99 protein-coding genes, 3 pseudogenes and 1 CRISPR repeat array (1 of these 103 running past the window's edge) are annotated in these 111,724 nt (G+C 73.7%); of the genes and pseudogenes, 56 read left to right on the forward strand and 46 right to left on the reverse strand.

All coding sequences use genetic code 11. The features are described from left to right. Positions 1 to 27 precede the first annotated feature (27 nt). A CRISPR array of direct repeats spans positions 28 to 1,338; the repeat unit is 29 nt; unit sequence GGGACCATCCCCGCGCGTGCGGGGAGCAG. Between the two features lie 1,146 nt (positions 1,339 to 2,484). Next, positions 2,485 to 3,093 carry a class IV adenylate cyclase gene (cyaB, locus tag ACFP3U_RS02500; protein ID WP_380223439.1) on the forward strand — a complete coding sequence of 203 codons (609 nt, stop codon included), beginning with the start codon at positions 2,485 to 2,487 and terminating at the stop codon, positions 3,091 to 3,093. A gap of 107 nt (positions 3,094 to 3,200) precedes the next feature. Next, complete coding sequence (locus tag ACFP3U_RS02505; RefSeq protein WP_380223440.1) at positions 3,201 to 3,638, forward strand: glutaredoxin domain-containing protein; 438 nt, start codon at positions 3,201 to 3,203, stop codon at positions 3,636 to 3,638. Between the two features lie 100 nt (positions 3,639 to 3,738). Here the strand turns inward: ACFP3U_RS02505 and ACFP3U_RS02510 are convergent, their stop codons facing one another. Both ACFP3U_RS02510 and ACFP3U_RS02515 read right to left on the reverse strand, forming a co-directional pair. Beyond that, positions 3,739 to 4,512, reverse strand: coding sequence for a maleylpyruvate isomerase family mycothiol-dependent enzyme (locus tag ACFP3U_RS02510; protein WP_380223441.1), 774 nt, complete (start codon positions 4,510 to 4,512; stop codon positions 3,739 to 3,741). A 71-nt stretch (positions 4,513 to 4,583) separates the two neighbouring features. Continuing rightward, entirely contained in the window at positions 4,584 to 5,912 is a 1,329-nt protein-coding gene (locus ACFP3U_RS02515) for an aldehyde dehydrogenase family protein (RefSeq protein WP_380223442.1), read from the reverse strand. A 115-nt stretch (positions 5,913 to 6,027) separates the two neighbouring features. Here ACFP3U_RS02515 and ACFP3U_RS02520 point away from each other — a divergent pair, with 115 nt between their 5' ends. Beyond that, on the forward strand, positions 6,028 to 6,474 hold the full coding sequence (locus ACFP3U_RS02520) for a MarR family winged helix-turn-helix transcriptional regulator (RefSeq protein WP_380223443.1): 447 nt from the start codon (positions 6,028 to 6,030) through the stop codon (positions 6,472 to 6,474). Positions 6,475 to 6,951: 477 nt separating this feature from the next. Here the strand turns inward: ACFP3U_RS02520 and ACFP3U_RS02525 are convergent, their stop codons facing one another. Beyond that, the gene (locus ACFP3U_RS02525) at positions 6,952 to 7,701 is read right to left on the reverse strand and encodes a dienelactone hydrolase family protein (protein WP_380223444.1); all 750 of its coding nucleotides are present in this window, start codon (positions 7,699 to 7,701) and stop codon (positions 6,952 to 6,954) included. 174 nt (positions 7,702 to 7,875) lie between these two features. Here ACFP3U_RS02525 and ACFP3U_RS02530 point away from each other — a divergent pair, with 174 nt between their 5' ends. The 3 genes from ACFP3U_RS02530 to ACFP3U_RS02540 all read left to right on the forward strand — a co-directional run bounded on the left by ACFP3U_RS02530 (position 7,876) and on the right by ACFP3U_RS02540 (position 11,638). Continuing rightward, positions 7,876 to 8,760: a helix-turn-helix domain-containing protein gene (locus ACFP3U_RS02530; protein ID WP_380223445.1), complete on the forward strand. Its 885-nt coding sequence runs from the start codon at positions 7,876 to 7,878 to the stop codon at positions 8,758 to 8,760. Positions 8,761 to 8,913: 153 nt separating this feature from the next. Then, entirely contained in the window at positions 8,914 to 9,852 is a 939-nt protein-coding gene (locus tag ACFP3U_RS02535) for a hypothetical protein (RefSeq protein ID WP_380223446.1), read from the forward strand. A 133-nt stretch (positions 9,853 to 9,985) separates the two neighbouring features. Next, positions 9,986 to 11,638, forward strand: a complete 1,653-nt coding sequence (locus ACFP3U_RS02540; RefSeq protein ID WP_380223447.1) for a PQQ-binding-like beta-propeller repeat protein — start codon at positions 9,986 to 9,988, stop codon at positions 11,636 to 11,638. Positions 11,639 to 11,765: 127 nt separating this feature from the next. Here ACFP3U_RS02540 and ACFP3U_RS02545 read toward each other — a convergent pair. The 5 genes and pseudogenes from ACFP3U_RS02545 to ACFP3U_RS02565 all read right to left on the reverse strand — a co-directional run. After that, a pseudogene (locus ACFP3U_RS02545) lies at positions 11,766 to 12,488 on the reverse strand (Ig domain-containing protein); the annotation flags it as partial. A gap of 210 nt (positions 12,489 to 12,698) precedes the next feature. Continuing rightward, positions 12,699 to 13,316: pseudogene (locus tag ACFP3U_RS02550) on the reverse strand (S1 family peptidase); the annotation flags it as partial. A gap of 217 nt (positions 13,317 to 13,533) precedes the next feature. After that, on the reverse strand, positions 13,534 to 14,343 hold the full coding sequence (locus ACFP3U_RS02555; protein ID WP_380223448.1) for a hypothetical protein: 810 nt from the start codon (positions 14,341 to 14,343) through the stop codon (positions 13,534 to 13,536). Positions 14,344 to 14,501: 158 nt separating this feature from the next. Beyond that, complete coding sequence (locus ACFP3U_RS02560) at positions 14,502 to 15,785, reverse strand: serine hydrolase domain-containing protein (protein WP_380223449.1); 1,284 nt, start codon at positions 15,783 to 15,785, stop codon at positions 14,502 to 14,504. A gap of 173 nt (positions 15,786 to 15,958) precedes the next feature. Then, positions 15,959 to 16,930 carry a hypothetical protein gene (locus ACFP3U_RS02565; protein ID WP_380223450.1) on the reverse strand — a complete coding sequence of 324 codons (972 nt, stop codon included), beginning with the start codon at positions 16,928 to 16,930 and terminating at the stop codon, positions 15,959 to 15,961. A gap of 185 nt (positions 16,931 to 17,115) precedes the next feature. Between ACFP3U_RS02565 and ACFP3U_RS02570 the strand changes: the two genes are divergently transcribed. Both ACFP3U_RS02570 and ACFP3U_RS02575 read left to right on the forward strand, forming a co-directional pair. Further along, positions 17,116 to 18,240 (forward strand): alpha/beta hydrolase, encoded by a 1,125-nt coding sequence (locus ACFP3U_RS02570; RefSeq protein WP_380223451.1) that lies wholly within the window; start codon positions 17,116 to 17,118, stop codon positions 18,238 to 18,240. A 106-nt stretch (positions 18,241 to 18,346) separates the two neighbouring features. Then, the gene (locus ACFP3U_RS02575) at positions 18,347 to 20,863 is read left to right on the forward strand and encodes an ArnT family glycosyltransferase (RefSeq protein ID WP_380223452.1); all 2,517 of its coding nucleotides are present in this window, start codon (positions 18,347 to 18,349) and stop codon (positions 20,861 to 20,863) included. Positions 20,864 to 20,952: 89 nt separating this feature from the next. Here the strand turns inward: ACFP3U_RS02575 and ACFP3U_RS02580 are convergent, their stop codons facing one another. The 4 genes from ACFP3U_RS02580 to ACFP3U_RS02595 form a co-directional block, all read right to left on the reverse strand. After that, the gene (locus ACFP3U_RS02580) at positions 20,953 to 22,551 is read right to left on the reverse strand and encodes an alpha/beta hydrolase (protein WP_380223705.1); all 1,599 of its coding nucleotides are present in this window, start codon (positions 22,549 to 22,551) and stop codon (positions 20,953 to 20,955) included. Between the two features lie 110 nt (positions 22,552 to 22,661). Then, complete coding sequence (locus ACFP3U_RS02585; RefSeq protein ID WP_380223453.1) at positions 22,662 to 24,305, reverse strand: alpha/beta hydrolase; 1,644 nt, start codon at positions 24,303 to 24,305, stop codon at positions 22,662 to 22,664. Between the two features lie 72 nt (positions 24,306 to 24,377). Then, positions 24,378 to 25,163, reverse strand: coding sequence for an HNH endonuclease family protein (locus ACFP3U_RS02590; protein WP_380223454.1), 786 nt, complete (start codon positions 25,161 to 25,163; stop codon positions 24,378 to 24,380). A gap of 105 nt (positions 25,164 to 25,268) precedes the next feature. Then, a complete protein-coding gene (locus tag ACFP3U_RS02595; RefSeq protein ID WP_380223455.1) occupies positions 25,269 to 26,186 on the reverse strand; it encodes an NAD-dependent epimerase/dehydratase family protein in 918 nt (305 codons plus the stop codon). A gap of 122 nt (positions 26,187 to 26,308) precedes the next feature. Between ACFP3U_RS02595 and ACFP3U_RS02600 the strand changes: the two genes are divergently transcribed. Next, positions 26,309 to 27,331 (forward strand): GlxA family transcriptional regulator, encoded by a 1,023-nt coding sequence (locus ACFP3U_RS02600; RefSeq protein WP_380223456.1) that lies wholly within the window; start codon positions 26,309 to 26,311, stop codon positions 27,329 to 27,331. 13 nt (positions 27,332 to 27,344) lie between these two features. Here ACFP3U_RS02600 and moaA read toward each other — a convergent pair whose 3' ends face one another. Beyond that, positions 27,345 to 28,400, reverse strand: coding sequence for a GTP 3',8-cyclase MoaA (gene moaA, locus ACFP3U_RS02605; RefSeq protein ID WP_380223457.1), 1,056 nt, complete (start codon positions 28,398 to 28,400; stop codon positions 27,345 to 27,347). 145 nt (positions 28,401 to 28,545) lie between these two features. Between moaA and ACFP3U_RS02610 the strand changes: the two genes are divergently transcribed. From ACFP3U_RS02610 to ACFP3U_RS02630, 5 genes are all read left to right on the forward strand, one after another. Further along, a complete protein-coding gene (locus tag ACFP3U_RS02610) occupies positions 28,546 to 29,145 on the forward strand; it encodes a nucleotidyltransferase family protein (RefSeq protein WP_380223458.1) in 600 nt (199 codons plus the stop codon). 256 nt (positions 29,146 to 29,401) lie between these two features. Continuing rightward, complete coding sequence (locus tag ACFP3U_RS02615; RefSeq protein WP_380223459.1) at positions 29,402 to 30,274, forward strand: hypothetical protein; 873 nt, start codon at positions 29,402 to 29,404, stop codon at positions 30,272 to 30,274. 256 nt (positions 30,275 to 30,530) lie between these two features. Continuing rightward, complete coding sequence (locus tag ACFP3U_RS02620) at positions 30,531 to 31,373, forward strand: tetratricopeptide repeat protein (RefSeq protein WP_380223460.1); 843 nt, start codon at positions 30,531 to 30,533, stop codon at positions 31,371 to 31,373. A gap of 217 nt (positions 31,374 to 31,590) precedes the next feature. Further along, positions 31,591 to 32,571, forward strand: coding sequence for an iron-sulfur protein (locus ACFP3U_RS02625; RefSeq protein ID WP_380223461.1), 981 nt, complete (start codon positions 31,591 to 31,593; stop codon positions 32,569 to 32,571). A 224-nt stretch (positions 32,572 to 32,795) separates the two neighbouring features. Next, positions 32,796 to 33,863 carry a DUF2637 domain-containing protein gene (locus ACFP3U_RS02630; RefSeq protein WP_380223462.1) on the forward strand — a complete coding sequence of 356 codons (1,068 nt, stop codon included), beginning with the start codon at positions 32,796 to 32,798 and terminating at the stop codon, positions 33,861 to 33,863. A gap of 45 nt (positions 33,864 to 33,908) precedes the next feature. Here ACFP3U_RS02630 and ACFP3U_RS02635 read toward each other — a convergent pair whose 3' ends face one another. Both ACFP3U_RS02635 and ACFP3U_RS02640 read right to left on the reverse strand, forming a co-directional pair. Next, positions 33,909 to 36,158 (reverse strand): ATP-binding SpoIIE family protein phosphatase, encoded by a 2,250-nt coding sequence (locus tag ACFP3U_RS02635; RefSeq protein WP_380223464.1) that lies wholly within the window; start codon positions 36,156 to 36,158, stop codon positions 33,909 to 33,911. Positions 36,159 to 36,496: 338 nt separating this feature from the next. Further along, complete coding sequence (locus ACFP3U_RS02640) at positions 36,497 to 37,042, reverse strand: ATP-binding protein (RefSeq protein ID WP_380223465.1); 546 nt, start codon at positions 37,040 to 37,042, stop codon at positions 36,497 to 36,499. A 414-nt stretch (positions 37,043 to 37,456) separates the two neighbouring features. On the opposite strand from ACFP3U_RS02640, the gene ACFP3U_RS02645 reads away from it, so the two are divergent. The 3 genes from ACFP3U_RS02645 (at position 37,457) to ACFP3U_RS02655 (ending at position 41,009) form a co-directional block, all read left to right on the forward strand. Beyond that, positions 37,457 to 38,167 carry an urease subunit gamma gene (locus ACFP3U_RS02645; protein ID WP_380223466.1) on the forward strand — a complete coding sequence of 237 codons (711 nt, stop codon included), beginning with the start codon at positions 37,457 to 37,459 and terminating at the stop codon, positions 38,165 to 38,167. Further along, complete coding sequence (locus ACFP3U_RS02650; RefSeq protein ID WP_380223467.1) at positions 38,164 to 39,894, forward strand: urease subunit alpha; 1,731 nt, start codon at positions 38,164 to 38,166, stop codon at positions 39,892 to 39,894. The genes ACFP3U_RS02645 and ACFP3U_RS02650 overlap by 4 nt, the downstream gene beginning before the upstream one ends. A 71-nt stretch (positions 39,895 to 39,965) precedes the next feature. Next, entirely contained in the window at positions 39,966 to 41,009 is a 1,044-nt protein-coding gene (locus tag ACFP3U_RS02655; RefSeq protein WP_380223468.1) for an agmatine deiminase family protein, read from the forward strand. A gap of 12 nt (positions 41,010 to 41,021) precedes the next feature. Here the strand turns inward: ACFP3U_RS02655 and ACFP3U_RS02660 are convergent, their stop codons facing one another. Continuing rightward, positions 41,022 to 41,246 carry a hypothetical protein gene (locus tag ACFP3U_RS02660; protein WP_380223469.1) on the reverse strand — a complete coding sequence of 75 codons (225 nt, stop codon included), beginning with the start codon at positions 41,244 to 41,246 and terminating at the stop codon, positions 41,022 to 41,024. A 143-nt stretch (positions 41,247 to 41,389) separates the two neighbouring features. Between ACFP3U_RS02660 and ACFP3U_RS02665 the strand changes: the two genes are divergently transcribed. Beyond that, complete coding sequence (locus tag ACFP3U_RS02665; RefSeq protein WP_380223470.1) at positions 41,390 to 41,998, forward strand: TetR family transcriptional regulator C-terminal domain-containing protein; 609 nt, start codon at positions 41,390 to 41,392, stop codon at positions 41,996 to 41,998. 37 nt (positions 41,999 to 42,035) lie between these two features. On the opposite strand, the gene ACFP3U_RS02670 is transcribed toward ACFP3U_RS02665, so the two are convergent. Beyond that, entirely contained in the window at positions 42,036 to 43,715 is a 1,680-nt protein-coding gene (locus ACFP3U_RS02670; protein ID WP_380223471.1) for a hypothetical protein, read from the reverse strand. Positions 43,716 to 44,061: 346 nt separating this feature from the next. On the opposite strand from ACFP3U_RS02670, the gene ACFP3U_RS02675 reads away from it, so the two are divergent. From ACFP3U_RS02675 to ACFP3U_RS02685, 3 genes are all read left to right on the forward strand, one after another. Next, positions 44,062 to 44,613, forward strand: a complete 552-nt coding sequence (locus ACFP3U_RS02675) for a hypothetical protein (protein ID WP_380223472.1) — start codon at positions 44,062 to 44,064, stop codon at positions 44,611 to 44,613. 130 nt (positions 44,614 to 44,743) lie between these two features. After that, positions 44,744 to 45,424, forward strand: a complete 681-nt coding sequence (locus ACFP3U_RS02680; protein WP_380223473.1) for a DUF3105 domain-containing protein — start codon at positions 44,744 to 44,746, stop codon at positions 45,422 to 45,424. Between the two features lie 71 nt (positions 45,425 to 45,495). Beyond that, positions 45,496 to 46,143 (forward strand): DUF305 domain-containing protein, encoded by a 648-nt coding sequence (locus ACFP3U_RS02685; RefSeq protein ID WP_380223706.1) that lies wholly within the window; start codon positions 45,496 to 45,498, stop codon positions 46,141 to 46,143. 127 nt (positions 46,144 to 46,270) lie between these two features. Here ACFP3U_RS02685 and ACFP3U_RS02690 read toward each other — a convergent pair whose 3' ends face one another. Continuing rightward, the gene (locus ACFP3U_RS02690) at positions 46,271 to 47,719 is read right to left on the reverse strand and encodes an MFS transporter (protein ID WP_380223474.1); all 1,449 of its coding nucleotides are present in this window, start codon (positions 47,717 to 47,719) and stop codon (positions 46,271 to 46,273) included. A 143-nt stretch (positions 47,720 to 47,862) separates the two neighbouring features. On the opposite strand from ACFP3U_RS02690, the gene ACFP3U_RS02695 reads away from it, so the two are divergent. Then, on the forward strand, positions 47,863 to 48,378 hold the full coding sequence (locus tag ACFP3U_RS02695; protein ID WP_380223475.1) for a MarR family winged helix-turn-helix transcriptional regulator: 516 nt from the start codon (positions 47,863 to 47,865) through the stop codon (positions 48,376 to 48,378). 50 nt (positions 48,379 to 48,428) lie between these two features. Then, a complete protein-coding gene (locus tag ACFP3U_RS02700) occupies positions 48,429 to 48,950 on the forward strand; it encodes a GNAT family N-acetyltransferase (protein WP_380223476.1) in 522 nt (173 codons plus the stop codon). Between the two features lie 35 nt (positions 48,951 to 48,985). Here the strand turns inward: ACFP3U_RS02700 and ACFP3U_RS02705 are convergent, their stop codons facing one another. Both ACFP3U_RS02705 and ACFP3U_RS02710 read right to left on the reverse strand, forming a co-directional pair. Continuing rightward, positions 48,986 to 49,498 (reverse strand): methylated-DNA--[protein]-cysteine S-methyltransferase, encoded by a 513-nt coding sequence (locus ACFP3U_RS02705; RefSeq protein WP_380223477.1) that lies wholly within the window; start codon positions 49,496 to 49,498, stop codon positions 48,986 to 48,988. After that, a complete protein-coding gene (locus ACFP3U_RS02710) occupies positions 49,495 to 51,066 on the reverse strand; it encodes a DNA-3-methyladenine glycosylase 2 family protein (RefSeq protein WP_380223478.1) in 1,572 nt (523 codons plus the stop codon). Before ACFP3U_RS02710 ends, ACFP3U_RS02705 begins: the two co-directional genes overlap by 4 nt. Positions 51,067 to 51,182: 116 nt before the next feature. Here ACFP3U_RS02710 and ACFP3U_RS02715 point away from each other — a divergent pair, with 116 nt between their 5' ends. After that, complete coding sequence (locus tag ACFP3U_RS02715) at positions 51,183 to 51,650, forward strand: ASCH domain-containing protein (protein ID WP_380223480.1); 468 nt, start codon at positions 51,183 to 51,185, stop codon at positions 51,648 to 51,650. Between the two features lie 85 nt (positions 51,651 to 51,735). On the opposite strand, the gene rsgA is transcribed toward ACFP3U_RS02715, so the two are convergent. Both rsgA and ACFP3U_RS02725 read right to left on the reverse strand, forming a co-directional pair. Next, positions 51,736 to 52,857, reverse strand: coding sequence for a ribosome small subunit-dependent GTPase A (rsgA, locus tag ACFP3U_RS02720; protein ID WP_380223481.1), 1,122 nt, complete (start codon positions 52,855 to 52,857; stop codon positions 51,736 to 51,738). A gap of 335 nt (positions 52,858 to 53,192) precedes the next feature. Continuing rightward, on the reverse strand, positions 53,193 to 54,488 hold the full coding sequence (locus ACFP3U_RS02725; protein ID WP_380223483.1) for a YihY/virulence factor BrkB family protein: 1,296 nt from the start codon (positions 54,486 to 54,488) through the stop codon (positions 53,193 to 53,195). Between the two features lie 235 nt (positions 54,489 to 54,723). Here ACFP3U_RS02725 and ACFP3U_RS02730 point away from each other — a divergent pair, with 235 nt between their 5' ends. The 11 genes from ACFP3U_RS02730 (at position 54,724) to ACFP3U_RS02780 (ending at position 64,632) form a co-directional block, all read left to right on the forward strand. Next, positions 54,724 to 54,807, forward strand: coding sequence for a putative leader peptide (locus ACFP3U_RS02730; RefSeq protein ID WP_310593185.1), 84 nt, complete (start codon positions 54,724 to 54,726; stop codon positions 54,805 to 54,807). Between the two features lie 197 nt (positions 54,808 to 55,004). After that, positions 55,005 to 56,729, forward strand: coding sequence for a nitrite/sulfite reductase (locus tag ACFP3U_RS02735; RefSeq protein ID WP_380223484.1), 1,725 nt, complete (start codon positions 55,005 to 55,007; stop codon positions 56,727 to 56,729). Further along, positions 56,726 to 56,935, forward strand: coding sequence for a hypothetical protein (locus ACFP3U_RS02740; RefSeq protein ID WP_380223485.1), 210 nt, complete (start codon positions 56,726 to 56,728; stop codon positions 56,933 to 56,935). Before ACFP3U_RS02735 ends, ACFP3U_RS02740 begins: the two co-directional genes overlap by 4 nt. Continuing rightward, positions 56,916 to 57,617, forward strand: coding sequence for a phosphoadenylyl-sulfate reductase (locus ACFP3U_RS02745; RefSeq protein WP_380223486.1), 702 nt, complete (start codon positions 56,916 to 56,918; stop codon positions 57,615 to 57,617). The genes ACFP3U_RS02740 and ACFP3U_RS02745 overlap by 20 nt, the downstream gene beginning before the upstream one ends. Positions 57,618 to 57,684: 67 nt before the next feature. Then, positions 57,685 to 58,266 (forward strand): adenylyl-sulfate kinase, encoded by a 582-nt coding sequence (gene cysC, locus ACFP3U_RS02750; RefSeq protein WP_380223707.1) that lies wholly within the window; start codon positions 57,685 to 57,687, stop codon positions 58,264 to 58,266. Further along, positions 58,263 to 59,201, forward strand: coding sequence for a sulfate adenylyltransferase subunit CysD (gene cysD / locus ACFP3U_RS02755; RefSeq protein WP_380223487.1), 939 nt, complete (start codon positions 58,263 to 58,265; stop codon positions 59,199 to 59,201). The genes cysC and cysD overlap by 4 nt, the downstream gene beginning before the upstream one ends. Next, positions 59,201 to 60,544 (forward strand): sulfate adenylyltransferase subunit 1, encoded by a 1,344-nt coding sequence (locus ACFP3U_RS02760; protein WP_380223488.1) that lies wholly within the window; start codon positions 59,201 to 59,203, stop codon positions 60,542 to 60,544. Before cysD ends, ACFP3U_RS02760 begins: the two co-directional genes overlap by 1 nt. Positions 60,545 to 60,798: 254 nt before the next feature. Beyond that, positions 60,799 to 61,956 carry an aliphatic sulfonate ABC transporter substrate-binding protein gene (locus ACFP3U_RS02765; protein WP_380223489.1) on the forward strand — a complete coding sequence of 386 codons (1,158 nt, stop codon included), beginning with the start codon at positions 60,799 to 60,801 and terminating at the stop codon, positions 61,954 to 61,956. Between the two features lie 162 nt (positions 61,957 to 62,118). Then, a complete protein-coding gene (locus ACFP3U_RS02770; RefSeq protein WP_380223490.1) occupies positions 62,119 to 62,922 on the forward strand; it encodes an ABC transporter ATP-binding protein in 804 nt (267 codons plus the stop codon). Then, on the forward strand, positions 62,909 to 63,829 hold the full coding sequence (locus tag ACFP3U_RS02775; protein WP_380223491.1) for an ABC transporter permease: 921 nt from the start codon (positions 62,909 to 62,911) through the stop codon (positions 63,827 to 63,829). The genes ACFP3U_RS02770 and ACFP3U_RS02775 overlap by 14 nt, the downstream gene beginning before the upstream one ends. A gap of 11 nt (positions 63,830 to 63,840) precedes the next feature. Continuing rightward, on the forward strand, positions 63,841 to 64,632 hold the full coding sequence (locus tag ACFP3U_RS02780) for a sirohydrochlorin chelatase (RefSeq protein WP_380223492.1): 792 nt from the start codon (positions 63,841 to 63,843) through the stop codon (positions 64,630 to 64,632). A gap of 3 nt (positions 64,633 to 64,635) precedes the next feature. On the opposite strand, the gene ACFP3U_RS02785 is transcribed toward ACFP3U_RS02780, so the two are convergent. From ACFP3U_RS02785 to ACFP3U_RS02800, 4 genes are all read right to left on the reverse strand, one after another. Next, positions 64,636 to 64,953 carry a CopG family antitoxin gene (locus ACFP3U_RS02785; protein WP_380223493.1) on the reverse strand — a complete coding sequence of 106 codons (318 nt, stop codon included), beginning with the start codon at positions 64,951 to 64,953 and terminating at the stop codon, positions 64,636 to 64,638. A 9-nt stretch (positions 64,954 to 64,962) separates the two neighbouring features. Next, on the reverse strand, positions 64,963 to 65,238 hold the full coding sequence (locus ACFP3U_RS02790; RefSeq protein WP_380223494.1) for a BrnT family toxin: 276 nt from the start codon (positions 65,236 to 65,238) through the stop codon (positions 64,963 to 64,965). A 121-nt stretch (positions 65,239 to 65,359) separates the two neighbouring features. Continuing rightward, positions 65,360 to 65,770, reverse strand: coding sequence for a PIN domain-containing protein (locus tag ACFP3U_RS02795; protein ID WP_380223495.1), 411 nt, complete (start codon positions 65,768 to 65,770; stop codon positions 65,360 to 65,362). Then, entirely contained in the window at positions 65,767 to 65,988 is a 222-nt protein-coding gene (locus ACFP3U_RS02800; protein ID WP_380223496.1) for a type II toxin-antitoxin system VapB family antitoxin, read from the reverse strand. The genes ACFP3U_RS02795 and ACFP3U_RS02800 overlap by 4 nt, the downstream gene beginning before the upstream one ends. A gap of 28 nt (positions 65,989 to 66,016) precedes the next feature. On the opposite strand from ACFP3U_RS02800, the gene ACFP3U_RS02805 reads away from it, so the two are divergent. After that, positions 66,017 to 66,307 carry a hypothetical protein gene (locus tag ACFP3U_RS02805; protein ID WP_380223497.1) on the forward strand — a complete coding sequence of 97 codons (291 nt, stop codon included), beginning with the start codon at positions 66,017 to 66,019 and terminating at the stop codon, positions 66,305 to 66,307. A 15-nt stretch (positions 66,308 to 66,322) separates the two neighbouring features. Here ACFP3U_RS02805 and ACFP3U_RS02810 read toward each other — a convergent pair whose 3' ends face one another. The 4 genes from ACFP3U_RS02810 to ACFP3U_RS02825 all read right to left on the reverse strand — a co-directional run bounded on the left by ACFP3U_RS02810 (position 66,323) and on the right by ACFP3U_RS02825 (position 71,923). Further along, positions 66,323 to 67,078, reverse strand: coding sequence for an RICIN domain-containing protein (locus ACFP3U_RS02810; protein WP_380223498.1), 756 nt, complete (start codon positions 67,076 to 67,078; stop codon positions 66,323 to 66,325). Positions 67,079 to 67,362: 284 nt separating this feature from the next. Then, on the reverse strand, positions 67,363 to 69,066 hold the full coding sequence (locus ACFP3U_RS02815) for a DEAD/DEAH box helicase (protein WP_380223499.1): 1,704 nt from the start codon (positions 69,064 to 69,066) through the stop codon (positions 67,363 to 67,365). Between the two features lie 158 nt (positions 69,067 to 69,224). Further along, positions 69,225 to 69,431 carry a cold-shock protein gene (locus tag ACFP3U_RS02820; RefSeq protein WP_030312377.1) on the reverse strand — a complete coding sequence of 69 codons (207 nt, stop codon included), beginning with the start codon at positions 69,429 to 69,431 and terminating at the stop codon, positions 69,225 to 69,227. Positions 69,432 to 69,733: 302 nt separating this feature from the next. Next, on the reverse strand, positions 69,734 to 71,923 hold the full coding sequence (locus ACFP3U_RS02825) for an MMPL family transporter (protein ID WP_380223500.1): 2,190 nt from the start codon (positions 71,921 to 71,923) through the stop codon (positions 69,734 to 69,736). A 573-nt stretch (positions 71,924 to 72,496) separates the two neighbouring features. Between ACFP3U_RS02825 and ACFP3U_RS02830 the strand changes: the two genes are divergently transcribed. From ACFP3U_RS02830 to ACFP3U_RS02840, 3 genes are all read left to right on the forward strand, one after another. Next, a complete protein-coding gene (locus ACFP3U_RS02830) occupies positions 72,497 to 74,776 on the forward strand; it encodes an MMPL family transporter (protein WP_380223709.1) in 2,280 nt (759 codons plus the stop codon). A 131-nt stretch (positions 74,777 to 74,907) separates the two neighbouring features. Then, positions 74,908 to 75,801, forward strand: a complete 894-nt coding sequence (locus tag ACFP3U_RS02835; RefSeq protein WP_380223501.1) for a phosphotransferase enzyme family protein — start codon at positions 74,908 to 74,910, stop codon at positions 75,799 to 75,801. 180 nt (positions 75,802 to 75,981) lie between these two features. Next, a complete protein-coding gene (locus tag ACFP3U_RS02840) occupies positions 75,982 to 76,956 on the forward strand; it encodes a polysaccharide deacetylase family protein (RefSeq protein WP_380223502.1) in 975 nt (324 codons plus the stop codon). A 10-nt stretch (positions 76,957 to 76,966) separates the two neighbouring features. On the opposite strand, the gene ACFP3U_RS02845 is transcribed toward ACFP3U_RS02840, so the two are convergent. Continuing rightward, a complete protein-coding gene (locus ACFP3U_RS02845) occupies positions 76,967 to 77,668 on the reverse strand; it encodes an exonuclease domain-containing protein (RefSeq protein ID WP_380223503.1) in 702 nt (233 codons plus the stop codon). A gap of 293 nt (positions 77,669 to 77,961) precedes the next feature. Between ACFP3U_RS02845 and ACFP3U_RS02850 the strand changes: the two genes are divergently transcribed. After that, on the forward strand, positions 77,962 to 78,519 hold the full coding sequence (locus tag ACFP3U_RS02850; RefSeq protein ID WP_380223504.1) for a hypothetical protein: 558 nt from the start codon (positions 77,962 to 77,964) through the stop codon (positions 78,517 to 78,519). Here the strand turns inward: ACFP3U_RS02850 and ACFP3U_RS02855 are convergent. Continuing rightward, positions 78,516 to 79,772, reverse strand: a complete 1,257-nt coding sequence (locus ACFP3U_RS02855) for a Dyp-type peroxidase (protein ID WP_380223505.1) — start codon at positions 79,770 to 79,772, stop codon at positions 78,516 to 78,518. The genes ACFP3U_RS02850 and ACFP3U_RS02855 overlap by 4 nt on opposite strands. 162 nt (positions 79,773 to 79,934) lie before the next feature. After that, entirely contained in the window at positions 79,935 to 81,218 is a 1,284-nt protein-coding gene (locus tag ACFP3U_RS02860; RefSeq protein ID WP_380223506.1) for an SAV2148 family HEPN domain-containing protein, read from the reverse strand. A gap of 575 nt (positions 81,219 to 81,793) precedes the next feature. On the opposite strand from ACFP3U_RS02860, the gene glgX reads away from it, so the two are divergent. The 3 genes from glgX to treZ all read left to right on the forward strand — a co-directional run bounded on the left by glgX (position 81,794) and on the right by treZ (position 88,441). Next, positions 81,794 to 83,941: a glycogen debranching protein GlgX gene (glgX, locus tag ACFP3U_RS02865; protein ID WP_380223507.1), complete on the forward strand. Its 2,148-nt coding sequence runs from the start codon at positions 81,794 to 81,796 to the stop codon at positions 83,939 to 83,941. Between the two features lie 196 nt (positions 83,942 to 84,137). Further along, complete coding sequence (locus ACFP3U_RS02870; RefSeq protein WP_380223508.1) at positions 84,138 to 86,726, forward strand: alpha-amylase family glycosyl hydrolase; 2,589 nt, start codon at positions 84,138 to 84,140, stop codon at positions 86,724 to 86,726. Continuing rightward, positions 86,723 to 88,441 carry a malto-oligosyltrehalose trehalohydrolase gene (treZ, locus tag ACFP3U_RS02875; protein ID WP_380223509.1) on the forward strand — a complete coding sequence of 573 codons (1,719 nt, stop codon included), beginning with the start codon at positions 86,723 to 86,725 and terminating at the stop codon, positions 88,439 to 88,441. The genes ACFP3U_RS02870 and treZ overlap by 4 nt, the downstream gene beginning before the upstream one ends. Before the next feature lie 27 nt (positions 88,442 to 88,468). Here treZ and ACFP3U_RS02880 read toward each other — a convergent pair whose 3' ends face one another. Continuing rightward, complete coding sequence (locus tag ACFP3U_RS02880; RefSeq protein WP_380223510.1) at positions 88,469 to 89,362, reverse strand: transketolase family protein; 894 nt, start codon at positions 89,360 to 89,362, stop codon at positions 88,469 to 88,471. A gap of 22 nt (positions 89,363 to 89,384) precedes the next feature. Further along, positions 89,385 to 90,089 (reverse strand): transketolase, encoded by a 705-nt coding sequence (locus tag ACFP3U_RS02885; protein ID WP_380223511.1) that lies wholly within the window; start codon positions 90,087 to 90,089, stop codon positions 89,385 to 89,387. A gap of 55 nt (positions 90,090 to 90,144) precedes the next feature. Between ACFP3U_RS02885 and soxR the strand changes: the two genes are divergently transcribed. From soxR to ACFP3U_RS02900, 3 genes and pseudogenes are all read left to right on the forward strand, one after another. Beyond that, positions 90,145 to 90,654, forward strand: coding sequence for a redox-sensitive transcriptional activator SoxR (soxR, locus tag ACFP3U_RS02890; RefSeq protein ID WP_380223512.1), 510 nt, complete (start codon positions 90,145 to 90,147; stop codon positions 90,652 to 90,654). Positions 90,655 to 90,795: 141 nt separating this feature from the next. Beyond that, positions 90,796 to 91,323: a cupredoxin domain-containing protein gene (locus tag ACFP3U_RS02895; protein ID WP_380223513.1), complete on the forward strand. Its 528-nt coding sequence runs from the start codon at positions 90,796 to 90,798 to the stop codon at positions 91,321 to 91,323. Positions 91,324 to 91,385: 62 nt separating this feature from the next. Further along, positions 91,386 to 92,071 (forward strand): annotated as a pseudogene (locus ACFP3U_RS02900) (AAA family ATPase). A 36-nt stretch (positions 92,072 to 92,107) separates the two neighbouring features. Here ACFP3U_RS02900 and ACFP3U_RS02905 read toward each other — a convergent pair. From ACFP3U_RS02905 to ACFP3U_RS02925, 5 genes are all read right to left on the reverse strand, one after another. After that, complete coding sequence (locus ACFP3U_RS02905; RefSeq protein WP_380223514.1) at positions 92,108 to 94,681, reverse strand: GH32 C-terminal domain-containing protein; 2,574 nt, start codon at positions 94,679 to 94,681, stop codon at positions 92,108 to 92,110. 124 nt (positions 94,682 to 94,805) lie between these two features. Continuing rightward, positions 94,806 to 95,825 (reverse strand): LacI family DNA-binding transcriptional regulator, encoded by a 1,020-nt coding sequence (locus tag ACFP3U_RS02910; protein ID WP_380223515.1) that lies wholly within the window; start codon positions 95,823 to 95,825, stop codon positions 94,806 to 94,808. 70 nt (positions 95,826 to 95,895) lie between these two features. Next, positions 95,896 to 96,756 (reverse strand): ATP-binding cassette domain-containing protein, encoded by an 861-nt coding sequence (locus ACFP3U_RS02915; RefSeq protein ID WP_380223516.1) that lies wholly within the window; start codon positions 96,754 to 96,756, stop codon positions 95,896 to 95,898. Further along, entirely contained in the window at positions 96,756 to 97,757 is a 1,002-nt protein-coding gene (locus tag ACFP3U_RS02920; RefSeq protein ID WP_380223517.1) for an ABC transporter permease, read from the reverse strand. Before ACFP3U_RS02920 ends, ACFP3U_RS02915 begins: the two co-directional genes overlap by 1 nt. A 134-nt stretch (positions 97,758 to 97,891) precedes the next feature. Beyond that, complete coding sequence (locus ACFP3U_RS02925) at positions 97,892 to 98,917, reverse strand: sugar ABC transporter substrate-binding protein (RefSeq protein ID WP_380223518.1); 1,026 nt, start codon at positions 98,915 to 98,917, stop codon at positions 97,892 to 97,894. Between the two features lie 287 nt (positions 98,918 to 99,204). Here ACFP3U_RS02925 and ACFP3U_RS02930 point away from each other — a divergent pair, with 287 nt between their 5' ends. Further along, the gene (locus ACFP3U_RS02930) at positions 99,205 to 100,170 is read left to right on the forward strand and encodes a carbohydrate kinase family protein (RefSeq protein WP_380223519.1); all 966 of its coding nucleotides are present in this window, start codon (positions 99,205 to 99,207) and stop codon (positions 100,168 to 100,170) included. A gap of 46 nt (positions 100,171 to 100,216) precedes the next feature. Next, positions 100,217 to 100,510 (forward strand): putative quinol monooxygenase, encoded by a 294-nt coding sequence (locus tag ACFP3U_RS02935; RefSeq protein WP_380223520.1) that lies wholly within the window; start codon positions 100,217 to 100,219, stop codon positions 100,508 to 100,510. 75 nt (positions 100,511 to 100,585) lie between these two features. Here ACFP3U_RS02935 and ACFP3U_RS02940 read toward each other — a convergent pair whose 3' ends face one another. Then, on the reverse strand, positions 100,586 to 100,987 hold the full coding sequence (locus tag ACFP3U_RS02940; protein ID WP_380223521.1) for an ATP-binding protein: 402 nt from the start codon (positions 100,985 to 100,987) through the stop codon (positions 100,586 to 100,588). 258 nt (positions 100,988 to 101,245) lie between these two features. Here ACFP3U_RS02940 and ACFP3U_RS02945 point away from each other — a divergent pair, with 258 nt between their 5' ends. The 3 genes from ACFP3U_RS02945 (at position 101,246) to ACFP3U_RS02955 (ending at position 102,577) form a co-directional block, all read left to right on the forward strand. Further along, positions 101,246 to 102,103, forward strand: a complete 858-nt coding sequence (locus tag ACFP3U_RS02945) for a helix-turn-helix domain-containing protein (RefSeq protein ID WP_380223522.1) — start codon at positions 101,246 to 101,248, stop codon at positions 102,101 to 102,103. A gap of 1 nt (position 102,104) precedes the next feature. Continuing rightward, the gene (locus tag ACFP3U_RS02950) at positions 102,105 to 102,308 is read left to right on the forward strand and encodes a DUF397 domain-containing protein (protein WP_380223523.1); all 204 of its coding nucleotides are present in this window, start codon (positions 102,105 to 102,107) and stop codon (positions 102,306 to 102,308) included. Between the two features lie 68 nt (positions 102,309 to 102,376). Beyond that, entirely contained in the window at positions 102,377 to 102,577 is a 201-nt protein-coding gene (locus ACFP3U_RS02955; protein ID WP_380223525.1) for a DUF397 domain-containing protein, read from the forward strand. A gap of 55 nt (positions 102,578 to 102,632) precedes the next feature. Here the strand turns inward: ACFP3U_RS02955 and ACFP3U_RS02960 are convergent, their stop codons facing one another. From ACFP3U_RS02960 to ACFP3U_RS02970, 3 genes are all read right to left on the reverse strand, one after another. Then, positions 102,633 to 103,283, reverse strand: coding sequence for a response regulator (locus ACFP3U_RS02960; RefSeq protein WP_380223526.1), 651 nt, complete (start codon positions 103,281 to 103,283; stop codon positions 102,633 to 102,635). Beyond that, positions 103,271 to 104,515 (reverse strand): sensor histidine kinase, encoded by a 1,245-nt coding sequence (locus ACFP3U_RS02965; RefSeq protein ID WP_380223527.1) that lies wholly within the window; start codon positions 104,513 to 104,515, stop codon positions 103,271 to 103,273. Before ACFP3U_RS02965 ends, ACFP3U_RS02960 begins: the two co-directional genes overlap by 13 nt. Before the next feature lie 314 nt (positions 104,516 to 104,829). Next, entirely contained in the window at positions 104,830 to 106,176 is a 1,347-nt protein-coding gene (locus ACFP3U_RS02970; RefSeq protein ID WP_380223528.1) for an MFS transporter, read from the reverse strand. Between the two features lie 67 nt (positions 106,177 to 106,243). On the opposite strand from ACFP3U_RS02970, the gene ACFP3U_RS02975 reads away from it, so the two are divergent. The 4 genes from ACFP3U_RS02975 (at position 106,244) to ACFP3U_RS02990 (ending at position 109,737) form a co-directional block, all read left to right on the forward strand. Next, a complete protein-coding gene (locus tag ACFP3U_RS02975) occupies positions 106,244 to 106,657 on the forward strand; it encodes a MerR family transcriptional regulator (RefSeq protein WP_380223529.1) in 414 nt (137 codons plus the stop codon). A gap of 241 nt (positions 106,658 to 106,898) precedes the next feature. Further along, positions 106,899 to 107,633, forward strand: a complete 735-nt coding sequence (locus tag ACFP3U_RS02980) for a class I SAM-dependent methyltransferase (protein WP_380223530.1) — start codon at positions 106,899 to 106,901, stop codon at positions 107,631 to 107,633. Between the two features lie 107 nt (positions 107,634 to 107,740). After that, on the forward strand, positions 107,741 to 108,781 hold the full coding sequence (locus ACFP3U_RS02985; protein ID WP_380223531.1) for a prenyltransferase/squalene oxidase repeat-containing protein: 1,041 nt from the start codon (positions 107,741 to 107,743) through the stop codon (positions 108,779 to 108,781). Next, on the forward strand, positions 108,778 to 109,737 hold the full coding sequence (locus ACFP3U_RS02990) for a hypothetical protein (RefSeq protein WP_380223532.1): 960 nt from the start codon (positions 108,778 to 108,780) through the stop codon (positions 109,735 to 109,737). Before ACFP3U_RS02985 ends, ACFP3U_RS02990 begins: the two co-directional genes overlap by 4 nt. Positions 109,738 to 109,759: 22 nt before the next feature. Here the strand turns inward: ACFP3U_RS02990 and ACFP3U_RS02995 are convergent, their stop codons facing one another. Next, the gene (locus ACFP3U_RS02995) at positions 109,760 to 110,230 is read right to left on the reverse strand and encodes an SsgA family sporulation/cell division regulator (RefSeq protein WP_380223534.1); all 471 of its coding nucleotides are present in this window, start codon (positions 110,228 to 110,230) and stop codon (positions 109,760 to 109,762) included. Positions 110,231 to 110,518: 288 nt separating this feature from the next. Here ACFP3U_RS02995 and ACFP3U_RS03000 point away from each other — a divergent pair, with 288 nt between their 5' ends. Next, the gene (locus tag ACFP3U_RS03000) at positions 110,519 to 110,926 is read left to right on the forward strand and encodes a hypothetical protein (protein ID WP_380223535.1); all 408 of its coding nucleotides are present in this window, start codon (positions 110,519 to 110,521) and stop codon (positions 110,924 to 110,926) included. A 23-nt stretch (positions 110,927 to 110,949) separates the two neighbouring features. On the opposite strand, the gene ACFP3U_RS03005 is transcribed toward ACFP3U_RS03000, so the two are convergent. After that, positions 110,950 to 111,724, reverse strand: partial view of a LysR family transcriptional regulator gene (locus ACFP3U_RS03005; protein WP_380223536.1) — the 3' portion only. 140 nt of this gene lie beyond the right edge of the window; 775 of the gene's 915 nt are visible here — the last part of the coding sequence; its start codon lies off the right edge, out of view; it ends in the stop codon at positions 110,950 to 110,952.

Raw genomic sequence — 111,724 nt, forward strand, 5'->3', positions numbered from 1 at the left:
GCCTCTGGCCTGCATGTCCGCGCCGCCGGGACCATCCCCGCGCGTGCGGGGAGCAGATCCATTAGCGGATTTCCCTTCCGTCGGAGCCGGGACCATCCCCGCGCGTGCGGGGAGCAGATGATGCCTCTGGCCTGCATGTCCGCGCCGCCGGGACCATCCCCGCGCGTGCGGGGAGCAGCGGTGCTTGATACACCGATATCGGTCCGCTAGGGGACCATCCCCGCGCGTGCGGGGAGCAGAGCCTCCCGGAGGCCGACGGCCGGGTGGACTGGGGACCATCCCCGCGCGTGCGGGGAGCAGTGCACCGAGTGCTGGTCGAGGTAGGCCATCCAGGGACCATCCCCGCGCGTGCGGGGAGCAGTGCTCCTCGACAAGGGGCCGCTCGCGGCCGGTGGGACCATCCCCGCGCGTGCGGGGAGCAGCGCGACGCCGCAGCCGGTCTCGGCCGTGAGCGGGGACCATCCCCGCGCGTGCGGGGAGCAGACCCTCCCTCTCCACCCACCACCAGAGCCCCCGGGACCATCCCCGCGCGTGCGGGGAGCAGCTGAGGCCGCGGCTGGGGCGACCCGAGGTGTAGGGACCATCCCCGCGCGTGCGGGGAGCAGCATCTTCACCATGTCGCGGCGAACGTCGGGTCGGGACCATCCCCGCGCGTGCGGGGAGCAGACTGACCGCGTTCGGCTGACCTGCACTGGGGAGGGACCATCCCCGCGCGTGCGGGGAGCAGGCGTCCCCGGTGTTCTGCACCGCGCCCTGCTCGGGACCATCCCCGCGCGTGCGGGGAGCAGGGCGCCAGCGACGCCGAACAGCTGCCGCTCCCGGGACCATCCCCGCGCGTGCGGGGAGCAGTTGAACCGCCGCAGCATGGTGGACGGCGGGTTGGGACCATCCCCGCGCGTGCGGGGAGCAGGCCGTGGAAGGCGAACCAGCTGTCCCCCCAGCGGGGACCATCCCCGCGCGTGCGGGGAGCAGGTCTCGTCCTCGGACGGGGCCGGCGGCGCTGCGGGACCATCCCCGCGCGTGCGGGGAGCAGGCGCGGGGACAAGGTCATCCGCATGTCCCACAGGGACCATCCCCGCGCGTGCGGGGAGCAGGCCGCGACGGTCATGGCGAGCGGGGTCACCGCGGGACCATCCCCGCGCGTGCGGGGAGCAGACCTCCTGGGCAGCGGCGTGCCGGGCGAGGACGGGACCATCCCCGCGCGTGCGGGGAGCAGGGGGACGCGGACGCGCTCCGGCTGTGGCCGGAGGGACCATCCCCGCGCGTGCGGGGAGCAGCCGGTGCGGCTCGGCCCCGGGCTGTCCGGGCGGGGACCATCCCCGCGCGTGCGGGGAGCAGACTTCCCGACCTGTGGCGTTAGGCACGAGGAGGTTGGAGTTTCACCACTTCTTGAGATTCCGACACTTGCGACAATCCCGACATCCTCTGCCATCGAAGCCCACCAGAACCGCCACCGGACGAAGCCTACGCTCACCCCCGAACTCACGTCGCTCGCCAGCCCCGTCCACCTCCGCCCGGGCCGGCCCTCAATCCAGGAAGTCGACGCCGCCGACTTCCTATGCGCTCCGCCTCCACCGGCAGCCCGGAGCCTCGCCAAGCCCAACCAACGCCACATACAACCGAACCGATCGGCGACCACCGCGCCGCCTCGCAACATCTCTGCGGGCATTGGTCGGAGCAGTAGCTGTAGAGCGCTTCGTGAGCCAGACTCACCACAGATGATCAACTGACAACACCAGGCCAAGAAAAGGAAGTTCTATGGCCCAGGCGAGTCCCACTCAGCCGGCCCGGCCGTTCTGGACAGTGCCCTACGCGCGCCGCAGCGAGGTGACCTCGGCAGGACGAGCGCTGCGCCGGCAGCAAGTGGGAGGCGCCGCGAGTTCGCGGCGCCTCCCACATCACGCGTGAGCAGCCGTGAGCAGCCGTGAGCATTACGACTCAACCTCCATACAGGCCCGGCCACAACAACACCCGAATCGCTGACTGCGATCGGCCCACGCCGCGCAACAATTCGACCGCAGCAGCGCCGGAGCAGGCGCGGGCACGGACAACCCAACAGTCGGCAAAGCGGCCTTGGATGCTCGCCAACACCGACCAGGACCCATCCCCGCGTGCACGGGGAGCAGGCCAGCCGCATGCCGCCAGGGCCAGCTCTACATCGGACCATCCCCACATGCGCGGGGAGCAGAACAGCGCGGGATCGGCCAGCGGCTCCAACACGGGATCAAGTCCCTCGCCGGCAGCCGCGCTTCTCTCAGAAGCGAAGCTGCGCGCGAGCTGGCCAAGGTCGGACAAGTCGAGGCCTACCGGTACCGGACCCTACCCGTCTGGCGGACGATTCAACTCGACGCCAGTATCTACATCAGCGCCTTCCACAGCGGCTGGGAGGGCCACGAGTCGGCATCGTTCACCGGGTGGCGTCGGCAGTTCGATGCCACGGCACCCGAGGCCGAGCAGATCATCTGACGAAGGGACGGGCGGACGATGGCGATCGAGGCCGAGCTGAAGGCAGTCGTTCGGGATCCGGAAGGCGTTCTCAAGACCCTTGAGGACCGGTACGGGGCCGGGCGGGCCGAGGTGTACCGCGACACCTACTACGACGCGCCGGACGGTTCCTTCATGGGTGCGGACAGGGAGTTGCGGGTCCGCACCGTGCACGGCCCGGATGGCACCCGCACCGTCCTGACGTACAAGGGCGCCCGCGTTGATGAGGCGTCCGGATCGAAGCCCGAGGCCGAGACCCGGGTCGACGACGCCGAGGCCGTGCACGAGATCGTCCACGGTCTCGGGTTCACTCCGCGGATCGCCTTCGAGAAGCAGTGCCGCAACTACGCCTTCGACCAGGACGGCCGGCGACTCCTCGCCACCCTGGTACGGGTACCCGAGATCGACGAGGTGTTCATCGAGCTTGAGACGACGACCGCGGATGAGGACGACCTCGGTCCAGCGCTCGCCGTTGTGCGCGCGGTGCTCGCCTCACTCGGTATCGCCGCGGAGGATCTGACGACCGAGCAGTACACCGACGCGATAGCCGCGGCCCGCCCCCAGCCGTCGGGGACACCTCGGACCAGGCAGCGGGCGTACCGGCGGTAGGTAGCCTGGCTGCGCCGGCCTCTTCCCCTGGGAGCAGGACGGCCGGCCCGCCCCGGGTTCTTTGCGCGTCACAGTCGCGTCTCGACTCATCGGTAGCATGCATCACCATGATGCGTGCTTGGATCCTGCCGATACTGCTCGTGCTCAGCGGCTCAGCCGTCGCGGTCGGGCAGTCCTTCAAGGGGAGCCCCGGCATGGCCGCAGCACTCTTGTTGGCGTTCCTGGCGCTCGCCGGCGTCAACTCACCCCTGATCTTCCCGAGGTCGATCGGTGCGCAGGAGGCACAACGCCGCGGCGCGGTCGACGGCCGACCCGTCGTCTTCTGGCGGCCGGGCTGCAAGTACTGCATACGACTGCGCATCCGGCTGGGCCGCAACGCCCGCCAGTTGCATTGGGTCAACATCTGGCGCGACCCGGCAGGAGCCGCGGCGGTGAGAGCGGCCAACGACGGCAACGAGACCGTGCCGACCGTCGTCGTGGCAGGCCGGCCACGCACCAACCCCGATCCCGCATGGGTTCGCGAACAGCTCTCCCCTTCCGCGTGACGGGCTCCCCGGAAAAGGAACACCGCGCCGCTCTGGCGCCGGGCCGTCGCCGAGTCCCGTCGTGGGGCCGGAGGCCTTGAGCCGGAGGCCTGCCGTCCGCTCAGAAGGCGGAGTTGGCGGTCCAGAACGCCAGCAGCTCGTCGTCCCCCCGCACCTCGAAGCGGTCGGCGGAGCGATCCAGGCGGCCGTAGAGGAAGAGCAGCAGGTCTGCGGCGGTACCCCGGACCGACGCGTCGGCACTCACGCCGGCGTCGGCGTCCCGGGCCTGCGGGTCGAGCCCGAAGCCGTCGGGACGCAGCCGGACCAGCCAGTCCCCGTCGCCGTCGGCACGGGTGAACCGGATGGTCCGGTCCGCTCCCCGGAGGGCGGCCGTCCCGGGGGCGAACCCGGCGGCGAAGGGCAGGTTGGTCAGGAATTCCGAGACACCGTCGGCGGCCAGCACCGGGTCGATGTCGGGGTCCAGGCCCAGGGCGAGGTCCGCGTCGACGCGGTGTACCAGGGTCTCGAACAGCATCCGGCGCACCCAGAACCGGGCGTGCTGGTCGGCGCCCCAGGCCCACATCGGCGCGTCGAGGTCGGCCGAGGCGAACTCCGCGCCGGCCTGCGCCGCAGCCTCGGCCAGCCAGTCGGGGTAGCCGTCCGGCATCGGCGGCAGGTGAAGGTCGACGTCCCTGCTACGCGGCGGCTCCTGGAGTCTCTGCCGCAGCAGGACGGTGAACCAGCGCTGCACGCTGCCGGTGTGGCGCACCAGGTCGGTCAGCGTCCAACCGGGGCAGGTGGGCACCGGGGTGGCCGGGTCGGCGGTCCGGACGGTGGCGACGAAGCGCGAGGTCTCGGCCGCGACGGCGGCGGCGTGGTCGATGGGGGTGGTCACGGTATCGCTCTCCAGGGTGGTCGGTCGGCTCGGGCGGGCGGCTGGTCGGCTCGGGCGGGCGGCTGGTCGGCTCAGGCGAGGGGCTTGTCGACGACGGCCTTGGCGTGGCTGAACGTCTCGATGGAGTACTCGCCGTGGTAGCGGCCCATGCCGCTCTCCCCGACACCGCCGAAGGGCAGATCGGGCATGGCCAGGTGGGAGACCGGCAGGCCGAAGGAGAGCGCTCCGGAGGAGGTCTCCTCGGTCAGCCGCCGCTTGGTCCGCTCGGATTCGGTGAAGGCGTAGAGGGCGAGCGGCTTGTCCCGCTCGTTGATGAAGGCGATCGCCGCGTCGAGGTCTGGCACGGCGACGATCGGCAGGATCGGGCCGAAGATCTCCGCGCGCATCACCGGCGCGTCCGGGGAGACGTCCGCGAGGACGGTCGGGGCGATATAGCGCTCGCCGCGGTCGTGGCCGCCACCGGTGACGACCCGCCCGTCACCCAACAGCGCGGCCAACCGGTCGAAGTGGCGGTCGTTGACGATCCGCCCGTACTCGGGATCGGCGGCCGGGTCGTCACCGTGCAGCTCGCGCACGGCGTCGGCCAACTGCTTCTCCAACGCGGCGGCGCTCTCACCGATGGCGAGGACGTAGTCGGGCGCCACACAGGTCTGGCCGGCGTTGAGGAACTTGCCCCGGGCGATCCGCCGTGCGGTGACCGCCAGGTCGGCGCCGGGCTCGACCACGACGGGGCTCTTGCCGCCGAGTTCCAGGGTGACCGGGGTGAGGTGGCGGGCGGCGGCCGCCATCACGATCCGGCCGACCGTGCCGTTGCCGGTGTAGAAGATGTGGTCGAACCGCTGCTCCAGCAGCGCGGTGGTCTCGGGGACGGCACCCTCGACCACGGCCACCGTGTCCGGGTCGAGGTAGCGCGGCAGCAGCCGCGCCATCGTGGCGGAAGTGGCGGGGGCGAGCTCGCTGGGCTTGACGACCACCGTGTTACCGGCCGCCAGGGCTCCCACCAGCGGGGCCAGCGCGAGCTGCAGCGGGTAGTTCCACGGCGCGATGACCAGGACCACGCCGAGCGGATCACGGACCACGCGGGCCTCGGCGGGCCGGAAGATCCCGGGGACGTCGGCGGGCTTCGGCCGGAGCCACTCCTCCAGGTGCGCGACGGTGTGGTCGAGCTCGTTCAGCGTGAACCCGATCTCGGTCCGGTACGCCTCCGCGGCGCTCTTGCCGAGGTCGGCGGCCAGCGCCTGCTGGAATGCCTCGGCCTGCTCGGTGAGCAACGAGTGCAGGGCCGCGAGCCGCTCCAGGCGCCGGGCGAGGGGCTTGGTCCGGCCGCTGTCGAAGGTGGCGCGCAGGCGGGCGACCAGGGTGGGGATGTCTGCCGCGGCGGGGGCCGGGGTGTGCGTCATGAGGGTCTCGCGGTCCTTCCGGGGCTTGAAGGCCTAGATGGTTGATGTCTTCAAGTAATTTCGACGGTAGACCTCAATGGTTGAGGATGTCAAGCAATCTCCCTATGCTGGAGCCATGCCCCAGACGCCCCCACCCGCACCAGTGCCCTCCCCCGAAGAGCTCATGGAACGGCTCGCGCGGGTGGCGGCGGCCTACTACCGCCACTTCGCCACGGTGGCCGCCGGGCACGGGCTCACCCTGATGCAGGGCAAGACGCTCAGCCTGCTGGTCCGCCCCCGGCCCATGCGCGCCCTCGCCGACCTGCTGGCCTGCGACGCCTCCAACGTCACCGGTATCGTCGACCGGCTCGCGGCCCAGCACCTCGTCCGCCGCGAGGCCGACCCGGTCGACCGCCGGATCAAGAACATCGTGCTGACCGAGCAGGGCGAGCACACCGTCCGTCGCATCCGGGCCGAACTGATGTCCAGCCTCACCGCCCTGGAACACCTCACGCCCGACGAGCGGGGCACCCTGTACACCTTGCTGGGCCGCGCCTTCCCCGAGACCGCCACCCCTCGGTAGGGTCGGGGACCGGCGCGGGTGGCCGTTGCTGAGGATGCCGAGCAGCGAGCCGACGCCGATGGCGACGTAAACCGGAACATCCCCGCGCGTGCGGGGAGCAGCACGGCTTCGAGCTGGACATCAGCAGGGGCTGGGGATCATCCCCGCGTGTGCGGGGAGCAGGTTTGTGAGCTGCGGGTTCAGGTAGCGGAGAGGCGGGAATTCACAACTTCTTGGGATTCGGGCAATTGGGGCATCCTCGATACCGGCCACGTCACCGACCCGGGGCTTGCGGGGTCAAGCGAAGCCTACGCCCGCGCCAACCCACCGCAGCAATGCAGTTCGACGTCCGGCCGTGAGGGGCCGGACGCCGATGTCGCATGGCGACGGCATCCGATGGGCGATCGGGCGCAGGGGGTCGTCGGCCGAATGGTGCGACCGAACCGGCCGAACTGAACTCCCCCGCCCGGCCCGCCGAGGCGAACTCGGCGGGCCGAGTCACGCCGCCAGGTCGCCCGCCCGTACGCCGGTGAAGGTGAGGAGGCGGTGCCAGGCGTCGGTGCAGGCGTCCTGCCAGTCGGCGAAGGCGTCGTCGAAGAAGGAGTGCGGGGCGCCCTCGTACACCTTCAGCTCGTACGGCTTCCCGGCCCGGTCGAGGCCGGCGGTGAAGGTCTCGAACTCCTCCCGCGTGGTCACCACGTCCTCGCCCGCCAGCAGCATCAGCAGTGGGGCGGTCAGCTGCTCCGTGCGGTCGCCGAAGAAGCGCGGCACCCCGTAGAAGCCCGCCGCGCCGGACAGGCCCAGGTCGGTGGAGGCCAACCGCCAGGAGTACGAGCCGCCGAGGCAGAAGCCGATGCTGAACACCGGGTCGCTGCTCCACTCCCGCAGCTTGGCGAGCGCCGCCGCCGCGTCGGCCTCGACGTGGGCGGGCTCCAGCAGCGGCATGTGGGTGGCCCAGTCGAAGTCGGCGTCGCGGGGGCTCAGGCCGGCCGAACGGCCGTAGAAGTCGAAGGTCATGGTGTGGAAGCCGGCCTCGGCGAACCGGCGGGCGAGGTCCTCGTAGAACGGGTGCAGGCCGCGCCGGTCGGGGAGCAGCAGGACGCTGCGGCCGTTGGGGGCGGTCGGGGCCGCGCGGAAGGCGCTGAACCGGTTGCCGTCGGCCGCGGTGATCTCCAGCCGGCCCTCCTCCGCGACCGAGCCGGTGACGACGGGGGCGGCGGGCGGACGGCTGTCGGCGGGGTGGCACATGGGGAATCCTTCGGGTGTTTCGGAGGTACGGGGGGTCGAGGGGGCAGGCTCCCTCGGACACGTCCCAGCTTGCCGGGACCGCTCCGGCGTACCCAGGCCCCTGCCGTTACGGGTACTGGCAGGACCACCCTGGGTACCGGAGGGCACCAGGTCACACCCGGCATACTGACCGGCATGGACGATCACCACGGCCTCGGGGAGTTCCTGCAGGCCCGCCGAGCCCTGGTCACCCCGCAGAGCGCCGGACTGCGCGGCGGGGGACGCCGCCGCGTGCCGGGGCTGCGGCGCGAGGAACTGGCGCAGCTCGCGGGGATCAGCGTCGAGTACTACCAGCGGCTGGAGCAGGGCCGGGCGAAGCACCCGTCCGACGAGGTCCTCGACGCCCTCGCCGAGGTGCTCCGCCTGGACGCGGTGGAGCGCGAACACCTGCACCTCCTCGCCCGCCCCGGTCGGCGGCGCGGACCCACCGACGCGTCGGCCCCGGCCGCGAAGGTGGCGGCAACGGTCCGCCCGGAGCTGGTGCGGCTGCTGGAGCACGTGAAGGTCCCGGCGATGGTGCTGAGCGACCGCCTGGACCTCCTCGCCCTCAACCCGGTCGCGAAGCGGCTGTTCGTCCACGGCGCGGCCGCCGCACCGGGCACCTGGAACCTGGCGGCGTTCCTCTTCCTCGCCCCGGAGGCCCGCGAGTTCTACGTCGAGTGGGACAGGATCGCCGCCGACACGGTGGGCCAGCTCCGCGCCACCGCCGGCCGCCACCCCGACGACCGGCAACTCGCCCGGCTCATCTCCCGGTTGCGCGCGGAGAGCGACGCCTTCCAGCGGCTCTGGTCCCGCGCGGACGTCGAGGTCCGCACCAACGGCACCAAGAGCTTCCGCCACCCGGCCGTGGGCACGCTCACCTTCACCTACGAGACCCTCGACTTCTCCGGCGACGACCGCCGGCGCCTCGTGACCCTCACCCCCGTCCCGAACGACCCGACCGAGGCCGCCCTCCACCTGCTCACCACCTGGGCGACGGACCCGGCGCTGCCGCCCGCCCGCCAACCCCAGGACGCCTGAGCCACCGCCTCGGCGTACCGCGACAACGAGGGGCGGGGTTGCCCCTGACACCGTGTGAGGGGGTGGACTGCTCCCACCGGCTCCCACCGGCTCCCACCTGCCCGGCGGCGTCCCGCCGGTGGAGGCCACCACTGTCCCCGCGAAGGGTTCCCCATGCTCGGCTACGTCGGCTCCGGTCCGTACTGCTACACCAACTCACTGGCCATGATGCTGGGCGCGGAGTCCCCCTCCACGGTGGTCGTCGAAACGCTGACCGGCTCACCGTTCGGCGCCCAGCTCCTCGCCGGTTCGCTACCGCTGTTCAACCCCTACGGCTGGCACCCCGAGATCGGCCTCGACTCCGCGATCGCGCACCTGGGCTGGAGCTGCGAGCGCAGCGACGGCGGGACGCCGGCCGAGGCGCTGGACCGGTTGCTGAGCGCCTGCGCGCGCGGCCCGGTCCTGGTCGGACCGGTGGACATGGGCCTGCTGCTGTACCAGCCCGGCACGCCGAACGCCGACGGCGGTGACCACTACGTCGTGGTGCTCGCCGCCGACCGGGACAGCGTCGAACTCCACGACCCCCACGGCCACCCCTACGCGACCCTGCCCACCCAGGCCTTCCTCGCCGCGTGGGAGGCGAAGGCGATCGGCTACACCGACGCCCCCTTCGTCCTGCGGACGGGCTTCGTACGCGAACACCGGATCACTCCCGCCGATGCGCTCAGGCAGTCGCTGCCGGACGCCGAACGGTGGCTGGCGGGCCGCGCCGACCTCCCCGTGCCGCCCGGCACGCTGGGGGGAGCCACCGCCGTCGAGCGGCTCGCCGACCTGGTCGACGAGGGCCTGCCCGCCGGCACCCGCGCACTGCTCACCGCATTCTGCGTCCGCGTCGGAGCGCGTCGCGCCAACGACGCGGCGACCTGCCTCGAAGAACTGGGCCTGTCGCACGCGGCCTCCGTCGCCCAGCGCCAAGCCCGGATCCTGGGCAGCCTCCAGTACCCGCTGCTCCACGGCGACGACCTGTCGGCGGCGAGCCGGCTGCGGAGCCTCGCCCCCACCTACGCGGAGCTGCGAACGGCCGTGGGCGAGACAGCGGGCGGCACCTTCTGAACGAGCGCGGCAGGTAAGCGCCCCCGCCCGCCCGCCCGCGCCCGCCGCCGCTGCCGACGCCGCTTGCGCGCCCCGGCCCGGCGGCTGTGGCGTGGGAGGATGAGGAGATGATCCACTCGGAGAACCAGCCCCGATGAACGAGCCCGAGCACCTGACCGTCCGCAGCGTCCTCGGCGGTGGGCCGTTCGCCGAGATCGGTGAGCCGTGTGCCGTCGTGCGGGACGATGCACGCGGGCTGGTCGCCGTCGGCGGCAGTGTGGGCGACCTGTACGGGACGGGGCGTTCCGTCGGCGGGTGGCACGGGGACCGGGTCGGGGTCTACGAGGTCGGCGGCCTCCATTGCCGGCTGGTCGTCCGCACCCGTTGGCCGGTGCTCGGCCTGGCCTTCCACCCTCATCTCCCCCTGCTGGCGATCGGGACCGGCGCGTACGACGGCGGTTACTTCCACGAGGGTGAACTGCTGCTCGTCGACCTGGCGGACGGCACCACCGTCTCCGCGCTGCAGGACCGCCGGGAAGTCCGCCGGGTCGGCTGGCGGGAGGACGGGCGTGCGCTGGAGGTGGTCGTGGCCCCGGCCGACGACGAGGCCGACGACTCCCCCGAGACCCACGGGTTCGCCGCCGTCGTCGAGCGCGACGACTGGGGCCGGGTCGCCCCCCGCAGTGTCTCCTGGACGGAGCTCTCCGGCCCGCGGGTCGAGGCGCCGCATCGACCCAAGGGTGTGAAGCGGGCCGCGCGGGAGGCGGTCGCGGCGCTCGCCGCCGGGCTCGGGCTGTCGTGGTCGCCACGGTGTCAGGTGTGGGCGGTGGAGGAGTTGGCGGACGGGCGCATGCTGGCCGTCCTCGCCGGCACGAAGCTGGAGTGCCGACTTCCTTCGGGCGTGGTGGAGTGGACGGTTCCCGATCCCGATGGTGCGCGCGAACTCCACGTCTCCCCCGGCCGGACGTCGGCCTGGATCCATGTCCCCCGCCCGAACCGCTGGGTGGACGGCGCAGGTTGGAAGGACGTCCCCAGCACCGTCGAGCGGCTCTCCCTCGACGACGGCAGCACCCTCGACAGTGTCGAGATCGCCTTCCCCGCCGCCCTCACCGCCGGTCTCGACGGCCGGATCGCCCTCCGCGACACCCGGGCCGACAAGCGGAAGACCCCGATGGTCCTGCTCGCCCCGGACGGCACGCCCACCGCCGGACCGGCCCTGGGCGGCTACGACTCCACCAACACCTACTTCGCCGTCCGGCACAGCCCCGAACTGCTCTTCCTCCAGGGCGGGAAGAAGAAGTACTGGCAGGACAAGTGGGTGGTCGCCGTCGATCCCGCGGCCACGAGTGGCGGCGGGGGACCGACGGTCCGCCGGCTGTTCCCGCTCGAATGGGACGCCGACCGCGCCGGTCACCTGTACGGCGGCCCGCCCGTCCACCTCGCAGGACGCGACGGAAGCGACCCTGCCCTGGTGCATGCGGGGGCGGTGCACCACGGCCACGGGCCGCAACCCGGCGGTGTCTTCGTCGCGCGCCGCCGACTCCCGGACGGCCACCCGCAGTGGGTGTTCACCGCCGACGACCAGGTCACCGCCCTCGACAGCGACCCCGAGGGCGGAACCGTCTTCGCCGCCTTCACCTCCGGCGAGCTCGTCGCCCTCGACGCGGCCGACGGCGCCCCGCGCTGGCGCACCCGCCTCCTGGTGGACGGCGTCCCGACGACGGCCCTCTCCCTGGTCGCGCCCGCCGCCGGCCGGCTGCTCGTCGGCACGGTGGACGGCCGCGTCCTCGTCTGCGAACACCGCTGAGCGCCCGTTCCCGGAGTCGGATCGGCATCCCGCGTCCGTGGGGTCGGTGGTAGCCGCCCGGAGGGGGCCGGCCCCTCGGAGTGCGCTCCGAGGGGCCGGGTGCCGTCGTCGACGGCCTGATTGAGGGTCAGCTGGTCGCGATGGAGGTGTCGTCGATCACGAAGCTGGTCTGCTGCGAGGAGTCCTCGGTGCCGGTGAACTTGAGGGTGACCGTCTGGCCCGCGTAGGCCGAGAGGTCGAAGGTCCGCAGCTGGTAGCCGGCCGCGGCGTCGACGTTGGAGTAGGTCTTCAGCGTGGTGCCGTTGACCTGGACCGTCAGCTTGTCGTACTGCGTCGAGCCGGACTCACCGGTGTCGATGTGCAGGTAGAAGCTGAGCGTGGCCTTGCAGCCGGTCGGGATGGTGACCGTCTGGGACAGCGTGTCGGTGTGGGTGGAGCCGTAGCCGTTCATCCACGACTTCCAGCTACCGCCGTGCGCCGCCTGCGAGGACGAGTTGTCGATGACGCCGCTGGAGGCGGTCCACGGCGCGGCCGTGCCCGTCTCGAAGCCCGCGTTGCCGAGCAACTGCGCCGGCGTGCAGGTGCCGCCACCGCCGCCGGTGACCGTCCAGACGAAGGCGGTCGAGCCGGTCCGGCCCGCCGCGTCCTTCGCGGTGACGGTGACGTTGGAGGTGCCCGCCGTGCTCGCGGTGCCGCTGATGAGGCCGGTGGAGGCGTTGATCGACAGGCCGGCCGGCAGGCCGGTGGCCGTGTAGGTGTACGGGGTCGAGCCGCCGCTCGCCTGGATCTGGAGGTTCGCCGAACCGCCCACCGCCGTCGACTGGTTGCCCGGGTTCGCGACCGAGACGGAGCCGCTGCCCGCGGGCTTCGTCAGCAGGCAGCCGCTGACGTTGAGGTCGATGACGCGACCGCTGCCCAGGCAGGTGGTGAACCAGTAGGTCTCCTGGCCGTAGCTCTGCCCCTTGTGCGCGGTGGTGGTGCCGTCGGCGGCCACCTCGCAGGGGTTGTCGAGGGTGCACATCTCACCGTTGTCGCTGCCGGTGTTGTTGATGCCGACGACCTTCCTGGTGGCGGCGTCGACGATCGGCGAACCGGAGGTGCCGTGCGTGGTGTTGCAGCCGGAGCTGTACCGGATCGAGTCGCGCCAGCTCCACTCGCCCTCGCGCAGGTCGACGAAGCCGTTGACGGAGCAGTTCCAGGTCTGCTTCCAGTAGGACGACGGTATGAACATCGCCGAGCCGTCGACCGGGTGCGTGTCGCTGATGGTCAGCGCGGTGGCGCCGAACTTGGAGGTGATCGACCCGAAGGTGTCGGTGAGCTGGTACAGCGCGACGTCCGTGCCGGTCATCGTCGCGTACAGCACCTTGTCGGCCTGCACGGTGCCGAGCGAGCCGCCCGAGGCGTTGAGCAGGGTGCCGCTGCGGCTGGCGGACTGGTTCTGGATGACCTGGCCGGCGGACGGCATGCTCGGCAGGCAGTGGCCGTTGGTGAGCATGAGGGCCCGGTCGGCGTCCACCGACGAGGGGTAACGCACCAGCGAGGCCGAGCAGTTGCTCAGCGCGATGGTGGACGTCAGGTCACCGGCCTGCACCGCCTGCGCGGGGGCGACTGCCACGGAGGTGAGGACCCCGGCGATGACAGCGCTCGCGGCGGACGCGGCGGCGAGTCTCTTGAACATGGCTCTCCTTGTGGGGGATGCGGGGCGTACGACCGGTTGCGGACGCCCGCGCCGCACGAAAGTGCCATGGCCACTTCAATCGGTCAACCGCCCGGGCAGAAGTCACCGGTGCGAATCAGCCCGAGTGGGCATCAACCGTCCGCGGGTAGTGGGGTGACGGGGGGTCTGCTCGCCGGCCGCCTTGTCCGGGGCGCGGCGAGGGTGCTGTGGGCGACCGTCAGCGGAGGTCGAGGACGGGGCGGGTGGAGAGGCAGTCGACGAGGTCCTCGCCGTCCTCCCCGTAGACGAGCTCCGCGAGGTCGGGGTGGCGGTTGGCCGTGGCGAGCGGGAGCCAGGCCAGGACGGTGCCGTAGCCGCCGCAGACGGACTCGCCGCCGTCGCCGCCGTGGATCAGCCCGGGCTCGCTGGTGATCTCGGAGCGGTAGGTGTCGTGGGCTATGCGCAGGCCGAAGGCGTTGGGCCGGGCGTGCGGGCCGGCGTCGTCGCCGTAGGGGATGCGGTCGAGCGGGCACTCGTCGCCCCAGCGGAACAGGGTGCGCGCCCCGGCCCCGCAGGCGTGCTCCCATTCGTCGGGCGTCGGCAGCCGCAGGCCCTCGCGGGCGAGGACGGCCGGCATGGCGGCGGGTGCCTCGTCGATCGGCTCGTCCTCGACGGCCATGAGCAGCGTCGGCACGGTGGCGGCGCGGAGCGGGCTGAGCACCCGGGCGAGGTGGGCGCGCAGGTCCTCGTCGCCGAAGCCCTGACTGGCGCTCTCCTCCCGGTAGCGGGCCAGGAGTTCGGCGGACGGCTGCCACGCCGCCACGTCGAAGCCGACGGTGACCCGCCCACCGGGTATCAGCGCGAACATCCGCCCGCCCCGCTCGACGAGCACCCGGTGCAGCGGCGCCCCCAGATGCTCGACCGCCTCGACACGGTCGAGCCGCCCGCCCGCGGTGCTCGCGACCTGGGCGGCGATGCGCGTGGCGGCGGCGAGGTCGAACCGACGCCAGGCGGCGAAGGTGAGGGTGGCGAGCGGTTCCGGGGCCATGACGGGAGTGTGGCATGGGCCACTGACAATTGAACTGGGAGTGGACGGCGCCCGAACGCGCCCGTCCTCCGACCCGAAAGCCGGAGGACGGGCGAGGCGGAGGACGGGCGAGGCGGAGGGCGGCCAGCGCAGAGGGACGCGGGAGGGGCGCCCCCGGATCAGCCGAAGTCGGGGATCGGGTGGTCCGGGGCGAGGGCGGCGGCGATCCGCTGCGCGATCGTGTGGGCGCTGTGCCCGCCCGCGGCGTCCGGGCCGTCGGTGGTGGAGACGGCGATGGCCAGGTGCTCGCACGGGAGGTAGTTCTGCGAGGCGGAGTAGCCGAAGAACAGCGGGTGTTGGGAGATCCAGTCGTTCAGCACCAGCAGGCCCATCCCGTAGTGGGTGGCCTCGGTCTGCGCGAGGCAGACCGTCTCCGGGCACGTCTTCGTCGGCTTGCCGAGGCCGACCGTCCCCGGGTTCAGCAGTTCGCGGTAGCCGGCCGGGGAGAGCAGTTCGCCCGAGCCGATGCCGACGGCGGAGCGGGCCAGGTCGCAGATGTCGGTGGTCTCCACCGCACCGGGGGCGGTGGTCCAGGAGGGGTTCCAGAAGGTGGACTCCTCGTACCGGCCGCGGTCGGAGGTGAAGGCGTGCAGGACGGGGGTCGGGATGTCGGGGGTGAAGCTGTTGGCGGTCTCGTGCAGGCCGAGCGGGCCCAGGACCTTCTGCCGGAGCAGGTGGTCCAGCCTGGTCCCGGTGATCTTCTCCAGGGCGGCCCCGAGCAGGACGAAGTTGGCGTGCGAGTAGCTCCAGTTGGTGCCCGGCTCGTACCAGCGGTCCCGACCGGTCGAGATGCCCACCAACTCCTCGGGCGTCCACTGGCGGAACGGGTCGGCGTAGACGGCCTCGCCGAAGCCGGGGGCGGTGACGTAGTCGACGAGACCGGTGGTGGAGGCGCCGAGCATCCGCAGGGTGATCCGGTCGCCGTGCGGGAGGTCGGGCAGCCAGCGCGCGACGGGCTCGTCGAGGCCGACGACGCCCTCGTCCACCAGGCGCAGCAGTGTCGTCCCCAGGTAGCTGATCGCCACGTTGCCGTTCCGGAAGTGCATGTCGGGCCGGGCCGGCACGCCGGTCATCGACTCGCCGAGCGCGGTGGTGAGGAGCTCCTGGCTGTCGGCGGTGACCTTCACGATCACCGACTTGAGGCCCAGCTCCGCCTTCGCCTGCTCGGCGACCCGCAGCACGTCGAGCGCCGGGCCGTCGGTGGGCGGCGGGGAGGCGACGCAGGGCCGGCGGTGCTCGGGGGCGGCCCCGGCGCCCGTGACCTCGCCGGAGCCGGAGCCGGAGCCGGACGCGGAGGCGCTGGCGGTGGCGGTGGCGGTGGCCGGGACGGCCAGGGCAACGAGCGCGGAGACGGCGGCGACGGCGGCGAGGCGCAGCAGGGCGCTCCTGCGGGAGGGTCTCATGCCCGCAGTATCGACAGGCCGAGCCCGCGCACCCGGCCCGGCGGCGGCCGACCCGCGCGAACGTCACCCGTCGGGCCCGCGCCCCAGCACGGCCGCACCGCACAAGGCACACAGCAGCGCCACCGGTCGGCAGGTCCGACCGGCGGCGCTCCCCCGAGCCCGGCGGCAGCGCGCTACGGCTGCGGGAAGTTCTGCTCGTCCACGTCACTCGTCTTCGCGTTGCCGCCGACCTTCGCCGTCAGCGTGATCGACCAGATCGAGTACGTCCGGCTGGTCTCGAAGGCCAGCGTCTCGTCGAACTTCGTGTAGCTGCAGTCCTGGGTGAACATCTTCAGCGCCGGGTCCCAGTCGATCCCGTCGGAGAAGAACACGTCGTAGGTGCCGTCCTCGACACCCTTGATCGACGCCTTCTTCCCCTTGCCGACGTACAGGGAGTAGGAGGACTTGCCGCTCTTGGAGAGCGAGACCACGGAGTCGGTGCTGCCCTCCGTGTTGTCGATGTTCAGCTCGCCCTCGCCGCGCAGCCGGCCCTTGGTGACGAAGGTCCCGTTGTCGAGCGAGCGGGTCTGCTGCGCCGGGGTCTGCGGGGCGGTGAAGTTGGTGGTGTAGCCGGCGGCGGTCATCTCGGCGAGGGCCGCGGGGATCGCCTTGAGGCCCTCGGAGGCGCCGATCTGGGCGAAGGCGGACCCGGTGGTGCAGAAGGTCTTCGCCTTGATGTCGGTACGGATCTTGGTCAGATCGGTGGCGAGCTGCGAGAGCGCCGTCACCAGCTGACGCTTCGTGGTGCCCACGGCGGCCGGTGTGGTGCTCAGGCCGAGGCCGCTGCTCGCGGAGTTGGCGGCGGTGGCCGCCTCCTGGAGGCCGGCCATGAAGTTGGTCAGGTCGGCGGCCGGGTTGATCTTGCCGAGCGCGGTGCCGACCGGGTCGACGTAGCCGGCCAGGACCGGCCCGTACGGAGTCGGCGTCGGCGTCGGGGTGGGTGTCGGCGTGGGGGTCGGGGCGGGCAGCGCGCTGAAGCCGTCCGACGGGCTGGACCCCGCCGAACCGCCGGAGGTGCTGCTCGAACCGCCGGTACCGCCACTTGAACAGGCCGCAAGCAGCAGGGCGGTCCCCACCGCCGTGCCGACCTTGGTGAAGGACTTCATGCCACTCCCCCGAATGTTCTCTCGGTGCTCTCTCATGCACGCTCCGTGCAATCCGCTCGTCCCCGCCGCCATGATCCCGATAGGACAAGACACGGTCAACAGGGCGCACTTGCAGCGCGTCGTAGCGTATATGGGGCGCATAAGCGGCGCACAGGGCTTTCCTGGCTGTCAACTACGATCGACGCGTGCTCAGCCTCACGGGACTCCCCCTCCAGATCATCGCCGCCGTCGTCGCGATCGCCGTCTTCGCCGCCACGATGTGGCTCTGGCCGCGGTTCGGCGGACGCGGGTGGAAGGCCTGGACGGGGCGGGTCGGCGCCTTCCTCGCCACCCAGCTCGCGGTGCTCGTCGCGATGGGGCTGATCGCCAACGGCTACTTCGGCTTCTACAGCTCCTGGAGCGACCTGCTCGGCACCAACGGCAAGCCCGGCACGGTCGTCGACCACCAGCCGAACGCGGCCGCCAGCCTCTCCGTCACCGGGGAGAAGAACATGTACTCGGCGCAGGGCTCGGCCCGCGACCGCTCCGGGCTGATCCAGGAGGTCTCGGTCCGCGGGGCGCGGAGCGGTCTGAGCAGCGACGCGTTCGTCTACCTCCCGCCGCAGTACTTCCAGCCGGAGTACGAGCAGCGCAAGTTCCCGATGGCCCTGGTGCTGGCCGGCTACCCGGGCTCGGCGGAGAAGCTGATCACGCTGATGCAGTACCCGGCGTCCGCCCTCGCCGCCATCGAGGAGAAGAAGCTGCCGCCGACCGTCCTGGTGCTGATGCGCCCGACCCTGGTCGGCAACCGCGACACCGAGTGCATGGACGTCCCCGGCGGGCCCCAGGTCGAGACCTTCTTCACCAGCGACCTGCCCGCGGCGCTGGCCTCCGGCTACCGGATCGGCACCGACCCGGCCAGCCGCGCGGTGATCGGCAACTCGACCGGCGGTTACTGCGCCCTCAAGTTCGCGCTCCGCAAGCCGGACGCGTACCGGGCGGCGATCTCGCTCTCCGGCTACTACACCGCGCCGATCGACGAGACCACCGGCGACCTGTTCGCCGGCAACACCGGGCTGAAGCAGGAGAACGACCTGGTCTGGCGGCTGAAGAACAAGCCCGCCGAGCCGGTCTCGCTGCTGCTCGCCACCAGCTACGACGAGAACAACTACGAGGGCACCCAGGCCATGGTCAACGCGTTCAAGGCGCCGACCAGGCTCTCCACCATCACCCTCGACACCGGCGGCCACAACTTCCACACCTGGACCAGGGAGATCCCGCCCGCGCTGGAGTGGCTCGGCAAGCACCTGACGATGCCCCAGGCCGCGTAGGGTCCTGCCGGCGGGGCGGCAAGAGCCGGGCGGACCGGCGAGGATCATAGACGCCTCACACCCGCGTCTCACCCTTCTCTCAGCCGGGCGCCCGAGCCTAGCGCCCATGACCACGACCAGCCTCACCCCACCGGCCGGCGAGCCCTGGCCGGAGGCCGGGGACTTCCCGCCGCCGCAGCCGCCATCCGCCTCCGCGCCGGAGGGGGCGGCGGCCGAGCGGACCACCCACTCTCCGCTGTTCCCGGAGTTCCCGCTGCCGCCCGTCGGCCCCAAGGGCCCGGCCTCCTGGGCCGGGCGGCTGCGCACCCTGCCGGCCCGGAGCCTGCGCGGGCGCGCGGAGGACCCGCGCTGGGTGCGGCCCGCCCTGCTCGCCCTGCTGGCCGCCACCGCCGTCCTCTACCTCTGGGGCCTGTCCGCCTCGGGCTGGGCCAACGCCTTCTACGCCGCCGCCGTCCAGGCCGGCAGCCAGAGCTGGAAGGCCTTCTTCTACGGCTCCTCGGACGCCGGGAACTTCATCACCGTCGACAAGCCGCCGCTCTCCCTGTGGCCGATGGCCCTCTCGGCGCGCGTCTTCGGGCTCTCCTCCTGGTCGCTGCTGGCCCCGCAGGCCCTGATGGCGGTGGGCACGGTGGCCACCCTGTACGCGACGGTGCGCCGGCGCTTCTCGCCGCTCGCCGGACTGCTGGCGGGCGTCGCCCTCGCGCTGACGCCGGTGGCGGCGCTGATGTTCCGCTACAACAACCCGGACGCGCTGCTGCTCCTGCTGCTCACGCTGGCCGCCTACGGGCTGGTGCGGGCGATCGAGGCGGCGGGCACCCGGTGGCTGGTGTTCACCGGCGTGATGTTCGGCCTGGCCTTCCTCACCAAGACCCTCCAGGCGTTCCTGGTGCTGCCCGCCGCCCTGCTGATCTACCTGGTGGTGGCGCCGACCGGGCTGTGGCGGCGGGTGCGGCAGCTGCTGGCCGGCGGGCTGGCGATGGTGCTCGCGGGCGGCTGGTGGGTCGCGGTCGTCGAGCTGGTGCCGGCGTCCGCGCGGCCGTACGTCGGCGGCTCGCAGGACGACAGCTTCCTCTCCCTCACCTTCGGCTACAACGGCCTCGGCCGGCTCAACGGCAACGAGAAGGGCAGCGTCGGCGGCGGCGCCCACAACCGGATCCCGGCCGGGGTCCAGGCCGTCGTCGGCGGCGGCCCCGGGGGCGCGCCCGCCGGCGGCCCGCCCGGCGGGATGCGCGGCGGGGGCGGCTGGGGCGAGACCGGTCTCACCCGGCTGTTCGACGGCAACATCGGCGGGCAGATCACCTGGCTGATGCCGGCCGCGCTGATCCTGCTGCTGCTCGGCCTCTGGGCCACCCGGCGCCACGCCCGGACGGACTCCGCGCGCGCGGCCTTCCTGGTCTGGGGCGGCTGGCTGATCTCCACCGCGCTGACCTTCAGCTTCATGTCCGGGATCTTCCACCAGTACTACACGGTGGCGCTGGCCCCGGCGGTCGCCGCGCTGGTCGGCATGGGCGTGGACGGGCTCTGGCGGGCCCGGCACCGGCTGCCGTACGCGGCGGTGCTGGCGGCGACGCTGGCGGTGACGGTGGTGTGGGCGTACGTGCTGCTCGGGCGGAGCGCGCAGTTCCTGCCGTGGCTGCGTCCGGCGGTGCTGGCCGGCGGGCTGCTCGCGGCGGTGGCGCTGCTGGCGGCCGGTCCGCTGGCCGCCGGTCCGCTGGGGGCCCGGCTCGCGCACCGCGCGGACGGCGGACCCTCGGGCGGTGAGGGCACGGGCCTCGGACACCCGGACGGCGCGCGTGCCTCCGGACGGCGGCTCGCCGGGCGGCTGACCGCCGTGGCGGGCCTGGTGGGCGCGGCGGCGGCGCTGGGCGGCCCCGCGGCGTACGCGGTGGAGACGGTCAACACCCCGCACCAGGGCTCGATCGTGCTGGCCGGGCCCTCGGTCGCGGGCGGCTTCGGTCCGGGCGGCGGCAAAGGCCGCGGTGCGAAGGGCGGCGGCGCGGCGCCGTGGCTCAACGGCCGGACGGCGACGCCCCCGCAGGACGGCGGCCGGGCGGGTCGCCAGGGCGGGCACGGCACCCCGGGCGGGCGCGGCACCCCGGGCGGCCATGGCGCCCCGGGCGGCAGCCACGGCGTGCCCGGCGGCATGAACGGGCTGCCCGGCGGCCAGGGCGGCGCCGGCGGCATGGGCGGCATGGGCGGGCTGCTGAGCGGCACCAAGGTGAGCGAGGAGGCCGCCGCCCTGCTGAAGCAGGACGCCGACCAGTACCGCTGGGCCGCCGCCACCTCCGGTTCGCAGAACGCCGCCAGCTACCAACTGGCCTCCGGCGTCCCGGTGATGGCCCTCGGCGGCTTCAACAGCAGCGACCCGTCGCTCAGTCTGAGCGCCTTCCAGGAGTACGTGCGGGAGGGCAAGGTGCACTGGTTCCTCGGCGGCGGCTCGCGCCGCGCGGTCGGCGGCGGCGAGACCGCCGGGACGAACGCCGCGCACACCGCGAACGGCCGGGGCGGCGGGTCCGCCGAGTCCGAGACCGCCCAGATCGAGGCGTGGGTGGAGAGCCACTACACCCCCCGCACGGTCGGCGGGGCGACCTTCTACGACCTGACCCAGCCGCCCACCTCCTGACCCGGCGGCACCCCGACGGCGGGGCGCGCCACGGTGAACACCCGTGTGGCGCACCCCGCCGCCGCGTCACCTCGTGGCGCGGCGGCGGCTCACAGCACAGGATCGCTCGCGCAGCGCGTCCCCGCGGCCGGCACGGTGCCGTCGACGAGGTAGGCGGCCACCGCCGTCCGGACGCACGCGCTGTGCCCGTAGCCGGTGTGGCCCTCGCCCTCGCGCGTCAGCAGGACGGCGTTGCCGAGCTGGGCGGTGAGCTGCTCGGCGTTGGCGTACGGGGTGGCCGGGTCGCCGGTCGAGCCGACGACCACGATCGGCGTCGCGGCCCCGGAGGCGATCGGGTGCGCCCTCTCGGGCGAACGGAACGGCCAGCTCCGGCAGTCGGGGTCGAACAGCGCCGCCGCCGGCTCGTGCCGGGTGATCAGCGGGGCCCTGGCGGCCAGCCGGGCGTAGGCGGCCTGGAGCGCGTCGCCGGTCGGGACGTCGGTCGCCCCGTCGGCGCAGTAGATCGCGGTGTAGGCATCGGCCGAGACGCCGTAACGGCCGTCCCCGTCCCGCCTGTTGTAGGAGTCGGCGTAGGCCATCAGATAGTCGCCGTTGCCCCGGGTCATGGCCCAGCCGATGCTGTCGGCCAGGTTGTCCCAGCCGGCCTCGCCGCCGTAGAGGACGTCCATCACGCCCGCCCAGGCCGCGGCGGCGGTGAGGGTGCGACCGCCGGTCGTGGTGAGCGGATTCCGCTTCAGCCCGTCGAGGAACTCGGCGACCTTGTCCGCCGCCTTGCCCGGGTCCGTGCCGAACGGGCACTGCGCCTGCTCGGCGCAGTGGGCGGCGAAGGCGCGCAGCGCGCGGTCGAAGCCCGCGTACTGCTCGATGTTGGTCTCGGCCAGCGGCTTGGCCGGGTCGATCGCGCCGTCCAGGACGAGCCGGCCCACCCGGTCCGGGAACTCCTCGGTGTAGACGCTGCCCAGGTAACTGCCGTAGGAGCTACCGAGGTAGGTGAGCTTCTGCTCGCCGAGCGCGGCGCGCAGCACGTCCATGTCGCGCGCGGTGTCGCGGGTGCCGATGTGCTCCAACAGCGTGCCGTACTTGGCCCGGCAGGCGTCCGCGAGGAGCTTGCCGTGGTCCGGCCCGGGGTTGTCGGTGGTGAGCCAGCCGTCCCGGGTCCGGTCGTCCAGGCAGTTGATCGGCGCGCTGAGACCGGTCCCCCGGGGGTCGAAGCCCACGAGGTCGTAGCGCTCGCGCAGCGGACCGTCGTAGTTCCGCCCGTCGTACAGGACCGTGTTGACACCGCTGTTGCCCGGCCCGCCCGGGTTGACCACGAGGGAACCGGCCCGTCGGCCGGGCTTGGCGGCGGCGATCCGGGCCACGCCGACGTCGAGGGTGCCGCCGGACGGGTCGGCGTAGTCCAGCGGGACCTTGAGGGTCGCGCAGCGCGGCGCCGAGCCGTCGGCCCCGCCGCTCTTCGGCGCGTTCCGGCAGGCGGCCCAGGAGAGCTTCTGCCCGTAGAACGAGCGGAGCGCCGGGTCCGCCTGCCCCTTCCCGGCCGGGGAGCCCGTGGACGAGGCGGCCCCGATCGCCGGTGCGGCCCCCGGCCCGGGGGCCGCACCGGCCGAACCGCCCCCGCCGCTACAGGCCGCCAGGAGGACGGCCGCGGCGACGGCGGGCAGGGCGCGTCGCGAGAACCGGGTCATCATCGAGTCCACCGCACACGAATATCACCCGCCCGCCGCGCCGCCCACAGCAGCCCCACCCCCGGCGACGTGCCACGGTGAACGGCCGCGGCACGCCCCGCCGCCGCGTCAGCTCACCGCGTGGGGTCGCTCTTGCACCGCGTCCCGGCGGCCGGCACGGTGCCGTCCACCAGGAAGGCGTCCACCGACGCCCGGATGCAGGCGCTCCAGCCGTAGCCGGTGTGGCCCTCGCCCTCCCGGGTGAGCAGGACGGCGTTGCCGAGCTGGGCGGCGAGCTGCTCGGCATTGGCGTACGGGGTGGCCGCGTCGCCCGTGGAGCCGACCACGACGATCGGGTTCTGCGCCTTGGACGTGATCGGGTGCGCCTTCTCGGGCGAACGGAACGGCCAGCTCCGGCAGTCGGGGTCGAACAGCGCCATGCTCGGCTCGTGCCGGCTGATCAGCGGAGCCTTGGCCGCCATCTCGGCGTAGGCGGCCTGGAGCGCGTCACCGGTCGGCACGTCGGTCGCCCCGTCGGCGCAGTAGATCGCCGTGTAGGCGTCGGCCGAGACGTTGTAGTGGCCGTCCTTGTCCCGCTTGTTGTAGGAGTCGGCGTACGCCAGCAGGTTGTCGCCCTTGCCCCGGACCATCGCCCAGCCGAGGCTGTTCGCCAGGGAGTCCCAGCCGCTCTCGTCCCCGTAGAGGCCCTCGACCATGCCGGTCCAGGCGGCGGAGGCGGTGAGGACGCGACCGCTCGCGGTGGTGAGGGGCTTCTTCTTGAGGCCGTCGAGGAAGTCCGCGGCCTTGTCCGCGGCCTTCTCCGGGTCCTTGCCCAACGGGCACTGGCTCTGCTTCGCGCAGTGGGCGGCGAAGGCGCGCAGCGAGCGCTCGAAGCCCGCGTACTGCTCGATGTTGTTCGCGGCCAGCGGCTTGGCCGGGTCGACGGCGCCGTCCAGGACGAGCCGGCCGACCCGGTCCGGGAACTCCTCGGCGTAGACGCTGCCGATGTAGGTGCCGTAGGACAGGCCGTAGTAGGTGAGCTGCCGGTCGCCGAGCGCGGCGCGCAGCACGTCCATGTCGCGCACCGAGTCGCGGGTGCCGATGTGCTCCAGCAGCTTGCCGTACTTGGCCTGGCAGGCGTCCGCGAGCAGCTTGCCGTGGTCCGGACCGGGGTTGTCGGTGGTGAGCCACTCGTCGCGGGTCCGGTCGTCGAGGCAGTTCACCGGGGCGGTGCCGCCGACGCCGCGCGGGTCGAAGCCGACGGTGTCGTAGCGCTCGCCGACGGCGCCCTCGAACTGCTTGGGGCTGCGCTGGATCATGCGCACACCGCTGCCGCCGGGGCCGCCGGGGTCGATGACGACGGAGCCGATCCGCTGGTCGGGCTTGCCGGCGGGGCTGCGGACCACCGCGACGTCGAGGGTGTCCCCGGTCGGGTTCGCGTAGTCCAGCGGGACCTTGAGGGCGGCGCACTGCACCGCCGACTCGTCGATCTTCTCGGTCTTCGGGTCGTCCTGGCAGGCCGCCCAGGCCAGCTTCTGGCCGTAGAAGGCCTGGAGCGCCGGGTCCGCCTGACCGGTCGGCTTCACGGTCGGCGTGGGGGCGGGCGGCGCGGTCGGGGCGGCCGCCGCCGGGTCGGAGGAGGAGGGTGCGGGCGCGGTGCTCGGGGCGGCGGAGGCCGCGCCGGTGGAGCCGCCCGTGCTGGAGCAGGCGGCCAGCAGGACGGCCGCGGCGACGGCGGGCAGGGCGCGTCGCGCGAGGCGGTTGATCGTCGAATTCACCGCATACGAATATCATCCGACGATCATCCCGATGGCGGCGCCCCCGCTCCTCGGCCGCCCGTCAACGGTCCGTCAGCCCCCGCACTGCTGGAGCATCGCCTTCTTGTCCGCCGCCGTCACGGGCAGTTGGTACTTCAACGACACCTGCGCGAAGCGGACCACGTACGCGCAGCGGATCTTCGGGTCGGCGGGCAGCCAGGCGGACGGGCCGGAGTCGCCCTTGGCGGCGTTCTGCGAGCCGTCGGCCGGGATGAGGTTGAGCGGGTCGTTGGCGATCCGTACGCGCTTCGACTTGTCCCACCCGGCGGCGCCCATCTGCCAGTCGTAGGACAGCGGCATCACATGGTCGATCTGGATCTTCGAGGCCTGCTGCTTGCTCCACCGCACCGTCCGGCCGGTGTACGGGTCGTGGATGGTCATCGAGGAGACCACGCAGGCCGAGCCGCCCTTGCGCTCGACGGCCGCGCCGTCGCGGGCCAACAGGTCGTTGCGGGTGTCGCAGTTGTTGTGGCCGCCGGGGACGCCGTCCACGTTGTCGGTCCAGGCCGGGCCGAACGCGTCGCGGTCGTAGCCGTCCTTGGGGCCTGCCGTGGCGGTGGCGACCCCGGCTATCAGCTCCCGGCCCGCCTGCTGCTCCTCGGGGGAGGTCAGCGGCGCCAGGCCGGGCTTGGTGCCGTCGGGGTTCTCCAGGGGGCTGGTGCCCCGGTCGGCGGCGTCCGCCGCGGCCCCGGCTCCGGCTCCGGCTCCGGGGGACGCGGCGGCGCCGTCGGGCGTCCCGGCGCCGGAGCAGCCGCCCAGCGCCAGGGTGGATATCAGGAAGACGGCGGCGGCCGACAGGGTGGTGCGACGGGCGGGCACGGTGGACTCCCCGGACGGGTGGGCGGATGACGGCGCACCAGCAGACCAGCCGCCCCGCACCCGGTCAAGCCACCACAACCCGGACCATTTCGATCATGGCGAAGCTCACACCGCGCGCGGCGCCGCCACCGTCTCCTCGACCACCGCCTCGAACGGCGTCGCCGTCACCCCCAGCAGCTCCTCGGTGCGCGTCGAGTCGAGCCGCAGCGGACGGTCGTACAGGTAGCCCATCTCCTCGACCTCGGCGAGGACGGCGTCCCCCGACCGGGCCAGCTCGGCCGGCGGCATCGCCGTGAGCAGCGGCTCCGGCGCACCGGCCGCCGCCGCCAGCCGGCGGGCGACCTCCCGGGTGGAGGCCTCGCTGGTGCTGGGCACGTGCCAGGCCCGGCCCCAGGCGGCCTCGCCGAGCGCGGCGGCGACCAGGGTGGCGGCCACGTCGCCGAGGTAGCTCCAACTGTGCGGCGCGTCCAGGTCGGCGGGGTAGTCGACCGGTTCGCCGGCCAGCACGGCGGGCACCACCATGAACGCGAACAGCGAGGTGGCGCCGCGGCCGAGGAAGTCGCTGGCCCGGACCTCGGTGACGCGCGCCCGGCCGGCCCGGTGCGCGGCGAGCGCGTCCGCCCACAGGGCCGCCCGCAGCGTGCCCTTGCGGCTGGTCGGCGCGGCGGGGAGGTCCTCGGTGAGCGGGCCGTCCACCGGGCCGTAGCCGTACACGTTGCCGAGCATCACGTAACCCGCGCCGGTCCGTTCGGCGGCGGTCAGCAGGCCGGCGGCGAGCGGCGGGAACTCTCCGATCCAGCGGTGGTACGGCGGGGCGGCGCAGTTGACGAGCGACGCCGCGCCCTCGACCAGCGCGGTGAGGGCGTCGGCGTCGGTGGCGTCGGCGGCGATCCGCTCGATGCCCGGGTGCGCGGGGCCGGTGCCGCGCCGGGTGACCAGCCGGACGCGTTCGCCGGCCTCGGCGAGGCGCAGGGCGGTGGCGGTGCCGGTCGGGCCGGCGCCGGTGACGACGTGGAAGGACATGGGAGGCTCCCGGGTTGCCGTTGGGGTGGATGGCACCGGACCGTCGGCGCCGTGATCAACTCTCGGTCGGGGGCCTGCCGTGCGGCAGGGCCCCGGCTGCCAAGGTTCCGGAGGTTCTGGCCATGTCCTCAGCTGCGCCGTGGTCCGACGAGGTGCCCCGCGTCCACCGGATCGCGGTCGTCGCCGTGCCCCCGGTGACCGCCTTCGACCTCGCCATCCCCGACGTCGTCTTCGGCTCCGCCGAGGTGGACGGCCGCCCGGCCTACCAGGTGCGGATCTGCACCGTCGAGCCGGGCCCGGTGGCGAGCACCAGCAGCCTCCAGGTGGTCGTCCCGCACGGCCTGGACGCGCTCGCCTCGGCCGACACCGTGCTCGTCACCGGGTCAGCCTCGCGCGCCGACGCCGACGGACGGATCCTCGCGGCGCTGCGCGCGGCGGCGGACCGCGGGGCCCGGATGGCCTCGATCTGCACCGGCGCGTTCGTCCTCGCCCAGGCCGGGGTGCTGGACGGGCACAGCGCCACCACCTACTGGGTGCAGGCGGGCGCCCTGGCGCACCGGTTCCCCGAGGTCCGGGTGGTCCCGCAGGCGCTGTTCGTCGACGACGGCCCGGTGCTCACCTCGGCCGGGCTGACCGCCGGCATCGACCTCTGCCTGCACATGGTGCGGACCGACCACGGCGCGGCGGTGGCCAACGCGGTGGCCCGGCTGGCGGCCGTCTCGGCGGTCCGCGAGGGCGGCCAGGGCCAGGTCCTGCCGTCGCCGGTGGCCGCCGCGGACGGCAGTTCGCTCGCCGCCACCCGCGCCTGGGCGCTGGCCCGGCTGGCCGAGCCGCTCACCCTGGCCGAGCTGGCCGCGCACGCGGGGGTGAGCGTACGCACCCTCAACCGCCGGTTCCAGGCCGAGACCGGCACCACGCCGCTCCAATGGCTACTCACCCAACGCGTCGAACAGGCCCGGGAGTTGCTGGAGTCGACCGATCTGGCGGTCGAGCGGGTCGCCGACCGGAGCGGCTTCGTCACGGCCGACTCGCTGCGCCGTCACCTGCTCCAGCGGATCGGCATGACGCCGCGCGCCTACCGTGCGCACTTCGCCCGGCCGCAACCGCGCTCGGGGCCGAACCCGCCCGTCCCCGAACGCAGTTGAGCGGCCAGTCCCGTCAGCCGCCGATCGCCGACATCGGGCGGGCCGGCCGGACGAAGTCCGCGTCGCCGATGGCGTGGCCGCGGCCCTTGCGGGCGATGGTGGCGCGCCATGCCTCCTCCACCCGGTCGTCGTCCGCGCCGCCGCGCAGCAGCGCGCGCAGGTCGGACTCCTCGGTGGCGAACAGGCAGTTGCGCAACTGGCCGTCGGCGGTGAGCCGGACCCGGTCGCAGCCGCCGCAGAACGGGCGGGTGACGGAGGCGATCACGCCCACCACCGCGTCCGTCCCGGCGATCCGCCACTCCTCCGACGGGGCGTTGCCCGCCCGGCCGGCCGGACGCAGGTCGAACCGCTCGCCGAGGCGCGCCAGGATCTCGTCCGCGGTGACCATCCGCGCGCGGTCCCAGGCGCCCTGGGCGTCCAGCGGCATCGACTCGATGAAGCGCATCCGGTAGCCGTGCCGGACGGCGAACTCGACCAGCTCGACCAGCTCGTCGTCGTTGACGCCGCGCACCGGCACCGCGTTGACCTTCACCGGGGCGAGCCCCGCCGCCCGGGCGGCGGCCAGCCCGGCCAGCACGTCGGCGATCCGGTCGCGGCGGGTGAGCGCGGCGTACCGCTCGGGACGCAGGGTGTCCAGGCTGACGTTGACCCGGTGCAGGCCGGCCGCGCGCAGCGCCTCGGCGGTCCGCGCCAGTCCGATGCCGTTGGTGGTGATCGCCACCTCCGCGCCGAGTTCGACGATCCGCCCGACCAGGGCGGGCAGGACGCGCCGCAGCAGTGGCTCGCCACCGGTGAGGCGCACCGTCGTGATGCCGAGCCGGCGGACGGCGATCCGTACCAGCCGGACCACCTCGTCGTCGCTCAGCACCTCCGCCCGGGGCAGCCAGTCCAGGCCCTCGGCGGGCATGCAGTAGGTGCAGCGCAGATTGCACCGGTCGGTCAGCGACACCCGCAGATCGGTGTGCACCCGCCCGAACCCGTCCGTCAACGGGCGCACCACCCCGTCCGGCCCGGCGGCCGCTCCCGGCGCGGTATTGCTCGACCCACTGTTCCTCGACGCGGTACTCATCCGCCCAGTACAGGGGCCCTGCGACGGCGGTACCAGCGGCCGAACCGCCGGGGCGCGGCCGACCGCCGCCGCCCCCACTTGTGCGATCGTCCAAGGACTCCCGGCCGAGGTGTCCGGCGGTGGCCCGGGTGGGCAGGCTGGGCGCATGGAACAGACGGACGGGGTCGCCGCCCTGGTGCTGGCGGCCGGGGGCGGGCGACGGCTGGGCGGACGACCGAAGGCGCTGCTGCCCTACCAGGGGCGGCCGCTGGTGGAGCACGCGGTGGCGGTGGTCCGGGCGGGCGGCTGCCGGGAGGTGACGGTGGTGCTGGGCGCGGACCGGGCGCGGGTCCGGTCGACGGCCCATCTGCCGGCCTGCCGGCTGGTGGCCAACCCGGACTGGGAGGGCGGCATGGGCTCCTCGCTGCGGGCCGGCCTGGCCGCGCTGCCCGCGCGGACCTCGGCGGCGCTGGTGATGCTGGTGGACACCCCGGGGGTTAGCCCGGCGGCGGTGGCCCGGCTGCTGGCCGCGCACCGGGCCGGGGCCGAACTGGCCGCCGCGACGTACGGGGGGCGGCGCGGGCACCCGGTGCTGATCGGGGTCCGGCACTTCGCCGAGGCGATGGAGGGCGCCCGGGGGGACGCCGGGGCACGGGCCCTGCTGGCGGCGCACGCCGACGAGCTCGTCCCGGTCGAGTGCGCCGACATCGCCGCCCCGGACGACCTGGACACCCCCGCCGACCTGGCCCGCTGGGGCGCCGGCTGACACCCGCGCCGCGCCGGACCGCCCGCGCGCGCCGCCGTCGGCCCCGGTCGGGGCGGGGCTCCGGGCGGGACTCCTGCCGGGACCTCGGGGCGGGACCTCCGGGTGGGGGGACGCCCCCTCCTCCTCACCGCCGAGAAATCGAGCGCACACCCCTGATTCCTCCCTGAGGATTGCCGCATTCCGCGCCGCGCCTCCCGGGTTTCGGGGAGCATGGGACACGTCACTCCACCCCCGATTCGAACGGACGGTGCCCGCGATGGCCGGACTGCCCGACGACTTCACCGGACCCGACCCGGCCGGGCGCGGCCCGGGGGCGGCGGGTGGCGCCAGGGCGATCCGCTGCCCCGCCTGCCGTCGGGAGCACCTCTACGAGCCGCCGTCGCTGCCGTGCCCGTGCGGCGCCTCGCTCAAGGTGCCGCTGCTGCGCGGCGGGGTGCCGGTGCAGGTGCGCTTCCGGTCCTGGGAGGACTCCTGGCTGAGCATGCGCTGCCCGCACTGCGGCCGCTCCGACCAGTGGCCGCAGCCCGAGTTCACCTGCAACTGCGGGGCCACCGTGCGCCTCCCGGTGGACCGGACGACCCGGCTGGGCGGCGGGGCAACCGCCGGACCGCTGGGGGCCGCCGCCGGACCGCGGGCCTCCCACCCCTACCCGGCGCGCCCGGCGCACTCGCTGGACGCACCGCCCGCCGCGGCACCGCCGACCACGGGGTCCGGCGCCCAGGCGGCGCAGTGGCGGCGGCGCGCGCCGTTCCGCCCGCACCCGGTGCGGACCTCGCAGGACGCGGTGTTCACCGCCGCCCGCTACCTGGAGTGGCTGGGCTTCGACGATCTGGAGCTGACGGAGGCCCAGGAGCGGGACGGGGTGACCCTGTTGGGCAGCCGGATGGTCGCCCAGGTGGACACCTGGACCGAGCCGGCGGACGTGAAGTCGGTCGAGTGCCTGTGGCTGCAGACCCTGCACGCGGAGGAGATGGCCGCCGCGATGTTCACTCTTGCGGGCTATTCCCACCAGGCCACGGTGCGCGGGGAACAGCTGCTGGTGGCCCTGTTCAGCCTGGATCTGGCCGGTGTGCCGCAGCCCGCGAACGGCGCCGCGGAGGCCCTGATGGAGACCGGCTGGACGTCCTGAGACCTCGTTCGGGCCCGGACCGGCGCCCGGACCGGCGTCCAGCGCCGGCACCCGGCACCCGGCACCGGCGCCCGGCAGCGCCGACCGCTGATCGTTTAGACGAAAACCCGCCCGCGCGCAACAACCTCCGCTCGTGATCTGGTGCACAAGCTCGCCCCCGTGTTGAATTGCCGCCACAGCGCGGGCCTGTGGCGTGTCATGCCACGGCTGGGGAGGGGCCCGCGTCCTGCTGGATGGCGCACACAAGGAGGTGGCGTTGTCGGAGCACGGATGGGGCCCGGGCAGCCCGAACGGGCGGGGGCGGGCGGCGCCTCCGGAACCGGGGGACACCGTATGGCGGCTGCGGTCCCGGGCGTGCTGGCGGGAGGCCGCCGAACTGCTGCGGCCGGCCGCCGAACGCGACCCGGCGGCGGCCCTGACCAGGGCCGAACTCCTGATCGAGCAGTGCCTGTTCACCGCCGCCCACTGGAGCCAGGCCGAGCAGGCGCTACGACTGGCCGAGGCGATCGCGGCGACCACCGAACAGCGCGCGGCGGCGGCCTGCGCCCGAGGATTCCTGGCGTACGTGGCCAGCGTGCTCGGCGCCCGCGACCGGCTCGACGAGGCGCAGGCCGCACTCGGCCGCACCTCGGCGCTGTTACCGCCGGACGCCCCGGGCCGGCCACTGCTGGACTTCCGCCGGGGGCTGGTCGCGGAGAACCTGCTCCGCGACCCGACGGCGGCCTGGATCGCCTACCGCCGGGCCCACGAGGGCGCGGGCGAGCGCGGCGACGAACTGCTCCGCTCGTCGACCTGGCGTCACCTGGCCGCGCTGGCGCTCGCCGCCGGGGACCACGAGCGGGCCCGAGAGGGCTTCGACGCCTCGCTGCGGCTGCGCGAGCAACTCGGCTTCACGGTGGGGGTGGCACCCGCGCTGGCGGCGCTCGCCGAGGTGTCCGAACCGGACGAGGCGGTCCGGCTGCGGGCGGAGGCGACCCGGCTGGTGCAGGCCCTCGGGGGCGTACCGGTCTGGCTCGCGCGCCAGTTGGGCGTGGGGCGTGCGCCGGGCGCTCCCCCGGACGGACGTATGGAGAGGCGAACCCAGGGGCCGATCAGCTAAGGTGAGGCTAACCTGGCCGGGTCGAGCAGTGCCCCGGCCAGGTTCGCCTTGCCGTTCCCGGGCTCCGCCAGGCCTCGGCCGGCCGGGTCCGGACGGACGGCGCAGCGGCGCCGCGGCGCGCCGCGCCACCGAGCGCGCCGGCGGCGGGCGGGCAGGCCCTCGCCCGGGCGCGGACCGGACGGTCCGGCGCGGCCCGGTCGACCCGATGGGCCCCACCATGAGCGCGAGCAGCACCCGGCCCACCCCCGCACCGACGGCCCCCGGCCGGACCGGCCCCGCCGCAGACGCCGACGCCGACGCCCACGGACCCTCCTGGCCCGCCCGAACGACCGCCGCGACCGCCGTGGCCGGGCCGACCTCCTACCGGCGGCTCAGGGAGGTGCTCCCCGCCCTCCGGGTGCACTGCGCCCCGCCGCGCAGTGGGCGGGGGTGGCTCGCGGGAGCGGACCTGGTGACCCGGCCCGCGGCGCTGCGCGAACTGATCGGGTACGACGCCCGGCAGGGGCTGGCGCGCTACGGGCAGCCGCTGCGCCCGGACGTCGCGGCGGGCATCGGGCTGCACCGGTTCGTCTGGCCGGTCTCGCTGCTGTTCACCCTGCCGTGGTTCCTGGAGCGCCGGGTGCCGCTGCTGGGGCCCGGCGACATCTCGGTCCGCCGCCGCACCGGTGAACTGACGGTCCGCCCGGGCGCCTTCGTCGGCCTCCCCGACGACCCGGCGGCCACCGCCCCACCCGCCGTACTACCGGCCGGCCCGCCGCCGTACGGCGCCCGGACGGTGCCCGACGAGGCGGCGCTGGCCGCCGAACTCCGGGCGGCGCTGGCGGACTTCCTGACCCCGGTGCTGGCCGCCTTCCGCCCCGAGGCGCGACGCGGCCCGCGCACCCTCTGGGCGATGGCCACCGACGCGGTGGTCGAGGGCCTCTGGTACGTCGGCGGCCTGCTCGGCGAGGAGGAGCGCGCCCGGAGGGAGCTCGCCGCGCTCTTCGCGCCCGGCGCGGCCGGGGCGTCCGGCTCCCCGGACCCGCGGGCCGCCCGCCCGGCGCCGGAGTGCGCGCCCTTCACGCCGGGCGCCGGCTTCACCGCCCCCGCGTCCGGCATCCCGGGACGCTCCGACCGGTGCCGGGCCAGCTGCTGCCTCGTTTACACCGCCCGGGCCGAGGCGATCTGCGCCGGCTGTCCGCGCGTCATGCGGAGTTGACGGAGGTTGACGCCGGTGCGGTCGCCCGTCGGGTCACGACCCCGGTATTTCGGGGAATTCCCCACCCGTATCAATAAGACAATGCGACTTATCCCCCGCCAGAAATCCCTCTCGTCAGCGCATTGACAGCGAATCAGCCATTCTCCGGCCGAGCATCAGTCATGATGGTCCCCGCCATCACGACGCAGGAATTGCGACGCAGGAAAGCGAGGCTGGTGCAGGCGATGAAATTGTCCGACATACCGCTCGGTTGGGCCGTCACCGGCGTTGCGGCGCTGCTGGTCAGCGCGCTCCTGGTGGCCCTGGCCCGGAGTCGGGGATCCGCCGGCGGGACGGCCGCGGATTCCTGGGAGCGATCCGAGGAACGGCGCCGCCGCAAGGAGTCCCTGTACGGCGGGGCCTCCTACACCCTGCTGTTCTGCTGCGCGGCGGTCGCCGCCGCGCTCTCCTTCCACGGTCTGGTCGGGTTCGGGGTGCAGAACCTCAACCTGTCCGGCGGCTGGGAGTACCTGGTGCCGTTCGGCCTGGACGGGGCGGCGATGTTCTGCTCCGTGCTCGCCGTCCGCGAGGCCAGCCACGGCGACGCCGCCCTCGGCTCCCGGCTGCTGGTCTGGCTGTTCGCCGGCGCCTCGGCCTGGTTCAACTGGGTGCACGCCCCGCGCGGTTTCGGCCACGCCGGCGCACCGCAGTTCTTCGCGGGGATGTCGCTCTCGGCCGCCGTGCTGTTCGACCGGGCGCTCAAGCAGACCCGCCGGGCCGCACTGCGCGAGCAGGGGCTGGTCCCCCGCCCGCTGCCGCAGATCCGGATCGTCCGCTGGATGCGCGCCCCGCGCGAGACCTACGCGGCCTGGTCCCTGATGCTGCTGGAGGGCGTGCGGAGCCTGGACGAGGCGGTCGACGAGGTCCGCGAGGACAAGCGCGAGAAGACCCTGGAGAAGGAGCGCCGCAAGCTCGCGGGGCGCCGCGAGCGGGCCGAGATCCGGGCCATCAACCGCACCAACAGCGCCTGGCGCCCACGCGGCGGGTCCGCGACGGCCGCCCGGCAGCTGGAGTCCGGCCCGGAGTCCGCCATAGCCGGCGGCCCCGGCGGTCCCGGCGGCGGACCGGACCGGGCCGCCGTCGAGCCGCCCGCGCGGGCCGAGGCCGTGGAGGGAGCGGTGGCGCCGCCCGGCCTGCCGGCCCGCCCCGAGCGGCGCACCATCGACCTCACCCTCGACGACGACACCGTCACCCTGCCCCGGCTGGACTCGCTGGAGCGCAAGCTGAAGGACCTGGAGCAGCAGTTCGGCTAGGTCCCGGCACCCGCTGGGGCGCGCCGCTCGGGCGGCGCGCCCCGGTCACTCCGCCGGCGTCACGGTGAGCTCGAACCACATCCGCTTGCCCGACCCCCGGGGCTCCACGCCCCAGCCGTCGGCCAGCGCCTCGACCAGCATCAGCCCGCGCCCGGAGGAGGCCTGCTCCCCCGGTGTGCGGCGGGTCGGCCAGAGGTCCGACTCGTCCTCCACCTCGACCCGCAGCCGCGCCCGGCCGCCGTCCGCGGCCGGCTCCCGGTAGAGCCGGGCGGTGAACATCGCGTCCCGGTCGGTGTGCCGGATGGCGTTGGTGACCAGCTCGGAGGAGAGCAGCTCGGCGGTGTCGATCAGCTCCGCCACGCCCCAGCGGCGCAACGCGTCGCGCAGTTCCGCGCGGACCTCGGCGATCCGGGCGAGGTCGGCCTGGCCGATCCGGCGGCGCAGCTGCTGGGCGGCCAGGCCGCCCTCGGGGCCGTCCCAGCGCAGCACCAGCAGCGCTATGTCGTCCTCGCGCTCGCTGGAGTCGGCGGCCTGCGAGGCGATCCGGTCGGCGAGGTCCTCCAGCGGGTCGCGGCCGGTCCGCGCGGCGTCCGCGAGCGGTTCGGCGAGCACCGCGGTGAGCCGGGCGATGCCCTCGTCGAGGTCCATGCCGCGGGCCTCGACCAGTCCGTCGGTGCAGAGCAGCACCGTCTCGCCCGGGTCCAGGCTGAACCGGGTGACCCGGTACTCCTCGTCGGGGGCGATGCCGAGCGGCAGCCCGCCGGCGACCGGGACGGTGGCGGCGGTGCCGTCGGCGCGCCGGACCACCGGGTCGAGGTGGCCGGCCCGGACGGCGTAGACCACGCCGTAGTCGACGTTGACCTCGGCGTAGGTGCAGGTGGCGAAGTGGTCGGTGTCCAGGTCGGCGAGGAAGCGGGAGGCCCGGGCCATCACCGCGGCGGGCGGGTGGCCCTCGGCGGCGTAGGCGCGCAGGGCGATCCGCAGCTGGCCCATGATGCCGGCGGCGTGCACGTCGTGGCCCTGGACGTCGCCGATCACCAGTCCGACGTGACCGCCGGGCAGCGGCACCACGTCGTACCAGTCGCCGCCGATCTGCAGGCCGGAGCCGGCCGCCAGGTACCGGACGGCGGTGGTGACCCCGGGCACGGACGGCACGGTGCGCGGCAGCATGACGCGCTGCAGGCCGGCCGCCAGCTCGTGCTCGGCGTCGTGCAGCCGGGCCCGGGCCAGGGACTGCGCGACCAGGCCGCCGAGGGTGGAGAGCAGGGTGCGCTCGTCGGCGTCGAGCTCGCGGTCGTCGTCGAAGCTGACCACGCAGACGCCGATCGCCCGGCCGCTGGCGACCAGCGGCAGGAACGCCCAGGAGCTGCGGGTGGTGCGGCGGGCCTGCTCCCAGACGTCCGGGTAGCGCTCGCGGTACTCCTCGCGGCTGGCGCAGAACACCGGGGCGCGGCCCCGCAGCGCCTCGGCGGCGGGGTGGGTCGGCGGCAGCACCGAGCGGTCGTAGCCGGCCAGCTCCTCGGGCCGGTAGCCGGAGGCGCCGAGGACCTGCACCCGGCCGGCCTCGAAGGAGGCCAGCACCAGGCCGTCCGGCGGCAGGCCGGGCAGCGGCAGCTCGGTGAAGACCCGGGCGACGTCGCGCACGGTGACCGCCTCGGAGAGCGCCCGGGCGGCCTCCTTGATGAAGCGGGAGCGTTCCTCGCGCAGCAGGGCGAGCCGGTCGGCGCGGTCGCGTTTGTGCAGCTCGACGGTGGCGTCCCAGACGAAGCCGACCATCCGGGAGGCCCGGCCGAAGGCGTCGGCGAGGACCCGGCCGCGGAACCGGACGGCGCGCATCGCGCCGGTCGGGCCGACCGTCCGGTAGTAGGCGCCGCACTGGCCCAGCTCGGAGACGGCGCGCTCGACCCGGCGGCGCACCACGGGGGCGTCCTCGGGGTGGAGCAGGGCCAGGAAGGAGGCGGAGGAGCGGTCGAAGCGGCCCTTCTCGACGGCGTCCAGGCCGACGATGGTGCAGGCGCGCAGGTCGCCCTCCAGGACGTCGCGGCGGATGTCCCAGTCGAAGGAGCCGATGCCGTTGGCCGCCATCGCGGGCTCCAGCCAGTCCGGCGTGGAGTCGCTCGTGGCGAGCGGCAGCCCGCCGGAGAGCATCGGCGCGAGCCGGCCGGCCGCGAGGCCGGGCGCGGTGCGCAGGGCGTGCCGTCGGGCCGCCTGCGCGGGGGGCCGGGCCCGCCCCGAGCTGGTCGTGGGCGGACCGGACGGGAGGGCCGGCCCCGGTGACTCGGGCTCTGTGGGCATGCTGCTCCTGCCGGTGCCGTGGCGGACCGCGCCGACCGTCCGGACGGGCCGCGTGGCGGTGTGATGGGTGGTGCTCGACGGTCGCGCGCCGACGGGCGGTCATCGGTCGAGATGGTCGGACTTTCCCGCCGCTTCTCGCACGTGGGCACACATTCCCACCATCCTGGCCAATGTTCGGCCGAGCGGCAATGGCAACGGGCCGTAAATCTTGGCGCCGGCCTTCACTTAACGGCATCGTTCGGCGGCGAACAGTGCTCGTGTGACAATCGGCGGCCGATTGGGCGCGGCCTGGGACGGGTTCGAGGACGGAACGGGGTCGGGGAGGGCGGCGTGTCGGGTCAGAGCTCGGCGACGGCCAGTTCGAACCAGGTGACCTTGCCGTCACCGCGCAGCTGCACACCCCAGGAGTCGGCGAGTGCCTCGACCAGCAGCAGCCCGCGGCCGGAGGTGGCGTACTCCGCGTCCGGCTCACGGCGGCGGGCGGGGAGCCCGGCCTCACCGTCCTGGACCTCGATCCGCAGCCGCTGGTCACCGGTGAGCACCGCGTCGAACACCGCGCCCTGACCGGTGTGCTGCAGCGCGTTGGTGACCAGCTCGGAGGTGAGCAGCTCGGCCGTGTCGGCCAGCTCGGGCACGCCCCAGTGGCCGAGCGCGGCGCGCAGCCGACGGCGGACCGCGCCGACGGCGACCAGGTCGGCGGCCTCCAGTGCCAGGTGGAGCCGGCGGTTCAGCGCGCACCCCGGCGCCGGTACGCCCGGCCGGGTGACGCCCGCCGCGCCCGCGGTGCCCGAGGCCCCCGCCGGAGCACCCTGGCCGGATCCGGTGACCCGGAAGGCACCCCCCGAACTCGTCCGCTGCCGCGGGAATCGCGACTGACCGTCCATCACCACTGCCCCCGCCTCCGCTCCGGGCCGCCGATCCGGATCCCCCCGCCGGTCGGTCGGCCCCCTGGTTCTGACCAATCATCGTCATGCCCACCTTTCGGCATTTGGAACAGTGCACGGGCGATCACCTGGGGTGAAAGGGGCACGGGGCGGTTCGCGTGATCCAACTACCCCCGCCGGACAGGTTTGCGAAGCGTAGGGGTGACTTTCGAGCCCGGGGCCCTCACTCCCGGGGCTCCCAAGGGGCCGAGTAAGCGGGCGAGTGGGCGAGTCCGGTGTGCCGAACGGCGCGCGAGCGGCAAGGCTGGACAGGGCGGGCGACTCCGGGTTCAATGACCCGAGACGTTTGAACACCGTTCTAAATAGCCCTCTCCTTCTCCTTCTCCCTCCCCCGGCGACCGCGAGCGAGGAACCGTGCGACTGACCCCCACCGAGCGGGACCGGCTGCTGATCTTCACAGCAGCCGAGCTGGCCCGCGCCCGCCGCGCCCGGGGCGTCCGCCTCAACATCCCCGAGGCGACCGCGCTCATCGCCGACACCGTCTGCGAGGCCGCCCGGGACGGCCGGCGCCTCGCCGAGGCCATCGAGGCCGGCCGCTCCGTACTCACCGCGGACGACGTGCTGCCCGGCGTGGCGGACGTGGTCACCGTGGTCCAGGTCGAGGCGGTCTTCGACGACGGCACCCGCCTGGCCGTGGTCAACGACCCCTTCAAGGGCGCCGGCTCGCTCGGCGACGAGGCCCCCGGCGGCGCGCTGCTCGGCGACGGCGCCGGCTACGACCCGGTCGAGGAGACGGTCGTCCTGCCCGTCCACAACACCGCGGGCGTGCCGATCTCGGTCACCTCGCACTTCCACTTCTTCGAGTCCAACCCGCGGCTCGCCTTCGACCGCGCCGCCGCCTACGGCACCCACCTCGCGGTGCCCGCCGGCTCCTCGGTGCGCTTCGACCCCGGCTCCACCGTCGAGGTCGGCCTCGTCCCGATCGGCGGCGCACGCGTCGCGATCGGCTTCGCCGGCCTGGTGGACGGCCCGCTCGACGCCCCCGGCGCCAAGGAGGCCGCCCTGGCCAAGGCCCGCGCCACCGGCTACCTCACCACCTTCGACGACGCGGAGGTCGAGTCGTGACGTCCATCACCCCCCACGACTACATCTCCGTGCACGGCCCGCGCGCCGGGGACCGGATCCGGCTCGGCGACTCCGGGCTGATCGTCCGGGTCGAGTCCGACGCGCAGGCCCCGGGCGACGAGTTCCTGGCCGGCTTCGGCAAGACCGCCCGCGACGGCCTGCACCTCAAGCCCGCCGCCGTCCGCGACACCTGCGACGTGGTGATCAGCAACGTCCTGGTGATCGACGCCGTCCAGGGCATCCGCAAGACCTCGATCGGCCTCATCGGCGGCCGGATCACCTCGATCGGCCGGGCCGGCAACCCCGACACCCTGGACGGCGTGGACGTCGTGGTCGGCACCGGCACCACGATCGTCTCCGGCGAGGGCATGATCGCCACCGCCGGCGCCATCGACACCCACGTCCACCTGCTCTCGCCGCGGATCATGGAGGCCTCGCTCGCCTCCGGCGTCACCACGATCATCGGCCAGGAGTTCGGCCCGGTCTGGGGCGTCGGTGTCAACTCCCCCTGGGCCCTGCGGCACGCCTTCAACGCCTTCGACGCCTGGCCGGTCAACATCGGCTTCCTCGGCCGCGGCTCCTCCTCCGACGAGGCCCCGCTGATCGAGGCCCTCGCCGAGGGCGGCGCCTCCGGCTTCAAGGTGCACGAGGACATGGGCGCCCACACCCGCGCCCTGGACACCGCGCTGCGCGTCGCCGAGGAGTACGACGTCCAGGTCGCCCTGCACACCGACGGCCTCAACGAGTGCCTGTCCGTCGAGGACACCCTCAAGGTGCTGGAGGGCCGGACCATCCACGCCTTCCACATCGAGGGCTGCGGCGGCGGCCACGTGCCCAACGTGCTGAAGATGGCGGGCGTGCCGAACGTCATCGGCTCCTCCACCAACCCCACCCTGCCGTTCGGACGGGACGCGCTCGGCGAGCACTTCGGCATGATCGTCTCCGCGCACGACCTCAAGGTCGACCTGCCCGGCGACGCCGCCATGGCCCGCGACCGCATCCGCGCCGGCACGATGGGCGCCGAGGACGTGCTGCACGACCTGGGCGTCATCGGCATCACCTCCTCCGACGCCCAGGGCATGGGCCGGGCCGGCGAGACGGTGCGCCGCACCTTCGCCATGGCCGGCAAGATGAAGGCCGAACTCGGCCCGCTGGACGGTCCAGAAGGATCGGGCACCGTCGGGACCACCGAGAGCGGCGACGACAACGAGCGCGTGCTGCGCTACATCGCCAAGCTCACCATCAACCCGGCCATCGCCCACGGCCTCGCACACGAGGTCGGCTCGATCGAGATCGGCAAGCTCGCCGACATCGTGCTGTGGCGGCCCGACCACTTCGGCGCCAAACCGCAGCTCGTCCTCAAGTCCGGCTTCCCCGCCTACGGCGTGGTCGGCGACCCCAACGCCTCCACCGACCGCTGCGAACCCCTCGTGCTGGGCCCGCAGTTCGGCGCGCACGGCGCCACCGCCGCCGACATCTCGGTCGCCTTCGTCGCCCAGGCCGCCGCCGACGGCGCCTACCTCGACCGCCCCGCCGACGGCCTGCCCACCCGGCGCCGGCGCGTCGGCGTCCGGAACACCCGCGGCATCGGCCCGCGCGACATGGTGCGCAACGCCCGGATCGGCCGCGTCGAGGTCACCGAGACCGGCCTGGTCTCGCTCGACGGCGCCCCGCTGCGCTCCGAACCGGCCGACAGCGTCTCGCTCAGCCGCCTCTACTTCCTCTGACCGCCGCCCACACCGCCCGCCGCCCCCACGCCCGCCGCCCCGCGACCCCCGCCCCACCGAAGGACCTCACGATGACCAGCCCCACGCCCGCCTCGCTCGGCTACCGGATGCCCGCCGAGTGGCACCCGCACGACCGCACCTGGATGGCCTTCCCGACCGACAACCCGACCTTCGACACGCCCGAGCACCTGCACGCGGCGCGCGAGGCCTGGGCGAACGTCGCGAACACCGTCGTCCGGTACGAGCCGGTCACCCTGGTCGTGAACACCGGCGAGACCGCCGAGGCCCGCAAGTACGTCGCCGAGGAGGTCGAGATCGTCGAGCGCCCGCTCAACGACGCCTGGATGCGCGACATCGGCCCGTCCTTCCTGATCGACGGCGAGGGCGGCCTCGCCGCCACCGACTGGATCTTCAACGGCTGGGGTGCCCAGGGCTGGGCCCGCTGGGACAAGGACCAGCACATCGCCGAGCACATCAGCGAGCTGACCGAGGTCCGGCGGTTCGCCTCGAAGCTCATCAACGAGGGCGGCGGCATCCACGTCGACGGCGAGGGCACCGTGCTCGTCACCGACACCGTCCAGCTCGGCGAGGGCCGCAACGCCGACTGGACCCGCGAGGAGGTCGAGGCCGAGCTGCACGCCTTCCTCGGCACCACCAAGGCGATCTGGCTGCCGCGCGGACTCACCCGCGACTACGACGAGTTCGGCACCCGCGGCCACATCGACATCGTCGCCTCCTTCGTCCGCCCCGGCGTCGTCCTCGCCCACGTCCAGCCGGACCCGGCCCACCCCGACCACGCGGTCTGCCAGGAGCTGGTGGCGATCCTGAAGGCCTCCACCGACGCGCGCGGCCGGCAGCTGGAGGTCGTCGAACTGCCCGCCCCCACCGTCCTGCTGGACGAGGAGGGCGAGCCGGTCGACTACTCGTACATCAACCACTACGTCGCCAACGGCGCCGTGGTGCTGTGCGCCTTCGACGACCCGCGCGACCAGCAGGCCGCCGCCGTCCTCGCCGAGGCCTACCCCGGCCGCACGGTCGAACTCGTCGACGCCCGCGAGATCTTCGCCAACGGCGGCGGCATCCACTGCATCACCCAGCAGCAGCCGAAGGCCTGAACCGGCCTGACGCTACCGGTGGTACCTCCCCAGGTCGTCGGTGGTGAGTCCGTGGGAGCTGTGCATCGCGATCGAGCTGTAGGAGGAGCGGAGGGCCCGGGCCTGGGCCAGCCGCTCCTGCTCGGCCAGCACGCCGTCCAGGTTCTCGGTCGGGCCGCTGCGGCGCCGGTGCAGATGGACCGCGAGCCCGGCCACCACGACCAGCAGGCCGGCGAACAGGGCGATCAGGGTGGCCATGGCCACCTCCTCGGGTCGAGGACGTTCTGCATCGTACGTACCCGTAGGAGTGAGAGCTCGAACCGGCCGACGTCCCCCTCCGTGGTCCGCCGGGCACGGCCAGTATCGTGAAGCCCCCTGAAACCCCCGGAGGAGCAGCACCGATGGCCGACGCCCGCCCGCGCCGACCGGCCCGCCCGCGCGAGGAGGTCTTCGCCACCGCGCGCGCCGCGATCGCCGAGCACGGGCTCGGCCGGCTCACCATGGCCGGCCTCGGCAAACAGCTCCAGATGAGCGCCGGCCACCTGCTCTACTACTTCGGCAGCAAGGACCAGCTGCTGCTGGAGACCCTCCGCTGGAGCGAGGAGCAGCTCGGCGCCCGCCGCCGGGAGATGCTCGCCGACGGCGGCCGCGACGCCCGGCAGCGGCTCGACGACTACACCGCGCTCTACCTGCCGGAGGGCCCGGGGGACCCGCGCTGGATCCTCTGGGTCGAGGTGTGGGGCCGCTCCCCCGCCAGCGAGGAGCTCCGGCAGGGGCAGCTGGAGATCGAGGCGCCCTGGCAGGCCGACCTGGTCGCCCTGATCGAGGAGGGCACCGCCGCCGCCCGCTTCGCCCCCGGGGACGCCGCCGAACGCGCCAGCCAGATCCGCGCCCTGCTCGACGGCCTCGCCGTCCCCCTCGCCCTGGGCCTGCCCGGCGCCGACCTCCTCCGCGCGCAGCACCTCGCCGCCACCGCCTGCACCGCCCTGCTCGGCCCCGCCGGGGCGTGACCGGACCCGCCCGGGGCCGGACGTACTCCCGGGCTGGTCACTCGGTCCAGATCGCGGCGGCGGTGCGGTCGTCGGTGTAGCCCTTGGCGCGGACCTGGACCTGGCGGAGGAAGTCGACGGTGCCCGGCGGGTGCGGGTGCGCCCAGTGCGAGGCCAGGAAGTGCGCGACGGCGGGCTCGTCGGCGATCGGGCGGGCCAGACCCGGGGTGCAGAGCAGCAGGATGTCGCCCGGGGTCGCCGGGACCATCCGGAAGCGGAACGGGCGCGGGCCCGGCGCCGGGGCCTCGGGCACCGGCGGCTGACCCTCGGGGTGGTGCAACAGCCGGGCCGCGTACGCGTCGATCCAGTGGCCGGAGCGCAGCAGGTAGAGCCCGCCCGGGCCGACGCCGAACGCCGCCCGGTAGCCGGCCGCCGGATCGAGCGAGGCCAGCAGGCAGTGCAGCGAGGCGGGCGACGGCTCGCCCTCACCGTCGGGCTCGTCAGCCGGCCCGCCGACGGTTCCGCCGTCCGGGACCAGGGCGCGGAGCGGGGCGACGGCGCTCAGCGCGAGCCGCTGGAGGCCGTAGCGGAGCCGGTCGCGGGCGCCGTCGCGCAGATCGGCGGACAGGCCCTCGCGGCTGCGACCGACCGCACCGGCCAGCTGGCGGCAGGCCTCGGCGGTCGCGGTGGCGACCTCCTCGGCGACCGGTCCGGCGTGGTCGAGCCCCCCGAGCACCGCGAGCAGCAGCCCGTCCGCGCCCTCGCCGAAGCGGGTGACCAGCAGTGAGTCCCGCCGGGGTTCGCCCCGGTAGCGGGCGGAGTCGCCGCGGACGGAGACCGCCCGCAGCGTGGTGGCGGCGTACTGGGCGCCCTCCAGCACGGTGTCGGCGACGACGCCGCCCAGCGCGCCGGGGTCGGCCTCGGGGAGGGCGGTCGGCTCGGGGCCGTAGGTGGGCGGGCGTTCGCCGACGTGCGGCACGACGGGCGCGGTCGCGGCCCGCCCGGGGCGGGGGTTGGGGCGCGGCGCGGGCGGTTCCACGGCGACGACCGGTTCGGGATCCGGTTCGGGCGCGGGGGCGGGCTCGCGGTCCGGCTCGGGGACGACGGCTTCCGTGGCGGCCGGCTCCGGTTCGGCTGCGGGCGCGGGTTCCGGCTCCGGTTCCGGCTCCGGTTCCAGGGCCGGGGCCGAGGCGGTCTCGGGTGCGGGCTTGGGCCGGGGCTCGGGCACCCGGGGGGCCGGCTCAGTGGCCCGGTCGGTCGGCGGGTCCGTCGCCTCCGGCAGCTCGACCAGGGCCGCGGGCCCGGCCGCCCAGGCGGGGGCGGGGAAGCGGCGGGTGTCGTCGGCGGTCGGAACGTCCTCGACGGGGACGGCATCCGCCGGGACGTCGGCGGCCTGGACGTCGGCGGCCAGACCGGCCTGCTCGGCCGGGCGCCGAGGGGTGATCACGCCGACCGCGGTGTCGAACCAGTCATCGATGCTGTCCCGCTCCAGCACCCCTTCGTCGGCCTCCGCCGTCCCCTCGACCGTCTCGGCCTCCGCCGCCGCCCCGGCCTCCCCGGATGCGCTCCGCTGCTGCCCGATGAGTCCGGCCGCGGTGTCGAACCAGTCGTCGACGCTGCCCTCCCCCGGTCTCGCGTCCGGGGTGTCGGGGAGGGTGCCGGCCGGGCCCGCGTAGACCGTGTCCCACCAGCCGTCGTCCGGCCGGGGCTGCTGCGCGGGTGCACCCTGCTTGGTCATCTGGCGGCTCCTGGTCGCTGCTGCTCGTTGCTCGCTGCTTCTGGCGCCGCCCCCGGGCGGGCCGGGCTCGACGTCATTGTCCCCAAGTGCAACGACGCTGTCCGGCTTTCGGCGACAACCACGCACAGATCGGCCGATACCGATCACCCGGTTTGACGCCCGTTTCGCTTCCGTTCCTCCCGCAGTCGGCCGAACCGCCCGGACCAGGGCGTTTCCGGCGTATTCCGGCGGCTCCGGGCTCGAAAATGGGAGCCGAGGAGGGGGATCGCTTCACTCGTTCGGCTGATTAAATGTCCGCATGACCGCGTCGGCCCCCAGCACACCTCGACCGGGGAGGGCCGTTCCCGTGGTCCGCCCGGTGGGCGCGCTGTGGGTTCTGCTGCTGGTCGGGCTGCTGACCTCGCTCCCGTGCGCGGCGCACGCCCAGGCGGCCACGGCCGAGCGACCAGGGCTCCCGGTGGCCGTCCCGGCCGATCCCCCGCTGGGCCCGCCGACCGGACTCGTCACCGCTGTCGCCGCTGTCACCGCGTTCACCGCCTTCACGGCCGGCCCCGCCACCGGGCCCGCGGCCGACGCCCCCGCGCAACTCCCCGGCACCGCCACCACCGGTCCGGCCACCGCGCCGCAGACCCTCGGCGACCGGATCCGCTCGGAGAGCCACCGGCACTGGACGTGGTGCTCGGTCGACGGCGACCCGCCGCACCAGAACAACGGCTGCTCCGGCCACCCGTACGGCGCCCAGGACGGCCAGCTCCCCAACCCGCCGCCGCACCCGCAACCCGCCGCGGCGCCCCGGCCGGAGACGCCCGAGGCGCTGCCCCGGGTGGTGCCCGCCGGGCTGCTGGTCGGGCCGCACCCCGCACCCGACCTGCACGCACTCCAAGTCCACCGGTCCTGAGCGGAACCCGCCGCCGGCCCCGGCCCTCCCCGTCGCCCCGAGCGCCGGGCGGGGCCGGACCGGTGGATCCGCCCCTCCCACCCCTCTTCAGACCGCCGCGCCCGATGCGCGGCGGGGACAAGGACACCGCATGGGTTCCGCCTCCAAGCAGTCGAACAAGGCGCAGGGCAACAAGCCGAACGCCAAGCAGGCGAGCAACGACCGCCGCGCCCGGATCGCCGAGCTGCGCGCCGCCGAGCAGCGCCGCGACCGCCGCAACAAGATCCTCGCGAGCTCGATCGCGGGCGTCCTGGTGATCGCCGCGATAGCCACCGGCACCTGGATCGTGGTCGACGCCAACAACGACAAGAAGGCCAAGGAGGCCGCGGCCGCCGCCCCGATCGACGGCGTCCAGACCTTCGGCGACCTGTCCCGCAACCACGTCAAGGAGAAGGTCACCTACCCGCAGACCCCGCCGGTCGGCGGTGACCACAACGCGGTCTGGCTGGACTGCATGGGCACCGTCTACGACAAGCCGGTCGAGAACGAGCGCGCCGTCCACTCGCTGGAGCACGGCGCGGTCTGGGTGACGTACAACGGCAAGGCCACCCCCGAGGACGTCAAGGCGCTCTCGGACAAGGTGAAGGCCACCCCGTACTCGCTGATGAGCCCGTACCCGGACGAGAAGGGCACCATCACCCTGAGCGCCTGGTCGACCCAGCTCGTCGTGGACAGCGCCAGCGACCCCCGGGTGAACGAGTTCTTCACCAAGTACGTCCAGGGCAAGCAGACCCAGGAGCCCGGCGCCTCCTGCTCGATGGGGGCGATGTGACCGCCGCCGAGGGGGACGACCGCGCGTTCGAGGACGCGGAGGACGCCGCCCCGGCGGCCTCGCGCCGGCGGATCTGGTGGCCGGCCGCGCTGGCCGCCGCGCTCGCCCTCGCCCTCGGCGTGCCGGCCCTGGTGGCCGGCGGCACGGCGGCCTCCGGCACCTCCTCGGTCGCGGCGCCGGCCGACGACTCCCCGGAGGCCGGGTTCGCCCGTGACATGGCGACCCACCACCAGCAGGCGGTGGACCTGTCGTTCATCGTCCGCGACCGGACCTCGGACGAGCCCACCCGCACGCTGGCCTTCGACATCATCAACACCCAGGCCAACCAGCGCGGCATGATGATGGGCTGGCTGGACCAGTGGGGGCTCACCCAGCACTCCCCGGCCAAGCCGATGGCCTGGATGGCGATGGGCGGTCACGGGCACGGCGCCGACTACCAGGCGCACGACGGCTCGCTGATGCCCGGGATGGCCACCAACACCCAGCTCGCCAAGCTCCGTTCACTGAGCGGGCGGGACGCCGAGGTGTACTACCTCCAGCTGATGCTGGAGCACCACAAGGGCGGGGTGGAGATGGCCCAGGGCTATGTCGACCTGGCGCGCAACGAGTCGGAGAAGCGGCTCGCGCAGTCGATGGTGGTCGGCCAGACCTCGGAGATCGAGCTGATCACCGACATGCTCAAGGAGCGCGGCGCCGCCCCGGGCGTGCCCGCCTCCTGAGGCGCGCACCCGAGCATCACACAGCACGGCACGGCCGGGGCGGTGGACGGCACTCCCGTCCACCGCCCCGGCCGTTGTCGTCCCGGCTCTTGCCCTCGCCGCCCTTGTCGTCCCGGCCGTCGCCGCCTCAGCGCCGCCGTACCGGCCGGGCGAGCAGCACCGCGAGCCCGGCGACGGCGGCGAGCGCCAGCAGCACCGACCGACCGCCCAGCACCGGACCGGCCAGGTGGACGCCGAGCACCGGCAGCGCGGTGCCGAGCGCCGTACCGAGGCTGCGGGCCATGTTGACCATGCCGCCGCCCACCGCCGAGCACTCCGCCGGGATCGCCCGCATCACCAGCGCGTTGTTGGCCGGCAGCAGCAGGCCGAGCCCGCCGCCGGCCACCAGCAGCGGGCCGGCCAGCAGCGGGGCGGGCGCGCCCAGGGCGGGCAGCAGCGCGCAGCCGAGCAGTCCGGCCCCGGCCAGGGCCGCGCCCGCGCGGCAGCGGGCGACGTCCGACCAGCCGCGCGGCAGCAGCGCGCCGCCCGCCGTCGCGGCCACCGCGAACGCGGCCGGCAGCAGGGTGATCACCAGTCCGGAGCGCGCGGTCGACAGGCCCGCCTCGGCGAGCAGCACCGGGCCGAGCACCAGCGGGCAGAACAGCAGCAGGTAGCCGATCAGCGAGACGGCGAGGCCGGGGCGGACGCCGGGGGTGTTGACCAGTCCGGGGGCGAGGATCGGCCGGGTGGCGCGGCGCTCCTGGCGGACCAGCCCGAGCGCGCACAGGACGGTGGCGACCAGCAGCCCGCCGACCGCCCAGCCGGGCAGCGGCAGGCCGGAGGCGGCGGAGAGGGCGAGCAGCAGCGCGGTGGTGGAGCCGGCGAGCAGCAGCAGACCGGCCAGGTCGAAGCGCCCGCCGTCCTCGTCGGGCCGCGCGGCCCGGCCAGGGTCCGCCCGGGGATCCTCGGCGCGGGTCCGGGGCAGCAGGAACCGCCCCGCCACGATGCCCAGCACGGCGACCGGCACGTTGATCCAGAACACCCAGCGCCAGGAGGCGTGCTCCACCAGCAGCCCGCCGAGGCTGGGCCCGAGCGCCAGGCCGAGGCCCTGGGCGGCGGCCTGCACGCCGAGCGCCCGGCGCATCGCGTGCTCGGGGACGCCGCGGGCGACCAGGGCGACGCTGTTGGCCTGCATCATCGCGCCGCCGACGGCCTGGACCGCCCGGCAGGCGACCAGGGTGCCGAGGCCGCCGGCGAACCCGGCGCCCAGCGAGGCGAGGCCGAAGACGGCGAACCCGCCGAGGTACACCGTCTTGCGGCCGACCAGGTCGGACAGCCGGCCGAGCGGCGCGAGCAGGGCGACCAGCACCAGCAGATACGCGAGGGCGACCCACTCGACGGCCGCGAACCCGGTGTCGAAGCGGCGCTGGAGCGCCGGGTAGACGAGCGCGGTGATTCCGGCGGTCAGCTGGCCGAGGAACGCGCCCAGGCAGACGGTGCCGACGGCGAGCCAGTGGGCGTACCGCCAGTCGGCGATGCCGCGCGGCCGGGGGTGCTCGGTGAGCAGCCGGGTGGTGAGGAGCGACGCGGCGTTCATACAAGGAAATATATCGCATGCAGATATGTTCCCTCTGCGAGCTGATCTGCGTGCGACTGGTCCTCCGCCCGGCCGGGACCGGTCGCCCCCGACCGGTCCGCGGCCGTCCAAGGGCGCCGGTACCAGGCGCTACGCTGTCGGCCATGCCGCCGTCACCGCCCGTTCCCGAACCCTCCACCGACCCGCGGGACGTCGAGCCGCAGGCCACGGAGCCGACGACGATCGAGCGCGCCCGGCGGCTCACCGACGCGGTCACCCGGCTCCGCCGCGCGCTGCGCAGCAGCATCCGGACCGAGTACCCGTGGGAGTCCCTGCCGATGGCGCAGGTCGAACTCCTCCAGACGCTCGCCGCCGCCCCGCTGCGGGTCGGCGAACTGGCCGCCCGGCAGCGCCTCGCCCCGAACACCGTCAGCGGCCTGGTCGGCAAGCTGCTGGACGCCGGGTTCGTCGACCGCCAGGCCGACCCCGGGGACCGCCGCACCGCCCGGATCGCGCTCACCCCGGCCGGCCGCCGCCAGCTCGACGACTGGCAGCGCGCCCACGAACGCCGGATCGCCGGCGCGCTCGACACCCTCTCCGCCGCCGACCGCGACGCCGTGATGCAGGCGCTGCCCGCCCTGGAGAACCTGGCCCGCGCGCTCGCCGACCCCCCGGCCTGAGCTGCGAAAACGAGTACCGCACCGGCCGCCTGGGCCGCTATCGTCCGGGCATGGACGCCTCAGCGCTGCGCCTCGAACCCTGGACCGACGCCGACCTCGCCCTGCTCCGGCTGATCAACACCCCGGAGATGCGCAAGCACGTCGGCGGTCCGGAGAGCGAGGAGCGGATGCTCGTCCGCCACCGCCGCTACCTGGACTTCGTCCCCTCCGGCATCGGCTGTATGTACCGGGTGGTGCTGGCCGCCGAGGGGGTGGCCGTCGGCAGCGTCGGCTACGCCGAGCGGAGCTGGCAGGGCGGGACCGTCTACGAGATGGGCTGGAACGTCCTCCCGCCCCACCAGGGCCGGGGCATCGCGGCCGTTGCGGCACGGGCCGCCGTCGAGGCCGCCGCCCGCACCGCCCGCCACCGCCATCTGCACGCCTTCCCCTCGGTGGACCACCCCGCGTCCAACGCCGTCTGCCGCAGGGCCGGCTTCACCCTCGTCGGCGAGACCGACTTCGAGTTCCCGCCCGGCCGCTGGATGCGCAGCAACGACTGGCGGGTGGACCTGCGCGCGCTGCCGGCCGCCTGACCGGCCCGCACGACGCGGGGCCGGCGGGCGGCGGCTCAGAAGAGCGAGGTGCCGCCCTCCAGGTCGAGGAGCCAGCGCTTGCGGTCGACGCCGGCGGCGAACCCCGTGAGGGCGCCGTTGGCGCCGAGGACGCGGTGGCAGGGGCGGACGATGAGCAGCGGGTTGGCACCGACCGCGCCGCCGACCGCCCGGACGGCGCGCGGGGACTCGCCGGCCAGCTCGGCGAGCCGCCCATAGGTGATGGTCTCGCCGTACGGGATGCGGTCGAGGGCGGCCCAGACCCGCCGGCGGAAGTCGGTGCCGATCGGGGCGAACGGCAACTCGAAGACGGTGCGCTCGCCCGCGAAGTACTCGGTGAGCTGGGTGGCCGGCGCCGCGAGCGCGTCCGGGTCGTACAACCAGTCGTCGAGGGGCTCGGCCAGCGCGTACTTCTGGCCGGGGGCGGTGACGGTGGCGAGCCCGGCCGGCCCGCCGTCCTCCGGCAGGATGCCGCTCAGCATCAACCGGCCGAACGGGCTCTCCAGGTGGGTGAAGACGGTGGTGCTCATGCTGCGGTGTTCTCCGTTCCGGTGCTGGGGTGGTCGGCCGGGCCCGCCCAGAGGCGGTGCACGGCGTAGGAGCGCCAGGGGGCCCAGGCCTCGGCCGCGAGGGCGGCGGACTTCGGGTCCCCGGGGGCGTCGAGCCGGAGCAGTCCGTGCTTGACGCCGATGTCGCTCGGGAGGAAGACGTCGGGGTCGGCGAGGGCGCGCATCCGCAGATAGCCGACGGTCCACGGGCCGATGCCGGGCAGGGCGAGCAGTTGGGCGGCCGCCTCCTCCCGGTCGACGCCGCCGTCGAGCCGGACGACGCCCTCGGCGAGGGCGGCGCACAGGCCGGTGAGCGCGCGGCGGCGGGCGGCCGGCATCGCGAAGTCCTCCGGGTCGGCGGTGGCCAGGGCGGCGGCGGTCGGGAAGAGCAGCCGCAGCCCGCCGTTGGGTTCGGGCAGCGCGGTGCCGTACTTCTCGGCGAGCCGGCCGGCCAGGGTGCGGGCCGCGCCGACGGTGATCTGCTGGCCGAGGACGGCGCGCACGGCGAGTTCGTGCGGGTCGACGTGGCCCGGCGAGCGCAGTCCGGGGCGGGCCCGGACCAGCGGGCCGAGCAGCGGGTCGGCGCCGAGCTGCTCGTCGACGGCGAGCGGGTCGGCGTCCAGGTCGAACAGGATCCGCAGGCGCTGGACGGCGGTCGGCAGGTCACGCAGGTCGGTGAGCAGCAGCCGGCAGTCGAGCCAGCCCCGGGTGGCCGGCTCGTCGGCGGCGAGGCCGTCCACCTCGGCGATGCCGTGGCCGTAGGGGAGCGCGAGGGTGCGGCGGTAGGTCCGCACGCCGGGGCGGGGGCCGGGCACGACCTCCTCCACGCCGGGGACGGCGCGCAGGGCGAGGAAGTCGATCAGGTGGCCGCTGTCCAGGGCGCCCCGGTAGGCGAGCCGCAGGGCGAGCCCGCCGGCCGGGGTGGCGGTGCGGCGTCCGGCGGCGACCTCGGCGCGCAGCCCGCTCGGGGTGCGGTCGTAGACCTCGCGAACGGTGTCGTTGAACTGCCGGACGGAGGCGAAGCCGGCGGCGAACGCGATCTCGGTGACCGGCAGCTCGGTGGTCTGGAGCAGCAGCCGGGCGGTCTGGGCGCGGCGGGCCCGGGCCAGCGCGATCGGACCGGCGCCGAGTTCGGCGGTGAGCTGGCGCTGGAGCTGGCGGGAGCTGTAGCCGAGACGGTCGGCCAGGCCGGCGACGCCCTCGCGGTCCACGACGCCGTCGCCAATCAGCCGCATGGCCCGGCCGACCAGGTCGGCGCGGTGGTTCCACTCGGGCGAGCCGGGGACGGAGTCGGGGCGGCAGCGGCGGCAGGCCCGGAAGCCGGCGTGCTGCGCGGCGGCGGCGCTGGGGTAGAAGGTGCAGTTGACGCGCTTCGGGGTCACGGCCGGGCAGCTCGGCCGGCAGTAGATGCCGGTGGAGGTGACGGCCGTGAAGAAGACGCCGTCGAAGCGGGCGTCCCGGCTGTCCACGGCGCGGTACCGGATGTCGTCGTCGATCACGCTGTCCAGTCTGCGCCACTCGGCGGGCCTCGACTGGCGGGATTCGGACATGGGCGTCGGGCACCCGGGCGGGCATCGGGGCGGGCGGAAAACCAGGAGCCCGCGCGCCCTTCGGCCGGTTAGCCTGCGGAGCGGACCGCCCCGTGCCCCAAGCGACAGGAGACCCCGTGTCCGACCTCGTGTCCGAGCAGCCCTACACCGGTCCGGACGACCCGCGGGTCGCCGCCCTGCCCGTCGAGGAGTTCGCCTTCCCCGGCCCGCTGCGGGACCGGCTGGTCGGCGCCGTGCTGTCCGGGGCCAAGACCAGCACCACCGGTCTGCTCACCCAGTACGAGATCGAGGGCGAGCAGCTGCCGGAGGCCGGGAGGCGCGGCGCCGTACCGGACTCGGCCGGGCGGATCGTCGCGGTGACCGAGCTCACCGACATCCGGGTCGTCCCGCTCGCCGAGGTCGACCTGCGGCACGCGCTCGACGAGGGCGAGGGGTACGCCACGGTCGCCGAGTGGCGGGCCGGGCACGAGCGGTTCTGGCACGGCGAGGAACTGCGCGCGGCGCTCGGCGACCCGGGCTTCACGGTGGACGACACCACCCGGGTCGTCCTGGAGCGGTTCCGGCTGCTGGCCGTCTTCCGCTGACCGCGCCGCACGGCGGACCGCCCCGCGGCGCCCACCCGGCCGGGGCCGGGCGGGCGCGGCCGGGTGGGCGGGCGCGGCCCGGGTGTCACCGCTTCACGGGACCGCCCGCGGCACGCATCGACTTGGTGATGGTCTTCCACTTCTTCACCCGCTCGGCGGCGAGCCGGGCGTCCGAACGGGAGGCGATCCACTCGTTCTCCCGCTGGAGCTTGAGGTAGCTCTCCATCCGGCGCTCGGACAGCGAGCCGTCCTCCAGCGCGGCCCGCACCGCGCAGCCGGGCTCGCCGGCGTGGTGGCAGTCGTGGAAGCGGCACTCCTCGGCCAGCTCCTCGATGTCGGCGAAGGCGAGCGCCACGCCCTCGCCACCGTAGAGGCCGACCTCGCGCAGACCGGGGGTGTCGATCAGCACCCCGCCGCCGGGCAGCAGGACGAGTTCACGGGTGGTCGTGGTGTGCCGGCCCTTCTGGTCGCCCGACCGGGCGGCCTGGACGGCCATCACGTCCGTCCCCGCGAGCACATTGGTGAGGGTGGACTTGCCGACGCCGGACTGTCCGAGCACCGCGGTGGTGCCGGGCGTGCAGGCGCGCAGCACGTCGATCCCCTCCCCCGTCTCGGCACTGACCACCAGGACGGTGACGCCGGGCGCGGCGGCCTCGACGTCGGCCCGGATGAAGTCGGCGTCGTCGACCAGGTCGGCCTTGGTGAGGACGACCAGCGGCTCCGCGCCGGACTCCCAGGCGAGGGCGAGGAAGCGCTCGATCCGGCCGAGGTCGGGCTCGGCGGCGAGCGAGGCGGCGACCACCACCGTGTCGACGTTGGCGGCGAGCACCTGGCCGTCGGAACGCTTGCCCGCGACCTTGCGGATGATCGCGGTGGAGCGCGGCAGCAGCGCCGCGGCCGCGGGCATGGGCAGCCCGGGCGAGAGGTCGACGGCGACCCAGTCCCCGGTGCACGGACAGTTGATCATGTCGGCGTCGCCGACCTGCCGGGTGTCGGCCCGGACGGTGCGCAGCTCGCCGCTCTCGGGGTCGACGAGGACGGCGTCGCACTGGCCGCGGTCGATCCGGACGATCCGGGCCGGGAGCAGCCCGGCCTCGGCGAGCGGCGCGAACAGCTCGTCGAGCTCGGCCGTCCAGCCGTACCCGGCCAGCGACGCGGCGGCGTCGGACGGGTCGGATCCGTCACGGTCGAAGCCGTCGAACGCCATGGAGAAGGAAGAAGAAAGGGAAGACGAAACGGAGGCAGCGTTGAACAACGCAGTGGGCCCTTCGGGAGGAAAGTGATCCCGCCGGGCTGCTGCGGCTGCGTGCGCGAAGGGCTACGTCAGCCGGCGGCCGGCAGGGAGAGAGGGATGCGGTTGCTGCCCAGGGCAGCCGTCATGGCAGTCGTGGCCACGAGACTCACCTCCTGCTTTCTCTCCTCGGACGGCGCCCACGCCGCCCGAACCGGACGCTCACACGCTAGCGGGCCCCACAGGCCCTGCCAACAGGTTTTTCACCCGCGGTTCCGTACGCCCGGCAGCGCCCGGCAGCGCCCCTCAGCTCACCGCTGGTCCCACGGCGGGCGCGGCGGGCGGCTCGGCAGCGGGTACTCGGGCGGCGGCGCGGTCGGCCGGTCGCTGTCCGGCGGCGGCGGGGCGGGCCGGTGGTGCGGGCCGCCGCCGCGCGCGGCGAGCCCGCCGCGGATGATCTCGGCGGCGAGCACGTCGGCCCACCGCTCGGGGTACTCGGAGGGCACGTCGGCGTCCTCGCCCTCGTCCTCCCAGTACTCCTCCTCGCCGCCCTCGGCGAGGCCCAGCTCGCGCGCCCGGCGGGCCCGTTCGACGGCGCGCCGCGCGGCCACCTCGCGGACCACGGCGGCGGGCGCCTCCTCGTGCGCGCGCTCGTTCTCGGCGCGGGCGTCGGCGGTCTCCAGGGTGGGCCAGCGGCGGTCTATGGCCGCGTTCATGGCGGCGCCGATGAGCACCGCGAGCGCGACCACGAAGATCCACAGCAGCACGGCCACCGGCGCGGCCAGCGAGCCGTACACCGAGTGGCCCTCGATCGAGCTGACCAGGTAGAGGCGGAGCGCGACGCTGCAGAAGACCAGCACCACCAGCGCGACGAGCGCGCCGGGGATGTCCTCGCGCCAGGGCGTGGAGACCGGCACCGCGAGGTGGTAGAGGGTCGTCAGCGAGACGATCAGCAGCAGGATCGCGAACGGCCAGTACGCGGCGTTGATCAGCCCGGCGCTCTCCGGCACCGCGTTGGTCACCAGTCCGGGGCCGGCCATCAGCAGCGGCAGCACCAGTGAGCCGATCACCAGCGCGCCGAGGTAGAGGCCGAGCGACATGAGCCGGGTCTTGACGATGCCGCGCTTGCCGTCGAGCCCGTACATCACGGTGATGGTGTCGATGAAGATGTAGAGCGCCCGGGATCCGGACCAGAGCGAGAGCAGGAAGCCGATCGACACCAGGTCGGGCCTGGTCTGGTCGAAGACCTGCCGGAGCAGCGGCTGGACGACCTGGGTGATCGAGGAGTCCGAGAGCACCGTGCCGGCGGCCTTGACGATGTCGGCCTTCAGCTTGTCGATGGTGCCCGCGCCGAGGAAGTCGTCGAGGTAGCCGAGCGTGCCGGCCAGGCAGAGCAGCAGCGGGGGGATGGAGAGGAGGGTGAAGAACGCCGCCTCCGCGGCGAGGCCGGTGACCCGGTACTCGACGCAGGTGTTGGTGGTGTCCTTGACCAGCCCCCAGGCGGTGTTCCGCCAGGTGGCCCGCTTGGCCGCCCGCCGGGATCCTTTGCCCCGACGACGGGCGGACCGCTCGGGGTTCGATCGGGTCGTTTCGCCTGCTGCTTGCACAGGGGCAACGTTATCGGGCCTGGGCCGTTCGGCTGCTCTCCCGGTGCACGGGCGCGGCACCCGCCCCGCGCAAGCCCCGCGGCGACCGCTGGAAACCGCCCCGAAAAGGAGGGGCTCGGGAGGCCCGGTCGGCGGGAGCGGCGGGAACGCTCCGGCATCTCGCGATGCGAAACCATGACGTCCAAAATACGGACGTTAGTGGACCGCGAGTCGTGCTCCGTGCGAATCTCTTGCCATGCCGAGCGCCGGAACCACCCTAGTAGGTCGACTTCACGTCGATCTCCTTCGCGTGTCCAGCGCCATCTGTCCGGTGACCTGAGCCCACCCCCGCCGCCTCCCACCGCACCCGGCGCCACCTCGCCGCGATCCCCGTCGAAGCGGATGCGCAGGCGCCCGCCCGGCCGCCGCGGCTGCTCTCAAGGTCCTGAGAAACCCGCAGGTCACAGCAGCCTAGCCGAGCCGGGTACGCCCGCGACCAACCCGGCGTCAGAGCCACCTGCCCCGAAGGACTTCACCATGGCCACCACCCCCGAGACCGCCGAGCCCACGGCCGACAGCGCCGCCGCGCGCCGCCCCGCCGCGGTTCGCAAGGTGACCCGTCACCGCGGCGAGGGCCAGTGGGGCATGGGTCACTACACCCCTCTGAACGCCAACGAGCAGTTCAAGAAGGACGACGACGGTCTCAACGTACGGACACGTATTGAGACGATCTACTCGCAGCGGGGCTTCGACTCGATCGACCCGGCCGACCTGCGCGGCCGGATGCGCTGGTGGGGGCTGTACACCCAGCGCAAGGAGGGTATCGACGGCGGCAAGACCGCGATCCTGGAGCCGCACGAGCTCGACGCCGAGTACTTCATGCTCCGCGTCCGGATCGACGGCGGCCGGTTGACGGTCGCCCAGCTGCGCGCCATCGCCGAGGTGTCCGAGGAGTACGGCCGCAACACCGCCGACCTGACCGACCGGCAGAACGTCCAGTACCACTGGATCCGGATCGAGGACGTCCCGGCGATCTGGCAGAAGCTGGAGGCCGTCGGCCTGTCCACCACCGAGGCCTGCGGCGACACCCCGCGGGTCATCCTCGGCTCCCCGGTGGCCGGCATCGCCGAGGACGAGATCATCGACGGCACCCCCGCCATCGACGAGATCCAGCGCCGCTTCATCGGCAACAAGGACTTCTCCAACCTGCCGCGCAAGTTCAAGTCCGCCGTCTCCGGCTCCCCGCTGCTGGACGTCGCCCACGAGATCAACGACATCGCCTTCGTCGGCGTGGTCCACCCCGAGCACGGCCCCGGCTTCGACCTCTGGGTCGGCGGCGGCCTCTCCACCAACCCCAAGCTCGGCGTGCGGCTCGGCGCCTGGGTCCCGCTCGACGAGGTCGCCGACGTCTACGGCGGCGTCATCGGCATCTTCCGCGACTACGGCTACCGCCGACTGCGCAACCGCGCCCGGCTGAAGTTCCTGGTCGCCGACTGGGGCACCGAGAAGTTCCGCCAGGTGCTGGAGGACGAGTACCTCAAGTACCGGCTGATCGACGGCCCCGCCCCGCAGGAGCCGAGCGGCCGCTGGCGCGACCACGTCGGCGTGCACCGGCAGAAGGACGGCCGCTACTACGTCGGCTTCGCGCCGCGGGTCGGCCGGGTCGACGGCAGGCTGCTCGGGCAGATCGCCGACCTCGCCGAGGCGCACGGCAGCGACCGCCTGCGCACCACCGCCGAGCAGAAGATGCTCGTCCTCGACATCGCCGAGGAGCGGGTCGAGTCGCTGGTGGCCGGCCTGGAGGCGCTGGACCTGCGGGTCACCCCCTCGCCGTTCCGCCGCGGCACCATGGCCTGCACCGGCATCGAGTACTGCAAGCTCGCCATCGTCGAGACCAAGGAGCGCGGCCGCACGCTCATCGACGAGCTGGAGAAGCGGCTGCCCGACTTCGCCGAGCCGCTGACCATCAACATCAACGGCTGCCCGAACGCCTGCGCCCGCATCCAGGTCGCGGACATCGGTCTCAAGGGCCAGCTGGTGACGGACGAGCAGGGCAACCAGGTCGAGGGCTACCAGGTGCACCTGGGCGGCGCGCTCGGGCTGGAGGCCGGCTTCGGCCGCAAGGTCCGCGGCCTCAAGGTCACCAAGGACGGCCTGCCCGACTACGTCGAGCGCGTGCTGACCCGGTACCGGGAGGACCGCACCGAGGGCGAACGCTTCGCCCAGTGGGCGGCCCGGGCCAGCGAGGAGCAGCTGTCGTGAGCGAGCGAGCCGCACCGTTCTTCTGCCCGTACTGCGGGGACGAGGACCTGCGCCCGTCCGAGGCCGGACACGGCGCCTGGGAATGCCACGGGTGCCGCCGGGCCTTCCAGTTGAAGTTCCTCGGCCTGCTGTCGCCGACCAACGGGACACCGACCAGCGGGACGCCGACCGACGGGGGTGGCCGGAGTGACCGGCACGACGACTGACCACGAGGAGCTGGCGACCAGGGCCGGCCGGGAGCTGGAGGAGGCCACCCCGCAGGAGATCCTGCGGTGGGCCGCCGACACCTTCGGCCAGCGCTTCTGCGTCACCTCCTCGATGGAGGACGCGGTCGTCGCCCACCTGGCCTCCTCGGTGTTCCCCGGCGTGGACGTGGTCTTCCTGGACACCGGCTACCACTTCCCCGAGACCATCGGCACCCGCGACGCGGTGGCCGCGACCATGCGGGTCAACGTCATCACGCTCACCCCGACCCTGACGGTGGCCGAGCAGGACGCCGAGTACGGGCCGCAACTGCACGACCGCGACCCCGACCAATGCTGCGCGCTGCGGAAGGTCGAACCGCTCAACCGCGGCCTCGGCGGCTACGACGCCTGGGCCACCGGGCTGCGCCGCGACGAGTCGCCGACCCGCGCGAACACCCCGGTGGTCGCCTGGGACGCCCGGCGCCGCAAGGTCAAGCTCGCCCCGATCGCCCGCTGGACGCAGGAGGACGTGGACGCCTACGTCAACGCCAACGGCGTGCTGCTCAACCCACTGCTGTGGGAGGGCTACACCTCCATCGGCTGCTCCCCGCTCTCCTGCACCCGCAAGCCGGGCGAGGGCGAGGACGGCCGGGCCGGCCGCTGGTCCGGCTCCGGCAAGACCGAGTGCGGCATCCACCTCTAGCCGGCCCTCCCCCACCAGACCCGTTCACCCCGTTCGAAGGACTGCCAACGTGACCACAGCCGACACCCTGGCCGCCGCCGGAGCCGCAGAGGCGGCCCCCGCGGCCGGCCCCTGCGAGCGCGGCGCCACCGTGTGGCTGACCGGGCTCCCGAGCGCGGGCAAGACCACGCTCGCCTTCGCCCTGGCCGAGCGGCTGCGCGCCGAGGGCCACAGGGTCGAGGTCCTGGACGGCGACGAGATCCGCGAGTTCCTCTCCAAGGGCCTCGGCTTCACCCGCGAGGACCGCCACACCAACGTCACCCGGATCGGCTTCGTCGCCGAGAAGCTCGCCGCCAACGGCGTCAAGGTCCTCGCCCCGGTGATCGCCCCCTACGCCGACTCCCGCGCCGCCGTCCGCGAGCGCCACGCCGAGCGCGGCACCGCGTTCCTGGAGATCCACGTCGCCACCCCGGTCGAGCTGTGCGCCGAACGCGACGTCAAGGGGCTGTACGCGAAGCAGGCGGCCGGCGAGCTCTCCGGCCTGACCGGCGTCGACGACCCGTACGAGGCACCGGAGGACCCGGAGCTGCGACTGCAGACCCAGGGGCGCGCGGTCGCCGAGTCCGCCGCCGAGCTGCACACCTTCCTGACCGAGAGGGGCCTGGCATGACCACCGCGACGGACAGCCTGCTCCGCACCGAGGACAACCCCTTCGCGCTGTCCCACCTGGACGCGCTGGAGGCCGAGTCGGTGCACATCTTCCGCGAGGTCGCGGGGGAGTTCGAGCGCCCGGTGATCCTCTTCTCGGGCGGCAAGGACTCCATCGTCATGCTGCACCTGGCGCTCAAGGCCTTCCGGCCGGCCGCGATCCCGTTCTCGCTGCTGCACGTCGACACCGGCCACAACTTCCCCGAGGTCATCGCCTACCGCGACCGGGTGGCGGCCGAGCACAACCTGCGCCTGCACGTCGCCCACGTCCAGGACTTCATCGACGACGGCCGGTTGCGCGAGCGCCCCGACGGCACCCGCAACCCGCTGCAGACCGTCCCGCTGCTCGACGCCATCGAGTCCCACAAGTTCGACGCGGTCTTCGGCGGCGGCCGCCGCGACGAGGAGAAGGCCCGCGCCAAGGAGCGCGTCTTCAGCCTCCGCGACGAGTTCGGCGCCTGGGACCCGCGCCGCCAGCGCCCCGAGCTGTGGTCGCTCTACAACGGCCGGCACGCCGTCGGCGAGCACGTGCGCGTCTTCCCGCTCTCCAACTGGACCGAGCTGGACGTCTGGCAGTACATCGAGCGCGAGTCCATCGAGCTCCCGGAGATCTACTACGCCCACGAGCGCGAGGTGTTCAAGCGCGACGGGATGTGGCTGACCGCCGGCGAGTGGGGCGGCCCCAAGGAGCACGAGACGCCCGAGAAGCGGCTGATCCGCTACCGCACCGTCGGCGACATGTCCTGCACCGGCGCCGTCGACTCCGACGCCACCACCATCCAGGCCGTCATCGCCGAGATCGCCGCCTCCCGCCTCACCGAGCGCGGCGCCACCCGCGCCGACGACAAGCTCTCCGAGGCCGCGATGGAAGACCGCAAGCGCGAGGGATACTTCTAATGAGCACCACCCCGACCGGCACGACCCAGACCGGCACCGCCACCTCGCTGCTGCGCTTCGCCACCGCCGGCTCCGTCGACGACGGCAAGTCCACCCTGGTGGGCCGGCTGCTGCACGACTCCAAGTCCGTGCTCGCCGACCAGTTGGAGGCCGTCGAGCGGGTCTCCCTGGGCCGCGGCCAGGAGGCGCCCGACCTCGCGCTGCTCACCGACGGCCTGCGCGCCGAGCGCGAGCAGGGCATCACCATCGACGTCGCCTACCGCTACTTCGCCACCCCCCGGCGGCGGTTCATCCTCGCCGACACGCCCGGGCACGTGCAGTACACCCGGAACATGGTCACCGGCGCCTCCACCGCCGAACTCGCCGTCGTCCTGGTCGACGCCCGCAACGGCGTGGTCGAGCAGACCCGCCGGCACGCCGCCGTCGCCGCCCTGCTGCGGGTGCCGCACGTCGTCCTCGCCGTCAACAAGATGGACCTGGTCGAGTACGCCGAGCCGGTCTTCGCCGCCATCGCCGCCGAGTTCACCGCCTACGCGGCCTCGCTCGGCGTCGGGGACGTCGTCGCGATCCCGATCTCGGCGCTCGCCGGGGACAACGTCGTCGAGCCCTCCGCGCACATGGACTGGTACGGCGGCCCGACCCTGCTGGAGCACCTGGAGGGCGTGCCGGTCGGCAACGACCCGAGCGCCGAGCCGGCCCGCTTCCCCGTCCAGTACGTGATCCGCCCGCAGACCGAGGAGCACCCGGACTACCGCGGCTACGCCGGCCAGCTGGCCTCCGGCGTGCTGCGGGTCGGCGACCAGGTCACCGTGCTGCCCTCCGGTCACACCACCACCGTCACCGGCATCGACGCCCTCGGCCGGGCCACCGACCTCGCCTGGGCCCCCCAGTCGGTCACCGTGCGCCTCGCCGACGACATCGACATCTCCCGCGGCGACCTGATCGCGGCCGGCCCGGCCCCCGTCCCCACCAAGGACATCGAGGCCACCGTCAGCCACCTCAACGAGCGCCCGCTGCGGGCCGGCGACAAGGTGCTGCTCAAGCACACCACCCGCACGGTCCGCGCGCTGGTCAAGGAGATCACCTACCGGATCGACATCGACACGCTCGAACAGCGCTCCGGCGCCGAGGGCCTCGACGTCAACGACATCGGCCGCGTGGTGCTGCGCACCGCCGAGCCGCTGGCCCTCGACGACTACGGCGACAACCGGCGGACCGGCTCGTTCCTGCTGATCGACCCGGCCGACGGCACCACCCTCACCGCCGGCATGGCGGGCGAGGCCTTCGAGACCGTACGCACCACCGACGCCAACGGAACACCCGACGAGGAGGACTGGGTCTGATGCCCAGCGAGGCGTTCTCGGGCATGGACAAGGAAGGCGGCCGCATCGGCAGCGGCGTCCTCGGCAGCGGCCAGGGCGGCCTGACGCGATGTGCGGGCCGACAGGGCTGAGAAGCGCCCTGTCACCGGGCCGACCGCCCCGTCCGCGAGCCGGCCCGGCTTGCCCGGCACCCCGCGGGGTGCCGCAAGCGCCACCTTGACCGAACTTCCGCCCGAGACCGCCTTCTGACGGTCCGTCCGCGAAAAGGACCCACCATGGCACCGCGCCAGGCCCTCCCCCATACTCCGGTACGCCCCCGCGCCGGCCGGATCAGACGCTCCGCCGCGGCCGCCGTCGCCGGCCTCACCGCCGTCACGCTGCTCTCGGCCTGCGGCTACGGTTCCAAGAGCGAGGACACCAAGGCCAACACCCCGGCGGCCGCCGGTGATTCCTCCTCCGGCCCGAAGCTCTCCGCCGACACGGTCAAGATCGGCTACTTCGCCAACCTGACCCACGGCACCCCGCTGGTCGGCCTCCAGGAGGGGATCTTCCAGAAGGAGCTCGGCGCCACCCAGATCAAGCCGCAGGTCTTCAACGCGGGCCCGGCCGAGATCGAGGCGCTGAACGCCGGTTCCATCGACATCGGCTGGATCGGCCCCTCCCCCGCGATCAACGGCTACACCCAGTCCAACGGCGAGGCGCTGAAGATCATCAGCGGTTCGGCCTCCGGCGGCGTCAAGCTGGTGGTCAACCCCGAGAAGATCCAGAGCCTGGACGACCTCAAGGGCAAGAAGATCGCCACCCCGCAGCGCGGCAACACCCAGGACGTAGCACTGCTCAACTACCTGGCGGGCAAGGGGCTGAAGGTCAACCCCGACACCGGCGCCGGCGACGTCTCCGTCATCCGGAGCGACAACAAGGTCACCCCGGACGCGTACAGCTCCGGCGCGATCGACGGCGCCTGGGTGCCCGAGCCGACCGCGTCCAAGCTGGTCACCCTCGGCGCGAAGGTCCTGCTCAACGAGAAGGACGTCTGGCCGGACAAGAAGTTCGTGATCACCAACATCATCGTCTCGCAGAAGTTCCTCAAGGAGCACGCCGACGTGGTGGAGGCCGTGCTGCGCGGCTCGGTGAACACCAACACCTTCATCAAGGCCAACCCGGACAAGGCCAAGGCCGACGCCAACGAGGCCATCAAGAAGGAGGCCGGCAACGCGCTGCCGCCGGCCATCCTCGACCCGGCCTGGGCGGACATCGACTTCCTGGACGACCCGCTGGCCAACACCCTGCAGGCCGAGGCCGACCACGCCGTGACCGCCGGCCTGCTCAAGAAGCCGAACCTGGCCGGGATCTACGACCTCACCCTGCTCAACAAGGTGCTGAAGGAGAAGGGGCAGAGCCCCGTCGCGGACGCCGGACTCGGCGCCAAGTAGCGCCCGCGGTACCGCGGTACCGCGCCCGAACCCCGCGGTCCGGCCCCGCCCACCCGTTCGTTGCCCGCTCGATGCCCCGAGCACGGGCGGGCGGGGCCCGGACCCCGGTACAGCTCCCCCCGACGCCAGATGCCAGACCACACCACGCAGGAGGTGCCCGGAATGAGCCCGGCACTGACCACCTCGAACGACGCCACCGGCGCCGGCACCCTCGACGGTGCCCCCGCCGTCCGGATCTCGCACGTGCACAAGTCCTTCGGCCGCCCCGGCGCGCAGACCCACGTCCTGGACGACATCACCCTCGACGTCGCCCCCGGCGAGTTCGTCACGCTGCTCGGCGCCTCGGGCTGCGGCAAGTCCACCCTGCTCAACCTGGTCGCCGGCCTCGACAAGCCCACCGCGGGCAGCATCGAGGTCACCGGCGGACGCCCCGCGCTGATGTTCCAGGACCACGCGCTCTTCCCCTGGCTCACCGCCGGCAAGAACATCGAACTCGCGCTGAAGCTCGCCGGCGTCCCCCGCCCCGAGCGCCGCCCCGAGGCCGAGCGGCTGCTCGAACTCGTCCGGCTCCAGGGCTCCTACGGCAAGCGGGTGCACGAGCTGTCCGGCGGCATGCGCCAGCGCGTCGCGATGGCCCGCGCGCTCGCCCAGGGCAGCTCCGTCCTCCTCATGGACGAGCCGTTCGCCGCCCTCGACGCCATCACCCGCGACGTCCTGCACGACGAGATCACCCGGATCTGGGCGGAGCGCAAGCTCTCCGTCCTGTTCGTCACCCACAACGTGCGGGAAGCCGTCCGACTCGCCCAGCGCGTCGTCCTGCTCTCCTCCCGCCCCGGCCGGATCGCCCGCGAGTGGCGGATCGACCTCCCCCAGCCCCGCCGCATCGAGTCCTCCGGCGTCGCCGACCTGTCCATCGAGATCACCGAAGAACTGCGTGGGGAGATCCGCCGCCATGGCCAGCACTGACACCGCACCCACCCTGGTCAAGGAGCAGCCCGGGGGGCCCGGAGGCCCCGGGGGCTCCTCCGACGTGAGCGCCGGCCTGGACGCCCTGGACACGGTCCAGGCCCGCCGGGTCCCGCTGGGAGAGGTCCTGCGCACCAAGGCGCTCCCCCCGCTGCTCGGCCTGCTGCTCGTCCTGGCCGTCTGGCAGGGCGCCTACAGCCTCGAAGTCACCAGCACCTACAAGCTGCCCAGCCCCGCCGACGTGTGGGACTCGCTGATCGGCCTCTGGGAGGCCGGGACGCTCTTCAGCATCATCTGGACCAGCGTCTGGCGCGGCATATCGGGCTTCCTGGTCGCGGTGGCCATCGGCACCCCGATCGGCCTCCTGGTCGCCCGGGTCAAGCCGGTCCGGGCCGCACTCGGACCGGTGCTCTCCGGCCTGCAGTCGCTGCCCTCGGTCGCCTGGGTGCCGGCCGCCGTCATCTGGCTCGGCATCAACGACTCGATGATGTACGCCGTCATCCTGCTCGGCGCCGTCCCGTCCATCGCCAACGGCCTGGTGGCCGGCATCGACCAGGTGCCGCCGCTCTTCCTCCGGGCCGGCCGCACCCTGGGCGCCACCGGCCTGACGAACGCCCGCCACATCCTGCTGCCGGCCGCCCTCCCCGGCTACCTGGCCGGCCTGAAGCAGGGCTGGGCGTTCTCCTGGCGCTCGCTCATGGCCGCCGAACTCGTCGCCTCCTCCCCCGATCTGGGCCTCGGCCTGGGCCGCTTCCTGGAGAACCAGCGCGAGTCCGCGAGCATGTCGGGCGTCCTGCTCGGCATCATCCTCATCCTGGTGGTCGGCATCGCCATCGACCTCCTCCTGTTCACCCCCGTCGAGCGCCGCGTCCTGCGCAACCGCGGCCTGGTGGGCGCCGGCAAGTGAGGCACCCCCGGATGACCGACCGCCCGCTGTCCGCCGCCCCCGCCACCCCGGTGGCGGCGGACAGCCCCGCCCTGCTGCTGATCGCCCACGGCAGCCGCGACCCCCGGCACGCCGCGGCGGTGGCCGCGCTGGTCTCCCAGCTGCACCGGCTGCGCCCCGGGCTGGACGTCGCCACCGCCTACCTCGACCACTGCGCGCCGCGCATCCCGCAGGTGGCCGCGCGGCTCGGCCGGGCCGCGGTCGCCGTCCCGCTCCTCCTCAACCGGGCCTTCCACGCCAAGCACGACATCCCCGCCGCCCTGCGGGCGGTCGGCGCGGCCCTGCCGGTGGCGGATGTGCTGGGTCCTTCCCCGCTGCTGCTCGCAGCCCTCGACCGCCGGCTCGCCGAGGCCGCGCCGGAGCTCGCCTCCCCCGCCGCGCGGGCCCGCACCGGCGTCGTCCTCGCCGCGGCCGGCTCCTCCGATCCGGCCGCCGACGCCGCCACCCGGGCGGTCGCCGCCGAGTGGCGCCGCACCCGCGGCTGGGCCGCCGTCGAGGTCGCCTACGCCTCCGCCGCCGGCCCACGCGTCCCCGACGCCGTCGCCACCCTGCGCCGCACCCCCGCCGTCGACCGGGTCGCCGTCTCCCCCTACCTGCTCGCCCCCGGCCGGCTCCCCGACCGCATCACCGAGGCCGCCACCACAGCCGGCGCCGACCACCTGGCCACCGTCCTCGCCCCCACCCCCGAACTCGCCCGCCTCCTCCTCACCCGCTACGACGCCACCCGCACGGCGACCCGGACGACCCCGGCCCTCACGGCCTGACGCTCACGAGGCCCGCCGGTGCTGGTACTCCGCGACCGCCGCCGTGATCACACTGAGGGGGACCACGGCCTCCTGATCGGCAACCGCCGCCTCGATCCACTCCCTCATGATCGCCGTCGGCTTGACCCCCCGGCTCTGCGCCCGGCGCCGAACCTCGTCCATCACGGGCTTGGGCAACCGCAGTGACGTCGTGATCATCACCGATTCCACCGGTAGCGGCTCCGCCGGCTCGGCCGCCATGATCTCGTCCTCGGTCAGCTCGTGCGTCTCGTAGAACTCGGCCAAGGCTTCCGCTTCGACTTCTGCACCGTTGTCAGTCATGTGCCACCCTCAACTCGTCCGCTTGAGGAACAAGCGCCGCTCGGCGACGGTCATGTCCCGCGCCGTGGCGCAGTACCAGCTGGACCTCACCGCGGTGCTCACCACCAGCACCACCAACAGGTGGCGCCCGGCATCCGTCACGCCGAGGCAGAGTGTCGAGCCGTCGCGCCCCGAGCTGAACCACCTCGGCCGGGTGAAGACGACCTGCTCCACCTCGCCGGGGGTCACTCCGTGCCTGGCGATGTGCTCCTCGGACCGGTCGGTCCAGTAGATCTCAGTCTGCACGACAGAGAGCGTGTTGCAAACGCATTGCGTTCGGCCACTCGCATTCACCCGATCGAGGCATGCGCGTGAACGCAGTCGCCCGGCGCACAGAAGTGCCCGTGCGCCGGCCGACCGGCGATGCTCAGGCGTGGTCCAGAATGCTGTGCTCGGCCAGATCAGGGGCGTGGCGGGCGACCGTACGGTAGTCCGCGTCGTCGTGGAGCACAGTGAGTCCGTGGTGCGCGGCCGTTGCGGCGATCATGAGGTCGACGGCGGAGGCGCTCCGGTGCTGTCCCGCGACGGCCATCCGACGCTGCACCGTGTCGATCCAGCGCCCGGCGCCCTTCGGCACCGAGACGTCCGGGTAGAGATCGCCGAACATCTCCGCGATCTCGCCGTACTCCCGGCCGTCACGCGCGCTGTAGAGGAACTCGGCGCGCTGCGGATAGCACGACGCGATCGACTGGGCGTCGATCGCGTCGAACCAGGTGGCCTGCAGTTTCGGGTCGCGGAGCAACCGCACGAGGGCCGAGGTGTCGAGCAGGTAGATCACCGCGCGTCCTTCTCCGCCCGGTGCAGGCGCTCGGCGTCCTCCACGGCTCCCCAGCGACGGGCCCGTTCGAAGTGGCGGCCGATCCTCGCCGCGCGCTCCTGCCGTTCCGCGTAGTAGCGGAGGGCGAGGTTGACGGCCTCCTTCTTGGTCCGCACTCCCGCCAGTGCCATGGCGCGTTCCAGTGCCTCTTCGTCGATGTCGATCTGTGTCACGGACATCCCGCACCTCCGAGGACCGATGTTGGCGATGGACAAGCCATTGTACTCGACCAACATTCCCCTGGAGGCTTCAGTGCGCCGTCGTGCCCAGGTGGACGGTGATGAGGCCGGTGGTGATGAGGGTGAGGCCCGCTACCGGACCGGCGCCCACGCCTTCTGGCGGCTGCACGTCGCCCACCTCGTGCGCGAGGCCGGCCGGCCGGACCCGGAGGTCCTCGCCGACCAGTTGCTCGCCCCGCTCGCCCCCGAGCGGATCACCGCCGGCCTCACCGCCCTGGCCCACGGCGTGCTGGGCCACGGCACGCCGGGCCGGGCCTGAGCGAGGCCGGGAGGATCAGGCCGGCACGTGCCAGAGCTGGTTGGCCGTGTTGAGGAAGTCCCAGATCTGCACCGGTGCGCCGTTGGCGGTGTCGTAGTTCCGGACGTCCAGGACGCGGCCGGACTGCGGGTTGACGATCGCGCCGTCGGGCCGGACCCGCCACTGCTGCGAGCCGGTGCCGTTGCAGTCGTAGATCTGCACCGCCGTGCCGTTGGCGGTGCGGCCGCCCTTGACGTCCAGGCACTTGCCGACGGCGCGGATGGTGCCGTCGGAGACGATCTGCCAGCTCTGGTTGACGTTGCCGAGGCAGTCCCACATCTGGATGGGAGTGCCGTTGGTGCTGGAACCACCGCGCACGTCCAGGCACTTGTTCGCCTGGCCGGTGATCTGACCGACCGGCCCGGCCGGGGGCGTGGGGCCGAGCGCGATCCCCGGTCGCACGATCGTGTCCGTGCTGTCGGCGCACCACGCGTTACTGCTGCCGTTGCCGGTCACCCACCCGTCGCTGACGGCCCCGGACCAGGTGGGGATGCCGTTGGCGTCCACGCCCTGGCACAGGGCGCCGACCTTCCAGGTCTGCCGCGGGTCCATGCTCGTGCAGGTGCCGGTGGCCTGCCACATGCCGGAGCTGACGGTGCAGCCCGCCGGATCGGCGGCCTGCGCGCCGACGGGCACGGACGACGCGGGCGCCGCGGCCTCGGCGGCACCGGCGGTGAGCGCGCTGGCCCCGGCGAGCAGGGCGGTGGCGAACAATGTGGCGGTACGACGCATCGGAAGATCCTTCGGGGAACGGGGAAACGGGCAGCCCGCTCATCAGGGAAGCGCAATGACGATGCATCAGTTGTGCGGGCCGCGTGAAAGCTTCGGGTACGGCGTGAGCACGGTCAACAATGCGGGGTGGAGATCACGCCAGCGGTCCGTCCACGGAGGACGGCCGGGAGAGCGGACGGCCGGCTGCAACGCGGCAGGTAGGCCACCCGGCGGATCCAGCCGGAACGCGTACGCCCCGACTCCCAGAAAGGGAGCCGGGGCGTACGCCGGTTGTGAAGAGCCGCTCAGTCGGACTTGCGGCGCTGGCGGCCGGTGCCGTAGTTGGAGCCGGACTTGGAGCCACTGCCGGGCGCCGGGCGGCCCGCGGAGCGGCCGATGAAGCCGGCCGCCTGGCGCGACGCGCCGCCGCCCTGCCCGCCGCCCGCGCCACCCATGCGCTGCTTGGGCCGGGGACGGCGCGGGTTGCCGTTCATGTCGACGTCCGCCGGCAGACCGGAGCGCTTGCCGGAGCGGCGGCGCGCGCCGGACTTCGGCGCGGCGCTCCCGCCCTCCCCGCCGGCCTGGCCCTGCGGGGCCGCCGGAGCGGGCACGGTCACGGTGACCGGCACGCCGCTCGGGGTGCGGGCACCGGTGATCCGGGTGAGCTCGACGTCGCCGGGGCGGATCTTGGTGGTGGTCGGACGGATCCCGGCCACCGTCATCAGCCGGCTGACCTCGCGCCGCTGGTCCGGCAGGACGAGCGTGACCACGGTGCCGGACTCGCCGGCCCGGGCGGTACGGCCGCCGCGGTGCAGGTAGTCCTTGTGGTCGACCGGCGGGTCGACGTTGACGACCAGGTCGAGGCCGTCGATGTGGATGCCGCGGGCCGCGACGTTGGTGGCGATCAGCGCGGTGACGAGGCCGTCCCGGAACTGGTCGAGCACCCGGTTGCGCTGCGGCTGGGACTTGCCGCCGTGCAGGGCGGCGGCCTTCACACCGTTGGCGAGCAACTGCTTGGCGAGCCGGTCCGCGCCGTGCTTGGTGTGCACGAACATGATCACGCGCCCGTCGCGGGAGGCGATGTGCGCGGTGGTGGAGGCCTTGTCCGCCGGCTCCAACTGGAGCAGGTGGTGGTCCATGGTGGTGACCGCGCCGGCCGAGGGGTCGACGGAGTGGGTCACCGGGTCGGTCAGGAAGCGCTTGACCAGCCGGTCGACGTTGCGGTCCAGGGTGGCGGAGAACAGCATCCGCTGCCCGCCCTCGGCGACCTGCTCCAGCAGCTTGGTGACCTGCGGCAGGAAGCCCATGTCGGCCATCTGGTCGGCCTCGTCGAGCACGGTGATCGCGACGTCGGAGAGGTTGACGTCGCCGCGCCCGATCAGGTCGTCCAGGCGGCCGGGGGTGGCGACCAGGACCTCGGCGCCGCGCCGCACCGCGTTGGCCTGCCGGGTGATCGACATACCGCCGACGACGGTGGCGATCCGCAGGTTGACGGCGGTGGCGTACGGGGTGAGGGCCTCGGTGACCTGCTGGGCCAGCTCGCGGGTGGGCGTGAGGACCAGCGCCAGCGGGTGGCGGGCGTCGGCGCGCCGGCCGGCGGTGCGGGCGAGCACCGGCAGGCCGAAGGCGAGGGTCTTGCCGGAGCCGGTGCGGCCGCGGCCGAGCACGTCGCGGCCGGCGATCGAGTCCGGCAGGGTCGCGGCCTGGATCGGGAACGGCTCGGTGACACCCTCGCGGGTGAGCGCGCTCAGGATGCCCTTGGGCAGGTCCAGCTCGGCGAAGCTCGCCGCCGGCGGACGGGCCGGGGTGCCCTCGACGACGGTGAAGTCGGCGGCCTCGGCCACCCGCGGGGTGCTCCGGCGCGGCGGCCGGGAGGACGCGCCGGTGCGCGGGGCACCGGTACGGGGGGCAGCGGTACGGGGGGCGCCGCCGGTGCGCGGGGCGCCGGTGCCGTTGCGGGGCTTGCGGGAACGACCGCCGTCGCGGTGCGGCTGGGCAGGGGTGGTCACGGGTTCTCCGTCTGTTGGCGTGACAGTCCCTGGTCAGGGACTGGGTCGGCCGTCGGGAGGGAGTTCGCCGCCCCGGCCGTTCGGCGGCATGAGCGAGGGCCCGCACCGTGCGGTGCGGGCCCTCGCTACGCGATATCGCGCGTCAGCGGAGGCTGACGTCAGCCGATGACGCGGATGTTCTCGGCCTGCGGGCCCTTCTGGCCCTGGGTGACGTCGAACTCGACCTTCTGGCCCTCGAGCAGCTCACGGAAGCCCTGAGCGGCGATGTTCGAGTAGTGGGCGAACACGTCCGGGCCGCCGGTCTCCTGCTCGATGAAGCCGAAGCCCTTTTCGCTGTTGAACCACTTCACGGTGCCGGTAGCCATAACCGTCTCCTCTAACTGGGGCATCGGAGCCCACACCTCGTGGACCCCAAGTAGCCGCGATCCCCATCCGGAGGCTGAAACACCGGACAAAACAAATGCGCCTGTTGGTGTTGGAACCAGCAGGCGCACACATACGTTCATGGGAACCAAAACTGCAACTGACTCGACTGTAGCACGCCCGCACCCCGATTGACCGGGGATTTTCTGCCGGACAGATCACGTTTGCGGGATCGGCGAAACGGGCAGACGGCGCCCGCCGTGAGGCGGGCGCCGTCCGTGTCGTCACCGGGGCGGGCGGGCGGTCAGCGCCGTCCGGCCGACTCCGGCAGGCCGTGCGCGGCGTGCGGGCCGGCCGGGGCCGCGGCCGGGTCGCCGTGGCCCTCGACGGCGTCGCCGCCGTGACCGGGCCACCAGGCGGCCTTGCCGACCAGCGCGGTGAGCGCCGGGGTGAAGAACATCGCCATCACGAAGGCCGCCAGGAAGATGCCGAAGGCCATCGCGAAGCCGAACTCCAGCATGAAGATGTTGCCCGCGAGCATGAAGGTCGCGAACGACACCGCCAGGATGAAGCCGGCCGCCGCGACGGTCGGGCCGCCGTGGCGCACCGCCTCGCGGGCCGCCTCGCGCGGGTTGCGGCCCGCCCGGGCCTCCTCGCGCAGTCGGGCGATGATCAGGATGTTGTAGTCGGTACCGATCGCCACCACGAAGAGGTAGATGAGGATCGGCAGCATGAACATCATGCCGTGCTCGCCCTTGATGTTCTGGAACAGCAGGGTCGAGGAGCCGAGGGTGGCGGTGAAGCCGAGGCCGACCGAGGCCATCAGGTACCAGGGCGCGACCACGCTGCGCAGCTGGAGGCCCAGGATCAGCAGGATCAGCAGACCCGCGATCGGGAACACCAGCTTGTAGTCGTGGGACATCGCCAGGTTGATGTCCTTGTAGATCGCGGTCAGACCGCCGACCTTGGCATCGGTGCCGGACGGCGCCTGGGCGTGGGCCACCTCGCGCAGCTCGGTGAGGGTGTCGATCGCCTCGTTGCTGGACGGCTCGTGCTTGAGCAGGACCGTGAAGTCGGCGGTCACGCCGTCCTTGCTGACCTGCGGCTTCGAGGCGGCCTCGGCCACTCCGGGGACGGCGCCGAGCTTGGCGACGTAGCCGTCGAAGGAGGCCTGGTCGAGCTTGCCGCCGCCGGTGCTGCTCAGGTAGACGTGCGTCGGGTCGGCGGCGCCGGCCGAGAAGCCGTTGACCAGCTTGTCCTGGACGACCATCGACTCCTTGTCCTTGGGCATGGAGCTGCCCGCGAGGTCGAAGGTGCCGTTGTAGCCGAGGGCGCCGGCGGTCAGGGCCAGCAGCACACCGCCGGAGGCGACGGCGACCATGGCCGGGCGCTTCTGGACGGTGCGGCCGAGCGAGGCGAACCGGGCGTTGCTCGGCTCGTGCATCCACTTCTTGCCGGGCCAGAACACCCCGCGGGCCGGGATGACCGCGAGCACGGCCGGGGCCAGGGTGAGCGAGGCGAAGGCGGTGACGACGACCGCGATGGCCAGCGCCGGGCCGAGCGCCTTGAACATGCCGAGACTGGAGAGGATCAGCACCGCGAAGGCGACGGTGACCGCGCCGGCCGCGGAGGCGATGGCCTCGCCGACCCGGCCGACCGCGTTGGCCACGGCCTCCTTGCGGTCGTCGCCGGCCCGCAGCCGCTCGCGGTAGCGGAAGGCGAGGAACAGGAAGTAGTCGGTGCCGACACCGAGGACGACGACGATGAGGATCGCCGACAGGACCGGCGTGCTCTCCAGGTTGAAGGCCTTGGTGGCGTAGGCGATCAGGCCGTTGGCGGTCGGCATGGCGACCATCAGCGACAGCAGGACCGGCAGGATGCCGGCCAGGACGCTGCGGAAGATGATGCCGACGATCAGCGCCACCAGGACGACGCTGCTGAGCGCGATGATGGCGTCGGCCGCGCCGGAGGCCTCCTTCTGGTCCAGTTGCTGGGCGGCGGCGCCGCCGAGCTGGAACTTCAGGTCGGTCCCGTTGGCGAGCGCCTTGCCCTCGTCGCGGAGGTGCTTGGCGGCCTCGCCGAACTCGTCGGACTGCTGGGTGGCCTTGTCGATGGCGATCGGGGCCAGCGCGTACTTGCCGTCCTTGGACGTCGTCTGGTCGCTGATCGCGATGATCTGCTCGACGTGCTCGATCTTCTTGTCGGTGAGACCCTGGATGATCTTCGCCGCGGCGGCCTTGTCGGCCTCGCTCATCGGAGCGCCGTCATTGCGCTCGAACAGGGCGAGGGCCGAGGGCGTGAAGTTCGCCGGGAAGGCCTTCTCCTGCACCTGAGCGGCCTGGATGGACTCGTAGTGCTTGGGAAGGAACGCGGCCTCGTCGGTCTGGGCAGTGATCTTCGGGGCCGAAACCGCGATGGCGATCATCGCGACGACCCACGCCGCGATCACCCACCAGGCGCGACGGACGACGAAATGTCCTAGTCGGTGGAACATGCTCGTGATGCCTCCTGGGCATGGTTCACCGCAGCCCTTGGGGGACGGGACGCCGGGCGACGGATCGGATCGGCCCCGACCCGTGCGGGGGCACAGGTCTAGCCGGTCGGCAGGTAAGTACTTGGAGGGACCCATCCTACGGTCACTTGCTTGCCGACCGGCAAGCGAATATCCCCGTGACCCCGTTGCCGTAGGCCGACCCCCTCGGAGACGCCCCCGGCGCCCCCGAACCATCTTCGCGCGCGGACGGCCTTCTTGACCTCGTGCTCCGGGTGGAGACAGCTCCCCCTCAGGGTGGAGCTTGCTCCCCGATCCCAGGGAGGAGATATCAGGGTTCGGGGCTAGGGAAAACCCCACCCCGCCCCCGAGGAGAACCACAGGGCGGACTCCCCCGCCAGCCGGATACCCCGTCAACAGCGGCTTCCCTACTGTCGATTACGGCGCCGGACCGCACCCGGCGACCGCATCCGGCGGCCGACCACCGCCGTACGCCCGGCCCGCCCGCCACTTGTCCCGGCGCCGGCCGAACACCCAGGGGGAACCGTGAAGACCAAGCCCGGCACGGCCGCGGCCATGGGCGCCTGGAGCGCCCGGCACAGAAAGACCGCCGTCTTCGGCTGGCTGCTCTTCGTCGTCCTCGCCACCGTCCTCGGCGGCATGCACGGCAGCACCAAGGTCGGCGACGCCGAGGCGATGCCCGGCCAGGTCTCCCGGGCCGCCGAGATCCTCGACCGGGCCGGCCTCGCCTCCCCGTCCACCGAGACCGTCCTGATCCAGAGCGCCGGGCTGACCGCCGACGCCCCCGCCTTCCGGACCGTCGTCGAGCAGGTGATCACCGGGGTCGACGCCACCGGCCGGGCCACCGACGTCCGCTCCCCCTACGAGACGAAGGCCGTCTCCGCCGACGGCCACTCCGCGCTCGTCCAGCTCACCGTGCGGGGCGACCACGACGAGGCCACCCGGAACGTCACCGCCGTGGTCGACGCCGTCGCCGCCGTCCAGCAGCGGCACCCCGACCTCACCGTGGTCGAACTCGGCGACGCCAGCTCCGGCAAGTGGATGGACGAGCAGTTCGCCGACGACTTCGCCCGCGCCGAGTGGACGGCCGTCCCGCTCGCCCTCGGCATCCTGCTGGTCGCCTTCGGCGCGCTGGTCGCCGCCGTGCTGCCCGTCGTCCTCGCCCTCACCGCCTTCGTCGCCGCCGGCGGACTCGTCGCGCTCAGCAGCGGACTCCTGCACACCAGCAACAGCGCCGGCTCGGTGATGCTGCTGGTCGGCCTCGCCGTCGGGGTCGACTACTGCCTCTTCTACCTGCGCCGCGAGCGCGAGGAGCGGGCCGCCGGGCGCGACCTCGACACCTCGCTGCGGATCGCCGCCGCCACCAGCGGCCGGGCCGTGCTGGTCTCCGGCGTCACCGTGGTGATCGCCATGGCCGGCATGTTCCTCACCGGCATCGCCGAGTTCAAGGCCATGGCGTACGCCACCATCGTGGTCGTCGTCACCGCCGTGCTCGGCTCGCTCACCGTGCTGCCCGCCCTGCTCTCGATGCTCGGCGACCGGGTCGACAAGGGCCGGGTGCCCTTCCTGCGCCGGCTGCGCCGCCCCGACGCCGCCACCGCCGGCGGCACCGCTGGCACCGGCGGCCGGTTCTGGAACGCCGTGCTCACCCCGGTGCTGCGCCGCCCGCTGGCCGCCACCCTGCTGTCCGGCGCCGTCCTGCTCGCCCTGGCCGCGCCGCTGCTCACCATGCACACCGCCAACCTGACCTTCCAGCAGCAGCTGCCCAAGGGCAACGAGCTGGTCGCCGTCTCGCAGAAGATCGAGGCGGCCTTCCCCGGCAGCCCCGCGCCCGCCTCCGTGGTGATCAGGGCCACCGACATCGACTCCCCCGCGATGACCGCCGCGATCGCCGACCTCAAGGCCCGCGCCCTGGCCAGCGGACGGATGCACGGACCGGTCGACATCACCGTCCACCCCGAGCAGAACGTCGCCACCGTCGACATCCCGCTCAACGGCAGCGGCAACGACGAGGTCAGCAACGCCGCGCTGCGCACCCTGCGCGAGGACCTGGTGCCCGCCACCGTGCTCACCGTGCCCGGCACCGAGGCCCCGGTCACCGGCCGCACCGCCGGCTCGTACGACTTCAACGCCAAGATGACCGCGTCGATGCCGGTGGTCTTCGGCTTCGTGGTCGCCTTCGCCTTCCTGCTGATGCTCACCTCCTTCCGCTCGCTGGCCGTCGCCGGCACCGCCGTGGTGCTCAACCTGCTCTCGGTCGGCGCCGCGTACGGGGTGCTGACGCTGGTCTTCCAGCACGGCGTCGGGGCCTCGCTGCTCGGCACCGCCGGGGTCGGCGCGGTGGAGTCCTGGGTCCCGCTGTTCCTCTTCGTGATCCTCTTCGGCCTCTCGATGGACTACCACGTCTTCGTGGTCTCCCGGATCAAGGAGGGCCGCGACCGGGGCCTGCCCACCCGGGCCGCGATCTCCGACGGCATCCGCTCGACCGCCGGGGTGGTCACCAGCGCCGCGGTGATCATGGTGGCGGTGTTCGCGGTCTTCGGCACCCTCTCCATGCAGGCCATGAAGCAGATGGGCGTCGGCCTCGCGGTCGCGGTGCTGATCGACGCGACGATCATCCGCGCGGTGCTGCTGCCCGCGGTGATGACCCTGCTCGGCGAGCGCAACTGGTACCTGCCGCGCTGGCTCGCCTGGCTGCCCGACCTCTCGCACGGCGAGGCCGTCCCGCTCCCCGACGCCGCCCCCGTGGCCGCCGCTGCCCCCGTGGCCGTCCCCGCACCGCGGCTGCCCCAGGAGCAGCCCCACCAGGCCCGGCACCGCCGGATCGAGGTCTGACACTTCCCCACGGCCCCCACGGGCCGCAGGCCTCGAACACCGCCGGGCCCCGCGTCACGCGGGGCCCGGCACCCGTTTGCCAGAATGATCACCCACCCTCACCCGGCTGCCACGAAGGAAACCGACCCCCCATGCTCCCCTTCGACGAGGGGCGGGCCCGGCTGCTGCTCGCCCGCGCCTGCGAGTCCGCCGGCCTGCCCGACCCCGCCGACGCCCGGCTGCTCGCCCTCGGCGAGAACGCCGTCTTCGACCTCGGCGACCCGGCCGTGGTCGCCAAGGTCGGCCGCGGACCCGAGCTGTCCGAGCGCGCCCGCCGCGAGCTCGCCGTCGCCGACTGGCTGGCCGGCCACGGCGTCCCGGTGGTCCGCCCGTACGAGGCGCTGCCCGCCGAACCGCAGCTCGCCCACGGACACCCCGTCACCTTCTGGCACCGGCTCGCCCCCGCCGAGCGGCCCGCCCGCCCGGTGGACCTCGCCCCGCTGCTCCACGCCCTGCACCGGCTGCCCGACCCGCCGTTCGCCCTCGGCCGGCGCGACCTGCTGGCCCCCGTCGAACGCTGGCTCGCCTCCGCCGAGGGCCATGTCGACCCGGCCGACGTCGACTTCCTGCGCCGGCGCCGGGACGACTTCACCGCCGCGGCGGCCGAACTCGTCCCGCACCTGAAGACCGGGACGATCCACGGCGACGCGCTGCCCCGCAACGTCCACGTCGGGCCGGACGGGCCCGTCCTGCTCGACCTGGAGTTCGTCGCGCACGACCTGCGCGAGCACGACCTGGTGGTGCTCGCGCTCAGCCAGGACCGGTACGGCGTGCCGGAGGAGGACTACCGGGAGTTCACCGGGGCGTACGGCTGGGACGTGCGGGAGTGGCCCGGCTTCGCGGTGCTGCGCGGGGCCCGGGAGACGGCGAGCGCCTCCTGGGTCGCGCAGCAGGCACCGGGCAACCCGGCGGCGCTCGCCGAGTTCCGGCGGCGGGTGGACTCACTGCGGACGGGGGCCACGGAGGTGCGCTGGTACCCGTTCTGAGCCCGGGTCGGGCGGGGGTGGGGCGCTCGGCGTCCTTGGCGCGCCGGTGGCCGGAACGCGCCGGTGGGCGGGGGTGCCGGGGGCCTCGGCGGGAACCGGGGGCGGCACGCCGGGCGTCTTGTCGGACAGTCATCCCGACCGAGGATCGGCCGTCGCCTCAGCACCTCAGGAGCCGCCGCCATGTCCGAGCCCGCCGCCCCTGCGCAGCGCCCCTCCTTCACCACCGACCGGCGCCGCCAGCCACTGCTCGCGGGCTGCCTCGCGGTGCTCGCCTCGCTCGCCCTCACCGCCTGCGGCACCGCGAACGGCGCGCTCCAACCCGAGCCGAGCACCACGACGACGACCACGACGACGACCACCGCGCCGCCCCCGGCCCCCTCGCCGTCAGCCGCCTCTCCCTCCGCGTCCGCCCCGCCAACCGCCCCGCCCCCGACGTCCGCGAAGCCCGCCACCCCCAAGCCCACCACCCCCAAGCCCACCACCCCGCAGACCTCCACCCCCACCCCGGGCCCGACCCCCGCCCCGCTCCCCCCGTCCTCCCCCACCACCGGGGTCCCCACCTCCGTCGTCAGCTCCACCGCCTCCGGCGGGCGCACGGTCGCGCTCACCTTCGACGACGGCCCCGGCCCCGCCACCGGCCAGGTCCTGGACCTGCTCGCCCAGTACGGCGTCAAGGCCACGTTCTGCCTGGTCGGCAAGCAGGCCGCCGCCAACCCGGCCACCGTGAAACGGATCCTCGCCGCCGGCCACCGCCTCTGCGACCACAGCGTGGACCACCCACAGCCCTTCGCCGCCCTCCCCCACGACCGCGCCGTCCACGAGATCGCCGACGCCGAGCGGATGATCGTCCAGGCGGGCGGCCCGGGCACCCGGGTGGACTGGTTCCGCGCCCCGGGCGGCGGGTTCACCCCCGACAACCAGCGGATCGCCGCCGACCTCGGCCTGCGCCCGCTCGGCTGGTCGGTCGACCCGCGCGACTGGTCCCGCCCGGGCACGGCCGCGATCGTCGCCGCCGTCCAGTCCCAGCTCAAGCCCGGCGGCGTCGTCCTGCTGCACGACGGCGGCGGCGACCGCGGCCAGACCGTCGCCGCCCTACGGCAGTTGCTCCCCTGGCTGACCGCCCAGGGCTACCGCTTCGACCTCCCCGCCCGGTGACGGACCAGGCTCAGCGCAGCGGCCAGCGGGGGTCTATCACGGCCTCCGGGTCCTTGCCCCGGCGGAGCCAGGCCTGGAGGTCCTCGGCCCAGGCGCGGTACCAGTCGATCTGACGGGCGTGGAGTTCGGCCACGGGGACGGTGCCGACCTGGTCGGGGTAGCGCTCGGCGAGGGCGACGGCGACCCGCACCGCGGCGAGCGCGTCACTGCCCGCCTCATGGGCGTCGGTCAGCTCGACGCCGTACACCTCGCAGACCCGCTGCAGAGTCCGGGAGCCCTTCCGGTACTTGTCCACCGCGCGGTCGATGACCAGCGCGTCGAGCACCGGCACGACCGGCCCGCCGAGCCGCTCGGCCAGCGTCGCCAACCCGTGTCTGCGCAGTTCGGCGTCGAGCAGCGAGAGGTCGAAGGGCGCGTTGAACGCCACCACCGCCCGCCCCTCGGCGAGCCGCTCGCACAGCGCGCCGGCTATCTCCTCCACCGCTTCCTTCGCCGGCCGCCCCTTGGCCCGCGCCAGGTCGTCCCCGATCCCGTGGATCGCCGCCGCCTCGGCGGGTATCGGCACCCCCGGGTCGAGCAACCACCCGGTGGCACCCAGCCGACGGTCTCCGACGGTGTCCACGAGGGCGGCCGTGACAATCCGGTCCACGGCCGGGTCGGTACCCGTGGTCTCCAGGTCGAAGCCGACCAGTGGCTGCTGCCACCAGCTCATAGGGGTGCGTCCTTCCGTCCTCCACGCGAAACAGCCCCTATCATCACCCGCCCCTCCGACAATCCCCCCGCTGGGTCCCCGACCCCCCACCACCGCAGCCCCGGAGAACCATCCGGCCGTAGGACTTGCCAGACTGGCTGAGTGATCTCGCGACTACAGACCGCATGCACCGGCGAGCCTTCAGGGTCTGCCCACCGACACTGCCGGGAGACCTCCCGTGGTGGAGGCCGAGGCGACCACCATCGGAGGGTTCATCCCCATCTGGCGTTGAGCCCTTCCCGGAGGGAGAACCCATGATCCGTCCGCCCGTCCGCCGGGCCGTCGACAGCAGTCGGCTGAAGCGGCTGGTAGCAGTGGCGCTGATGGCCGCGACCCTTGGAGCATGCATGTCCAGCACCGGCCCCGGAAAGAACGACCCACTGCCCGTCAAGTCCCGCCAGGAGGCTTTGGACTGGGCGCGCCAGCTGATGGCCCACGTCGCGCAGTCGGCCGGGATCCAGATCAACGGCGAGCCTGAGGAGATCGGGTTCAGCCCGTGTGTGGGCAGGAACGGCGAGTCCGCGCCCGACGACCGCTACACCCTCCTGTACTTCGTCCACAGCGATGTCCCCGGCATCGCCCGACACAACGAAGTCGTCCGCAGCGCCCGGGACCTTCTGACGCAGGAAGGGCTGACGATCACCGACTTCCGCGAGGCGACGGACGAGAAGCCCTTCGCCGCGCTCGGCGCCCGCCATCCCACGAGCCGGTACTACGCCACGGTCGACAGCACCAGCGACAAGCGGATGGCTCTGAGTGTCACCACGCCGTGCCTGATGCCTCCTTCCTCCTCGCCGTCCGCCACCGGTTAGGTGGGGGTGAGGAGGGTGCGGCCGAGCCAGTCGGTGGGGGTCTGGGCGCCGGGGAGGATGAAGAAGTAGCCGCCGCCGGTGGGGCGGAGGAAGCGGGCGAGGGGTTCGTCGATCAGGCGGGTCTGGACGGCCTCGAACTGGCGGGTGATGTCCTGCTGGTAGCTGCAGAAGGCGAGGCCGAGTTCGGGGACGCCGCCCGCGTCGAGGCCTCGGTCGTAGTTGAAGGCGCGGCGCAGGATGCGGCTGGCGCGGGTGGCGTCGGTGCGGGGGTTGGCGAGGCGGATGTGGGAGTCGAGGGCGATCACGGCGCCGTTCGGGTCCTGGGTGTAGTCGGGGGCGTCGCCCTCCTTGGTGCGGCCGAGCGGGGCGCCGTCGGACTTGCGGCGGCCGATGATCCGTTCCTGGTCGCGCAGCGGCAGTTCGTCCCAGGGGACGACCAGGGTGCGGATGGCGCGGATCACCTGGTAGGTGCCGCCGACGGCCCAGGCGGGTTCGGTGCCGCCCGCGCCGACCCAGACCAGGGCGTCCATCTGCGCGGCGGAGCCGGTGTCGGGGTTCTGGATGCCGTCCTTGAAGCCGAGCAGGTTGCGGGCGGCGCCGGTGGGGCGGGCGCGGTTCTGGTAGCCGTCGATCTGCCAGCGCGGGCTGAGCGACTTGCTGGTGGCGCGCAGCAGGTCGCGGATCGCGTGCTGGACGGTGTCCCGGCTGGTGGCGCAGACCTGGAGGGAGAGGTCGCCGTGGCACTCGGCGGGGCGCAGGCCGTCGTTGGGGAAGGCGCGCATCGCGGTGAGCCCCGGCGGGTGGGCGTCGGCGAGGCCGTAGCGGGCGTCGAAGAGGGAGGCGCCGACGCCGACGGTGACGGTGAGGTCGTCGGTGGGCAGGGCGGCGGGGCCGAGGGTGCCGCTGTCGGAGGGTGCGGTGCCGGGGCCGAGGTCGGGCGGGGTGCCGCCGTCGGTGAGGAAGCGGATCCGGTCGGTGAGGGTGCGCAGCAGGGTGGCGAGCGCGGCCCGGTCGGTGACGTGGACGTCGAGGGCGAGGAAGGTGCCGTAGCCGGGGGGTGGGTTGAGGATGCCGGCCTGGTGGACGCCGTGGAAGGGGATCCGCCCGGTGGTGGTGTCCGGGGCGGGTGCGGCTGCGGCAGCCGAGGTGCCGAGGGTGAGGGCCCCGACGGCGCCGGCGCCGAGCGCGGTGCGGACGAAGGTGCGGCGCGAGGCGCCGGGGGCGCCGGGCTCGATCGCGTACTGACTGGTCAACGGCGGGCCTTCCGGGGCGGCGGGTTCATGAGCGTGGGCGGGCCCGGAACCGGGCCGCTGATCATGAAATCGACGCTAGCAACGCTCGCCCCGGCCCGCCTCCGCTCGCCGCCCGGAAGGGGGAAGCCCGCCGGGAGGACGGGGCCTCAGGAGGACGGCCCCTCAGGACACCGGCCGGGAGTCGGCCCAGATGCCCTCGAACTCCTCGCGGTAGACCTCCAGCAGCCCGACGTCGGCGCCGCCCGGCTCCTGGCCCGCGCCGCCGCGCAGCACCAGCGCGGGCGACTCCATGCCGCGGGCGCGCCGCAGGTAGGGCTGGACGACGCCGAGGTCGCGGGTCTGCCGGCGGCCGCCGGGGGCCGCCGCCGCGCCGGCCGGTACGCCCTCGACCAGGTAGGCCGTGAAGCGCGGGGTCTCGTCGAACACCCGGATCTCGAAGCCGCCCTGGTCGCGCAGGGCGGCGCGGACCCGGCGGACGTGCAGGATGTTCATCTGGATGGAGCGGCCCAGCTCGCCGCGCCCGAGGCCGAGTTCGCGCTCGCGGCGGCGGACGGCGCTGCTGGCCGGGTTGAGGAAGAGCAGCCGGACCCGGCAGCCCTCGGTGGCGAGCCGGACGAGCCGCTTGCCGGTGTAGTTCTGGCAGAGCATGCCGAGGCCGATGCCGAGCGCGTCGAGCCGCCGGGCGCCGTCGAGCAGGTCCTCGACGGGCAGGTCCCGCTGGAGTCGGACCCGGTCGGGGTGGACGGCGACCACGTCCGCGTACCGGCCGGCGACCAGCGACTCGACGACGTCCGCGGGCACCGCTCCGGCGCCGCCGTCGAGCAGGGCGAGCAGCCGGGCGGAGGCCCGCTCGGCCTGGGCGAGGACGGTCGGGGTGAGGACGCGGTTGCGGGAGACGACGTGCCGGGCGACCTCCAGCTCGTCGAGGGCCAGCTCGATCTCCCGGCGGTCGGCCAGGTACGGCTCGAAGCACGGCCAGTGCTGGACCATCAGCTCGCGCAGCTGCGGCAGGGTGAGGAAGACCAGCGGGTCGTCGTCGGCCGGGTCGAGCAGGTAGCCCTTGCGGCGGCTGACCTCGCGGACGGCGCCGGCCCGGTGCGCCCACTCCTCGCCGGCCGGGCCGGCCGCGGCGGTGACCCAGTCCTCGCCGTGGGCGGGCGCGTAGATCGGGTGCAGCACCTCGTCGACGAGCGAACGGAGCCGCTGCTCGACCAGGTTGAGCCAGACGTAGGCGCGGCCGGAGAGCCGGACGCGCTGGTAGGCGTCCTCCCACTCGGCGCCGGACCAGGCGAGCGCGGGGACCTCGACCGGGCCGCCCTGGGCGGGCACCAGCGAGCGCCCGCCGGTCAGGGCGGGGCGCATGACCACCGTCGGCGCCTCGCTGCGGGCGCCGCCCCGGTCGGGGCCGCCGGGCCCACCGCCACGGCCGCCGACGGGGAACACCATGCGCCACCTCACCTGGTTCCTGTTGGGAGCCGGCCGGGGCCGCTCGGAGCTGTCTGCCTGCCGTCCGGCCGGTCGGCCGCACGGCGTACCGCCGACGCACCGCCGGTCGCCGCCGGTTCGCCTGATTCGCCGACTCGCCCGATGGATCGCCATGCGCCCCCGACGGCCGGACGATCAAGGGTACTGCCCGCCGCGAACCGGCCGCAGCCGGTTGGACGACGGGGGCGGCCGGCCCACCGGTGCGCCCCAACCGTCTCATCCGCCCCGCTCGGCACGGAAGCCCCGTGACAGCGTTCGCGAGGAACCGGCGCTCCGCGCGTCTCGCCCCGACCCCGCCGCACGCCGGGCCGGGGAGAGGCGCGCGGACACCCGTTCGGGCGAATACGGCACAAATGGCCCCGCCGTCGGGCGAAGCGTCGGGGAGTATGCGGACTGTGCCGCCCGTGTGCCGTACGTCACGGTGCCCGAGTGGCGCATGCCCGCCCGCCCGGCCGGGCAGAGACTGCCTCCGAGGTCCGGGCCCGATCATCGGACTGTCCGACAGTTCTCCTTATGCGCAAGGAAGTTGAGGAACCATGCAGGTCTGGCCAGGGGCCTCCTACCCCCTCGGTGCCACCTACGACGGGGCCGGCACCAACTTCGCCGTGTTCTCGGAGAGCGCCGACCGGATCGAGCTCTGCCTGCTCGACGAGGACGGTTCGGAGAGCTCCGTCGAGCTGCGCGAGACCGACGCGTTCGTCCGGCACGCCTACCTCCCGGGCGTCCAACCGGGCCAGCGCTACGGCTTCCGCGTCCACGGCCCCTACAACCCGGGGCTCGGCCAGCGGCACAACAGCGCCAAGCTGCTGCTGGACCCGTACGCCAAGGCGATGAGCGGGCACATCGACTGGGACGAGTCCGTCTACGGCTACCACTTCGGCGCCCCCGAGCGCCGCAACGACCTGGACTCCGCCCCGCACACCATGCACTCGGTGGTGATCAACCCGTACTTCGACTGGGGCACCGACCGGCCGCCGCGCACCGACTACCACCGCACCGTGCTGTACGAGGCCCATGTGAAGGGCCTGACCAAGCTGCACCCGGGGATCCCCGAGGAGATCCGCGGCACCTACGCGGGCGTCGCCCACCCGGCCGTGATCGAGCACCTGGCCAAGCTCGGGGTCACCGCGATCGAGCTGATGCCGGTGCACCAGTTCGTCCGGGACCACCGGCTGCGCGACCTGGGGCTGGCCAACTACTGGGGCTACAACACCGTCGGCTTCTTCGCCCCGCACTCCTCCTACTCCTCCACCGGCGACCGCGGCCAGCAGGTGCAGGAGTTCAAGTCGATGGTCAAGGCGCTGCACGCGGCCGGCATCGAGGTCATCCTCGACGTGGTCTACAACCACACCGCCGAGGGCAACCACCTGGGCCCGACCCTCTCGCTGCGCGGCCTGGACAACGTCTCCTACTACCGCCTCGCCCGGGACCAGCGCTTCTACGAGGACACCACCGGCACCGGCAACAGCCTGCTGATGCGCAGCCCGCACGTGCTCCAGCTGATCATGGACTCGCTGCGCTACTGGGTCACCGAGATGCACGTCGACGGCTTCCGCTTCGACCTCGCCGCCACCCTGGCCCGGCAGTTCCACGAGGTGGACCGGCTCTCCTCGTTCTTCGACCTCGTCCAGCAGGACCCGGTGGTCTCCCAGGCCAAGCTGATCGCCGAGCCCTGGGACCTCGGCGAGGGCGGCTACCAGGTCGGCAACTTCCCGCCGCTGTGGACGGAGTGGAACGGCATGTACCGGGACACCGTCCGCGACCTGTGGCGCGGCGAGAACGCCACCCTCGCCGAGTTCGGCTCCCGGCTCACCGGCTCCTCCGACCTCTACCAGGACGACGGCCGCCGCCCGATCGCCTCGATCAACTTCGTCACCTGCCACGACGGCTTCACCCTGCGCGACCTGGTCTCGTACAACGAGAAGCACAACGAGGCCAACGGCGAGAACAACCGGGACGGCGAATCCTTCAACCGCTCCTGGAACTGCGGTGTCGAGGGCCCGAGCGAGGACCCGGGCGTCGAGGAGCTGCGGGCCCGCCAGCAGCGCAACTTCCTCGCCACCCTGATGCTCTCCCAGGGCGTGCCGATGCTCGCCCACGGCGACGAGTTCGGCCGCACCCAACACGGCAACAACAACGCCTACTGCCAGGACAACCCGCTCACCTGGGTGCACTGGCCGACCGGGGACGGGGCGGGCGCCCGGCTGCTGGAGTTCACCCAGGGCATGGTCTGGCTGCGCCGCGACCACCCGGTGTTCCGGCGCCGCCGCTTCTTCCACGGCCGCCCGGTCCCGGGGCGGCCCACCGGGGACGGCGGTCCGGTCGGCGAGTACGAGGACCTCACCGACATCGCCTGGTTCACGCCCGCCGGGGAGGAGATGACCAAGCGCAACTGGGGTGCCAGCTACGCCAAGTCGCTCACCGTCTTCCTCAACGGCTACGCCATCTCGGAGCCGGACCGGCGCGGCGGGCGGATCGTCGACGACTCCTTCCTGCTGATGTTCAACGCGCACTTCGAGCCGCTGGAGTTCACCGTGCCGGCCGGGCACGGGCAGGAGTGGCAGGTGGTGGTGGACACCGCGCAGCCCCGGCTGCCCGCCCCGGGGGCGGGTGCCCGGGCCAAGGCGGGGGACGCCCTCTGGCTCCCCGACCGCTCGCTGATGGTGCTGCAACGGCCCGCCTGAGCCGCCCCGCACCCGTGTACCGGCCCGCCGACGGACCTTGCGCACCGGCCGTCCCCCGGGCCACCGTGGTCCGGGGGGGGCGGCTGCGCCGGGGGCACTGACCGCCCGCCCCGGCCGGGCCGCCCGGGCCCGGTGGTCACCTGTTCGGGTCAGCAACGGGTCTTGCCCCCGCGCCCCGCCGGGTAGGCATGGAGGCATGACCGACGCCGCCGAGCCCGCGCAGCCCCGCCCGGCCGCCGTGCCGTCCGCCGCCCCCACCCCCACACCGCCCGCCGTGCCGTCCCCCGTGCCGTCCGCCAGCTACCGCCTCCAGCTCCAGCCCGGCTTCACCCTGCGCGACGCCACCGCCGCCGTCCCCTACCTGGCCGCCCTCGGCGTCTCCCACCTGCACCTCTCCCCGCTGCTGGCGGCCGTCCCCGGCTCCACCCACGGCTACGACACCGTCGACCACGGCCGGATCGCCGAACAGCTCGGCGGCGAGGAGGCGCTGCGCGCGCTGGCCGCCGAGGCGCACCGCCACCACCTGCGGCTGATCGCCGACGTGGTGCCCAACCACATGGCGGTGCCCGTCCCCGAGCACCTCAACCTGCCGCTCCTGGAGGTCCTGCGGGACGGCCCCGACTCGCCGTACGCGCGCTGGTTCGACATCGACTGGACCGCCCAGCCCGGCCCGACCGACGCCCCCGGACGCGGCCGGGTGCTGCTGCCCCTGCTCGGCGACCGGCTCGGCGCCGTGCTCGACCAGCTGGCCGTGGACGGCGACACGCTCCGCTACCACGACCACGCCCTGCCGCTGCGCCCCGGCACCGAGGAGCTGCCGCTGCGCGAGCTGCTCGGCCGGCAGTGGTACCGGCTGGCGTGGTGGCGGCTGGCCCGCACCGAGCTGAACTACCGGCGGTTCTTCACCGTCAACGAGCTGATCGCCGTCCGGGTCGAGGAACCGGAGGTGTTCGAGGCCACCCACGGCGTGCTGCTGCGGCTGCACCGCGAGGGCGTGCTGGACGGCTTCCGGATCGACCACCCGGACGGGCTGGCCGACCCGCGCGGCTACCTGGAGCGGCTCGCCGCCGCGACCGGCGGGGCCTACACGGTGGTGGAGAAGATCCTCACCGGCGAGGAGCGGCTGCCCGCCGACTGGCCGTGCGCCGGGACCACCGGGTACGACGCGCTGCGCCGGATCGACGGCGTGCTCACCGACCACGCGGGCGCCGGCCGGCTGGCCGGGGCGTACGAGGCGTTCCTGGCCGACACCTCCCCCGACGCCTGCGCGGACGGCTCCCCCGGCGTCTCCCCTGGCGTCTCCCCCGCAGCGGCGCCCAGTGGTGAACCGTGCGCCGACCCGCACCCGGCGCTGGCCGCCGCCTGGCGGGGACGCGCCGACATGACCGGCCCCGGGGGCGAGCTGTCCGCCGAGGTGGAGCGGCTGGTCCGGCTGGCCGTCCGGCTCGGGGCCGCCGACCCGGCGCACGCCGACCACCCGCCGGGGCGGCTGCGCGCCGCGCTGCGCCGGCTGCTGACCGGCTACCCCGCGTACCGCCCGTACGTCCGGCCCGGGGAGCCGCTGCCGGAGGCCTCCGCCGCCCAGCTGGCCGCCGCGCTCGACGCCGACGGGGAGCCGGTCGACGCCACCGACCGGTTCGTCGCCGACCTCGCCACGGGCGTGCTCGGGCGCGGCCCCGAGCAGGACGAGTTCGCCGTCCGGTTCGCGCAGACCGCCGCCGCGGTGGCCGCCAAGGGCGTCGAGGACACCGCCTTCTACCGCTGGAACGCGCTGCTGAGCCTCAACGAGGTCGGCGGCGAACCCGCCCGGCCCGGGGTGCGGCCCGAGGACTTCCACGCCTGGTGCCACGACGTCGAACGGCACTGGCCGCACACCATGACGGTGCTCTCCACCCACGACACCAAGCGCAGCGCCGACGCCCGCGCCCGCCTCGCCGTCCTGGCCGAGCAGCCCCGCGAGTGGGCCGCCGAGGCCGCCGCCTGGTCCACCGCCGCCGGGCGCGGCCCCGGCTCAGGCCCCGGCTCAGGCCACGACGCCGACAGCGACTGGACGCTCTGGCAGACCCTGGTCGCCGCCTGGCCGCTCACCCCGGAACGGCTGGTCACCGCCGTGCTCAAGGCGGCCCGCGAGGCGAAGGTCCACACCTCCTGGACGAGCCAGGACGTCCGCTTCGAACGCGCCCTCGCCGACCGCGCGCGCGCCGTCTTCGGCCACCCCGGACTGCTGCCCCGGATCGAGGGGTACGTGGCCGCGATCGCCCCGTACGCGCGCTCCAACACGCTCTCCGCCGCCCTGCTGCACCTCACCGTGCCCGGGGTGCCGGACCTCTACCAGGGCAGCGAGGAGCCGCTGTACACCCTCGTCGACCCGGACAACCGGCGCGCCGTCGACCTCGGGGCGCTGGCCGTCCGGCTCACCGACTCGGCGACCGCCCGCGCCGGCGACCTGGCCCGGGAGAAGCTGCACCTCACCACGACCGCGCTGCACCTGCGCCGGACCCGCGCGCTGGGCGCCCACCGCCCGCTGACCGCCACCGGGCCGGCCGCCGGCCACCTGCTGGCCTTCGGCCGCGGGCCGGACGTCCTCACCGCCGTCACCCGGCTGCCGTACGGGCTCGCCCGGGCGGGCGGCTGGCGCGACACCGAACTGCACCTGCCAAGCACCGGCGACGGCTGGACGGACGAACTGACGGAGCGTCATTTCCCCTCGGGCCCGGTCCCGGTGGGCGAGCTGCTGGCCGGCGACCGGCCGGTGGTCCTGCTGACCAGGAGGGGCACGCCATGAGGTACGAGGTCTGGGCCCCGTACGCCGCCGAGCGGGTCGAGGTGGCGGTCGACGGCGCGCACCACCCGCTGGCCCGGGACGCCGTCCGCGCCGGCTGGTGGCAGGGCGAGGCACCCGCCGGGGACTACGCGTTCGTACTGGACGGCGGCCGCCCGCTGCCCGACCCCCGCTCACCCCGGCAGCCGCACGGCCCCGACGGCCCCAGCCGGGCCGTCGACCACGCCGCGTTCAGCTGGTCCCGCACCGGTTGGCGCGGCCGGCCGCTGCCCGGGGCCGTGCTGTACGAGCTGCACATCGGCACCTTCACCGCCGCAGGCACCTTCGACGCGGCGGCCGCCCGGCTGGACCACCTGGTCGAGCTGGGCGTCGACTTCGTCGAGCTGATGCCGGTCTGCCCGTTCCCCGGCAGGCACGGCTGGGGGTACGACGGCGTCTCGCTCTGGGCCGTGCACGAGGCCTACGGCGGCCCCGAGGGCCTCAAGCGCTTCGTCGACGCCGCGCACCGCAAGGGCCTCGGCGTCGTCCTCGACGTGGTGCACAACCACCTCGGCCCAGCCGGCAACTACCTGCCGCTGTTCGGCCCGTACTTCACCGAGCGGCACCAGACCCCGTGGGGCTCCGCCGTCAACCTGGACGCGCCCGGCTCGGACGAGGTGCGCGCCTACCTGATCGGCAGCGCGCTCGCCTGGCTGCGCGACTACCGGATCGACGGCCTGCGGCTGGACGCCGTGCACGCCCTGGCCGACGACCGGGCGCTCCACTTCCTGGAGGAACTCGCCACGGAGGTGGACCGGTTGGCGGTGGCGACCAACCGCCCGCTGTTCCTGGTCGCCGAGTCCGACCTGAACGACCCGCGCACCACCGCGCCCCGCGAGGCCGGCGGACACGGCCTCGCCGCCCAGTGGAGCGACGACTTCCACCACGCCCTGCACTGCGCCCTGACCGGCGAATCCCAGGGCTACTACGGGGACTTCGCCGTCGCCCCGCTCGCGGCCCTGGCCCGGACCCTCACCCGCGGGTACTTCCACGACGGCACCTGGTCCTCCTTCCGCGGCCGCCACCACGGCCGGCCGTTCCCGCCCGCCCACGGCCACCGGCTGCTCGGCTACCTGCAGACCCACGACCAGGTGGGCAACCGGGCGCTGGGAGACCGGATCTCCACCAGCCTCACCCCCGGCCGGCTTGCCTGCGGGGCCGCGCTGGTGCTGACCTCGCCGTTCACCCCGATGCTCTTCATGGGCGAGGAGTGGGGCGCCGCGACGCCCTGGCAGTACTTCACCGACCACACCGACCCGAACCTCGCCGAGGCCGTCCGCCGGGGCCGACGGCGGGAGTTCACCGAGCACGGCTGGGCGGCGGACGCGGTGCCGGACCCGCAGGAGCCGGCCACCCTGCTGCGCTCCGTGCTCGACTGGACCGAGCCGCGGCGCGCACCGCACAGCGAGCTGCTCGACTGGACCAGGCGGTTGATCCGGCTGCGCCGGGAGCGCCCGGAGCTGTCGGACCCCGACCTGGCGGCCGTCCGGGTGGCGGCCGACGAGGAGGCCGGCTGGCTGGTGGTGCACCGGGGGCCCTACCGGGTGGCGGTCAACCTGGGCGCGGCGGCGGCCTCGGTGCCGGCGGCCGGCGAGGTGGTGGCGGCGTTCGGCGGGCACCGCGTCTCCGGGGACCGGCTGACGCTGGACCCGGACTCGGTGGCGGTCGTCCGCCGCTGACCGCCGTTCCCTGTGGGTGCCCGCCGGTCACCAGAGGAAGGCGCCGATCCGCTCGCGCAGCCCGTGCGCGTCCAGGCCGTAGGCGGCCAGGTGCTCGGGGATCGAGCCGTACTGCCGGTGCTCGGCCCGCGGCACGCCGAGGGCCAGCACCCGGTGCGGCCGGTCGGCGAGCGCCTCGTGCGCCTCGTTGGCGGAGGTGCCGGCCAGGTACGGCTCGACCAGCACCACGTCCGCCCGCCGCTCGGTGGCGGCCCGCAGCGCGGCGCCGTCGAAGGGCCGGACGGTGGCCGCGTAGAGCACGGTGACGTCGAGGTTCTCGGTGGCGGCGAGGACGGCGTCCAGCATCGGCCCGACCGCGACCACGGCGCCCCGGGAGCCCTGCCGGACGACGGTGAACCGGCCCGGCTCGACCCTCACCGCCTGCTCGTTCTGGTGGGCCGAGAGCCGGACGTAGACCTTGCGGTCGCCATCGGCCACCGCGTGCCGCAACAGCTGCTCGGCCTCGTCGGGGTGACCGGGCACGTGCACCGTCCAGTCGGCCAGGGTGTCCAGCAGCGCGACGTCGCCCGGCGCCATGTGGGTGCGGCCGCCGGCCGGCCAGTCGTAGGAGCCGGCCGCGCTCACCAGCACGGCGCCGACACCCTGGTGGCCGAGGTCCAGTTTGACCTGCTCGAAGGGGCGCTCGACCAGGAAGCTGGCGAAGGTGTGGGCGATCGGCCGCATCCCGGTGAACGCCAGACCGGCGGCGGCGCCGATCAGCAGCTGCTCGCGGATGCCGACGTTGATCAGCCGGTCCGGGTGCCGCTCGGCGGCCTTCTGGAAGCCTGCGGCGCTGATGTCCGCCAGGACGACGGCGAGGCGCGGGTCCTCGTCCAGCAGGCCGGAGGTGATGTCGATGAAACGGTCGCGCATGGTGTCCATGGGTGTTCGGGCCCTTTCCGGCTCAGGAGTTCTTCGACTCGACGCGGGCGACCACGACCCGCGGCCGGTCCGGGTGCTCGGTGGTGAACGCCCTGTACAGCGCCTCGTGGTCGCGGCCGTCCACGGTCTCCGCCGACCAGCCCTCGGCGGCGAACCGCGCCGCGATGCCGCCGTGCCAGCCGTGCGTGGCCGAGGAGTTGTCGATCACCAGGGCGTGCAACCGGTCCAGCCCGTAGGCCCCGGCGAAGGCCACCGCCTCGTGGTTGGAGCCCTCGTCGAACTCCGCGTCGCCGACGAGCACCCAGACCGCCGGGTCGTGCAGGCCCTGGGCGCGCAGGCCAAGCGCCGTGCCCACCGCGAGCGGCAGGCCGTGCCCCAGCGAACCCGAGCTGATCTCCACCCCGGGGATCAGCAGCCGGTCCGGGTGGTGGCCGAGCGGCGAGTCGTACGCGCCGAAGCTCGGCAGCACCGCCGGGTCGAGGAAGCCCTTGGCCGCCAGCACCGCGTAGTACGCCATCGGGCCGTGGCCCTTGGAGAGCAGGAAGCGGTCCCGGTCCTGGGCCTCCGCCGTCTCCGGGGTGACCCGCAGCACCCGGTCGTACAGGACCCAGAGGGAGTCCAACGTGGAGGTGGCGGCCGGGCCGTGCTTCTCGTCGCCGGTCATCAGCGCCATCAGGCCCGGCAGTTCGCCGAAACCGGAGGGGGAGGTTCGGGGGCGGTTCGTCATGACCCCGATGCTGCAACTTGAAGTCGGCTTCAAGTCAAGCGGTACAGTGTCCCCCATGATCGCCAACCGCCCCAGCCGGCACGACCTGCTCACCATCGGCCAGCTCGCCGAACGCAGCGGCCTCGCCACCTCCGCCCTGCGCTACTACGAGCGGCTGGGGCTGATCCACGCCACCCGCACCACCGGCAACCAGCGCCGCTACACCCGCGGCACGCTGCGCCGGATCGCCTTCGTCCGGGCCGCCCAGCGGGTCGGCCTGTCGCTGGACGAGGCCAAGGTCGCCCTTGACCGCCTCCCCGAGCACCGCGCGCCCAGCGGCACCGAGTGGGACGGCGTCGCCCAGTCCTGGCAGAGCCGGATCGACGAGCAGATCGCCGAACTGGAGCGGCTGAAGGCCAAGCTCACCGGCTGCATCGGCTGCGGCTGCCTCTCGCTCACCCGCTGCGGGCTCTACAACGCCGCCGACCGCGCGGGCGCCGCCGGCCCCGGCGCCCGCTACCTCCTCACCCGCGACCCCGCCACCGGCCCCGAGCCCGCCCCGACGGACCCCCCGGACAGGTTCTGAACCCGGCCGCCCGGGCCCGGACCCGGGCCCGTCGTGCCACCCGGGGGGACACCGCGCCGTTCACGGCGCGCCCGCTGGGACGCCCGGCCCGCGCGCTCTAGCGTGGGCGGGTCGCCGCAGGTAGCGAGTCTGGAGCCGCTGATGAACCGCCGTTCTTCCCGTTCGTACCGGACCGCCCTCGCCGCCGTGGCGGCGGGCTGGCTGCTACTCGGAGCCGCCGGCTGTTCCAGCGACGGCGGCGGCGGGGGCAGCGCCTCGTCCTCGGCGGCCACCACCTCGGCCTCGGCCTCGCCCTCGGTTTCGACGAGTTCTTCGGTGGCTTCCTCGGCGCCCGCCACCTCGGCGTCCGCCTCTGCGTCCACCTCCGCCTCCGTATCCCCCACCGCCTCCGGGAGCTTCGCGCCGGCGGGTGCGGCGACCGTGACGATCAAGAACTTCCTGTTCGGCCCCGCGAACCTCACCGTCGCACCGGGCACCACCATCACCGTGACCAACCAGGACTCCGCCGGGCACACCCTCACCGCGATCGCGCCCACCGCCGGGGCGTTCGACACCGGCCTGCTGGAACAGGGCAAGTCCGCGACGATCACCGCGCCGACCACCCCCGGCTCGTACCCGTTCCACTGCGACGTCCACCCGACGATGACCGGCACCCTCGTCGTCCAGTGAGCGTTTCTGTCAGACCCACCGCCTAACCTCGGGGAGAGCACCGCCGCAGGAGAGGCCCGTTCATGATCGTCGACCGCATACGCGTCCACCCTCAGCTGATCGACGCCGAGGAGCGGGAGGAGTGGCCGTGGACGGTGCCGGGCGTGGGCACGCTGCTCGGGGCCGGGGTGGCGCTGCCGGCGCCGGTGACCTTCCTGGTCGGCGAGAACGGCAGCGGCAAGTCGACCCTGGTCGAGGCGGTGGCGGAGGCCTTCGGGCTGGACTCCTACGGCGGCCGGGGCGGCTCCCGCTACGCCTCGCCGCGCGAGAAGAGCGTCCTCGGCGAGCGCCTGCACCTGGACTACACGCCGCGCGGGCGGAGACCGCGATGGCGATGATGGCGGAGAAGCAGGGTTGGCCGGGCTACTGGAAGGAGCGCACCGACCTGATGAGCCACGGCGAGGGGTTCCTCACCGTGTTCGAGTCGATGTTCCAGGGGCCCGGCCTGTACATCCTGGACGAGCCGGAGGCGGCCCTGTCCTTCACCTCCAGCCTCCGGCTCGTCGCGCTGCTCGCCGAACTGGGCCGCGACGGCGCCCAGGTCGTCTGCGCGACCCACTCCCCGATCCTGGCCTCCGTCCCGGGCGCGGCGGTCCTGGAGGTGGGCGAGCACGGGATCCGGCAGACCCGCTGGAAGGACCTCGCGATCGTCGACCACTGGCGCCGCTACCTGGAACGGCCGGAGGCCTACCTCCGCCACCTCGTCTGAGCCCGGATCCGCCGACCGCCAGGCCTCACGGGGCTCTCAGCGGCTCCGGTAGGACCCGAGGTGCCAGAGCTTGAGGCCGTCGAGGCGTACGGGGCCGCCTTCGGCGAACAGCTGGACGCCCTGGCTGTCCGGGTCGGGGAAGATCTGGTCGGTGATCACGGCTTCTCCCTGGCCGCCGAACACCTCGACCGAGGACGAGTCGACGACCACGCGGAGGTGGACCTTGCCGTCCGGCTGGGGCTTGAGCGGTGCGCTCTGGACGCCGGGGAAGTGGGGGTCGAAGTCGACGGCCCCGGATCTCGTGCGGTCGACGTACAGCTGCTGGGTGGTGGTGTCGTAGCCGATGACGGTCTCCTGGCCGGCTCCGGTGCGGACCTTGAGTCCGAAGGTGCGGGCACCGGTGGGCGAGAAGGTGGGCGTGAAGGTGGCGTCGATGTCCAGGGCCTGCCCGGCGCTCCCGGCAGGCAGGGCGGTGGTGCCGGCGGGGAGGGAGCGGGAGTTCAGGGAGACGGCCGGCCCCTGGCGCAGTGAGCCCAGGGCCGCGACCGGCTGTTGGGTCAGCTGGAGGCGGCCGTCGACGGTGCGCAGTTGCAGCGTCCGGGGCAGGCTCTGCGCGTTGCGCCACGGCGTGGTGGGGGTGCTGCCGCTGTACTGCCAGTTGCTCATCCAGCCGATCATGACGCGCTCGCCCCGGGGCGCGTCGTTGTAGGTGACGGCGGCGTAGAAGTCCTTGCCGAAGTCGACCCAGTGCGCGCGCTGCAGGACGGAGAGGGCGGGCTTGTCGGCGGCGGTGAACCGGTCGGCCATGATGTGGCCCCAGCCGTCGGTGTTCAGGTCGGTGATCTGCACCCGGGCCTGCTTGCCCCGGTAGGCGCGCAGGTCGAAGGAGGCCCAGTCCAGGTGCTCGCTGTCGGCGCCGGTGACGCTCTGCACGATCCGGCCGTCGACGACCAGGTTCACCGAGGTCTCGTGCGACTGGGGCAGGGCCCGGGTGTCGGAGAGGACGATCTGGTCGACGTTGATGTGGCCCCAGCCCCCGGTGTTCTGGTCCACGATCCTGATCCGGGCCGTCCTGCCCCGCAGATCGGAGACGTCCCAGGACGCCCAGTCGAGGTGTTCGTCGTTGCCGCCGGTGGTGCTGCGCACGGCCTTTCCGTCGACGAGGAGTTCGATGGCGGTGCGGGCGCCGGAGGAGGCCGGGTGGTTGCCGCCGCCGATCAGGAAGTCGAGGTACTTCCTGTCGACGGTGAACGGCGGCGAGGTGAGTTCGCCGGTGGTGGCGTCGCCCTGGAGGTAGCTGTTGACCAGGCCGCGGCCCAGGTGGCCCGAGACCTCCTGCTGGTCCGGGAGGGTGCCCCGGGCCGGTCCGGCGCCGAACGCGGTGCCGGTGGCGGTCCACGCCCCGTAGGTGTCGCCCTCGAAGTCGGCGAGGACGGTTCCGGCGGGCGCCGGCTGCCGGTCGGGGGCGGTGTTCGGGTCGTGGGGGTGGTTGCCGCCGCCGACCTTGAAGTTGAGGTAGTCGCTCGCGACCGTGAACAGCGGGGAGGAGACGGTGCCCGTCGCGCTGTCGCCGCCGTGGAAGCTGTTGGCGTACCCGGCGCCCTCGACGCCGGTGACCGCGGACTGTCCGGGCAGGGATCCGGTGGCCGGGCCGGTGCCGAACGCCGTTCCGCCGGTCGTCCAGCCTCCGTAGCCGGGCTGCTCGAAGTCCTGTACGACGGTGCCGCTCGGCGGGGTGTAGGAGCCGTTGTCGTCGGGGGTGAAGGTGGTGCCGTCGAAGTCGCCGAGGAAGTACTGCATCCCGGAACCGCCGGCGATGCCACCGGGGTTGAGGCTCACCACCAGGACCCACTTGATCCGCGCGGGGTCCCCGTCGACGGCCAGCGGGAAGAGGTCCGGGCATTCCCAGGCGCCGCCGGTGGCGCCGGCCGGGCCGAACTCGCTGAGGCGGGTCCAGGACTTGAGGTCCCTGGAGGTGTAGAACACCACCTTGTGCTCGTCCGCCATCACCACGGTCATCAGCCAGCTGCGGGTCGGCGCGTACCACTGGACCTTCGGGTCACGGAAGGCCTGGGAGCCGATGTCGAGCACCGGGTTGCCCGCGTACTTGGTCCAGGTTCGGCCGCGGTCGGTGCTGTAGGCGAGCGACTGGGCCTGCTTCCCGTCCGGGTAGGCGCTGGTGTACACCGCGACCATGGCGGGGTTCGTGGCGCTCCCGAAGCCGCTGGTGTTGCCGGTGTCGACCACGACGCTGCCGGAGAAGACCATCTCGCCGCTGTCGTGGGGGATGGCGAGCGGCAGTTCGTTCCAGTGCACGAGGTCCGTGCTGACGGCGTGGCCCCAGGACATGTTGCCCCAGGAGTTGCCGTCGGGGTTGTACTGGTAGAAGAGGTGGTACTCGCCGCTGTAGTAGACGAGTCCGTTGGGGTCGTTCATCCAGTTCTGCGCGGGGGTGTAGTGCGTCTGGGGGCGGTACGGCTCCTGGAAGCCGGGGGCGTCGGCGACCGCGGGGGCGCCGGCCGTCAGGGCGAGGCAGACGGCGGTGGCCAGGACGGCCGGCAGTAAACGGCGGGTACGGCGGGTGCGTTGGGTACGGCGGGGCGCGGGCATGGCGAACTCCTTCGCGGAGCTTGGGTGGGGGTGGGGTGCTCGCGGCGAATCGGGGCATGGCTGTGCCGGGGTACGGCCGTGGGGCGGCGGTACGGCCGGGTGGTGCGGCGGCGGTACGGAACTGTTAGGCGGGCGGCGGGAGTTCGCCGGATCCGCGGGGGATGAGGCGGGTGGGGACGGTGACCGTGCGGGCTCGGGTACGGTCGCCGTCGAGGCGGGCGAGGGCGATCTCGGCCGCGGCCGTGCCGATGGCGACCGGGTCCTGGGCGACGGTGGTGATGGCGGGTTCCAGCACCTCGGCGAACGGCAGGTCGTCGAAGGAGACCAGGGCGACGTCGCGCCGGCCGGCCCGGGTCATGCCGAGCACGGTCCCCATGGCGGCGAAGTTGTTGGCCGCGAGGATCGCGGTCGGCTGCCTGGGGCCGGCCAGCGTGCGCTGGACCGCGTCGGCGGCCTCGGCCTCGGTGTGTCCGTCGAGGACGAGCGCGCGGTCGTAGGGGAGGTCGGCCGCTTCGAGGGCCTCGCGGTATCCGGCGAGGCGCTCGCGGCGGGTGTAGAGGGTGGACGGGCGGTCGCCGACGAAGGCGATCCGCCGGTGTCCGGCGGCGATCAGGTGGGCGGTGCCCTCGCGGGCGCCGGCCCGGTTGGAGCTGACCACGCTGTCGGAGGTGAGGCCGGTGCCCGGGCGGTCGAGGAACACCACCGGCATGCCGTTGCTCCGGGCCGTCCGGAGGTGGGTGTGGACGGCCCCCGCCGCGGGCACCACCATCAGCGCGCTGACCCGGCGGGCCAGGAAGGTGCTGATCAGCGCCCGCTCCCGCTCGGGGTCGTCGGCGCAGGAGCCCATCAGCAGGGTCAGCCCGCGTTCGCGCACCGCGTTCTCGATCCCGCCGGCGACGGAGCCGAAGAACGGGTTGCCCATGTCGGGGATGATCAGTCCGACGGTGCTGTCCGGGCCGCCGACGCGGATGTTGCGGGCCATCAGATTGGGCTGGAAGCCGAGCCGCTCGACCGCCGCCATGACCCGCTCCCGGGTCGCCGGGGAGGTCGGCCCGTCGCCGTTCAGCACCCGGGAGACGGTCTTGGCACTGACGCCGACCTCCTGGGCGACATCGTTCAGCGTCGTGCGACGGGGCGAGGCCATGTACCACCGTTCCGGCTTCGTCGCGCGCGGGCCCCGGTGTGACGGCGGAGCCCCCGCGCGGACTGTCTGGTCAGTTCGGGCGGACCCCGGCGGCCTCGGCCGCCCTGGCATCCGCGACGACAGTACCGCCGCCGTCCCGGTCGACGGCGAGCGCACCCGTCATGATGGCCACGACCTCCGCCATCGAGTAGTCGGACGGCTTGATCAGGGCCTCGCGCCGGCCCATCCGGTGGACGTGGATCCGGTCGGCGATCTCGAAGACGTGCGGCATGTTGTGGCTGATCAGGATGACGGGCAGCCCCTTGTCGCGGACCCGGCGGATCAGGTCGAGGACCTGGCCGGACTCCTTGACGCCCAGGGCCGCGGTGGGTTCGTCCATCACGACGACGGAGCGGGCCCAGGCGACCGCGCGGGCCACCGCCACGGCCTGGCGCTGGCCGCCGGAGAGGGTCTCCACCGCCTGGGTGAGCGAGCGCAGACCGATCTTGAGGTCGGCCATGTGCGCGGCGGCCTCCTCGCGCATCCGCTTCTTGTCCAGCATCCGCAGGACGCTGCCGAGCGGGCCGGGCCGGCGCAGCTCGCGGCCGAGGAACATGTTGGAGGCGATGTCCATCGAGGCCGCCACCGCGAGGTCCTGGTACACGGTCTCGATGCCGTGGGCGCGGGCGTCCTGCGGCCCGTTGAAGCGGATCGGCTCGCCGTTCAGGCGGATCTCGCCCTCGTCCGGGGTGACGGCGCCGGTGAGCGCCTTGATGAGGCTGGACTTGCCGGCGCCGTTGTCGCCGATGACGGCCAGGACCTCGCCCGGCAGCAGGTCGAAGTCGGCGCCGTCGATGGCGGTGACGTGGCCGTAGCGCTTGACCAGGCCCCGGGCCTGGATCACGGGGGTGACGGTGGCGGCGGGAGTGACGGTGGCGGCGGGAGTGCTCATCAGCGGGTCCTCTTCCGGGAGATCTGGTCGACGGTGACGGCGAGGATGACCAGGACGCCGGTGATCAGGGTCTGGTAGATGGAGGCGACACCCATCAGCTGGAGGCCGTTGCGGAACACCCCGACGATGAGGGCGCCGATCAGCGAGCCCAGCACGCTGCCCCGGCCGCCGAACAGGCTCGTCCCACCGAGGACCACGGCGGTGATGCTGTCGAGGTTGTCGGTCTGCCCCGCCTGCGGGTCGCCGACCCCGGTGCGGGAGATCAGCAGCAGCGCGGCGACGCCGTAGATCAGCCCGGCGAGCGCGTAGAGGCCGATGGTGAGGCGGCCGGTGCGGATGCCGTTGAGGCGCGCGGCTTCGGGGCTGTTGCCGAGGGCGTAGACGTGCCGGCCCCAGGACGTGCTGCTCAGCAGGTACGCGAACACGGCGAACAGCGCCAGGGCGAGCAGGGAGCCGTAGGTGACGTCGGTGTCGCCGAGCGGGAACGTGTTCCCCAGGAAGGTCAGCGCGCCGGGCAGGTCGGTGACGGTCTGCTCGTTGGAGTAGATGTGGGTGAGCGCGAAGGCCACGTTCAGCATGCCGAGCGTCACGATGAACGGCGGCAGCGGGATCAGCTTCACCAGGAGGCCGTTGACCAGCCCGAAGCCCGTACACACCGCCAGGCCCAGCACGATGGCCACCAGCGGCGGGACGGTGCCCTGGGCGGCCATCCTCGCGATCACGATCGACCCGAAGGCCATCACCGCGCCGCAGGACAGGTCGATGCCCGCCGTCAGGATGATCAGCGTCTGCCCCACGGCCAGCGCACCGACCACCATCACCTGCTGGATGATCAGCGAGAAGTTCCCGCCGGACAGGAACTGGTCCGTCATCAGGGAGAAGAAGGCACAGGCCAGCACGAGCGCGGCGAGCGGGCCCGCCGTCGGAGCCGTCGCCAGCCGACGCAGCACTGTCGGCCCGGTCAGATTTCCGTACGGGGTGGGGGTGGTGGATGTGGTCATAAGAGGGTCCTTGCCGATGAAGCGGATCGGGAGCGCCGAGCGGGCGGCATCGCGACGGACGGGAGCGGTCCGGGCCGGGTCAGGTCGGGGCAGGGGATCCGGCCCGGACCGCTGGTTTCACAGCGGGGAGCGGATCAGCCCCAGCAGTTCTCCAGGCCGTAGCCGGTGTCCTTGGCGTCGACGCCGGCCTGCGGCTTGTCGGTGATCAGGTTGACGCCGGTGTCGGTGTACCCGCTCGCCTTGGTCCCGGACTTGCCGAAGTCGACGACCGCCTTGACGCCCTGCGCCGCCATCACCAGCGGGTACTGCTGGGAGGTCGCGGCGATCTTCCCGTCCTTGACGGCCTGGGTGCCGGTGCAGCCGCCGTCGACCGAGACGATCAGCACGTCCTTCTCCCGGCCCTTGGCCTTCAGCGCGGTGTAGGCGCCCAGCGCGGCGGGCTCGTTGATGGTGTAGACGAGGTTGATGTCGGGCGCCTTCTGCAGGCAGTTCTCCATCGCGGTCTGGCCCTTGGCCTGGTCGCCGCCGGTGTCCTGGGAGCAGACCACCGACGGGTCGCCCTCCGCGACGCCGAAGCCCTGCAGGAAGCCGTCGTGGCGCAGCTGGCCGACGGCGACACCCGGGGCGAGGTCGAGGGTCGCGATCTTCGCGGCCTTGCCCGCCATCGCGGCCTTGGCGTACTGGCCGATCAGCACACCGGCCTTCTTGTTGTCGGTGGCGAACAGCGCGTCGGTGCCGTCCTGCGGGTCGGTCGGGCTGTCGAGGGCGATCACCATGACGCCCTTGTCCCGGGCCTTCTTGATCGCGGGCAGGATCGCCTTCGAGTCGCTCGGGGTGATCAGGATGCCCTTGACCCCGGAGGCCACCATGTTCTCGATCGCCGCGATCTGGCCCGCGTTGTCGCCGTCGAACTTGCCGGCCGCGGTGCTCAGCGTGGCGCCGTTCTCCTTGGCGGCCTTCTGGGCGCCTTCCTTCATCTTCACGAAGAACGGGTTGGTGTCGGTCTTGGTGATCAGGCCGACCTTGACCGCACCGCCGGAGGAGCCGGCGTTCGCGGAGCCCTTCGAGCCGGAGCCGCACGCGGACAGCGTGAGCGCCAGACCACCGGCCAGGATTCCGGCCGCAGCTCGGGTCAGGACGGGACGAGTGGTGAGGGACATGGAGACTCCTGAGGTGCGGCCCGGGCGGACAGGGCGGGGTCGGCGGTCAGCGGTCAGTGGTCAGTGGTCAGCGGCATCCGGGATGTCATCGTTGACTTAATGTCATCGTTGACATCGGCTTGGGAGTGATGATGAAGTCTGCCGAACCCGAGCCACAAGCCCCGACCGCGTAACAAACGCGTAACGCAACCCCCGCACCGGTGTTCACCTGCGAGAAACGTCCGGTCAATGGTCCGGGGGCCGTCCGGCTCCAGCCCCGTCCTCCCAGAACCCGAAAGGCGCACCGTATGGCCCAGCGCCCGATCGCCGTCCTCGGCGAGTGCGTCGCCGACGCCTTCGCCGACGCCCTCCAGCCGCGCCCCGGCGAGCTCGCCCTGCGCGTCCTGCCGGGCGGCGGGCCGGCCAACACCGCCGTGGCGCTGGCCCGGCTCGGCACCCCCACCCGCTTCCTCGGCCGGATCTCCTCCGACGCCTTCGGCGCCCTGTTCCGCGACCACCTCGCCGGCTCCGGCGTCGACCTGACCGGCGTCGTCGCCGCCCGCGAGCCCAGCACCATGGCCATCGCGACCTTCGACCCGCACGGCCAGGCCCAGTACTCCTTCCACGCCGAGGCCACCGCCGACTGGCAGTGGACCGACGCCGAACTCGCGGCCGCCCACCCCGAGGACGCGGCCTGCCTGCACACCGGCTCCCTCGCCCTGGTCCGCGCCCCCGGCGGTGAGCGCATCGAGGAGCTGCTCGTCTGCGCACGCGGCGGCGCGACCGTCTCGATCGACCCCAACGTCCGCCCGCTGCTCGTCGACCCGGCCGTCTACCGGGACCGACTGCCCCGCTGGTGCGAGCTCGCCGACATCCTCCGCCTCAGCTCGGACGACCTGGAGCTCCTGATGCCGGGCGTGACGCCCGAGCGCGCCTGCGACGCCTGGCACCTGGCCGGGGTCCGGCTGGTGGTGATCACCCTGGGCGGCCGCGGCGCGCTGGCCTCGCTCGACGGCGTCCGGGTGACCGTCCCCGCGCCGCGGGTCGAGGTCGCGGACACCATCGGCGCCGGGGACTCGTTCACCGCCGGCATGCTCCACCGGCTCTCCCTGGCCGGCCGCCTCGGCGGACGGCTGGACGGACTGACCGTCGACGAGGTGTCCGACGCCTGCCAGTACGCGGCCCGCGTCGCCGCGCTCACCTGCTCGGTGGCGGGGCCGAACCCGCCGTGGACGCACCAGGTGGAGTCGGCTCCCGCCGGCGCCTCCCGATGACCTTGCCGCCACAACCTTCACCCATTCGAAGACGGAGAGCGACACCATGAAGAAGACGCTGCTGGCCGAATTCACCGTCACGCCCGGATTCGAGGAGCAAGTCGCCGCTCTGGTGGCCGACTTCGCCGCTGTGGTTCGATCCGAACCCGGCAACCTCACCTTCGACGTGTACACCAAGGAGTCCGACCCCCGCGCGTACTGGATCTTCGAGGAGTACCAGGACGAGGCCGCGTTCGAGGAACACCTCGCCGCTCCCCACGGAAAGCCGTTCAACGCCGAACTCGTACGGATGATCGAGGAGGACGCGTCCGTCCTGACCTTCCTGACGCCCGCCGGCTGAGCCCGGATTTCCAGAACGCCCGTGCCGCCGCCCCCCTCGGAGGGGGCGGCGGCACGCGTTATCCCGAAGGTCGCCCTACGGCGCGATCTCCACCCAGACGATCTTCCCCACCCCGTCACGGGGGCAGCAACCCCATCTCTGCGACAGCAACTTGACGAGCACCAGGCCACGCCCGGACTCGTCCTCCCCGGAAGCCGCCCGCAACACCGGCCCCCGCTCACCACGCGCGTCGTGCACCTCGATCCGCAACCGCCGCCGGTCGACGTCGAGCACGAGCTGGATCCGACGCCCCATCGGCGTGCCGTGCAGGACGGCATTGGTCACCAGCTCACTGACGAGCAACTGCCCGGCGTGGGTAAACCGTTCACCCCCCGGCACATCGGTGAGCAGCTTTTCGAGAAGCCGACGCGCCTCACCGGGCGAGCGCCGGCTTCGCGGGAGCCAGATGGAGAGGGAGGAGGGGCTGCAGGAGGACATGGCGTATTCACCTTCCACATGCGGGGAGTTGAAGCGTGGCGAGGCCACGGGAACGCCCGGCGAGAGGCATAGGAATGCCCGGCAACCGGCCGCTTGATCACTCAGACGGCTCACTTGGTGACCGCATGTAGCATGCTCCGCAATGACCCCACTTCGCAAGCGCATGCCCGCGCAATTGCGCCGCATCGCAAGGGGCTTGTGATCACCGAGGGAGGTGGCAGACTGTGACCCGACGTCAACCGAAAGGGAGCGACAAGAGTGGACAGTCCGACGGTGCTGCGGCGTAGGCTCGGCTCCGAGCTGCGACGATTGCGCGAACGGACAGGACTCCAGGCCAAGGCAGTTGCCGACACGCTGCGGTTCAGCGCGACCAAGATCTCGCGCATCGAGTCCGGCCAGACAACCCTCAAGGAATCGGACGTTCGTGCGCTCCTCGAACTGTATGGCGTCACCGACGAGTCAGAGCTTCGACAGTTCATCTCCCTAACCCGCCGCAGCACACAGCGCGGCTGGTGGCACGACTACGGCGATGCGCTCCCCGACTGGTTCCAGACCTACGTTGGCATGGAGTCCGACGCGTCGAGGATTCGGGCATACGAGACTGAGCTGATCCCCGGCATCCTTCAAACCTCCGACTACGCGCGTGCAATCTTCCGCGCAGCCCTGGCAGACAGGCCTGACAACGTCGACGAGACCGTCGACCGCCGCGCCAAACTTCGATTGCAGCGCCAGGAGGTCTTCTCCCGGCCCGACCCGCCAGCAGTGTGGGCGGTCCTCAACGAAACCGTCCTACGTCGTCCGGTGGGCGGCTCAGAGGTTATGCGCGGCCAGGTGCTCCACCTTCTCGATGCCGCACACAGACCGAACATCACCATTCAGGTACTCCCACTGAGCATCGGCGCTCATGCCGCGATGAGCATGCCGTTCCACATCCTCTCGTTCTCGGATGTGCCCGGCCACGTCGTCTATATCGAGGCGCTGACCAGCAGCCTGTACCTGGAGAAGGAGGCAGACCTCGCCCGCCACGAGATCGTCTTTGATCAGCTGGCGGACGCGGCGATGACGCCAGGCGAATCGGTCTCCTGGATGCATCAGATAGCAAAGGAAAGGTACTGAGATGTCAACCGAACTGACGTGGCACAAGAGCACCTACAGCGGCGGAGAAGGCGGCAACTGCATCGAGGTCGCCGACAGCCTCGCTGAGGTGGTCCCCGTCCGAGACAGCAAGGACCCGAACGGGCCCACCCTCACTTTCACTGCCACCGCCTGGCAGTCCTTCATCACCGCCATCCACACCGGCGAACTCCCCGCCGAATTGTGATCACTCGGCGGGTCCTGCGACCATCGCAGGAGCCGCCGACACCATGAGCCAGCGGACGGAGCCCCCGGATGCAACCCAGCACAGCCTGGCGGAAGAGCAGCTACAGCAACGGCCAGGGCGACTGCATCGAAATCGCCGGCGGATTCTCGGACGTAGTCCCGGTCCGCGACAGCAAAGACCCCCACGGGCCCACCCTCACTTTCACTGCCATTGCCTGGCAATCGTTCATCACCGCCATCCACACCGGCGAACTCCCCACCCAATTGTGATCCCGGACAGCGCCAGGTTCCGGCCCCGATTTCCCACGGTCAAGACGGCTGAAGGTCAGGCCCGGGATGCTCCGAGGAACCGTAGGACGGCCAGGACGCGGCGGTGGTCCGCGTCGACCACGGGCAGGTCAAGCTTGGCGAAGATGTTGTTGATGTGCTTCGCCACGGCGCTCTCGCTGACCACCAGCGCCTGCGCGATGCCGGCGTTGGAGCGCCCCTCGGCCATCAGGCCGAGCACCTCCCGTTCGCGGGGGGTCAGCCGCGTGAGCGGGTCGCTGTCGCGCCGCAGCAGCAACTGGGCGACGACCTGCGGGTCCAGGGCCGTGCCCCCGTCCGCCACTCGCCGGACCGCCGCCACGAAGTCGGCGACATCGGCAACCCGCTGCTTGAGCAGGTAGCCCACACCACTGGTGTTCGCGGACAGCAGGTCGGCCGCGTACCGCTCCTCCACGTACTGCGAAAGCAGCACCACCGCCGTCCCCGGCCAGCGCCGACGGATCTCCATCGCCGCCCGCACCCCCTCGTCGGTGAAGCCGGGCGGCATCCGGACGTCGATCAAGGCGAGTTCGGGCCGGTGCTCCGCCACTGCCGCCAACAGCCCCTCCGCGTCGCCTGCTTCCGCGGCGACCTGGAACCCACCCATCTCCAGCACCTTGATCAGGCCGACCCGCAACAGCACCGAATCCTCGGCGATCACCGCGCGCACGGCAGCTCCGCGGTGATGGTGGTGGGCCCGCCAACGGGGCTGCTGACGTGGAAGGCCCCGTCGAGGGAGCCGACCCGCTTGGCCAGCCCGGTCAGCCCCGTGCCGGCGGCGTCGGCACCGCCCAGCCCGTCGTCGGTGACGCGCACTCGCAGCACCTCGCCGACCTGACGGACTATCACCTCTGCGCGCATCGCGTTGGCGTGCTTCGTTGCATTGGTCAGCGCCTCGGAGATCACGAAGTACGCGACCGACTCCACGTTGGGCGCCACCCGCTCCTCCAGATTGACCCGCAGCCGCACCGGCAGGGGCGTGCGGGCGGCCAGCCCGGACAACGCCGCGTCCAGACCTCGGTCTTCGAGCACGGCCGGGTGCAGCCCCCGAACCAGGTCATTGAGTTCGGCGATCGCCTCCTTCGCCTCCAGGTGCGCTCTCGCGATCACCTCGCGGGCATCACTCGGCAGGTCCGGGCGGGTGGCCATGGCCAGACCCAGGTTGACCGCGAGAGACACCAACCGCTGCTGGGTGCCGTCGTGCAGGTCGCGCTCGATCCGGCGGCGCTCCGCGTCGACGGCCTCGATCAAGTCGGTCCGGCTCACGGCCAGCTGATCGACCCGCTCCTGGAGCCGCTGCGCCCGGCTGGGCCCGAGCAGGCCCGACGCCAGCCGCGCCTCGGCCCGGGCCACTGCCCGCGCCGTCCAGGGCAGGGCGCACAGGAGGAGGAGTCCAGCCGCTGTGTAAGCCGGCAGCTGGGTCAGGTAGCCGAACCAGTCCTGGCGGATTCCGGTCGGCAGCGCCCATGACCAGGCGTAGGCGATGACGCCCGCCAGGCACGCCGCTGCCATCGCGAGCACCAGCAGCTCCAGCAGCGCGAGCAGCGGGCCCAGCAGGAGGTGGTAGCCGATCTTGCGCCAAGGCCGCGTCGCCGCGAGCCACCGGGCGATCGAGGCCCACGTCCATCGTTCCGGCGCGGCGGGGGTGAGCCGGGGGACGTCCACACCGATGAGCACCCGGTAGCGAGCCCGCTGAACGGCCGTCAGCACCGGGGTGCCGAGCAGGACCAGGGCGGCCGGCAGGGAAACCGTAAGGAGCCAGTCCCCCGTCCTGGCGGTAGTCGCCGCCGCCCAGGCCCACACGGGAACCAGCGCCAGGTGCGGCAGCACACCAGCGGCAAGAAAGCCGGTGTCCCGCTGCGCCCGGAGGACCGTGCGTCTCAGTCCAGCTGGAATCGTCATGGCACGACGCTAGGGCACCGCAGGAGGACGGTGCCATGAAGCCTCTACCCGATTTCATGGTGAACCTAGTACCAGCTGTAGATCTTGACCTTGGCCTGTGGGCGGACCGCATCTCGGGTCGGTAGGTCACGCCACGTACGAAGTCGCGCAGTGCGCACCGGTTTCCTCCTCATCGGCGAGACAGTGGTGGCCGACGAACGTTCCAGCAGCTGAGACGCATGAACGCCCTCCCCGGCGATTGCGGCGCCGGGGAGGGCGTTTTCATTCCCGCACTCGGACGAGATTTCCGAACATGGCCGGATCCGGGCGAACCGTCAGCCGTCGACCCTCGTCGGCACAACATCCGCCAGCTCCTCGACGGACCTGTCGCCCCCGGCCTCCCGCGCGCCGGACGTCGGACCCGCCGACTTCCGGTGCACCCGCATCGCCGGTACCCCCGCGGCGAGCGCGGCCACGGCGATCATCGCGACGCCCACGCCGGTCAACACGGCGCGGGGACCGACGGCGGCCGTCAGCGGGCCGCCCAGGGCCGCGCCCGCCGGGGCCGCCGTCAGCAGGGCGGACGACCGGACGGCGAGGACGGAGGTGAGGGCGTGCGGTGGCGTGAGGTCCTGGAACAGGCCGAGCGACAGCGCGCTGTACGGCCCGTACACGACCCCGACCACGGCGAACCCGACGACCGAGATCGCGGCCGGGCCGGGCACCGCGAACGGCAGCATGGCGAGACCGTGCCCGGTGACGATCCCCAGCAGCACCCGCCACACCGCCAACCCGCGCAGGGCGCCGACGGCCAGCGCGCCCAGCACCGCCCCGGCCCCGAACGCCGCCCAGTAGACGCCGAGCAGCCCCGGACCGGCCGCCAGGTCCTGTCCGACGAACAGCGGCAGCGCGACCTCGACGGGGCCGTAGACCAGGTTGAACAGCCAGGTCAGCAGGAGCAGACCGAGCAGCTCCGGACGGGTCCGCAGCACCCGCAGTCCCTCGCCGCGCCGTACGGCGCCCGCCGACCGGTCCCGGCCGGCCTCGGGGACCGTATCGGAGCCGGCCGACAGCCGCCCGGCGCCGACGGCCAGCACCGCGAACGACAGGGCGTCCAGACCGATCACCCAGACCGGCGCGACCACCGCCGTCAGCGCGCCCGCCAGCGCCGGTCCGGCGATCATCGCCACCCAGCCGCTCGTACTGAGCAGCGCGTTGGCCGCCAACCGCCGCTCGGCCGGGAGCACTTCGGCCACCAGCGCGTACTTGGCGCTCCCGCCCCACCCGTGCAGCAGCGAGGAGCCGGCCAGCAGGGCCAGCAGCAGGCCGGGCCCGAGCAGACCGAGCGCCCACCCGACCGGGATCCCGCCGAGGAACACCGCGCGCGTCCAGGCGTCCGCCCGGATCAGCCGCCGCGCGGGCAGGCCGCGCAGCCGGCCGCCGAGCAGCAGCGCACCGAGCGCGCCGGGCAGCACGTACGCGGCGACGGCGGCCCCGACGAACAGGCCGGACCGCCCGGGCGGGGCCACCTGCAACGCGAGCCAGGCCACCGCGACGGCGCTCATGCCGTCGCCGAGGTCGGACACCGCGAGGGCGGGGAGCAGCCGGCGGAACGGGCCGCGGTCGAAGAGGGGACGGTAGGCCGGGGGCAGCCGCCTGAGCAGCCGTGCGGATGAGATCATGCGGGCCAGGCAAGCGGTTCACGCGCGCTTGAAGTCAAGCGTGACCGGGGACGGGGGACGAGGCGCGGTGCAGGACGTCGGTATCGGCGAGCTGGCCCGGCAGACCGGTCTGCGGCCGTCCGCCCTGCGGTACTACGAGAGCCTCGGGCTGCTCCCGGCCGCCCGCCGCGAGGGCGGCCGCCGGGTGTGGCCCGCGGCCACGCTGCGCCGGGTCGCCCTGATCCGGATGTCCCAGCGGGCGGGCTTCACCCTGGCCGAGATCCGGGGGCTGCTGGACAGCTCCGGCACGCGCGGCACCACCCGCCAGTGGCGCGCCCTGGCCGAACGCAAGCTCCCCGAGCTGGACCTCGTCGTCCGGCAGACCCAGCGGCTCCGCGACGCCGTCGCCGCCTGCCTCGCCTGCGGTTGCATGAACTTCGCCGACTGCGAACTCCTCGCCGCCGGACCGGCTGACCCGAACGACGCGCCCCGCGGAACGTGATCGACATGTGATCCGGAGCCCCTCCCGGCGGGCTCCGGCGACGCCCGTGGAGGCCCCTTCCCGGGCCTGCGGCACGGCCCGGTCGCCCGGCCGCCCCCGCCTGCGGGCACCGGGGCCGGGGTGCTCCGACGGCGGCGGCAAGAGGGCTCAACGGCCGTTTGAGCTGCGGAAATCGGGGATGAAAGGACGTCCGCGCACCCCTAGGCTCGGAGGTACCGCACCCCCACCGGAAAGGCCACCCGTGAACCGTGCCATCCGCTCCGTCGACGACGTCCTCGACCTGCTCGACGGGCTCTTCCGCCCCGAGGCGGACCGCTGGACCGACCACGCCGCCGACTGGTGGGACGGCTTCTACGCCGACCGGGCCTCCGGGCGGCCGTTCTTCGTCGACAAGCCGGACGAGAACCTCGTCGCCCGGCTCGACGACGGCCTGCTCGCTCCCGGCGTGCGCGTACTGGACCTCGGCTGCGGCGCCGGGCGCAACGCCGTCCACCTGGCCTCGCGCGGCTTCGAGGTGGACGGCGTCGACCTCTCCGCGACCGCCCTCGCCTGGGCGCGGGAACGCGCGGAGGCGGCCGGCGTCGCCCCGCGCTTCCACCACGGCAACATCTTCAGCACCGAACTCCCCCTCCCCCAGTACGACCTGGTGTACGACTCGGGCTGTCTGCACCACCTGCCGCCGCACCGCCGGATCAGCTACCTGGCCCTGCTGCAGCGCGTCCTCGCGCCCGGCGGGTACTTCGGCCTGACCTGCTTCGCGGCCGGCGCGATGGGCTCGGAGGCGCCGGACGCCGAGCTCTACCGCAACGGCCGGCTGGACGGCGGGCTGGCCTTCACCGCGGACGAACTCCGGTGGATATTCGGCGGGTTCACCGAGGTGGAGATCCGCCCGATGGTCCCGCAGGGGCCGGAGTCGCCGCTCTTCGGCCTGCCGGTGCTGCTCACCGCCCTGTTCCGCAGGCCGCTCGCCGACTGAGGCATGCGGGCCGCCGAGCCGGGAAGGAAGGGAGGACGGGGCGTGGCCGGGCCGCACCACACCGGACCGGCCGGCCCACCGGACGGACCGAGAGGGGGCGGGACGTGATGTCCGCCGACGAAACGCCGTGGGACGCCGCCGTCGAGCGCGGACTGGCCTTCCTCCACCGGGCGTTGGGGCCCGACGGACTGCCGTCCGCCCGGCCCGGCGCCGACCCCGAGCTGCGCACGCCGCTCACCGGCGCCGAGGCGCGCCGGCACCTGCTCGTCACGCACGGGGAGGACCTCGGGTTCGACCCGGACGACGAGGGCTTCTCCGCGATGTGGGGCCTCGCGCTGTTACGGCCGGACGGCCGGCGGCCCGAGGAGCGTGAACTGGTCGCCGCGCTGGCGCGGCAGGTCGACCGCTACCGCGAGCCGGGGACGGCCCGGTACCGGTTCTTCCCGCCCGGCCGGCCGTTCCCCGCCGACACCGACAGCACCGCCGTCGCGCTCTCCGGGCTGGCCCGGCACGGGCTCGCCGCGCCGGACCTGTTGGACGCCGTGGCACGGGAGTTGCTGGACACCCAGATCGGTCCGGACGACGGTCCGATACCGGCCTACTGGGAGGACACCGACCGGACGCCGTCGCACGGGCGCCGCTACGACGCCGTCGCCGCCGCCAACGTGCTGTTCGCGCTCCATCTCCCCGGCGCGGCGGACCGGTTACCGCACCCGGCGGCCGAGGCGACGCTCCGCTACGTCGTCGAGCACCTGAACGGGCCGCGCACCGGCACCCGTTACTACGCCTCCCCCGAGGCCTTCCTGCACGCCGCCGCCCGGGCGGCCACCGTCGTGCCCGGACTCGCCGCACCGGTGCGCCGGGCGGTCGGGCACGTCACCACCCAGACCGCCGACACTCCGCTCGCCGTGGCACTGCTCGTCCTCGCCGGGGAGCACTCCGGGGAACACGCCGGCGAGCACGCGGGCGGCACCGCCGAACTGCCGGAGCTGCGCCGCCGGTTGGTCGACACCCAGCGCGCCGACGGCTCCTGGCCGGCCGGCGGCTACTTCCGCACCGGGCGGCTGCCGCTGTACTTCGGCTCACCGCACCTCACCACGCTGTTCGCCGTCCGCGCGCTGCGCCCCGAGACCCCCTCGCGGCCATGACGGCAGGGGGATCCACCGGGAGCGGCTCCGCCGCCGCCCTGCTCGCGCCCTACCGGGAGGCCATGACGGCCCCGGGCGCCGCGGCGCTGGCGGCCGCGCTGCTCGACGAGGCGCTCGCCCACTGCGGGTGCGAGCGCGGGGCCGGCTGGCACGCGCGGCAGTCGACCACCGCCGCCGTCTTCGGGGTGCACGTCTCCCCCGCCGACGCCGACGTCGCGGAGCGGCTGACGGTCGCCCGGTACATCGCGCTGTTCCTCCTGGTGGAGGACGGTCCGCCGGAGGCGGCCCGGGCCCTCGCCCACCGGATCCGCGCGGACCCCGGCACCACCGGCACCGGCACCGGGTACAGCGACGGGTGCGGCGACGGCGAACCGGCCCGGCAGCTGCGCCTCCTCCTGGAGGACTACCGGGACCGCGCCCTGCCGACCGGCCGGCTGACGGCGCTGATCGCCGAGTTCTGCGCGGCGGTCGCCGAGGAGAGCGCCGGCCCGCCACCGCCCGGCCAGTTGCCCGCCCGGCGGGCGGAGACCATCGGCACCCGCCCGAACATCGAGTGCTGGCGGCTGCTGCGCGGCCTGCCCCTGCCCCCGCCCGGCTCACCCGACCATCCGCTCCCGGAGGCCACCGTGGAGGCGACCTACCTGGCCAACGACCTGTTCTCGGCCGCCGTCGAGGAGCGCGCCGGGGGGAGCTTCGCGGCCGGGAACACCGTCCTCGCCCGGGCCCGCGCGACCGGCGACCGCGCGGGCGCCGTCGAAGCCGCCGTCACCCGCTACAACGCGCTGGTGGCGGCGCTGGCCGCCGCGCGGCACCGGCCGCTGCCCGCGCTGCTGGGCGCCCTGGTCGACGGCAACCGCACCGGGCACCTCGCCCTCGCCGGCGTGCGCTACCCGGGTCTGCCGCTGGACGTCTTCGACCGCCTGCACGTCGTCGGACCGGCGGGGCGGGACCGGTGACCAGCGGGGCAGCAGCGGCGCCTCACGGCCCCGGTGAGGCGGCGCCGCCGTCGCAGAGCCGTCGTAGCAGGCCGTCCAGGTCGAGGTGGGTGCGTTCCAGCCCGGTCGGGACGAGGCTCTCGGTGCTCTCCAGGAAGGCGCGGACCCGGTTGGCGGGGGCCCGCAGCACGACGCTGCTGCCCTCACCGGTGAGGGTGATGAAGACGGAGTCGAGACGGTCGTCCACGCCGGGGTGGACGGAGACGCTGCCGATGCCGGACCAGCCGTGCAGTCCGGTGGCGAGCAGGTCCCGGGCGAACACCCAGGTGATGGGCGTGGCGAGGTCGGTGTGGTTGTCGAGGAAGACGGCGTACGGGTCGGCGGTGTGGTAGCGCAGCCGGGCGGGGACGGAGACGGTCAGGCCTGGGCAGACGGCGACCCGGAGGTCGAGCGCGACCGCGCAGCCGTCACCGGGGGCACGCTGCGCGGGGACGCGCGAGCTGTCGTACGTCATGACCGCCTCCGGGTGGGGCGAGCCGCCGCAGCGGCGATACGGGCAGGCAGAATCGTTTCTTCACAACCGCCACCGGCGGCAGAGTCAGGGCTCACGGCAGGAACAACGAGCCACCCCGGCTTCGGCAACCCGCACCGGAAGTCGATCGCACGAACGACGTCCGGCGACAGCCCCGCCGCGGACCCCCTCGCCACGGGCCGCCTCGCCACAGTGGGCCCGTCAACATCCCACCCCGGTCGGGGACTTCGTCGCGCCACGCCCTACCGTGGGCCCCGGAAAGGGGATCACATGACCGCCAAACCTCCCACGCCGCAGGGAAACCGCCGCCTCCTCGACCCCGCGCGACCGTTCCCCGAACGGGTCGCCCGGCTGGTCCGGGACTGGGAGGAGGACGGCCGGGCCGACTACCGCCTGGTCGACGGGCGGGCGCTGCTCGCCCTGTACTGCTGGCACCTGGACGGCACCCGGCGCGGCACCACCGAGGACGACCCGGCGACGGCGGCGTACGTCGCCGCCGCCTTCGCCGCCAACGGGGGTGCGAGGGGGTGGGACGCGCTGCTGCGCGAACGGGCCGAGTGCACCTGCCACGGCGAGAGTTGGCGCCTGGAGAACATCTCGGTCTGCCTCGGCTGCCTGCGCTACGTGTGTTACCGCGTCGAGGGCCCCTGCTGTCCGGACGCCGCCATCGTCGGCTGAGCCACCCCCCAGCCTGGGGAACGTCAGACCCGGTCGGCCCCCTCCGCCGTCAGCAGGCGGGCCAGCAGCGCGGCCGGCCCCTCCGGCAGCGCGCCGTGCACGAGTTCCGTCCGGTGCACCAGGCGGGGCGCACCGACCGGCACCGCCGCCACCCCCGGCGCCCCGGCCACCGCGGCGGCGGGCAGCAGCGCCAGCCCGTGCCCCGCCGCGACCAGGGCGAGCAGCCCGCGGACATCGGTGCCCAGGTAGCGGGCGGCGGGCCGGAAGCCGTCGACGGCGGTGGCGGCGCGCAGCCGGGCGGCGGTCGGGGCCAGGCCGGGGGCGTCCAGCCAGTGCGCGGCGGACAGGTCGGCGAGCGCCAGTCCGGGGCGGCCGGCGAGCGGGTGGCCGGTCGGCAGAGCGACGGCGAGCGGCTGTTCGGCCACGGCGGCGGTGGCGAGCGGGCCGACATCGGGCAGCGGGAGCGGGTCGCTGGGCGCGGCCGGACCGTCCACGAGCGCGAGGTCGACCGTGCCGGCGGCGACCTCGGCGGGCAGCGCGTCCTGGGCGACCACCCGTACCGTCAGGTCGACCACCGGGTACGCCCGGCGCACCTCGGCGAGCGCGCGCCCCAGCTCCACCCCGACCGCCAGCGGGGTGGCACCGACGGTGAGACGGGCACTTGCGGCACCGGCCAGGCGCGCGATGTCGGCGCGCGCCGCGTCGATCCTCAGCAGCAGCGCGGAGGCGTGCTCCAGCAGCCGCGCGCCGGCCCCGGTCGGGCCGACCGGGCGGCGGTGCAGCAGGGCGGTGCCGAGG

The organism is Kitasatospora misakiensis (genome assembly GCF_042656005.1).
Taxonomy (GTDB): Bacteria; Actinomycetota; Actinomycetes; order Streptomycetales; family Streptomycetaceae; genus Kitasatospora; species Kitasatospora misakiensis.

Bases quoted from the DNA above. Each gene is read 5' to 3' on its own strand.
- soxR (WP_380223512.1), top strand. From the start codon at position 90,145: ATGATCGCCAACCGCCCCAGCCGGCACGACCTGCTCACCATCGGCCAG.
- ACFP3U_RS02780 (WP_380223492.1), top strand. From the start codon at position 63,841: ATGACCGACCGCCCGCTGTCCGCCGCCCCCGCCACCCCGGTGGCGGCG.
- ACFP3U_RS02530 (WP_380223445.1), top strand. From the start codon at position 7,876: ATGGACGATCACCACGGCCTCGGGGAGTTCCTGCAGGCCCGCCGAGCC.
- ACFP3U_RS02680 (WP_380223473.1), top strand. From the start codon at position 44,744: ATGGGTTCCGCCTCCAAGCAGTCGAACAAGGCGCAGGGCAACAAGCCG.
- ACFP3U_RS02760 (WP_380223488.1), top strand. From the start codon at position 59,201: ATGAGCACCACCCCGACCGGCACGACCCAGACCGGCACCGCCACCTCG.
- ACFP3U_RS02845 (WP_380223503.1), bottom strand. From the start codon at position 77,668: ATGAGCTGGTGGCAGCAGCCACTGGTCGGCTTCGACCTGGAGACCACG.
- ACFP3U_RS02775 (WP_380223491.1), top strand. From the start codon at position 62,909: ATGGCCAGCACTGACACCGCACCCACCCTGGTCAAGGAGCAGCCCGGG.
- ACFP3U_RS02870 (WP_380223508.1), top strand. From the start codon at position 84,138: ATGACCGACGCCGCCGAGCCCGCGCAGCCCCGCCCGGCCGCCGTGCCG.
- ACFP3U_RS02695 (WP_380223475.1), top strand. From the start codon at position 47,863: ATGCCGCCGTCACCGCCCGTTCCCGAACCCTCCACCGACCCGCGGGAC.
- ACFP3U_RS02625 (WP_380223461.1), top strand. From the start codon at position 31,591: ATGAGCGCGAGCAGCACCCGGCCCACCCCCGCACCGACGGCCCCCGGC.
- ACFP3U_RS02615 (WP_380223459.1), top strand. From the start codon at position 29,402: ATGGCCGGACTGCCCGACGACTTCACCGGACCCGACCCGGCCGGGCGC.
- ACFP3U_RS02555 (WP_380223448.1), bottom strand. From the start codon at position 14,343: ATGGCCCCGGAACCGCTCGCCACCCTCACCTTCGCCGCCTGGCGTCGG.
- ACFP3U_RS02985 (WP_380223531.1), top strand. From the start codon at position 107,741: ATGTCCGCCGACGAAACGCCGTGGGACGCCGCCGTCGAGCGCGGACTG.
- ACFP3U_RS03000 (WP_380223535.1), top strand. From the start codon at position 110,519: ATGACCGCCAAACCTCCCACGCCGCAGGGAAACCGCCGCCTCCTCGAC.
- ACFP3U_RS02860 (WP_380223506.1), bottom strand. From the start codon at position 81,218: ATGGTGTTCCCCGTCGGCGGCCGTGGCGGTGGGCCCGGCGGCCCCGAC.
- ACFP3U_RS02955 (WP_380223525.1), top strand. From the start codon at position 102,377: ATGCAACCCAGCACAGCCTGGCGGAAGAGCAGCTACAGCAACGGCCAG.
- ACFP3U_RS02905 (WP_380223514.1), bottom strand. From the start codon at position 94,681: ATGCCCGCGCCCCGCCGTACCCAACGCACCCGCCGTACCCGCCGTTTA.
- ACFP3U_RS02835 (WP_380223501.1), top strand. From the start codon at position 74,908: ATGCTCCCCTTCGACGAGGGGCGGGCCCGGCTGCTGCTCGCCCGCGCC.
- ACFP3U_RS02665 (WP_380223470.1), top strand. From the start codon at position 41,390: ATGGCCGACGCCCGCCCGCGCCGACCGGCCCGCCCGCGCGAGGAGGTC.
- moaA (WP_380223457.1), bottom strand. From the start codon at position 28,400: ATGAGTACCGCGTCGAGGAACAGTGGGTCGAGCAATACCGCGCCGGGA.
- ACFP3U_RS02825 (WP_380223500.1), bottom strand. From the start codon at position 71,923: ATGTTCCACCGACTAGGACATTTCGTCGTCCGTCGCGCCTGGTGGGTG.
- ACFP3U_RS02565 (WP_380223450.1), bottom strand. From the start codon at position 16,930: ATGAAGTCCTTCACCAAGGTCGGCACGGCGGTGGGGACCGCCCTGCTG.
- ACFP3U_RS02505 (WP_380223440.1), top strand. From the start codon at position 3,201: ATGATGCGTGCTTGGATCCTGCCGATACTGCTCGTGCTCAGCGGCTCA.
- ACFP3U_RS02880 (WP_380223510.1), bottom strand. From the start codon at position 89,362: ATGGACACCATGCGCGACCGTTTCATCGACATCACCTCCGGCCTGCTG.
- ACFP3U_RS02690 (WP_380223474.1), bottom strand. From the start codon at position 47,719: ATGAACGCCGCGTCGCTCCTCACCACCCGGCTGCTCACCGAGCACCCC.
- ACFP3U_RS02965 (WP_380223527.1), bottom strand. From the start codon at position 104,515: ATGACGATTCCAGCTGGACTGAGACGCACGGTCCTCCGGGCGCAGCGG.
- ACFP3U_RS02560 (WP_380223449.1), bottom strand. From the start codon at position 15,785: ATGAGACCCTCCCGCAGGAGCGCCCTGCTGCGCCTCGCCGCCGTCGCC.
- cyaB (WP_380223439.1), top strand. From the start codon at position 2,485: ATGGCGATCGAGGCCGAGCTGAAGGCAGTCGTTCGGGATCCGGAAGGC.
- ACFP3U_RS02830 (WP_380223709.1), top strand. From the start codon at position 72,497: ATGGGCGCCTGGAGCGCCCGGCACAGAAAGACCGCCGTCTTCGGCTGG.
- ACFP3U_RS02895 (WP_380223513.1), top strand. From the start codon at position 90,796: ATGAACCGCCGTTCTTCCCGTTCGTACCGGACCGCCCTCGCCGCCGTG.
- rsgA (WP_380223481.1), bottom strand. From the start codon at position 52,857: ATGGCGTTCGACGGCTTCGACCGTGACGGATCCGACCCGTCCGACGCC.
- ACFP3U_RS02630 (WP_380223462.1), top strand. From the start codon at position 32,796: ATGAAATTGTCCGACATACCGCTCGGTTGGGCCGTCACCGGCGTTGCG.
- ACFP3U_RS02800 (WP_380223496.1), bottom strand. From the start codon at position 65,988: ATGTCCGTGACACAGATCGACATCGACGAAGAGGCACTGGAACGCGCC.
- ACFP3U_RS02595 (WP_380223455.1), bottom strand. From the start codon at position 26,186: ATGTCCTTCCACGTCGTCACCGGCGCCGGCCCGACCGGCACCGCCACC.
- ACFP3U_RS02520 (WP_380223443.1), top strand. From the start codon at position 6,028: ATGCCCCAGACGCCCCCACCCGCACCAGTGCCCTCCCCCGAAGAGCTC.
- ACFP3U_RS02700 (WP_380223476.1), top strand. From the start codon at position 48,429: ATGGACGCCTCAGCGCTGCGCCTCGAACCCTGGACCGACGCCGACCTC.
- ACFP3U_RS02575 (WP_380223452.1), top strand. From the start codon at position 18,347: ATGACCACGACCAGCCTCACCCCACCGGCCGGCGAGCCCTGGCCGGAG.
- ACFP3U_RS02705 (WP_380223477.1), bottom strand. From the start codon at position 49,498: ATGAGCACCACCGTCTTCACCCACCTGGAGAGCCCGTTCGGCCGGTTG.
- ACFP3U_RS02515 (WP_380223442.1), bottom strand. From the start codon at position 5,912: ATGACGCACACCCCGGCCCCCGCCGCGGCAGACATCCCCACCCTGGTC.
- ACFP3U_RS02540 (WP_380223447.1), top strand. From the start codon at position 9,986: ATGAACGAGCCCGAGCACCTGACCGTCCGCAGCGTCCTCGGCGGTGGG.
- ACFP3U_RS02765 (WP_380223489.1), top strand. From the start codon at position 60,799: ATGGCACCGCGCCAGGCCCTCCCCCATACTCCGGTACGCCCCCGCGCC.
- ACFP3U_RS02770 (WP_380223490.1), top strand. From the start codon at position 62,119: ATGAGCCCGGCACTGACCACCTCGAACGACGCCACCGGCGCCGGCACC.
- ACFP3U_RS02810 (WP_380223498.1), bottom strand. From the start codon at position 67,078: ATGCGTCGTACCGCCACATTGTTCGCCACCGCCCTGCTCGCCGGGGCC.
- ACFP3U_RS02655 (WP_380223468.1), top strand. From the start codon at position 39,966: ATGACCAGCCCCACGCCCGCCTCGCTCGGCTACCGGATGCCCGCCGAG.
- ACFP3U_RS02580 (WP_380223705.1), bottom strand. From the start codon at position 22,551: ATGATGACCCGGTTCTCGCGACGCGCCCTGCCCGCCGTCGCCGCGGCC.
- ACFP3U_RS02950 (WP_380223523.1), top strand. From the start codon at position 102,105: ATGTCAACCGAACTGACGTGGCACAAGAGCACCTACAGCGGCGGAGAA.
- ACFP3U_RS02915 (WP_380223516.1), bottom strand. From the start codon at position 96,756: ATGAGCACTCCCGCCGCCACCGTCACTCCCGCCGCCACCGTCACCCCC.
- ACFP3U_RS02925 (WP_380223518.1), bottom strand. From the start codon at position 98,917: ATGTCCCTCACCACTCGTCCCGTCCTGACCCGAGCTGCGGCCGGAATC.
- ACFP3U_RS02885 (WP_380223511.1), bottom strand. From the start codon at position 90,089: ATGACGAACCGCCCCCGAACCTCCCCCTCCGGTTTCGGCGAACTGCCG.
- ACFP3U_RS02820 (WP_030312377.1), bottom strand. From the start codon at position 69,431: ATGGCTACCGGCACCGTGAAGTGGTTCAACAGCGAAAAGGGCTTCGGC.
- ACFP3U_RS02525 (WP_380223444.1), bottom strand. From the start codon at position 7,701: ATGTGCCACCCCGCCGACAGCCGTCCGCCCGCCGCCCCCGTCGTCACC.
- ACFP3U_RS02970 (WP_380223528.1), bottom strand. From the start codon at position 106,176: ATGATCTCATCCGCACGGCTGCTCAGGCGGCTGCCCCCGGCCTACCGT.
- ACFP3U_RS02910 (WP_380223515.1), bottom strand. From the start codon at position 95,825: ATGGCCTCGCCCCGTCGCACGACGCTGAACGATGTCGCCCAGGAGGTC.
- ACFP3U_RS02940 (WP_380223521.1), bottom strand. From the start codon at position 100,987: ATGTCCTCCTGCAGCCCCTCCTCCCTCTCCATCTGGCTCCCGCGAAGC.
- ACFP3U_RS02840 (WP_380223502.1), top strand. From the start codon at position 75,982: ATGTCCGAGCCCGCCGCCCCTGCGCAGCGCCCCTCCTTCACCACCGAC.
- ACFP3U_RS02805 (WP_380223497.1), top strand. From the start codon at position 66,017: ATGGACAAGCCATTGTACTCGACCAACATTCCCCTGGAGGCTTCAGTG.
- glgX (WP_380223507.1), top strand. From the start codon at position 81,794: ATGCAGGTCTGGCCAGGGGCCTCCTACCCCCTCGGTGCCACCTACGAC.
- ACFP3U_RS02930 (WP_380223519.1), top strand. From the start codon at position 99,205: ATGGCCCAGCGCCCGATCGCCGTCCTCGGCGAGTGCGTCGCCGACGCC.
- ACFP3U_RS02995 (WP_380223534.1), bottom strand. From the start codon at position 110,230: ATGACGTACGACAGCTCGCGCGTCCCCGCGCAGCGTGCCCCCGGTGAC.
- ACFP3U_RS02735 (WP_380223484.1), top strand. From the start codon at position 55,005: ATGGCCACCACCCCCGAGACCGCCGAGCCCACGGCCGACAGCGCCGCC.
- ACFP3U_RS02935 (WP_380223520.1), top strand. From the start codon at position 100,217: ATGAAGAAGACGCTGCTGGCCGAATTCACCGTCACGCCCGGATTCGAG.
- ACFP3U_RS02640 (WP_380223465.1), bottom strand. From the start codon at position 37,042: ATGGACGGTCAGTCGCGATTCCCGCGGCAGCGGACGAGTTCGGGGGGT.
- ACFP3U_RS02670 (WP_380223471.1), bottom strand. From the start codon at position 43,715: ATGACCAAGCAGGGTGCACCCGCGCAGCAGCCCCGGCCGGACGACGGC.
- ACFP3U_RS02785 (WP_380223493.1), bottom strand. From the start codon at position 64,953: ATGACTGACAACGGTGCAGAAGTCGAAGCGGAAGCCTTGGCCGAGTTC.
- treZ (WP_380223509.1), top strand. From the start codon at position 86,723: ATGAGGTACGAGGTCTGGGCCCCGTACGCCGCCGAGCGGGTCGAGGTG.
- ACFP3U_RS02610 (WP_380223458.1), top strand. From the start codon at position 28,546: ATGGAACAGACGGACGGGGTCGCCGCCCTGGTGCTGGCGGCCGGGGGC.
- ACFP3U_RS02920 (WP_380223517.1), bottom strand. From the start codon at position 97,757: ATGACCACATCCACCACCCCCACCCCGTACGGAAATCTGACCGGGCCG.
- cysD (WP_380223487.1), top strand. From the start codon at position 58,263: ATGACCACCGCGACGGACAGCCTGCTCCGCACCGAGGACAACCCCTTC.
- ACFP3U_RS02990 (WP_380223532.1), top strand. From the start codon at position 108,778: ATGACGGCAGGGGGATCCACCGGGAGCGGCTCCGCCGCCGCCCTGCTC.
- ACFP3U_RS02730 (WP_310593185.1), top strand. From the start codon at position 54,724: ATGCCGAGCGCCGGAACCACCCTAGTAGGTCGACTTCACGTCGATCTC.
- ACFP3U_RS02850 (WP_380223504.1), top strand. From the start codon at position 77,962: ATGATCCGTCCGCCCGTCCGCCGGGCCGTCGACAGCAGTCGGCTGAAG.
- ACFP3U_RS02660 (WP_380223469.1), bottom strand. From the start codon at position 41,246: ATGGCCACCCTGATCGCCCTGTTCGCCGGCCTGCTGGTCGTGGTGGCC.
- ACFP3U_RS02710 (WP_380223478.1), bottom strand. From the start codon at position 51,066: ATGTCCGAATCCCGCCAGTCGAGGCCCGCCGAGTGGCGCAGACTGGAC.
- ACFP3U_RS02600 (WP_380223456.1), top strand. From the start codon at position 26,309: ATGTCCTCAGCTGCGCCGTGGTCCGACGAGGTGCCCCGCGTCCACCGG.
- ACFP3U_RS02635 (WP_380223464.1), bottom strand. From the start codon at position 36,158: ATGCCCACAGAGCCCGAGTCACCGGGGCCGGCCCTCCCGTCCGGTCCG.
- ACFP3U_RS02535 (WP_380223446.1), top strand. From the start codon at position 8,914: ATGCTCGGCTACGTCGGCTCCGGTCCGTACTGCTACACCAACTCACTG.